This window comes from Colwellia sp. SU-HH01217 (assembly GCF_057543495.1).
The window spans coordinates 461372-576714 of the sequence record NZ_BAAJLX010000001.1 but is presented as its reverse complement, the minus strand read 5'-3'; the positions used below and the strand labels follow the sequence as shown (position 1 = coordinate 576714).

The following is a 115343-nucleotide window of genomic DNA, read 5'->3' as shown; positions in this document are numbered from 1 at the left end:
TGATATACGGAAATATCGAGTTGAGTTTCTGTTGATTTTTCAGGATCGTGTACTGTCTCAATAAAATTTTTGGTTTGAGAGTAATGGGCATTTATTTCTGTTTTAAATTGCGCTTGATTGAGCCATTTCGACTTTTTAAAAACGGCAGAATTAAAAGTCAATGTCGTATTAAATGTTGTAGACTCCTCAGGTTGTAAATCGGCAGTTCCCAACACCATATAACCTAAATTACTATGATCAAATATATAAAATCGCTCTTTAAGGTTAGGTACACGATAGCCTTGACCCAAACCATTCCGCCATTGCCAACTGTTTTCTTTATCGCCAAAATTATTCATCGTACTTACTCTAGCTGCAGAATGAAAACCAAAATCAGAGTCGTATTGTGAGCGAATACCTGCCAATACTTGATAACTAGGATCAATCCAATTTGCTTGAATAAAAGCATCAAAGCTTTCCCTAGATTCATTATTTATTTCGATAGCTGCAGAAACGGGTTTTACTTGGTCAAGACTGTCATAATGAAGCACACCACCAGATACTATTTCTAGCTCGTTTGTTGAGTAAACATATTGCCCATTAATCTCAGCTAAATTGATGCTAGTATCTCGTATGCTGTTTGATTGACCACTGATTTCTTGGTGGTTGATATATCGTGTATTTAGTTGCCAACTACCTTGTTGAATTTCATGTTTTTCGGTATTAAATACATCAGTGTTTAGTGAAAAATCTAACTGATTTTGTTCAACCTTTGAAATATAAGTAATAATGCTCTTTTGACCAGGCACCTTTGATACAGCACGTGATTTATCTTCATTTAAGTATTGATATTTTATTTCTGCATTCACTTTGTCACTGGTGACTATATTGTTAAAATCAGTTTTGCTTGAAAGGTTTAGAAACGACTTTGTCATGCCACTGGCATCTTGATTAACGGTTGAAGGATCGTAGTCAAAACCCGTATCATCAATATGTAATAAACTTAAGTTGTAGTCCCAGTCATTTTTAGTCAAGCTAGCGTTAATTCTAGCGGTATACGACAAAGGATCGTCGCTAATTACGTCTGCATAATGACCTACTTGCATGTTAATTTTTGCTTGGTCCTCATCATAATTTTTTGTGATGATATTAATCACCCCCCCCATGGCAGAACTGCCGTACATGACTGATGCGGCCCCACGCAACACTTCAATTTGTTCAATTTCATTAGCATTTATTTGATCTAAATCTGCGGAAGAGCCAGTAGGGGTTACTAAAGGTTGGCTGTTAATTAGCACTAATACATGATCGCCATCAAAACCTTGCATTTGTATGTTATAGCCGCCCTTAACATTGCGTGTAACTACAACGCCAGGAATAAAGTTCAACGCATTAGCTAAAGTACCTTGTGTTAATAATTGAATAGTCTCTTGATCGATAACCTGAATAGAAACGGGCGAATTTGACAATAGCTTTGGGGTACGAGTGCCAGATACAACAATATGTTCAAGGTGATTGTCGTCGGGTTGTTCAACAGCTTCGGCGAAACTAATTAAACTTGTGCACAATAAAGACCATAAGCAGGTGTATGTTAAAGATGTAGGTACAGCGGATTTCATTAATAGTAATCTAATTGATAATCATTATTGTTTATATTCTATGTTTTTTGTAATTAAATGTAAATAAGAATTATTATCAACTGTGTGAAGGGGGTATTTAGACTGGATTTATTGTTTGCTTTAAAGGTTATTATTTACCCAATGACATCGTTTTTACCAATGGGACCTAGCTTTTCTATAGTGATGCATTGAGCATTTTCCCCTTTACACCATATCAACCCATAATGATCAACGAATGCCACTGTTTTTATCAAAAAACCATATTTAGCGTGGTTGATCAAAATGGTTTGCCTAGGCTTAATTTGTCTAATCGAAAACCATTGTATAACTAATACCACACTATATTTTTGAATATGTGTAAACATACTATTGCTAGCAACTTTCCATATTTTGAAACAAAAATTTCAGAATAAATACGTTATTAAGTGATGACTAGGATAGTTTATTTTTATTATGTTAATGAACAACAGCTTGTTGCATATTTAACTTACTTTTAAATGCTTCGATAGTTTTCTGGCAACTGTCACAGATGGGGTATTTTTTGGAAAATAATAGAAGAGGATTAAAAGTTATTTTTAAAGCGTTTAATGCAATTATTTGATGATCTTCGCAATGTTTGTTTTCTTGACTCATTACTAACATTCGATTGTGAGGAATTAATAAATATTGAAGGGCCATTTGGGTTTGACCTTGGTGTTCAAAAAGTGCTGATAAATTATGTAAAGTACATATCCATGCCATTAACAGCTGAACATTTGATTTATCTTCTGCCCATAACATCTCAAGATAAGACTGAGCTTCTTTATAATAGTATTCTGCTTGTAAGTATTTTCCATCATTGAAATATTCATTACCGTCTTTTAGTGAATTTTGCCATTGATACATTTACTATTCCTTGAAATCTAGATTTAGCAAATGATAATCATTATCATTTGTAATATCAAGTGATAATATAAGGTCGATTTTTAAGCATGTTGTGATGTTGCTGTTATCCTCTATAGAATAACAGCTAAACTCAATAGATTGCTTTATATATTAAACGAAAAACTTGCAAATTTTTTATAAGCAATAACGCGTGATCATATTTGCTAAAAGATGTTCTGTTTTGTCTATTTCAGAAAATGCTAAAAACTCATTGGGTTGATGAGCTTGATCAATAGACCCTGGGCCCATAACAATGGTTTGGCAACCTAACTGCTGAATATAGGGGGCTTCCGTTGCATAGTTAACCGCACAACATTGATGACCACTAATTTCCTCGGCAATGGTTACTAATTGGCTTGAAGATGCTTGTTCGAAGCTTGGTGAGCTTGGGTGTAATTCTTCAAAACTTATTCGGGTTGGGTATTTTTCAGCGAGCGGCTTTAACGCTTCACTGAGCAGGTTAATTAGTTCGCTATCAGTCATGCCGGGTAAAGAGCGCATATCAATATCTAAATGGCAATGTCCACAAATGCGGTTAGCGTTATCGCCACCTTCAATTGCGCCTAAATTTAAAGTAGGGGCAGTAACGTCAAAGGCTTTATTGATAAAATTTATCGCAAGCTTTTCTTTGAGCGCTAGCAATTGACCAATAACCTGATACATTATTTCTATCGCATTTACACCCAAATTAGGTTTACTTGAATGCCCTGATTGACCTTGTACACTAATGCGGTGCGACATATGACCTTTATGCATAATAACGGGCACTAAGTTTGTTGGTTCGCCAATGATGGCAACATCGGGTTTGATCTCTTGGCTGTCAGCAAAAAACCTTGCGCCAGCCATAGTAGTTTCTTCATCAGCGGTGGCCAGTACATACAAAGGTTTTTTTAATGATTTAGCATCGAGTCCTTTGCATGCTTGTAGTATAAATGCGAAAAACCCTTTCATATCGCATGTGCCTAAACCAAAAAACTTATCTTCTTTTTCAAGTACTTTATGTGGATCTGATAACCAACGGTTTTCATCAAAAGGCACCGTATCACTATGACCAGCCAGTAGTAGGCCACCATCGCCAGTTCCCAATTTAGCAAGCAAATTAAATTTATTGTTGTTCATGGTATTAGGTACTGTTTGAATATTTACTTCAAAACCGAGTGTTTCAAACCAAGTGGCCAGCAGTGTGATCACCTCTTTATTACCTTGATCCCAACTTGGGTGAGTTGAACTTATCGAAGTATTTGAAATAAGTTGGCTTAATGCATCAGTAAAGCTAGGTAATTTGTTCATTAATTAACTTCCAAAAATAAATTAAAAAATACTCTATATATTTATGCTAATTAGTTGCATAAATACCCATTGAGTGATAACTTGCACTTACAGTGTAAATAACCTCCTTTAAGAAGGCTACTTTAAAATGATAAAGGTTCAATTGATACGACGACGATAGGTATAAAATATTATTTGTTGTTCATTAGTAGTGAGTTTACCTGGTTAAGTTTACTAGTTTTGAAAGATATATCTTAGATTATCTCGTAATAAGTTGAATAAAATTGCATTTTAGAGGTTTGTTTTGTTAAAAGTTCAAAAAGTTGCCGTTATTGGCGCAAGTGGTTATGCAGGAGCAGAGTTAGTTGGACTACTTTGCCAGCACGATAAAGTTTCAATACAACATTTAGTTGTGTCGGAAAATAGCACTTCCTGTGGAAAACATTTTAGTGATTTACATGGTCGCTGGCAGGGGATCTGTGATGTACCTCTGCAATCTTTTTCTCAAGAGTGGTTTGATGCTTCGGTTGAAAACCTTGATGCTGTTTTTTTTGCTACGCCTCATGAGTTTAGCGCCCAATGGGCTCACTCTTTTGTTGAGGCAGGAGTAAAAATTTTTGATTTATCGGGGGGCTTTAGATTAAAGAAATCTGAAGATTACCCTACCTTTTATGGCTTTGAACATGCCAATACTCAAGCACTTGCTGCTGCTAAATATGGTTTAGCAGAATGGCAAGCCGATGACATTGCCAATGCCAACCTCATTGCTGTTCCTGGCTGTTACCCAACGGCTAGTTTATTAGCTTTAAAACCTATTACAAGTAATTCGTTACACATCAATAACTCACTAATTGTTGTTAATGGCATTAGTGGTGTTAGTGGTGCTGGAAGAACAGCTTCATTAGCGACTAATTTTAATGAAGTAAGTTTAACCCCTTACAATATTTTACAGCACAGACATCAACCTGAAATTAGCCAGGAAGCTAATGCCCAAGTGATTTTTAATCCGCATTTAGCACCATATAAAAGAGGTTTGTTAGCGACGGTTACTCTACAGTTAAATGAAGGAGTAACAGCCGAACAAGTATCACAAGCGTTTATCACCGCCTATCAGGATAAGCCTTTGGTACGTTTAGTGAACACTTGGCCGAAAATTGATCATGTTGCTCATACGCCATTTGCTGACGTACATTGGCAGGTAGATGAAGAAAAACAAGTGGTCGTGGTGAGTTGTGCTATTGATAATTTACTAAAAGGCGCATCTTCTCAGGCATTACAATGTTTTAACCTTTCCTTAGGCTTGGCAAGTCACTATTCGTTACTGCCGTTATCAACGAGTTCAAATTATGAATAAACCTTTAGTGATTAAAATTGGTGGTGCAATTTTAGAAAAAGAATCTGCCTTAACCGCATTACTTAAAGTGATTAGTGAGTTAGAAGATCAAGCTGTTGTTTTAGTTCATGGCGGTGGTTGTGTTGTTGATGACATGCTTGCACAAGCTAATTTTACTACGACCAAAAAAGACGGTTTGAGGGTAACGCCAAAAGAGCAGATGCCATTAATTGGTGGTGCACTTGCTGGCACTGTCAATAAATCGATTGTTGCTACCGCTGTAAGTTTGCAAATTCCTGCTGTGGGGTTGGCATTAACTGATGGTGATATGGTTTCTTGTCAATTAAGTACACAAGGCTTGGGGCAGGTTGGTTGTCCCAAAGCGAAGAGTAGTAAATTGATCGATATGCTATTAAAAGCAAAGTTTTTCCCTGTTATTTCATCAATTGGCTCACTCGCTAATGGAGAGTTAGTGAATGTTAATGCCGATGATGCTGCAGTGGTTATTTGTCAGTTACTAAATGCAGAATTATTACTGTTAACTGATGTTGACGGTGTAAGAGATGCGAAGGGAATGTACTTAAGTTCTTTAGATAGCGCTCAAGCACAAACGTTAATTAGTGATGGCACAATCGCTGGTGGTATGACAGCTAAAGTTAATGCGGCACTTTTAGCTGCTAAACAGTTACGACGAAGTATCGCGGTTGCCAGTTGGCAGTCGCCAGAGAATATAGTGGCTTTACTCAAAGGTAAAAACATTGGTACACGCATTCAGCCGTGTTAACTATTGAGCGATTAAACTATAAGTTATTGAAAATTGATTAAATTTTATATTAGCGTTACTTCATCAGTAATAGGTAATAACCCAATACGTCGTAAAGGAATGATAAAAAATGTCATTAACCCATTTAGAAAACTTCTTAGCTGACGATCAGTTAAGTAAAAGTCAGTTATTAGCGCTAATTAACTTAGCCATTAATATCAAAACAAACCCGCATGAATATAACCAATCTTTAGCGGGCAAATCGGTGGCGATGATTTTTGAAAAGCCTTCATTAAGAACCCATGTCAGCTTTGATATGGGAATCAATAAATTAGGGGGGCATGCGCTATATTTAGGGCAACAAAACGGTAAATTAGGTGAGCGTGAAAGAGTAAGTGATTACGCTAAAAATTTATCGTGTTTTGCTGATGCCATTGTAGCGCGTGTTTTTAGTCATGACTCGATTACGCAATTGGCCGAGCATGCTAGTGTACCGGTTATCAATGCCTTGTGTGATTTATATCACCCATGTCAGGCGCTAGCTGATTTTGTCACATTAACCGAAAACCTAACTACACTAGGTAAAGATGATTTAACACAAGTGAAATTGGCTTATGTGGGGGACGGCAATAATGTCTCTAACTCTTTAATGTTTATGGCTGCAATTTTAGGGGTAGATTTTACTCTGGTTTGCCCTAAAGGTTATGAAGCACAAACCTCACTGGTTGCAAAAGCTAAAGCACTTGCAGCAGAGTCAGGCGCTCAATTAGTTTTTACTAATGATATTGCAGCCATCGGGCAGCAAGATGCAATTTATACCGATACTTGGATATCTATGGGTGATGAAGATCCTGCGAAAAAACAAGAAGTATTAGCCATATTTGCCCCGTATCAAGTAAATCATCAGTTAATGAAAAACACAGGCGCAAGCATTGTGATGCATTGTCAGCCTGCACATTTGGAAGAAGAGATAACCACTGAACTGTTTGATAGCGAAATGTCGGTTGCTTTTCAAGAAGCTGAAAACAGAATGTGGGCACAAAATGCTGTGCTAGTAACCCTATTTAGTTAGCACATTAAGTTAGCCAAACACCTATTAATTATTGAACAGATAAATAAACAATTTTAAGAGAAATGAACATGACTCAAGTAAAGAAAAAAATCAAAAAAGTAGTACTCGCTTATTCTGGAGGCTTAGATACATCGGCAATCATTCCGTGGTTAAAAGAAAACTATGATGGTTGTGAAGTCGTCGCTTTTTGTGCTGATGTTGGTCAAGGTGATGAAGAGCTTGAAGGTATCGTTGAAAAAGCCATTGCGTCGGGCGCTAGTGAATGTCACGTCGTTGATTTAAAAGAAGAATATGTAAAGGATTATATTTACCCAATTTTAAAAACAGGTTCGGTGTACGAAGGTCAATACTTATTGGGTACTTCGATGGCGCGTCCTGTTATTGCAAAAGCTCATGTGGAAGTTGCCTTAAAAGTTGGCGCTGATGCACTTTGTCATGGTTGTACTGGTAAAGGTAATGACCAAGTACGTTTTGAGTCTTGCTTTGCTGCACTTGCACCACAGTTAACTGTTATTGCGCCATGGCGTGAGTGGGACATGGTGTCTCGTGAAGACTTACTCGATTATTTAGCTGAGCGTGATATTCCTTGTGCTGCTTCTTTAACTAAAATTTATAGTCGTGATGCAAACGCTTGGCATATTTCTCATGAAGGCGGTGAGTTAGAAGACCCTTGGTGTGAGCCATCAAAAGAAGTGTGGACAATGACTGTTGATCCTATGGATGCACCTGATGTGCCAGAAACAGTTGAATTAAGCTTTCAAGATGGTGAGTTAGTATCGGTCGACGGACAGCAATTAACGCCTTATCAATCATTAATGTATTTAAATGATAAAGCGGCAGCTCATGGTGTGGGTCGTATTGATATCGTGGAAAATCGTCTAGTAGGTATGAAGTCTCGTGGTTGTTACGAAACACCGGGCGGAACTGTTTTAATGGCAGCATACAAAGGCTTAGAAACACTTATTCATGATAAAGAATCATTAAAATTTAGAGAGTCAGTTGGTTTAGAGTTTTCTCATGTTATCTACGATGGTCGTTGGTTTACTCCATTAGCAAAAGCACAGCTTGCTGCTGCTGAATCTTTAGCAGAGAAAGTCACTGGTGATATTGTTGTGAAACTTTATAAAGGTCAAGCAACGGTAACTCAGCGTCGTTCACCTAACAGTTTGTATTCAGAAGAGTTTGCAACGTTTGGCGCTGATGATGTTTACGATCAAAAACATGCGGAAGGTTTTATCCGTTTATTTAGCTTATCGAGCCGCATTGCTGCGCTAAAAACTTTAGACGAACAAGCTAAAGGGGAATAATTATGGCTTTATGGGGCGGACGGTTTAAAGAAAAAGCGAGTGTTCAATTTAAGAAATTTAACGATTCGTTACCTGTTGATTATCGTATGGCAGTGCAAGATATTGTTGGCTCTATCGCTTGGGCCGAAGCATTAACGACAGTTGATGTACTTAACCAAGATGAATATGAGCGTTTAAAAACAGCACTACTTGAACTTAAAGCATCGGTTGAAGATGATCCTAATCAAATTTTAACTTCTGATGCCGAAGATATTCACAGTTGGGTTGAAATTAACCTCATTGAAAAAACCGGTGATTTAGGCAAAAAGCTCCATACAGGCCGTAGTCGTAATGATCAGGTTGCGACAGATTTAAAGCTTTGGTGTAAAGAAACTGGTGGCGATATTTTATTTGCTTTAGTGAATTTACAACAAGCTTTGTTAAATTTGGCCGAGCGTGAAAGTAAAACCGTGTTACCAGGTTATACGCACTTACAACGTGCGCAACCTGTAACATTTGGTCATTGGTGCTTGGCTTATGTGGAAATGTTTAACCGTGACATTGGCCGTTTAAAAGACGCATTATATCGTGCTGATACTTCACCATTGGGCTCTGGTGCGTTAGCTGGCACAGCGTATCCTATAGATCGTGATTTACTAGCACATAATTTAGGTTTTAGAAGTGCGACTTTAAATAGCTTAGATGCGGTTTCTGATCGTGATCACGTTATTGAATTACTTTCTACAGCGAGCATTTCAATGATGCATTTATCTCGCTTCGCTGAAGATTTAATTTTTTATAACTCAGGCGAAGCTGGCTTTGTAGAAATGAGCGATTTGGTGAGCTCTGGCTCATCTTTGATGCCGCAAAAGAAAAACCCAGATGCTTGTGAATTAATTCGTGGCAAAGCGGGTCGTGTTATGGGCTCACTTAGCGGCATGATGGTTACCATGAAAGCACTTCCGCTTGCGTACAACAAAGATATGCAAGAAGACAAAGAAGGGCTTTTTGACGCACTTGATACTTGGCAAGAGTGTATGGAAATGGCGGTATTAGTTGCTGATGGCTTAAAAGTCAATCGCGATCGCACATTAGCGGCAGCGCAGCAAGGTTATGCTAATTCAACAGAATTAGCCGATTATTTAGTGAGTAAAAATATTCCATTTCGTGAAGCACATCATATTGTTGGTGAAGTTGTACTTGCGGCGATTGACGCGGGTCATGCCTTGGAAGAGTTTTCTATCGAACAATTTAAAGTGTTTAGCTCAAAAATTGAAGACGATGTTTACCAACATTTATCTATTGAGTCTTGCTTGGATAAGCGTGTGGCTATTGGCGGTACTTCAAGAACACAGGTTCAAAAAGCATTGGCAGATATTCAAGGAAATACCGATACGTTAAATAGCCAAGTCGTTGGTTCGCCAAGTAAAGACCAAATTAATATGACATTAAAGCAAGTGAAGCAACGCTTAAATGCACAAAAAGCGGCGGCGCTTTCTGTACGCCGAGCAAGAATGTCTGACGTTGATAACATTTATCAACAAGTTGATTACTGGTCTGACAAAGGAGAGATTTTACCCAGAAGTCGTGACAATATCATTCATGATATTCAAAACTTTGTTGTTGCAGAGATTGATGGTGTAGTCGTTGGTTGTGCTTCTTTATATATTTATCAAACAGGTTTGGCTGAAATACGTTCTATTGTGGTGGATAAGTCTGCGCAAGGACAAGGACAGGGTCAGGCGTTGGTTCAATATTTACTTGAGTTTGCGCATCAAATGCAATTACAACAAATTATTGTTTTAACGTATTTACCTGAATACTTTACCAAGCTTGGCTTTACACTAATTGAAAAAAGCTCTCTTGCAGATAATATTATTGAAGATAGTGAACAAAGTCCTCATAAAGATCCTGCTGATGAAGTCGCGATGGTTTATATCGTCGACCGTTCAGGTAATGCTAAATAAATATTGAGCGAACATAAAGCTCAGCCAAGGTTGAGCTTAAACCAATAATAAAATGTATAGTCACAAGTAACCCTATAGTAAATACAGGCAACAAAAGAGTAAGGAATAAACGTAAAACTCATGGATAAATTTATTGATAACATTAAGTGGTTTAGAAACGCTGCGCCATATATTAATGCGCATCGCGGTAAAACTGTTGTATTAATGTTTGGTGGAGAAGCGGTTAACCATCCTAACTTTGCTCATATTATTCATGATATTTCTTTGCTCCGCAGTTTAGGGGTTAAACTTGTTGTAGTGCACGGTGCACGTCCACAAATTGAAGACCGAATGGCGCAACGTGGTATCAAAAGAATTATCGAAAGTAATGTTCGAGTAACAGATGCTGATACTTTGGTGGCGGTAAAAGATGCGACCGGCTCATTACGCTTGCATATCGAAGCGTTACTGAGCACTGGCTTAGTTAATTCTCCCATGCATGGCTCTCAAATACGAGTGAGCACAGGTAACTTTGTTATTGCAAAACCTATGGGTGTTCGTGATGGAATTGATTATAAGTATACGGGCAGTGTACGCAGGATTGATTCTGATGGTATAAACATGCAATTAGGCTATGGCTCCATTGTTTTATTATCACCCATTGGTTATTCCCCTACAGGTGAAGTATTTAATTTGGCTCTAGAAGATGTTGCTGCACAAACAGCAATCGCGTTAAAAGCCGATAAGTTAATTACTTTAACCGAAGACGATGGTTTGCTCGATGAACAAGGGCAGTTAATTAAAAGCTGTAGTGTTAGACGGGTTAAAACCTTACTTGATGAAAAAGATTGCCATTATCGACAACTGTTATTGCGCGCGATAATTCAAAGTGGTGAGAACGGTGTTGAGCGTTGTCATTGCGTGAGCTACCAGAGCGATACCGCTTTATTGCAAGAATTGTTTACCCGTGATGGTGCAGGCACGTTAATCGCTAAAGATCATAAAGAACAAATTTCTACGGCTACCATTGATGATGTTGCAGGTATTTTGGAGTTACTTGCCCCGTTAGAAGCTGAAGGCGTACTGGTTAAACGTTCTCGTGAATTACTCGAAATGGAAATTGACAAATTTACCGTACTCAAAAAAGAAGAGGTTATTATCGCTTGTGCTGCTCTTTACCCTTACGCTGATGCTAAAATGGGAGAAGTGGCTTGTGTCGCTATTCATCCTGATTATCGTAAAGGTAATCGCGGAGGCCGATTAATGGACGCTTTAGAGCATGAAGCTAAGCAACAAGGTATATCAAAAATATTTGTCTTAACCACAGTGAGCGGACATTGGTTTTTAGAAAAAGGGTTTATTGAACAATCCATGGAAAAATTGCCCGAAGGTAAACAGAAAATGTACAATTTCCAAAGAAAATCTAAAGTGTTTATTAAATCAATATAACGAGATAAACATTGTTAACTGGCCAAAATGTAAAGGGATAAATTAAGGTCAGTTAACAATATTGCTGATTGTGTTGTGCTAATTTAGGTTAAATTTCCATTAGAATAATTCGTCTTCGTTAATATCGCCACCATCTAAAATATCACCGCTATTATCTTCAGTTACATATTCTGTAGGCTCAGTGCCTTGAATGAAGTATTCAAATTCACTGCTTCTATCAGTTTTAGTGGTTAATTTACCGGTCGCCTTATCAATTCTTACCGAAACAATCCCTTCAGGAGGAACAAAAGATTCTTCTTCCAGAGTTGGTAATGCTGACGCCATAAATTTTATCCAAGCAGGTTGAGCTGATTTTGCGCCGAATTCAGAGCCAGTAATTTGGTTTTTAGGTAAATTATTATTGTAGCGGGTCACTCCTAAATTTCGTTGATGGTCGTCAAAACCTATCCACGAGGTTGTTACTAACCGACGAGTAAAACCAGAAAACCAGGCATCTTTAGATTGGTTGGTTGTTCCCGTTTTACCTGCAATGTCTCGACGCTTTAACTTTCTTGCTCTAAAGCCTGTTCCTTGCCAATAAGGTTTTATATTCCAATCAGCCCCCCAAATAACGCTATTGAGTGCTTGGCCAATTAAAAATGCATTCTGTTCGCTGATAACCCGTGGCGCTTTTTCAAATGCTAATTGTGGTTCGATAGCTTCGTTATCGATCGCAGGTTCTTGTGTTGCTTGTGAATCATTTGTGACTGAAGTAGGTAAATCATTTAAAAACGAGGGTAACGCTAATTCATCTGTGAGCTTTTCATCTTCTTGCTTAGGTGCTGTTAATGAAGCGATTAGGCTCTCGCACTCTTCACAAGCGAGTTTTGGCGTTGCCTGATAAATGACATTACCAAATGAATCTTCGATCCTGTCAATTAAATAAGGTTCAACTAAAAAACCACCGTTAGCAAAAGTAGCAAAGCCAGTTACTAATTCTAAGGGCGTTAATGATGCAGAGCCTAATGCGAGCGATTCATTGTGCGGAAGTTCATCAGGGACAAATCCAAATAAGGATAAATAATCAATAATATTATCTAAACCAACCGATCTTAATAAACGCACCGCAATAACATTTTTTGATTGTGCTAAAGCTAAGCGTACTCGTATTGTGCCATCATAAGTTGGTGGTGAATTCTTTGGACGCCAAACTACTCCAGTACTTCGATCCCATTGATTTATAGGAGCGTCGTTTACTAAACTGGCTAAAGTAAGACCTTTTTCGAGCGCAGCAGAATAAATAAAGGGTTTAATATTAGAACCAACTTGTCGTTTGGCTTGAGTAACCCGATTAAATTGGCTTTGTTTAAAGCTAAACCCACCAACAGCTGCTTTTATTGCGCCATCATCTGGTGATATTGACACTAATGCAGCACTGACATCAGGTAATTGGCTGAGTCGGTAACTACCTTCAGGTGTTTGAACCACTAAAATAACATCACCATAATTTAAAATATCGCTGGCCAATTGAGGCTCTGTGTCTTGTCTCTCATCAGAGATAAATGCTCTAGCCCAAGACATACCTTCCCAAGGTATAATGGCTTGCTGCTGATTTTTTAAGGTGATAACGACCGATTGTTCTTGAACTTCTGTAACAACAGCAGGAATTAAAAATTGATAACTGGTCGTAGAGGCAATCGCCGAAGCAATTTCTGTTTCAGTTAAAGCTTGAGTGGCAGGTAATAAATCTGTATCGATTACTGCACCGTTAGTTTTTTGATCTTCAAGGGAGATTGAAGGTAAACGTAAATGTTTTACTGCACCGCGATAACCATGACGCTGATCATAATTTAATAGATTTTCAATAACCGCATGTTGAGCAGCTAACTGTAGATCAGCAGTGATGGTGGTAAATACTTTAAAGCCACTGTTATAGGCTTTTTCAGCACCAAAACGATCTAACATTTCTTGGTGAGCCATTTCAGCTACATAAGGCGCATTGAGCTCGATTTGTGCCCCATGATGCTTGCCTGTCATGGGTGCATTTAGTGCTTCTTTGTATTGTTCTTCTGAAATGTAATTACTCACTAACATACGTTTTAAGACAACCGCCCGTCGATTTTTAGCGCGCTTTTTAGATCTTATTGGATTAAGGGTAGAAGGCGCTTTTGGCAATCCAGCGAGCACAGCAATCTGCGCTAAAGTTAAATCGTTTAAATTTTTACCGTAATAAACTTGAGCAGCTGCGGCAAAACCAAAAGATCGATGACCCAATTCAATTTTATTAATGTAAAGCATTAATATTTCATCTTTGGTCAATAAACTTTCAATATGAAAAGAAATGAATATTTCTCTGAGTTTACGAATGTAAGTTTGTTCACGAGTTAAGAAAAAGTTACGAGCAACTTGCATTGTAATGGTGCTCGCACCACCTTTGTCGTTGCCGGTTAATTGACCAAGGATAGCACGACTCATCCCGATAGGATCTACACCAAAATGTAAATAAAACCTATCATCTTCTGTCGCTAAAATAGCATCGATAAGTTGTTGAGGAACTTCCTCAAGAGTAAGTGGGTAACGTTTTTTCTCGCCAAATTGAGAAATTAGTTTGTTATCAGCACTATAAATTTGCATGGGAGTTTGCCATTGAATGTCTTTTAACAATTCGACACTCGGCAAATCACTGCGCATGCTCATATATAATGAAAACAACACCAGAACACCAAGAGCAGCTAGTATAAAAGTAACTTTTATTATTCTTTTAAATGACAACACGGTAAAACTCATTTTTGAAACATTTTGTAATATAGTGCTAGTATATCGTGTAAAACCATGTAATAAATGTATTTATGTGTATTTATGTGTATATTATGTTTAAATAAATATAAAAATAATAGTTAGTAGGATGTTATGCTAAGCCAATTATGGAAAAAGAAAACATCTCTGATGGTTGGGATCGATATCGGATCTCATGCAGTTAAGGCTGTTTTACTAAGTCAGGGAAATGAAGGCTATGTTCTAGAAGATTACGCTATAGAACTGATGCCCCGTGGATCAGTTGTTGATCGTGAAATTCAAGATATTGAAGCTGTAGGCAATGTAATTGCCAAAATCCGCAAAAAAATCACCTCATCTGTTAAATTTGCTGCTGCTGCTGTTTCTGGTCAAACGGTTATCACCAAAATCATCTATATGGATGTTGCGTTAACTGAAGAAGAACTCGCTACCCAAATTGAGATCGAAGCTGACAGCCTAATACCTTATCCTTTAGATGAGGTTAGCTTAGATTTTGAATCATTAGATGTTAATGAATCTGATCCTACAAAAATTAATGTTTTATTAAGTGCGGCCCGAACCGAATCAATTGAAGCAAGAGTTGCTGCCCTTGAGTCAGGCGACTTTGAAGCTAAAGTAATTGATGTAGAGTCTTATGCAGTAAGTAGAACATACGAGCTTTGTTTACCAATGCTCCCTGGCGATGCAAAAGATAAAATGGTTGCTATTGCCGACATTGGCGCCAATATGACGCTGTTTTCAGTTTCTAAAGCAGGTAAAAATATTTACAGCCGAGATCAAATTTTTGGTGGCGAACAATACACTCGTTCAATTGTTTCTTATTACAATAAGACATTTGAAGATGCTGAAAAGGCCAAAGTTAATGGCGACTTCCCACCTAACTATCGTTTTGAGGTACTAGCACCGTTTCACACGATTTTAGTTCAGCAAATACGTCGCGCTATTCAAATGTTTTTAACATCAAGTGGTCATGAAAAAGTTGATTACTTAGTGATCTCAGGAGGAACGGCTCTGGTGGAAGGGATACAAGAATTATTAACTGAAGAACTTGGTGTTCATACAGTTATCGCAAATCCTTTTGACCATATGGGTATTTCTGGAAATGTGGACTTGAAAGAATTGAAATCAACAGCCCCTCAATTGATGGTTGCTGCAGGATTAGCGTTAAGGAGTTTCACACCATGGCACATATAAATCTACTTCCTTGGCGTGAAGAGGCCTTAAAAGCTCAACAAAAAGAATTCTTTACGGTATTAACTGTTATTGCATTGCTTTCTCTAGCATTAGTCTTTTCAGTGAGTTTGTTTTATCAAGCACAGATTGATGGTCAGGTGACTAAAAATCAGTATTTGAAAAACGAAATTCAATTACTCGATATTCGAATTGCTGAAATTAAAGAATTGAAGGCAAAGAAAATTGCCTTACAAAAACGTATCAGTGTTATCGAGCAGTTACAACGAAGCCGAAACGTCGGTACACAAGTACTTGATGAAATTGCTAAAATCATTCCGAATGGTATATATATTACTAATCTAGAAAAGAAAGGTAACAGTATTTCCCTGCAAGGAAAAAGTGAATCAAACAACCATTTAGCCAATATGATACGTGCCATTGGCGTGTCTGATTTATTTACTGACGCGACACCGGAGTCTATCGTTACTGATGAAAAAGCTCGGAAACTGTTGAGTGACTTCAAAATGACTATCCGTATTCAAGGTTTAGTTGATGATTTAGATGCCGCTGTTGAACAAGCGTTTAAGGGAGGTAAATAATGAATTTTGATTTATCACAATTTGATGACTTAGAACTCGAAAACATTGGCCATTGGCCGGCAGCCGCAAAAGTATTGCTTTCAATATTTTTGGCTGTAGTTGTTGTGTTTCTAGGTTATTTTCTTCTTATTAGCGATAAAATGACTAACCTAGACAGGGTAGTTGCCGAAGAAGAAACTTTAAAACAGCAATACACTAGTAAATATCATGTGGCAGCGAACTTAGAATTGTTTAAAGCGCAAATGGTAGAAGCAGAAAGTATTTTTGCTAATCAATTAAGAAGTTTACCTAATAGCCATGAAATCCCAGGTTTACTAGATGATATTACTTTTATCGGTACAACCAGCGGCTTAGATTTCGTTAAACTGAATTGGCAACCAGAGATTGTAAAAGAGATATACATCGAGTTACCTATTGATATTGAAGTCATTGGTACTTACCATCAGTTTGGTAATTTTGTGAGTGAAATAGCAGGTTTACCTCGTATTGTAACTTTACATGATTTTAAAATAGATATTGCTCAAGCAAGTACTGAAGCACTGAGATTAAAATTACAGGCTAAAACGTACCGTTATCAAGAGGCTGATCAATAATGAAAAAATTAGTCTTAGTTAGTGTCTTAATGTTGTCAGGCTGTTTTGATGATGTTAATGAAATTAAAAGTCATATAGCAACCGTTAAAGCGACAACGAAAGCATATATAGAACCTATGCCTGAAGTGCCGGTCTTTACCTCTTTTGATTATTCATCAGATGAGTTACGGTCTCCATTTGTTGCCCCTAAACCTGAAGTTATTCAGGAAAAAATGCAACAAATGTCAGGTTGTTTAAGTCCAGATCCTCGCCGCCGCAAACAACCACTAGAGAAATTTGCATTAGGTGATTTGGTGATGCGTGGAACGCTAGGTGATGTAGATGTAACATGGGCATTATTAGAAGCCTCTGATGCCACACTACATCGTGTGTCTGTAGGAAATTATGTTGGTCTTTATAACGGACGAATTATAGAAGTAGGTAGTAAAGCTGTGAAAATAATTGAATTAACTCCTGATGGTGCTGGTTGTTGGGTAGAACGAGAAACTGTTATTAATTTAGCTGTTTCTAATACGGAAAGGTAAGGGAAATCACGATGTTATTTATAAAAACTAAGAATTATAAAATCTTTACCCACTTCAGTAAGATCAATGCAATATTGATGAGTACATTACTCTTGTTGTCGTCATATGTGTCGGCATCTGACTTTACTGGTGTTGCGTATAATACAATTCACAACGATCAAATAGAGGTGGTGTTTTCTTTCTCTGAAGATATTAAAGGTCACCCTGAAGTTAAAACTTCGATGAATCCTGCATATATCCAGATTACTTTTGACGCAGTTAATTTTGATGATGGTATGAGTAATACATTAGTTAATCATGCTGGCGTAAAAGATATTGAAGTAACGACCAAAGGCGAAAATATTGTTGCTATGGTCAAGTTAGAAGAATTAGGTATTTTTGATGTAGCCATTGAAGGAGACCAATTCTCAGTTACATTAAACTATGGCCAAGCGGCTGCAATTGTTGAAGAATTTAGCCCTTCAGCTGAGAAGTTTATTAACAATATTGAATCATTAGATTTCAGACGTGGACCAGAAAATGAAGGTCAATTAATTGTTAACTTAAACGACAACACGGTCGCTGTTGATGTAAGTGATAAGTTAGGCAAAGTGTATGTTGAGTTTCACAATACACAAATTGTTGAAGACCTACTTTATAAACTTGACGTCACTGATTTTGGCACGGTCATCAGCGGTATCGAAACATTTAAAGATGGTCGTAATGCGCGATTAGTAGTGGATGTTGATAGTAACTTCACCTTTACACATGAACAAGTTGAAAATGTTTTCACATTAACCGTTCAAAAGGCAGCTGAAAAATTACCTAGCTATTTGGGTGATTCTGATGAGTTCACGGGTCGTGAATTAACATTAGATTTCCAAGATATTCCAGTTCGAACGGCGTTGCAGATTATTGCTGAATACAGCAAGTTTAACTTAATCACCAGTGACACTGTAACAGGTAATATTACTTTAAGACTTGATGGCGTACCTTGGGATCAAATCCTTGATATCATCTTGAAGATTAAAGGTCTTGATAAGCGTATGGAAGGCAACATCTTGATGGTTGCTCCAAGTGATGAACTCGCTGCTCGTGAAGCTAAAATTTTACAAGCTCAACAGCAAGTTGAAGAATTAGCGCCTCTGTACTCTGAATACGTTCAAATTAACTATGCTAAAGCAACTGATTTAGCCGATTTAATTAAGAATGACGAAACTAGTATTTTATCACCTCGTGGTAGCGTGTCGGTGGATGAGCGTACAAATACCTTGTTATTAAGAGATACAGCAAAAAGTATTGAAGATATTAAACGTATGATTAACATTCTTGATATCGCTGTTAGACAAGTAGTGATTGAAGCAAGAATGGTAACCGTTAAGGATAATATTAATGAAGAGTTAGGTATTCGCTGGGGAGTTACAAATACAGATAATGAATTTGCAACCTCAGGAACAACCGCTGGCGCTACTTCAGCTAATAGCGGTATTGTTCCTAATATTGCTGATAGAATGAATGTGAACTTACCTGTATCGAATGCTGCTGGTACAATTGCTTTCCAAGTTGCTCGTTTAGCTAATGGTACAATTCTAGACTTAGAGTTATCTGCCATGGAACGAGAAAACAAAGGTGAGATTATTGCAAGTCCGCGTATTACTACAGCGAACCAAAAAGAAGCTTACATTGAGCAAGGGGTTGAAATTCCTTATCAGCAAGCAGCATCAAGTGGTGCTACAGCGGTTCAGTTTAAAAAAGCGGTATTAAGTTTAACTGTAACGCCACATATTACCCCTGATAATAAGATTATTTTAGATTTAGTGGTGACTCAAGATACGGTTTCAGATGTGACTAATGGACAAGCGCCAGCAATTGATACTCAACGTATTGGTACGCAGGTGTTAGTCAATAATGGTGAAACGATAGTACTTGGTGGTATTTATCAGCAATCTATCATTAGCAGCGTCTCTAAAATACCTGTTTTAGGCGATATACCTTACGTAGGTTGGATGTTTAGAAATACAAGCAACTTTAATGAGAAAAAAGAGTTACTTATCTTCGTAACACCTCGCATAGTTACAGAACATTTTTAGGCAATATTTGCAGTAATTGGAGTTTTTCTCTTCAGTTACTGCATTCTTACTTGCAATATAGGTAGAAGAATTGCGATAATTACGCCCTTAAAATTTTCGAGGGCGTTCCCTCTTACCTGTTTACCTATTTATAATAACGAGTTTAAGTTAGTCTAATGGCAGAAAAACGTAATGTATTCCTTGTTGGGCCTATGGGTGCTGGCAAAAGCACTATTGGTAGAGAATTGGCAGATAGACTGCATCTAGAGTTTTTTGACTCTGATCAGGAAATTGAACGCCGTACTGGAGCTGATATTGCTTGGGTTTTCGATCTTGAAGGCGAAGAAGGATTTCGTAAAAGAGAAGAATCAATTATTGATGATCTTACTGAGAAGCAAGGTATTGTGCTTGCCACTGGTGGCGGCTCGGTAATTAGTGATCAAGTTCGCAATAGATTGTCAGCACGTGGCATTGTCGTGTATCTAGAAACAACGATAGACAAACAAGTTGCTCGTACACAGCGTGATCGCCGTCGTCCGTTACTGCAAACTTCTGAAGAGCCTCGCTCTGTTTTAGAAAAGCTAGCATTAGAGCGTAACCCGCTTTATGAAGAAGTTGCTGATGTTATTGTTAAAACAGATGATCAAAGTGCAAAAGTAGTTGCTCATAAAATAGTAGAACGTTTAGACTTTTAATCTATGACACAACTTATTGTTGATTTAGCTGAACGAAGTTATCCCATTTATATCGAAAATGGGATTTTCTCTTCTAAAGAATTATTATCACGTCATATCTCAGGAAAAAGGGTGTGCATTGTTACAAACGATGTAGTTCACCCACTATATCTGGACGCTATTAAGTCTCAACTAGCAGACTTTCAAGTTGACGAAATTATTTTACCAGATGGCGAAGCTGAAAAAAGCTTAGCAAATTTTGATAAAATTATGTCTCACCTTTTAGCTAATTTGCACGGTAGAGATAGTACCTTAATCGCATTAGGTGGTGGGGTTATTGGTGATATAACTGGCTTTGCTGCAGCGTGTTATCAACGCGGCGTTAACTTTATTCAAATCCCAACTACACTACTTTCTCAAGTTGATTCCTCTGTCGGTGGTAAAACAGCTGTAAACCACCCTCTTGGTAAAAACATGATAGGCGCTTTCTATCAACCCCAAGCGGTTATTATTGATATTGCAAGTTTAACTACATTACCCAAAAGAGAGTTTAATGCGGGTATGGCGGAAGTTATTAAATACGGCATCTTAGGCGATAATCAGTTCTTTAATTGGTTAGAGACAAATGTAGATTTAATAAAGTCTGGAGATAGTGCCACTTTAGTTAAAATGATCGAAACGTGCTGTCAGTGCAAGGCTGATATTGTTTCCGCTGATGAGACAGAAACAGGTGTTCGCGCTCTATTGAACTTAGGGCATACTTTTGGCCATGCTATTGAAGCAGAACAAGGCTATGGAAACTGGCTTCATGGAGAAGCTGTTGCTACTGGCATGGTGCTTGCTAGTAAGTTAGCTGTAGCAATGAATTTGCTTGAAGTGTCAGATCTTCGTCGCATTGAATCACTTATCGCTGCTTTTGACCTACCGTTAACTGCACCAGAGAGTATGGGATTCAACGAGTTTATTCCTCATATGCAAAGGGATAAAAAGAATATTGCCGGTAAATTACGGTTTATCGTGCCAACCGCTATTGGCCAATCCGAAATTCGTGACAATATTACAGAGGACATGCTTCAACAAATTTTATAACTGTTTTAAATACTCTTAAGTGGTATTGAGCGCAATATAAAGGTGAAGCATGCTCGCATCAGTAGATAAACCAACACAACAAAGCATAAAGACGAAAGTGACTAGTATTAGCACGAATGCGCGTATTGAATATATCATGCGTTTTTCTAAGCATGCTGTTTTGGTTGTTGATCAAAATCATGATGTCTATTCTGCGGTAGGGAGTCAATTTCTTGGCTCTATGTCTACGGAGCACAATGCCGCTTTTATCTCAGTTTCCCCTAAATTAAATGATATACAAATTAGATGCAGACTAATTGAACAATTATTTGTCGATACCTTATTTGATCCTGAAGAGCCGTTAGCCGTTTCTGTATTAAATTTATCAAAAGATAACAGTGAAGTTATTAATGTAGTCGTTGAAAATGCTCAGTTATTATCTTTACAACTCATGCATGAATTTTGTCAATTAGCGGAGCTTGCAGCGAAAGCAAACAAAACTATTAATGTATTATTGCTTGGTGAAGAAAAAACTGGCCAACTAGTGGTAGAAAACCAAGTTGTGTTTAATAATAAGCTATCAATAGTGTCAGCCGAAACCGGCCAACTTATCCCTTTAGATTCATCAATATTTGAAAGCTCGAATCCAGCAGTTCAATTTACTCCGTTAAAAAAAGCAATAATAGGCATCAGTCTGTTTGTATTGGTGGCCTTTTTAACTGTCTTTTCACTCTATCAAACTGATAGTTTATCCTATTCAAAATTAGCTCCAATTGCTGAAAAAGATGAAGTTACTGTTGTTGATAACACAGTATTAGTCACTTCTGAAGAAAAAATCATTACACCAGTCCAAAAACAAACTTCTCAGGCAAAAGCTGAAGATATTAATAGAATTTTAACCGGAAATGTTAATAACACTGAGCATAATCCTACGGTGGCTAATCCGTCAGAGGTTGCCAGTTTACTTTCTCTGAACAAAACTGAATTTGTCGAAAAACAGTTAGATGAAACAGCACAAAACCAATTAACCATTAACTTGCCTCAAGCGAGTGCAGAAGTAGTTAACAACAATTCAGCAGAATATTTATTCGAAGACACCATCTTAATAGATGAAAATCCAACAGTTGTTAACACCAACGAAATCAACGAGCAATACTTTACACACATGACACAAGGGTATGTGGCGCAAATTATAGGTTTTTCAAATAAAGCAGCACACCTTAAGTTTATTAATCAATATTCAGAGCTAGATCTTGTTAGTTATCACAAAACCTTAAATACTAAAACTCTTATTATGGTGACCACAAAGGCTTACCCTCTAAAATCTGATGTGCAAAACGCTATTTCATTATTACCAACAGAGTTACAAGAAAGAAAACCTTGGATAAAGTCGGTAGCGGTTATAAACCAAGAAATAAAGGCTTATCAAAACAGCCAATAAGCTAAATTTAATAAAAAAGTAAATATTTACGTCGATAGCAAATGAATATGATTGGTATCGACTGTTAATCACGCTACAATCCTGTCTCTGATTTTTAATACGACTTTTAAAGAAAAGCTACCAGTTTAGTTAAACAAATAGTGACGTTTATCTAAAATAACCTGATACCCATGCTTTTAAATTAATAAAGTTGATGAAATTATATTGGTTATTATTTTGCCGACAACCGCCCAAGTTAGCTTTAGCTACGAATAATTTATAGGTTTTTTTGTGACTAAAGTTAAATCACAGTTAGGTATGCGATCTGCTTTAAAGTGGGCAGGCGGGAAAAAAAAGGTCATTAATGATATCGCGAACCTATTACCGTCAAAAGGTAAAAAGAGGCTTGTAGAACCCTTTGTGGGAGGCGGCTCAGTATTTCTTAATTTAGATTTTGATGAATACTTGTTAGTCGATTTGAATCAAGATCTAATTTCGCTATTTAACATCATTAAAAATCAACCGACTCAATTTATTTCAGATGCCGAAAAGTTTTTTAATGGCGATAACAACCAGCCTGAAAAATACTACGCCATTCGCAGTCAGTTTAATCAATCGACTGATCCTTATGAGCGATCGCTTTTGTTTTTGTATCTCAATAGACATGGTTATAATGGCTTGTGTCGTTATAACAAAAGTGGTGGTTATAATGTGCCTTTTGGTAGATATAAACACCCATATTTTCCAAAAGATGAGCTACAATTTTTTTCAAAAAAAGCACAAAAAGCGACTTTTATACAAGGGGACTTCGAAACCGCGTTTGCTCAACTTAAGGCCGGTGATGTTGTTTATTGTGATCCTCCATATTCTCCTATCAATCCAACATCAAATTTTACAGCTTATGCAGGAAACTCCTTTACTGATGCAGATCAACAACGGTTAGTTGAATGTGCACAACTAGCTAAAACAAAAAAGATCCCTACCTTAATCTCTAATCATTATGTCGAATTTACTCGTGAATTGTATAAAGGCGCCACTAAACATAAATTATTTCAAGTACAGCGCTCTATCAGTCAAAAAGGTAAAGGGCGTGTTAAAGTTAAAGAAATACTAGCGTTATACAAATAAACTCTGTGCGTTAATAGTTAGTGATAAATAAAAATCACCTATGAGCTTGAGTTAACGTGGAAGATATTGTTTTCTAAACTGGCTAGGTGTCGTTTTCTTAAACTATAAAATGGCAGGTTTTTACAATTTAAAGCAGTAACACCCGCCAATTTAGAAAATAATGCGAACTTCTTTATAGCGGTCGTTAAGGAATAGAGTATTAGAGAGAGAAAAGGTAATAAAAAACCGCATACTTTAATGAGGTAGTAATAATTAAACTATGCGGTTAAGTAGAGTGTTTGATAAATGATAGTGAAATCGTTAGTAGCTATTATACGCCTAGTAAAATGTATCTGTTCGGTTATGAACTTGTGGATCGTCAATTATTTCTTCGAGTTTTACCTCAAAATTATCGTCGCTATTATTGTCAGACAAGTAAATCATTCGGGTTGAACCGTCTTTCCATGTTACGGTACCGCTTCCTTTTTTACTGCCACATTTCATGCCTATATGTATGTCATTGAACTCCATAACAACCTCCTTTAATCATTTTATTGGGTAAATAATTAGAGGATTAACATTCAAAATAGTTCATTTTTTAAACTGAAATAATGAAGTAAATAGGCTAGATTAGCAAAAAGAATATGGGCTTCAATCGGTTACCTTGAAATAAATAATTTAAGGCATATTGAATGGTTAAGGTAAGTAGCTATTCCCTAAAACTGCCGCTTTAGTCGCGCCAGTAACCGCTGGAATGTTACCAACAATTTTATGATCAAATGCGTAAGCAAACCAGGCAAAAGCCATAGCTTCAAGCGCATCGCTATCAACACCTACATCACTGGTTGTTAATAAGGTAAAGCGAGAGTCTTGATGAGTACCACTAGTTAACTCTTGTGTTATTAATTGCTTTAAAAAGCTATTCATTACCCCGCCGCCACATAAAAACACCTTGCCAGAAGTGCTTAACTTACGAATTTCAATGCAAATTGATTGCGCCGTTAATGCCGTTAAGGTTGCTTGTACATCAATAGGGGCAATAGCAAAGGTTGATAGCTTATCGTTTAACCAATTAAGGTGAAACACTTCCCTGCCTGTGCTTTTAGGGGCCGCCAATTTAAAATACTCATCAGACAGTAAATGCGTTAATAACTCCTGATGAATTTCGCCTTGTGCGCCCCAATCGCCATTTATATCATAACGGCTTTTACTATGGTGTTGTTGATACCAGTCATCCAATAATGCATTGCCAGGACCTGTATCAAAACCAGTGACGACTTTATCGTGATCATTAACAGGCAGAAATGTTAAGTTCGCAATACCGCCAATATTAACGACAAAAGTATCGTCACTTATTTGAGCGCGTTCTGTCAATAAAGCTTGATGAAACGCCGGGACTAATGGGGCGCCTTGTCCGCCTAGTATCATGTCTTTATGGCGAAAATGCCCAACAACTCTAATGTTTGTTAACGTCGCTAAGGTTTGATTACAGCCAATTTGTAAGGTAAAGGCGTTAGACGTTGACTGATTGCCTTGTTGAAAATTAGCTATTTGTGGGCGATGTCGAATTGTTTGGCCATGATTACCAATGGCAATAATATCGTCAGGCGATAGGTTAACTTGTTTGAGAAATTGCTTGATGGCGCTAGCAAACAAATGAGCGAGTTTGTTATCTAAACTAAAAGCACGTTCAATTTCATTACTACTCGCTGTATATAATGAAGTTATCGCGTGATGAGTGGTTTCATCATAAGCTTGGTAAAATTTGGCAATGAGTTTTGGTTGCTGCTCAGCAAAGTCAACTAAGGCTAAATCGATACCATCAGCACTGGTGCCAGACATTAAACCTATGTAAAACAGAGGTTTATTCATCCGACGATTGAGTTGCTATCATTTGCGTACCGTTTGTTGATTTCTGCATACTCAGCAAGGCTTTTTTCGAACTCGATAAGTCTGCCAACCGTTGTTTAGAGATAGAGGCAAATTCATTTTTGTATTTTTTATTTATCGGCTGCGCATCAGGTAACTTTACCGTACGAGGGTTACGGTGTACGCCATTGAGTAAAAATTCATAATGTAAATGAGGTGCTTGAGACATACCTGTTGAACCAACATAGCCGATAACTTGACCTTGTTTGACTCGTTGTCCTTTTTTAACCGCGCGTTTAGAAAAATGTAAATACTTTGTCACTATGCCATTACCATGTTGAATGAAAACATAGTTACCATTGTATTTATTGTAAGTTGAATGAGTTACTTTACCATTACCAGCCGCTACTACAGGAGTGCCTTTATTCGCACGATAATCAGTACCACGATGTGCTTTCCAACGTTTTTGTATTGGGTGGAAGCGTTTAGGTTTAAAGTTCGAGCTAATGTATCTAAAGTTTACTGGTGCGCGTAAAAAAGCTTTGCGCATGCTTTTTCCGTCAGGAGTATAAAATTCATCATCGGTAAAGCGAATCGCTTGGAAGGGATCGTTTTGGTTAACAAATTCAGCGGCTAATATTTTTCCTGTTCCAATGAACTCACCGTCAATGTAGCGATTTTCATAAACGACATGAAAACTATCACCACTTCGAATATCTAAAGCAAAATCAATATCCCAACCAAAAATATTAGCTAAAGCAATGATTTGTTTATCTTCTAGACCTGCTTCAATGGCGGTACTCCAAAAGTTGGACTTGATCACGCCAAATGCAAAGGTTTCTCTTATTTCAACGGTTTTTGATTCTTTGCGAGATTCAAATCCGTGTTCTTTTAAGTCGATATATAACGTATCTGTTTTAGATAGTGGATATTCAAGAGCAACGAGCTTTTGTTGATCGTCGCTTCCAATACGAATTTGATCGCCAACATTAATTTTCTTTAATAATTGGCTATATTCGCCTTTGGCATTAATAACATTATAGGTTGTTGTGGCATTGTAGCCGAAGCGCTTGAAAATTTTGGCTAATGAATCACCACTCTTCACTTTTGCTGTTTTCCAGTTAATGGTTTCAGCAGCTTCAATGGCAATTTTTTTCTTTTTTGTTGGAATCGTTTGTACATCAATTACAGGCTGTATTTTATTTTCATTGGCCGTTTGCTTTATTAATGATGCAACTTGATGATCAATTTCTGCAGGCGTGCCGTTTTCGGATAAAGAAAGTTGATAGCGTTTGCCTACTTGGTATGAATTTTCATCACTTTGTCGGCTTGCCGTTGCTTTTTCTGAAGGAGCAAGCAACACCAACATTAAAATAATGCTGAATGAGCTGATGATTAATTTGTGCTGTTTGGGTAATTGCACATATAAGTTTTTTAAATTTTTCAAACGGTTACTGCTTTTCTTGCTAGTTCTTAAATAGTCTTTTCACGACACCTTTCTGTTACTATATCAAAAGTTAGCCAAAAAATACGCATTGTTTTAATTTTAAGCTTTTAACTCTCGTCCAAAGTGCAGTAGAATTCGGCCATTAATCGTAAAGTAGCTGTTGTGGAGTCAGGTCAATGACCGATGTTAATCAAGCGTTTGCTGAAATCAAACGTGGTGCTGAAGAAATCTTAGTAGAAGATGAGTTATTAGAAAAACTCAAAACGGGTAAACCATTAAAAATTAAAGCAGGTTTTGATCCTACTGCACCTGATTTACATTTGGGCCATACGGTTTTAATTAATAAATTACGTCAATTTCAATTACTCGGTCATGAAGTTATTTTCTTAATTGGTGATTTTACCGGCATGATTGGCGATCCAACAGGTAAAAGTGTTACCCGTAAAGCATTAACACAAGAAGACGTGTTAGCTAATGCGGAAACTTATAAAGAGCAAGTTTTTAAAATTTTAGATCCAGAAAAAACAACTGTTGCCTTTAATTCTACATGGATGGAAAAATTAGGCGCTGCGGGTATGTTAAAACTCGCTTCTCGTCAAACGGTTGCTCGTATGATGGAACGTGATGATTTTAAAAAACGTTATGCAGGTGGACAGGCGATCGCTATTCACGAATTTATGTACCCGTTAGTTCAGGGTTGGGATTCAGTGGCGCTTGAATCAGATGTTGAGTTAGGTGGTACAGACCAAAAATTTAACTTATTAATGGGAAGAGAGTTACAAAAATCTGAAGGACAACGCCCACAAACGGTATTAATGATGCCGTTGCTTGAAGGATTAGATGGCGTGCAAAAAATGTCTAAATCATTAAATAACTACATTGGTATTACTGACAGCCCCACAGAGATGTTTGGCAAAATCATGTCGATTTCTGATGATTTAATGTGGCGTTACTATGAACTATTAAGCTTTAAACCCATTACTGAAATACAAGCGTATAAAACTAAGATTACTCAAGGATTGAATCCGCGTGATGTGAAAATTGATTTAGCCAAAGAGCTTATTGCTCGTTTTCATGATGAAGCAGCAGCCCAAGGTGCTCACGATGAGTTTATTAATCGTTTTCAAAAGGGTGCTATGCCTGATGAAATACCTGAGGTAGAAATTACAGCCGAAGATGGTGAAATTGCTATTGCCAATTTGCTTAAAGAAGCTGGCTTAACTGCAAGCACTTCGGAAGCCTTACGCATGATTAAACAAGGCGCGGCTAAAATTGAAGGTGAAAAAATTACCGATAAAGCGTTAGTTATCGCCAGTGGTAGCCAAGCAATATATCAGGTGGGTAAACGTAAATTTGCTAAGGTGACGGTAATCTAAGCAAAGATATGCAAAGTTAAGATAAGCCAATTTATTGCTTTGTGAGTAATACAACAAGATGGCAATATTTTCACTAATATTGCCATATATATTCTCTTTTAATAATTTGCAGGTAACTGCGTTAAAAAGCTTTCTATTTCAATCTCAAAACCATAATTTTTTAACCAAGTAATAGCATCATCTACTTGGGTAAATACTTTTCTTTCGTAATTTCCATCTGTGTGAGGCACTAACTGCTCTAGTTGCATTGCTTTAGCTGCGTTAGGAGTGTAGACATGACAATCTTTTATACAACCAATATCCTTAAATCGTTGACAATGTTGCTCAATGTGAGAAACGATTTCAGGCACGCCTAATTCCCATTCTTCAAAAATTGACAGCATTGCCCATTGTGTACCTGCTAAATGAGCTGTTTTTACGCGATATTCATCTACATATTGTATTGCCGCTTCTTCATTCCAGCAGCCACTAAACCACTGCAAAACATAGTTGTTAGTGACCAATATTTTCCATTCTCCATGTACAGGGAACATGACTTTGCTTCCTTAAAACTTGTTATAACGCAGTAGTTTATTTTTAAATAGTAAATGATAAACGCTCCAAGAACAATTTAACATTTTGAATCTTTAACTATTACTAATTTTTTAGATAGTAAAAAAGAATTAGTAACTTGATCCAAATCATATAAGCAAATTTTTGAAGGCGTAATATACCGAGTGTGACAAATTGTCGCAGGGGCGCTTTTCATGATCTTAATAGATTTTAACTCAAGGTTATTTTTTTATATGAACATAGCATTGCTATCAAAAGGAAGAGTAAAGCAAGGTGTTACAACCTTTATCCTGATGTTTTTCATGGTATTTTCAGCACAGGCTTTATTTGTCAGTCCTCCTAAAGATCCCTTACCAATCATCAAAGAAATCTTTCCACAAGCGACCAATATTTCAGAGAAAACAGGCGATCCCCTTATTTGGACTGTTTATCAAGAAGAAGAGGTTATTGGTTATGCCTTTGAGACTAATGATCTAGCCAAAATACCTGCATATTCCGGCGAGCCCGTTAATATGTTGGTTGCGATTAATCCAAAAGGCCTGTATCTAGCGGCCAAAGTGCTTGAACATCATGAACCGATTATTTTAGCTGGCATTCCAGAAACTAAACTTTTTAATTTTGCTGATCAATACACAGGGTTAAGTGTTAAAGAACGATTAAAGGTTGGCGGCAATAAAAAAGAAGGGGTCACTCATATTGATGGGTTATCAGGTGCGACGGTTACGGTAATGGTGATGAATGTGGCTATCGTTAAGTCGGCCACTCAAGTCGCGCGTTCTTTAGGCATCATCAAAGCAAGTCAGGAAATCATTCAGCCAATGTCAACGATATACGCTGATGTTTACGAGCAAGCTAATTGGTCGACACTCGTTGGTGATGGCTCGATTCGCAAATTAGCATTGACAAGAAAAACGGTTGACGAAGCTTTTGTTGGCACTGAGGTTGAACATATTGATGAAGCGACCCCAGAGCAGAAAGAGGATATGTTTGCTGAAATTTATTTTGCTCAAGCAGACATTCCCAGTGTCGGTCGAAATTTGTTAGGGGATTCTGAATATCAGTGGTTAATGGATACGTTAAAACCTGAGGAACACGCTATCATTTTATTAGGTAATGGATATTCCTACAAAGGGTCAGGTTATGTCAGAGGGGGAATTTTTGATCGTATTCAAATTTTACAAAATGATGAAGCGTTTGCCTTTCGTGATTTAGACTTTTACCGAGTTACAGATCTTTATATAGAAGGGGCACCTAATTTTAAAGAAATGTCTTTATTTATCGTTCGTCCACAGCATGCATTTAACCCTGGTGTCGATTGGCAGGTTGAGCTATTAGTTCGCCGTCAACTTGGCGCCATTGATAGTATTTTTACTAGTTTTAAAGGGGATTATCACACACTCGATAAATATGTGGATCGTCCGCCACTTATTTACCCAGAGCCAGAGCTAACCTTAACTCAAGAAGTGTGGCAAGAAAAACACGTTGAAGTGGTTATTTTAGCTATCTTAATGGTTATTTTACTGGCAACTCTATTCTTTCAAGACATCCTTGTTCGCCACCCTAAATTTATGCATAACTTTCGCCATGGCTATTTAGTTATTACCGTTGTGTTTATTGGCTGGGTTTGGGGTGGTCAATTGTCAGTGGTAAATGTTTTTACTTTCTTACAAGCTTTTGTTTCTGACTTTTCGTGGGATTTATTTCTGCTTGACCCTGTTATTTTCATGTTATGGGGTGCAGCCGCTGTCACCATGTTGCTATGGGGGCGTGCTGTTTATTGTGGTTGGTTATGCCCATTTGGTGCATTACAAGAACTGATGAATGTGTTTGCCCGTTATATCAAAATCCCACAATTTGAATTGCCATGGGCGGTGCATGAACGTTTATGGGCAATTAAGTATTTAATCTTACTAGCCTTGTTTGGCTTATCGATGGACTCATTAGCCACTGCTGAACAATTTGCTGAAGTTGAACCTTTTAAAACAACTTTTTTATTGAAGTTCGATCGCGAGTGGCCATTTGTGCTGTATGCCATGACATTGTTAGTGATAAACCTATTCAATCGAAAATTCTTTTGCCGTTATTTGTGCCCACTAGGTGCCGCATTATCAACCAGTAATAGCATTCGATTATTTAGCTGGTTGCGTCGACGTCCAGAATGCGGTCAGCCATGCAAAACCTGTGCGAAAGAGTGTGAAATTCAAGCAATACACCCTAATGGTGAGATTAACATGCGCGAATGTCATTACTGCTTAGATTGCCAAGTCACTTATTACAACGATGAAAAGTGTCCACCACTGAAAAAAATTAAGTATAAAAAACGTAAATTGCAAAAAGATGAAATACCAACGGTAAATGTCGCTTAACACTTAAGTGAGTGGCGATGAAAAGATAATTAAAACGATAGTGCATTCATTTAATGAACTGGAGAATCTAATGAGTAACGAAGACTTAAAAACAAATAAAGACGCTGATAATCTCGCGTTGGAAAACGAAGAACGCCGTAAATTTTTTGGTAAGTCAGCCTTAATTGGTGCAGGTGTTGTTGCTGCTGCGCCTATGACTGCCGCTATGTTCGCTTCTACAGCTAAAGCGAAAATGGCTGAAGCGGGTGCTAGTGCTGTAGTGCATCCTGGCGAATTAGATGAATATTATGGTTTTTGGTCGGGTGGTCAGTCAGGTGAGGTACGTATAGTTGGTGTACCATCAATGCGTGAGTTGATGCGTATTCCAGTTTTTAATATAGATAGTGCGACTGGTTGGGGTATTACTAACGAGTCTAAACGTATTAAGGGCGATAGTGAGCATTTTTTAACTGGTGACTCACACCACCCTCATATGAGTATGACAGATGGTCGTTATAACGGAAAATACGTATTTATTAATGATAAAGCTAATTCACGAGTGGCACGTATTCGTTGTGATGTAATGAAGTGCGATAAAATGCTAACTGTACCAAACGCGCATGCTATTCATGGTTTGCGTGTTCAAAAAGTACCTTATACAAAATATGTTGTTTGTAACGGTGAATTTGAAATCCCTATGAATAACGATGGTAAGGAAAGTTTAGAAGACGTTAGTACTTACCGCTCGCTATACAACGTAATAAATGCTGAAACTATGGAAATGGCCTTCCAAGTCATGGTTGATGGTAACTTAGATAATACTGATGCAGACTTTGACGGAAAGTATTTTGCATCGACTTGTTATAACTCAGAAATGGGGATGTCGCTAGGCGAAATGATTACCTCTGAGCGTGATCATGTGGTTGTCTTTAGTTTAGCTGCTTGTGAAGCTGCATTAAAAGCAGGTAAATATAAAACATACAATGGCAATAACGTGCCTGTTTTAGATGGGCGTAAAGGCTCTGAATTAACGCGTTATATTCCTGTACCAAAATCACCTCATGGCTTAAATACTTCTGCTGATGGCAAGTACTTTATTGCTAACGGTAAGCTCTCTCCTACAGTTTCTATCATTTCTATCAAAAAATTAGATGCGCTATTTGCTGATAAAATTAAACCACGCGATACTATTGTAGCGGAGCCAGAATTAGGTTTAGGTCCACTTCATACTGCGTTTGATAATAGAGGTAACGCATATACAACATTATTCCTTGATAGCCAAATTGCTAAATGGAACGTTCAAGACGCGATTGATGCGCATAATGGCAAAAAAGTGAACTACATTCGTCAAAAGCTCGATGTACAATATCAGCCAGGACATAACCATACATCTCAAGGTGAAACCCGTGACGTTGATGGAAAATGGTTGATGTCGTTATGTAAGTTCTCTAAAGATAGATTCTTACCTGTTGGTCCGTTACGCCCTGAGAATGATCAGTTAATTGATATTTCTGGTGACGAAATGAAATTAGTTCATGATGGCCCTGCATTTGCTGAACCTCACGATTGTATCATGGTTCATCGTAGCAAATTAAAACCATTAAAATTATGGCCACGTACTGATCCTATTTTTGCGGAAACTGTTGCTCAAGCTAAACGTGATGGTGTTGATGTTTATACTCAAAATAAAATCATTCGCGATGGTAAAAAAGTTCGTGTTTATATGACTTCAATTGCACCAACTTTTGGTATGACTGAGTTTAAAGTTAAGTTAGGAGACGAAGTTACTGTTGTTGTAACTAACCTAGACCAAGTAGAGGACGTTACTCATGGATTTTGTATGACAAACCATGGTGTGCAAATGGAAATTGGTCCACAAGCGACCTCTTCAGTTACCTTTATCGCTAACCAACCTGGTGTTCAATGGTATTACTGTAACTGGTTCTGTCATGCGCTACATATGGAAATGCGCGGTAGAATGTTGGTAGAAGCTTAATTGGCTAAGTTATCTTTACTCGCATTTTAGTAAGATAAAACCCGTATCAAGTTAATTGTTACGGGTTTTTTGTTGGTTCATAATTATCTTAATTGAAAGGCTTCATAGTATAATTTAGCTTTCAAATAGCTGTTATCACCAAAGAGAGCAATTAGTGAGTAAATTAAGTACCCAAGAATTACGAGAACAAAAACCTTCTAGAGAAGAATTTATTCAACGAGAAAAGAACAAAGTGGTGCTTATTTTAGATGGTATTCAAAGCAGCCATAACATAGGCGCAATGATTCGATTATCCGATGCCTTCTGTTTAGATAAATTAGTTATTTGCGGTGATTTAAAGATTAACCCAAAAAAATTAAGAAAAACCTCTATTGGAACGCAAAAATGGGTGAAAGTCGAAGAGGAAGCCTCTACGGTTAACGTTGTTAATATGCTCAAAGAGCAAGGGTATCAAATAGCAGCCATTGAGTTGTGCAAAACGTCTATCAACTATTTAACAGCTGAATACCAATTACCGATCGCTTTTGTTTTAGGCTCAGAAAAGAAAGGTGTATGCGATGAGGTAATTGCCTTAGCTGATATGCAGATTCATATTCCTATGTTTGGTATGGGAAATTCGATGAATGTTTCTTCGGCAGGCGCTATAGTGGTTGCTGATTGTATTGCTAAGCTAACTCAATAAAATCGATTAAAGTAAACAGTAAAATAGTTAATCAAGATCAATATGATGTGTTAAAAATTAAGGTAAATTATTGTTATATTAATTACCTTAGTATGCACGTGTTGAAAGAGACTTAATCAATGTTAGAGCCGATAACATTTATGAAAAAAACAGCGTTTTATTTCTATGTATTGATCAGTTTCATGATGATGTTTTCTCATCAAGTTGCAGCAAAACGTATACAGATATCATCTCAAGAAAATTTACAGTCACACTTAGATAGTAGTCAAGACGGCGATGTGATTATATTGGATAAAGGGCGTTATTTAGGCAACTTTATTGTAGAAAAACAAGTGCAATTAATTGGTGTTGCTGGCGCTATTATTGATGCGCAAGGTCAAGGTCATGCACTTACTTTGAAAAATTCAAACATTAGCATTTCTGACTTAACTTTTGTTAATTGGGGAGATGACTTAACGGCACAAAATTCCGCGATATATTCTAATGAGCCTGCTAGTAACCTTATTATTAGTGGCAACTCGTTAACAGGAGACGGCTTTGGTATTTGGTTAAATAAAGCCACTAATGCCAAAGTGTTTAATAATATGGTTTCAGGAAATATTGCTTTGCGATCGGCTGACCGAGGTAACGGCATACAGTTATCAAATGTTAAAAATAGCCGAGTTTATCGTAACGAAACAAGTCAAGTACGTGATGGTATTTATGTTATAGCCAGCCAAGATAATATTATAGAACATAATACCATGCATCATCTGCGTTATGGCATTCATTATATGTACTCTTATGATAATTCAGTCTTGAATAATACGGCTTATAATACACGTGCAGGCTATGCAATGATGAGTTCAAGACGTTTGATTATTGCAAACAATCAAACCACAGATAGTGAAGATTATGGTTTTTTATTTAACTTTATTACCGAATCAACCATTAAAAATAATCGGATAAAAAATGTTTGGACGCTACCTGAAAATAAAGTGTTAGGTAGAGATGGTAAAGGGTTGTTTGTTTATAACTCAGGCTACAATACCTTCACTGGCAATATTGTCGATACTGCTGAAATTGGCATTCATTTAACGGCAGGTTCAGAAAACGTTAAAATTTATGGAAATAGTTTTATTAACAACCCAACACAGGTGAAGTATGTTTCCAACAAAAAACAAGAATGGAGCCTTAATGGTAAAGGTAACTTTTGGAGTAATTATTTAGGTTGGGACATGAACAACGATAATATTGGCGACGTTATTTTTGAGCCCAACGATGGTATTGATCAATTGGTTTGGCAATACCCTGAAATGAAAATGCTTATGGATAGCCCTGCGGTAATAATTTTACGTTGGGTACAACGCCAGTTTCCTGTATTAAAACCGCCAGGGGTTAAAGACAGCTTTCCTTTAATGCGCGTTCCTTTTCTTCAAAGCTCCCCAGCAGATTTGAGCAATCTCGCTAATCGAAACAATTAAGGATTTTATATCATTATGCAGACGCCGTTAGTTTCTTTAAACGATATTAGTATGAGATTTAAAAATTTAGCAGTATTGACTTCAATAAATATGTCATTGAATCAAGGAGAGGTTCTCGGTTTGTTTGGACATAATGGTGCAGGCAAAACCACCATGATGAAACTGATTTTAGGTGTGCTTACACCTAGTGAGGGAAGTATTAGTGTTATGGGGATGTCTCCTCAGTCGAAAGAGGCATGGAATATGCGTTCTCAAGTCGGTTACTTACCTGAAAATGTCAGTTTTTATGAACAACTGAGTGGTATTGAGGTTTTGTGCTATTTCGCAAAGCTAAAAGGTTTCAGTAACAAAGAAGCGAAAAAACAAGCCATTAAATTACTCGAACAGGTGGGTGTTACCCATGCGATGAATCGCCAAGTCAAAACTTATTCAAAAGGTATGCGCCAACGTTTGGGCTTAGCCCAAGCATTTATTGGCCAGCCTAAACTTTTGTTATTAGATGAGCCAACGACAGGGCTTGATCCTATTGCGACAGCGGACTTTTATCAAACGGTTGATCAACTTAAAACACAAGGTACTAGCGTTATTCTTTGTTCTCATGTTTTGCCAGGAGTTGAACATCATATTGATAGGGCGATGATTTTATCTGCGGGTAAGGTTTTAGCTATGGGCTCGTTAGAACAATTGCGTCAACAAGCTAATTTACCTGTTGCCATAAAGCCGGTGGGACTAAATGGAAGTTTACTTGAAGATACACAGTTATCAAAATTCTTAACAAAGAAAAAAGATATTTTACATGTACCCGAGCAAGAAAAAATGATGGCATTAAGGCATTTGTTGAATCAAGACTCATTGCAAGACATTCATGTGGAACCTGCAAATTTAGATCAAGTATATCAATACTATTTGTCACTTGAGTCGGCCGATACTACCAAAATGGAAAATAACAGAGGGCAACACTAATGAGACAAGTTATTACCGTTGCTAGTAAAGAATTTCATGATGGATTACGTAATCGTTGGTTAGTTTCTATTACCATCATATTTGCTATTTTATCACTAGGATTAACTTATTTTGGCTCTGCGGCGTCTGGAACATTAGGCATCGCTTCACTATCGACTACAGTGGCGAGTTTAGCCAGCTTAGCGGTGTTTTTAATTCCTTTGATTGCCCTGTTATTAAGTTACGACAGTTTTGTTGGTGAGAAAGAGGCCGGTACACTGTTGCTATTATTGACCTATCCTCTGAGTAAAACACAACTCCTACTTGGCAAGTTTATTGGTCAGGGCGGTATTATCGCTTTAGCGACCTTTTTAGGGTTTGGTGCTTCAGCGCTTTTACTATTTTTTCAATTAGAAGATGACGTGATATTAATCACCTTCTCCTTATTTATTGGCAGTGCCATTTTATTGGGGTTAAGTTTTACCGCAATTGCTTATTTAATAAGTTTACTGGTGAGCGAAAAATCAAAAGCAGCGGGTTTTGCATTAATAACTTGGTTTTTATTTGCATTAGCATTTGATTTAGCGCTCTTGGCGTTGCTTGTGGGGGTAGAGCAAGGCATAACACAGCAAGGCTTGACGCAGTTAATGATGTTAAATCCAGCGGATATTTTTCGATTAGTCAACCTTGCGGGGCTTGATAGTAGCGATGTTAATGGTGTGCTTGCGATAGCTATTAATGCAAGTTTATCGCAAGGGCAGCTATTTGTTGCGTTAAGTGCGTGGGTAGTTTTACCGTTAGCACTAGCTATTTTCATATTTAAAAAGAAGACACTTTAATGAACAATAATTTAGTAAAAATAAACCGATTTCTTAGCTCTATTATTTGTAGTTTATTTGTATTAGGGGCGTTAGCCGCTTGTTCTGAGCAAGAAAAACAACAGCAAATGTTACATAAAGCCGTAGCTATTGAAGCGAGTGAAGAGTGCCATTTATGTGGCATGTTAATTACACGTTTTGATGGCCCTAAAGGCGAATTGTTTAGAAAAGAGCAGGGCGACAAAGTTTTTAAATTTTGTTCAACAAGGGACATGTTTAGTTACTATCTAGATCCTGAGAATAAACGGAATGTAGCCCAAATGTTTGTCCATGATATGAGCAAAATGCCGTGGGGTACGATTAATGATGAACACTTTATTGATGCGAAAAATGCGTGGTATGTTGCAGACTCTGTAAAAACAGGTGCTATGGGTAAAACACTCGCCAGTTTCAGTTTACAAAAAGATGCAGTCGCTTTTGCTAAAGAATTTGGCGGAAACGTTATTGCGTTTAATCAGATAAGCTTATCTATTTTGATGTAGCTTAGCAGTGGGGCATTTGTTAGGCTAGCAAGATTACTTTAGACATTATATTGGCTTAAATGAATTTCTTACGCTTTATCATATTAGCAATACTGCTTAGTGCATGTTCAACAAGCAAGCAAGTCGGTGTAGTTTATCAAACAAGTTACGATTTTAATCAAGTAACAAGTTACAGCCTGTATGAAAGAAACTCGGACTTTGTCGCTTTTCAATCAATTAATGATGTTACTCGTAACGGTATAGAGATTGCTATAGAACGGGCGATGGAGCAGCAAGGTTTTTCATACAAGCAAGTGGATCAAGCTGATTTAATTGTGAGTTATCATTTAATTAATCAAAGGCGTGGTGAACTCTCTCAATATAATAAGAGTGTGTTGTATTGTGCTTATTGTTTGCGAGCCAATACTTGGCAGTCGGATACAAAAAATTGGACATTATCTCCAGGCAGTTTAGTGATTGATTTTATCGATCCTAAAAGTAAACGTTCGGTTTGGCGAAGTGTTTATGATCTAGATATTGATGTGGAAGATAATTCTAGAAAAACTAATGAAAAAATAAAGTCGGCAATTTTTGCAATGATAGCCTTATACCCAAGCAACATAGCCCCTAGCTAAGAGCAGCTATAGCGATGATTAAATGGGTTGGTATTGCAATTATTGTGTTCTTAGGTTTTTTGACGACATTGTTGGCTTTAGGGTATTTATTAAAAGAGAATAAAGCTTACACTACTGAATTAAAGCACTCGCTTGAACAAGAATCTTACGATCAACAACTCAAACAACAACAAACAAACGCAGCACATCAAGTCACACCAAACTTGCCTCTAACGGCAGTCGAACAATCGATACATCAAATTATTAAAGCTAATCTGAGTTGTCAAACCAATAAAGAGTGTGTTCTATTTGACATACAACAGAAAAAATTAGGCTGTATGGTGGCGCTTAACACTAAAGGGGCGGCTATCTTAATAAAAGTCATGAGTCATCAATCTAGTCAAACTGAAAAAGCCTGCTTAAATTTGTCTGATTATTTCTCAACATCAAGCACAGCTTGTGTCGAACAGCAATGCATAGCGCGATAGTTCCCCCGCCTCGATAATAACCGTAGATAAAATAAGTTAACTTTTTTATTTAAAAAATTAGTTTATCAAGTTAGCTAGAAATTCAAAGTTAAGGCTGACACTGTAAACTACTGTCTATTTTTTTTACAATGTGCTTAATTCAAAAATGTTACAAGGTTGTAACATAATGTTTAATCGTTATATTTTTTTTATGGTATGAAATATGCCTAAAAATCCATGCAAAACATATATATCTTGATTTTCATTTAAATTAATAAAGGAATTATTCATGAAAAAAGTAGTTACAAATTTTGTATTTGCCGTTTGCTTTATCTTTACCAGTATTGCAAATGCTAATGTCATTTTATCCCTCGACCCTGCCACACAAACTACCGACACAGGTGACATTGTCTCTGTGACCGTCATGATTGATGGTTTGGGAGATTATGTGCCTTTATCGCTTGCTGCATTCGATTTAGATGTTACATTCGATACCAGTGCCTTATCTTTTACAGGTTATAACTTGTTTGATGGTTTGGGCGTGGTTGATTTTTTTGACCCGCTTGCAGATGCTGAAGATTGGAGTTGGGGGGAATATGCTCCAGGTGTAGTTAACCTTTCTGAATTTAGCTATCTTTCAAACTTTGAATTATGGGATCTTCAACCTGCTAGTTTTGCTTTAGCTGAATTATTTTTTAGTGTCGATGCCCCGGTTACTAGCGAAGTTGCATTTAGCTATGCAGATTTAGACGATGTTAATGGCGACGCTATTAATATAATTGAAGTTAATAATGCATCAATTACAGGGGTTACCCCAGTACCCACACCAGGTACAACACTATTGGTGGGATTAGCATTGATTTCGTTATTTGTTAGGCAAAAATACCATTCTTAAATAAGTTTTTATTAAAGTAGATTATTGATAATTCTACTTTACGTTCAAATGTACATTTAAGTGATAAATTTAAAATAAGGTAATAAATACCCAATAAAAGTTTGCAATCGCTGTTTAGAAAACTTAGGGATTTAAGTATTTCAAATTTCATACAAGGAAATTAGCATGCATCATGTAGGTAAAATCGCAGTAATGTTGTGTTTAACATTAAGCACCACTCCGGCATTCGCCGATAAAGCAAAAGGAGCCGAAAAGCTTCTCGCAGACACCGCAGGCAAAGCTAAAATAAGTGTTGATAAAAACACAGGACATGCCCGCTTTATTCGTCTCGAACCTAAATCACAACCTAGCCCACTACAATTAAGAACAAGTCGAACTAAAAGCAAAAGCAAAAGTAGTACGACATCAAATGCAGGTGAAAGCTCCCTTTCATTTTTGCGTGACTATGGTAGTGCTTTTGGTATATCAAATGTTGATACCGAGTTAACATTAGTCGGTACAAATCGAGATAAGTTAGGATCTGAACATAGTATTTTTAAACAATATTACAATGGGTTACCAGTTTTTGCTGGTGAATTAAGAACTCATTTTAACTCAGATGGGGAGATGATCGCTGTAAACGGTAAATTCCTTACAGACATTAAAGCGGTCACTACTCCCAACCTTACTGCTAATCAAGCGGCTAAAATAGCTTTCAATTGGGTCGAACAAGACCCTACTCAAAGTATTAGCACAGATAGTATGAGTAATGTAGGTAACAGAGAAGATAAGCTCGGCACACCTGCAGCGCTTAGCGTCAATTCTAGTGTGTTAATGATTTTTCGAGCAGGGCTGTTAAAAGGCACTCCGGGTTTAGATCATTTAGCTTATGAAATAGAAGTGATAAACGGTGCAGGAAATGTTCGTGAATTTGTTTACGTTGATGCGCTAAATGGCGAGATTATCGACCAAATTACCGGTATTCACGATGCACTCGATCGCAGAGCATATGATGCGGAAGGTGCAGCACACCCAGGTCCTAATTATACGGGTAATCCATTTTGGGTTGAGGGAGATCCATTACCTACTGGAGTCATTGAAGCTGATAATATGATTTATGCGTCGGCTGAGGTTTATGCCTTTTTTGATAACGCCTATGGACGTGATTCATTCGATGATTCAGGCGCGACAATGGATGCTATTTTCAATCGTGGCGATGCTTGTCCTAATGCTTCTTGGAATGGTACATATATTTCTTTTTGCCCAGGATTAACTAGTGATGATGTTACTGCCCATGAATGGGGCCATGCTTATACACAATATACGAATAATTTAATCTATCAGTGGCAATCAGGTGCATTGAATGAATCTTATTCAGATATTTGGGGTGAAACAGTTGATCGCATCAATGGTCGAGATGATCTTGCCGCTCCAGATGTATTAAGAACAGATGATAATTGCTCAATATACGGTGCTGGTACTCCAAGCGCTGACGATAGCGTACGTTGGTTAATGGGAGAGGATACATCAGGTTTTGGTGGTGCTATTCGTGATATGTGGAACCCTACTTGTTATGGCGATCCTGGTAAAGTTACCGACAGTGAATATTTTTGTGGTGAAGCTGACCAAGGGGGCGTTCACTCTAATTCTGGCGTACCTAACCATGCATACGCACTTATGGTTGATGGCGGCAATTACAATGGTTTTTCTGACACAGGTTTAGGGTTAACAAAATCCGCTCATATTCATTGGGCTGCTCAAAATATGCTTACACCCGCAAGTAACTTTCTTGATCATGCTGACGCACTTGAAACCGCTTGTAGTGCATTAACAGGTATCAACTTAAGCACTTTGGATGATGGCTCTCTTTCAGGAGAAATTATAACGGCAAGTGATTGTTTACAAGTTACCTCAATTATCGATGCGGTAGAGCTTCGTACATCGCCTGCACAGTGTGCTTATGAACCATTGCTTGCTATAGATGCTCCAGCACTTTGTGAAGGTATGGGTAGTGTACAAACATTCTTTAGTGAAGATTTTGAAGCTGGTTTACCTGCTGGATGGACAGTTAGTGCTCATGATGTTGTAAACCCTGCGACCTTTGATAGCCCTGGCTGGTCAATAGAAAACAATATTCCTGCTGGCGCGAGTGGCAGTTTAGCTGCATTTGCTCCTAATCTTGTTGCGGGTAATTGTGCTGACGATACCGAAGCTGGTGTCATTAATCTAGACAGTCCGACAATTATCCTTCCTGTTGGAATACCTCATATAGCGTTTGATCATTGGGTTGCTAGTGAAGCAGGCTGGGATGGTGGAAACTTGAAAGTCAGTGTTAATGGTGGTCCTTTTATTTTAGTTCCTGCAGAAGCTTACTCGTTTAATAGCTATAACAGTAGTATTAGTGTTGGTGATAACCCAATGTCTGCGCAACAAGCGTTTACTGGTACAGATGGTGGAAGTAATGGCGGCAGTTGGGGGCAATCACAAGTTGATTTATATGGTATAGCCGTAGCAGGAGATGTAATTAGATTACGCTTTGATTTTGGTACCGATGGCTGTAACGGCATAATTGGTTGGTACATTGATAGCGTCGAAGCATATTCATGTTCAGCTGAACAACCGCCAGTTTGTGGTGATAGCATCCTCGATCTTGGTGAAATGTGTGATGACGGTAATTCAGTCAATGGAGATGGTTGTTCTGCAAGTTGTCAGGTTGAAAGTGGCTTTGCATGTACCGATCCAACGGATGCAATAAGCAGCAGTAATATTGTTGGCGATTGGAGTTTTGAATCGGGTGTACCAAATTCACATTGGACACCAAGTTCAACCTTCGGTGGCATTCCTGATTTTCCACTGTGTGGCCCTGGTAATGGCTGTCCAGCCGTACCTACTAAAACGGGAAGTTGGGTTGTATGGATTGGGGGACTAGCTGATGGCGTTACCAGCAGTGCATCTCAGAATATTACTATTCCTGCATCTGCAACTGAGTTAACAGTTAATACGCTACGTGGTCTGTGTGATGCTCCTGAAGACACTGTTGTCGTTAGTATTGATGGTACAGAGATTGGATCGATAGTGTGTGATGCCACTGATAGTAATTATGTGGAACAATCTTTCTCAATCGCACCGTATAATGACGGCCAAGTGCATACCCTAGAAATAGGCGGCACGGTTGGTGGTACTAATGGTACTCACTCTAACTTCTTTGTTGATGACGTTACGATTGAAGATAATATTCCACAAGATGCTATGCCAAGTGTTTGTGTAGCGGTTGCTACAGATATGGCGTGTAACGCATCACCTATTGGTTTTGATAATGGTATATCGTCAAGTTGGAGCGTTGTCGACAATGCGGGTACTGGTATTGTTTGGTCAACTATTGCAGGGTCTGGCATCGGTGGCAACTATACCGGTGGCGCAGGTGATGCCGCTTCAGTTTCTAGTGATAGTGTGCCTGGAGAGTTCGATACTGAACTTCATTCTAATTCATTTAGCTTAGTGGGTTGGACTGGTGCATCTTTGGAGTATATTGTCGATTATCAAAACTACGGCAGTCTTGATTTCCTTAATCTAGATATTAGTACAGATGGCGGTAGCAGTTGGGTAAATATGTTAAGTTGGAATGAAGATCATCCTGTGGGCGGTCTGTTAACTGCAGATGGAGAAGCTGTATCGGTTGATTTATCTCATTATGCAGGCGAAGCAGATGTGAAACTACGTTGGCATTACTTTGACCCGAATAGTGGCGATTGGGATTGGTATGCACAAATTGACGATGTATCTTTAGTTTGTGACAATGTTCCGCAGGCGCTTAAATGTGATGTTAATTTAGATGGGTTTGTTGATCGCAGTGATATAAACTTAATTGGCGCTGCTCGTAATCAACCTGCAGCACCGGGTGATCCTCGTGATAATGATGAAGACGGCATTATTACTATGTCAGATGCACGTCAATGTACTCAAGTATGTACCTTACCGCGTTGTGCTGCACCAGCACCCTAGTAATTTACATAAGCTATTATTAATAGCGATGTAGTACAGTGATTAATTAATAAAGCTCGGCATATGCCGAGCTTATTTTTTAGGTTAAGGAGATATGGAATGTTTAGGTTAACTTATATTGTGATTATCGTATTATCTGGTTGTATGTTAGGCAATTCAACAGTTGCTGAAACAAATAATAGCACCGAGGCATCAAGCCCAATACGCCAAGACTCAATATTAACTACAGAACTTAATCAAGCGTTAGATGATAAAGCACTTACTTCAGAAGTTAGTTTGCAAGCAGGAGAAACACTTGCCTATCAAAATTTGGCATTACGCTTGATCAAGGTTGAAGATTCGAGATGTCCGCAGGGGACAGCATGTATCTGGGCTGGTCAGATAATCGTTATGCTCGAAGTGTTAAATGATAGCGGAGAGAAAATGGAGGTTAAGTTAATTCGCAAACGTGAATCAGAAGTTGTTAATGCATTGGGTTATCAACTGTATTTATTAGATGTTGAACCTCATCCTAAAGAGGGTAAGGCTATTCTAGAAAGTGAGCAAATAATTAAACTGAAAATAGTAGAGTCTCAGTTAAATTAGCCTGTTTGTTGATTGATTTACTCTTTCAACACACCTTAATGTTTAAGTGTTAATTTAGCCTTTAATTGCCTTCGGTAATTTGTTTACAGTTTTATCAAATATTGAAACACATAGGTTTTTTCAATTGTGTATTTTCAAATAAATTGCGTATATAATGCCGGATAATTGAAGTATAGAGTAATTTTAGTGTGTCAATCTTATGAATTTTCCTGATGATGAAACTGGTCAAGTATTGTCTGAAATGCATCAGGCAGGTATCGACTTAACGCAACAACATGACGTGGTATTTTTTCATTTGTTTGAGCAACAGAGTCAAGCACAGGCCATGGCTGATTTTATCAATGAAACACAACCAGAGATAAAAGTTGATCTACATGCAGATGAAACACCTAATGTTTGGGATCTAGATTGCACAATCGTTATGGTGCCAAGTTATGATGAAGTCGTAGCGCAAGAATCAACTTTTGAACAAATCGCGGCTAAATTTTCAGGTTATAATGACGGTTGGGGAATTGAAGCTTAATTTGAAGCTCATTTAATGTATTTTGAAAACACCATCGAACGCCATTGTAGATAATCCTCAATCGTTAAAAAAAACTACTCTAGGCTCTCTAGCCGCCTTTTATATTAAAAAATATAAAGTGTATTTAACCATTGCTGCTGAAGCGATTGCCTTATCATTTTGTCGACAGGATAGTGATAAGTTTAATCAATTAAGGCGATTTTTTAGTATAAAGATTGTTCGTAATGCTGGCGCACAAGTTAATTTAACTGGCGTTATTGAAGAAGATACCGATATATTGATTATTAACCATCAAAGTATGACAGATATTTTTGCCATGGAAGAAGTCGTGGGCAATGATGTTCGTTTTGTTGGGCGAACAGGTATTATGGATAAATGGCCTGTTTCAGGTATTGTTAATCGTGTTGGACATATCACTATTGATCAACAAGACAGACGAGCAATTATCAAATTAATTAAAGAAGTTAAAATGCGCAAAGGTAAGAAAATTATAATCTTTCCTGAAGGCACACGCACACAAACAGGGGAAATCGGTAAGTTTGAGGCTGGTACTAAAGTGTTGGTTGAAAAATTATCGTTAAAAGCTCAACCTGTTATCATCAAAAATATACTTAATGTCTATGATGAAGCTAATCGATATGCCAAAAGTGGTACCATTGAAATTGAAGCATTAGCACCTGTAGTGCTTGAAGATGGCTGGTATGAGAAAATGCATGCAGATATGACAAAAGTATTTTCTCGCAATCATTAACTTTAATTTATATTGTTAATTGATTGGTTGTTTATCCGTTATTTATTAAGCGAATCTTTGTCACTTTTTTCAATAATGTCAAAAGCGGGTAGTGACACTTTCCAATAAATAGCTGCTAGGCGTAATGTTAACGCACCTGCGATAGCTGATAAAATTGCTAGATCATTTTGCCAGCCCAAGTGTTGAAAAACAATCAGTAAAGTTCCCCCGAGCATAGCAGCTGTAGCATAAATCTCTTGACGCAAAATCATCGGAATAACATTACAGATAATATCGCGGATCATCCCTCCTGCAACTGCCGTTATGGTCCCCATAATAATAGCAACTGTGATAGGAGCACCTAAACTAAGTGACTTTTGTGTTGCCAGTACTGAAAAGAGTGCTAATCCTATTGCATCGGCAATCAATAAAAATCGTGTTGGCACACGTTTAGGTCGTCTAATAATGATAATGGTTAAGATGGCTGTTAAAACAATGATATAAAGATAGAAGGGTTTTAATACCCAAAAGACGGGTGCTTGTAAAATAATATCTCGAATCGTGCCTCCGCCAATCGCTGTCACAGCTGCCAATACAATGACACCGAAAGGATCTAATTGGTATCTGCCCGCTGCTAAAGCGCCAGATAAGGCAAATACCACGATCCCAAAAATATCCAACCAATAGAGTAATTCAATCATTATTTATCACTTATATATTTTCTGACGTTACGCATTAGCCTGCACAATAAAAGATACTGCACAAAGCATTAACAAAAGCAATCCAAACATTATTAGGGTGTATTTTAACTGGTTACTCGCATGAATAATGTCTGTTGGTTCGGGTTGTCTTGCTTGATCGTTAAAGCTTGGTTTTCTCAATTTTACCTTATTATACATAGCGACACTGCCGAGCTTAATTTGTAAGTTTAAAGCAAAGCAGTGCAGAGCAATATCGCTATTTAGTTGAAAAAACTTACCGCGGATCAATCGCCAAGTTAACAGTAAATTTTGCTTAGAGTGCATTAATAACATCATCAAGGTAAAAATCCTTATCGGTAACCATTGCATAACATTGATTAAAGCACTTGCAGGACGTCCAAAATGATGAAAGTTAACTTGTTTAATATTCCAGCTGTAATGCATCTCAAGTAATAAGCGGTAACTCACAGCAGCAAGTGGTCCAAAAAGGAAAAAATAAAACACTACAACAACGGTTTGTTGTAGTGTTTTAAGCAGTTGCATTTCAATACAACTTTTACTTAAGCCCATTTTTGATAACGGCTCTATTTCGCGCAACATTAAAGGTTTTAGTGTTTGCTTTGCTAAATAATTTTGGTTGGCCACTAGCGCTTGAGCTATAGTCTTACTTTTAGCCATCAAATTAAAAGGACCTAAAGCAAAATAAAGTAAAAAACCTTGCCATAACCAAGGGACTTCAATAAAAAATTCAAATAACCATAAAATAACAGCAATGGGCGCTAAAGTAATAATAATGGAAGTTAGGCCAGCAATGCTTTGTTGCTTATTCGAATTTTTAGCTTTATTAACCTTGTCACTGAGTTTGCAACAATAAAAACTAAAAAAGCGTAAAGGTTGATGTTCAGCAAAATGTTCAACTAAACCTTTAATTATAATCACACAAAACAGTAGTAACACCATAGAGCTAAAGTGGTTTATTAAAGGCAGGTCGAACTCGGTTAGCTTGATCATTTTAAGAGAGTTGCTGGCCTTTTAAAGCATCAAGCATATTCATAACCAACTGTGATGAATTAACCGATGCAGTCTCTAAATAAGCTTCAAATGAGGTTGGGGACTCCTTACCTGCAATATCAGACATTGAGCGTATAACAACAAATGGTACGTTAAATTGATGGCAAGTATGTGCAATAGCAGCACCTTCCATCTCAACAGCTGCCATAGTAGGGAAATTTGCTCGAGCCTTGGCAATATCATCTTCTTTGGTCATAAAAGTATCACCTGTGGTGATTAGTCCGACAAGCGTTTGAATATCACTTTCTTGAGTTTCACTAAGCTTTTCTACACCTAATTGTGCTGCTTTTACAAGGGTTGGGTGAGGAATATAAGCAGCAGGATTGCTGGGGAGTTGACCAATTTCATAACCAAATGCAGTAACATCAACATCGTGATATCTTACTTCTGAACTAATAACGATATCACCCACGCGCAGTGATTGTTCAAAGCCGCCCGCGGAGCCTGTGTTAACAACATAGTCAGGTTCAAATTTATCAATAAGTATAGCAGTTGCTAGAGCCGCAGCGACTTTACCAATGCCCGATTGTACAATAACGACATCATCGCCATTGAGTTGACCTTGGTAAAAGGTATAACTTGCATGTGTATGTGTTTGACAGTTTTCTAGTTTAGCTTTTAAAATCGCTACTTCGGGCTCCATTGCGCCAATTATGCCTGCTTTCATTGAAAATAACTCTAAGGAACTAATAATTGTCAGAATTATAGCGCGCATCAAAAGAAAAATCTGCTTCTGTGTATATATCATGCTCAACTTTAGCTATAGTTTTGGATTAATATGCCTAAAGATAAATTGTTAATGTTTCGTATTTTACTTTTATTAGTTATTTTATTCACTGCACTCGCAAGTAAAGCGAAACAGCCTGTTATCTGGGCGACGGAGGCATGGCCAAATTTTAGTGAAACGAATGGTAATGGTTTATATCATGAAATTATGAAGGCAGTTTTTGAACCGAGAGATTTTAACTTAGTGATTAATTATGTTCCATGGAAACGATCGTTATTCAAGGTTGAACATTCAGAAGCTGATATCACCGGGGCAATGCCAAAAAACGAAACTTTTTACTTTTCTCAATTTCCTATTTTAAAACAGCCTAAAAGTATTTTATTTAGCAATCCGTTGTTAAATAACGTTACTTTAGACCAATTATCTAATTATATTGGGACATGGGGGAATAATTACGAAGATGTTTTATTCTCTGATGCAGACAAAGATTACTTTAAAGGTTTTCCTTCAGCAGATCGCGATGCCGCATTAAAACTCGTGGTACATGGCCGAGCCGATTATTATTTAGATGCGCGCACGCTTTTAGAACTATCCTTAGTTGATTTGAATAAGAATATGCCGGAAAAAAAATTTCAGATACACGATATCGGGTATTTTGAACTGTTCATGGTGTTTAGTAAAAATGCTAAAGGTAGGGAAATGAAAAGTATTTTTGATAAAGGCATAAAGCGTTTATTAGACAGTGGAAAATTAGAATCCTTATACCTGAAATATAATGTCCCATTTCCTTATTAATTTTATGATGTGAGTTAAATTAACATTGAACGCTACCGTTAATTGGACTTTTCAGCATATTGTTGATAACCCTCAACAATTTCAATATCAACCGTATCATGAAAGGTTTATTGTTCAAAACGCTCACACACTTGATAAAAATAGAATTGATGCATTCTTATTTACTAAAAACTCAACCATTTATGAATTGAAACAGAAAAAAGAATGGCATAAATATAGGCTTGCAGGTTGTGTTTCCCAAGAAAAAATCTATATAGCATTTACCCCAATTAACACTGCTGAGAAAGATATTGAAGCTATGATAGAAGTTTTTGAAAAGCAAATGAAAAGATTAAAAGCGACAGGGTATATTACATCTTTAATGAAAAAATATGGACTGTAAAATCACTCAACGCTTTAATGTACGTTGAGTGATCAATGGTATTATTTTACTGTATTTAATGCGGCAGAGAAGCAACTTGCGGCGCAGGAATGTTTTTAGCCATTTGTGGCGCTAATTGAGCTTGAGCAGCAGGCGCTGTAATAGCACCGACATTACGTGGTCTTGCTTTTACCATTGGAGCAGGAATGACCTTTCCTTTAACTTTAGGTTGTACAGCGCCATTACTTAATAAGCGGTTGTTGATGCATGCGCGAATTTCGTCAATAGTATAGTTTGCTTTTACTTTTATACGGATATGGGGGATAGCTGCAGCTTCTAAAGCGCCGCTAACAAACCAATCTTTTTTAATTTTATAGCCTTTGCCTTGCGTATCAACCAGATCAATTGCGCCAAGTAACTTCATCGATGCACGATCACAAATAACAAAATCAAGGTATTTACCATTTGCCTTAGTGGCTGCTACCTGGCTTGCTCGTTTAGATACTCCATTGCGAATGTTAACAATATCACTGAGTTTGACACGATTTATGACACGATAGTTCGAGCCCATCGCTTGTTCAACTAAGTTTTGGAAGTTTTTTTCTGCAGGGGTAAAAATTGACTTTTTGCTATCAAAAGGAAAAGGAAAACTGTTATCACTCAATCGTGTTGCCAACACAGTCACGATAACAATAAGGCTTATTAAGGTAAATAATATAAGTTCCATAAACATCTCCGGCAATTCAAATTCTTGACGCTATTTTTAGTAATAGCGAACTTGCAGAATTTGTGCCAGAGCTGTGGGTATGAACAAATATTACAATAAGTGGTACAAAGCTTAAGCAGGGTATTTTGCTTCCAAAGCATTGTATAATTGTTGTTGGAAGTCTTCGGCACTGGCATCAAGAGTGTTTACAAGAGTTGCTAATACTTCGTTATCTTCTTCGCCGTGCCAAACTTTAATATAACTACCTTCTTTGTAACCATGATCTTGACGGAAGAAATTCAAAGTGTTTTTGCCAACATATTGACGAAATAGTTCATCTAAATCCATTGCCATTAAAGACATACAGTCAGCAAGTGCTACAGCATCAAACTGCTTTTTACTGACAGCTGCTGCTGCTAAATTCTCAAGGGCAATTTTAAAGTCTTTCTCGTTGGTATTTTGGCTTAGCTCTGTTGCTAATGATTGAGCAATAGTGCCAACGCTTTCACCTGTCATTAATCGCAATGATAAACCAAAATGAAAAATATCCACTAATTCTAATTGTACTTGAGGAACGTCAATCTCTTGATGTTTCCACCATTTCCAACCGTGATGATCTAGCATTTCGGCGCATTCTACCCAAATTGCGCGATACCATTCATAGCCATTAGTTCGCCATGTTTCACTTACTCGTGAGTTCATGGCGTCTTGCATGGTTAACATTTGATTAATTTGGCTGATTGCAGTAGATTTTTCGGTCATGAAATTCTCTAGAATTTGTTGGTAAATTTTTAATGCCTATAGTGTAAGAGACACGCACAAGCATTGAAAGCTATTTTTAATTGAGTGCAGTTAGCAAAATTAACGAGTAAAACTTAACTCACAATATTATCTGTGAATAATTTTTTAATATGGGTTTCATCATAATTCAATGTTTTTGATAGTATTTTTTGACTGTCTTGACCTAAATTTGGCGCACTATGTCGATACTGCAAAGGGGTGTCTGACATTTTTATTGGCGATGTTATTGTGTTAATTAAACGGCCGTCGTTATCTGGAAGAGCTCTAATTAACTCTCTGTGTTGAATTTGAGGATGCTCAAACGCTTGCGCTAAGGTATTAACGGGCCCGCAAGGAACTGCAACCTTTTCCAATGCGTTAAGCCACCAATGTGTTGAATGTTGTGCTAATTTTTCGGCCAGTAAAGGAATAAGCTTTGCGCGATTGTTTACCCGTTGCTCGTTTGTGGCAAATTGCTTGTCGGTGCTAAGCGCTTCCAGTTGTGCAACGTGGCAAAAACGTTCAAATTGTTTATCATTTCCAACGGCTAAAATAATATTGCCGTCTTGTGTTGCAAAACATTGATAAGGCACGATATTAGGATGCCCATTTCCTTGGCGTTGAGGATTTGTAGTTGTGGCCAAGTAATTCATACCTTGATTGGCCAGTGTTGCTACTTGTACATCGAGCAATGCAATATCAATGTGTTGTCCAGCTTGGGTATGATGACGAGCCATTAATGCGGCCAAAATAGCGTTACTGCTATATAAACCTGTCATAATATCGACGACAGCAACTCCCACTTTCATAGGTTCTCCGTCTGGTTCACCCGTAATACTCATCAAGCCGCCTTCTCCTTGAATCATCGCATCGTATCCTGCTTTGCTAGCGCTTGGTCCTGTTTGACCAAATCCAGTAATAGAGCAATAAACTAGCTTAGGGTTAATGGCTTTTAATGAGAGATAGTCTAACCCGTATTTTGCTAAGCCTCCCACTTTAAAATTCTCTAGAAAAACATCAGCTTGTTTTACTAAGTCGTAAATAACTTGCTGGCCGCTTTGCTGAGTTATATCGATAGCAATAGATTGTTTATTTCGATTAGCACAATGAAAGTAAGCGGCTTGAGGAGGCTGTTGATCTGTTGCTTTTTTTATAAATGGAGGTCCCCAAAACCGAGTGTCGTCACCTTTTATTGGTTGTTCAATTTTAATGACTTCGGCGCCCAGATCTGCCAAAACCTGCGAAGCCCAAGGGCCAGCTAAAATTCGACTTAAATCGATAACTTTTATACCTTTCAGAGCTGACGTCATTGCCTGATTTCCTTTTAAATGTATTAACTAAATAGCTTTTTTCGCACCATAGCACGGTAGCTTTTTGGTGTTAAATTTAATGATTTTTTAAATAATCGCGTTAAGTGTCCATGATCTTGATAACCCACATGATAAGCAACTTCTTGAATCGAAAGATTACTTGAGGCAAGTAACTCTTTTGCTGTTTCTATGCGCAATTGCTGCCAATGTTGGTTTGCGCTATTGCCTGTTGCCTGCTTAAACCTTCGTGTAAGTGAGCGAGTACTGATATTAAATTGTTCAGCAACATCGCTTAACGTTGCCGACGTGTTAAGGTTGTTACTCATCCAAAATTGAATTTGAGCAATTAATTCATCAGGGTGTAAGTCTACACTGCCTTCAAGGTATCTTTGCTCTTCATAAGGTTTTCTTATTTCGTGTGAAAAGTGCATTTCAACTTGCTGAGCAATAAACCGCCCGTATATTTGTTCAATTAAGTGCACAATAATATCCGCCAAAGCATTTAAACTGGCTGCGCAATAAATACGATCTGATTGGGTTATAAAAAAATCTGGTTTTAAATCAACTAACGGGTAATTGCGTTTAAATTGTCGTTCATAATGCCAGTGTGTTGTGGCAGAGTGGTGATTAAGTAACCCTGACTCTGCCATAAAACAAACACCTGTACCACCACCAATTAATGTCGCGCCTTGCTGCCAAATTGTGTTTAACCAAGTGATCATTTTAGGGTGTTTTCTCAGTATTGGCCTAGGGTTTCGCCATAAGCTAGGAATGAATGCATAATCAGGTTGTCGAGCATTTTCTACATTGGTATCGGGTAATAATTTTATCAAAGCGCGGGTGGTGACTGCGGTTGTATTTTCAGCGACCATTTGAATGACCAGTTTTGGCGCGTGCTTATTTTGTCTTATTGCTAGCGCCTCACCTGCGCGTAACATTTCTACGGGTAGGCTAACACTCGTTGCTAGCATTTGATCGTATAGTACCAGTGCAACTTTAACGGTATTCGTAGTTTTAATTTTAATACTCATTAATAATTCTCACTTATTTATGCTATTTGTCCTTTATAGCATGTTTTTTGGCTTTTATAGCCGATTATTTTTATTGTTACACGCTAAAATAACCTCACTTGGTTTACTTTGTTATTTTCGTTTTTATTAAAGGTTTTTTCATGACTGCATTACCTCTTATTGTTGGTATGGGTGGCGTTAACGCGGCTGGCCGTACTTCTTTTCATCAAGGCTTTCGCCGAATGATTATTGATAGCTTAAATGATGAAGCACGTCAGGAAACCTTCTTAGGTTTAGCGTCATTAATGAAGTTAGTCAGTATTGAAAATGGTCAACTAGTTGATCAAGCAGGCGATATTGTTGCTAAGCAAGATATTGAATCACGTTTTGGCCAGCAAATTTTAGACGGAACATTAATTCGTAAAATTGAGAAAAACCATTTTGATGTTGATGCCACACCTTGGCACCAAAAGATGACCTTATCACCTAAGCAAAATGATGAGGAGACGCCGAGTATTACGTTCGAAACAAAACGTAAAGAATTGCCATCGCCACTACCACGCACTTGGCAAGTAACCGAACTTGATAACGGTCGAGTTAGTGTAGATATTCCAGGTGATATTGAAATAAAACACAACGCCTATCGTGACAATCCAATTAAAGCGGCAGGTCAATTACCAACAGGGTTTGAACCCGCTAAACTTTACAATAGCCGCTATCAGCCAAGAGGTTTACAAACAACAATTTTTGGCGCGTCTGATGCCATCCACTCTACGGGGTTTGCATGGTCTGAAATTATGAGCAAAATAAGCCCAGATCAAGTGGGTACTTATTCTGCTTCTGTTGTCGGGCAAATGCAAAGTGAAGGCTTAGGTGGTTTGGTTAGTAGTCGTTTGCAAGGTGGCAGAGTATCGACTAAAAACTTAGCGCTAGGTTTGAACACCATGTCGACAGATTTTATCAATGCTTATGTTACTGGCAGTGTCGGTACTACGTTTACATCGTCAGGAGCATGTGCCACGTTCTTATATAATCTACGTACTGCCGTGCAAGACATACAAGCTGGTCGGGTTCGTGTTGCTATTGTCGGCAGTGCCGAGTCACCAATAACGCCAGAAGTTGTTGAAGGCTTTGGTAATATGAGTGCGCTTGCCAATGAAGAAGGCTTGAAAAAGCTAGATGGCACCGAGACAGCTGATCACCGTCGAACCAGTAGACCGTTTGGCGATAACTGTGGTTTTACCATTGGTGAAGGTGCTCAATTTGTGGTTTTGATGGATGATAAACTTACCCTGGAGCTAGGCGCGAAAGTATTAGGTTCGGTGCCTGATGTGTTTGTAAATGCAGACGGTATTAAAAAATCGATTACCGCACCTGGACCTGGCAATTATATTACGATGGCAAAGTCGGTTGCACTAGCAAAAAATATTCTTGGCGAACAAGCGATTAGAGAGCGCAGTTTTATCTTAGCGCATGGTTCTTCCACTCCACAAAATAGAGTGACTGAATCTCATATATATCATCGAATTGCTGAAACATTTTCTATTGAAAATTGGCCAGTAGCTGCTCCAAAAGCCTTTGTCGGTCATACCATAGGACCTGCAAGTGGCGATCAAATGGCGGTAGCGCTTGGCGTTTTCGCTCATAATATTATGCCGGGTGTCACGACCATCGATAAAGTAGCAGCTGATGTCTATGACGAGCATTTAAATATAGCGACCCAACACTGGCAATGTCCACAGATGGATATCGCTTTTATCAACTCTAAAGGTTTTGGTGGAAACAATGCAACAGCTCCTGTGTTATCACCATTGGTAAGTTTAACTATGCTTGAAAAGCGCCATGGTAGCCAAGCAATGGCGGCTTATCGTGAAAAATTAGTTGAAGTAGAGTTAGCTCAGCAGCGCTATCAACAACGTGCTGATTTGGGGCAGTTTGACATTATTTATAAGTTTGGTGATGGAATTATTGATGACTCAGAGCTTGATATAACAACTGAAAGTTTAGCAATGCCGGGCTTTGAGCACTTAATTGAGTTTACTAAAGGGAATCCGTTTGATGATATGTGTTAATTCGCATTAATAGATATCATTCACATTACACCATCTAAATGAGCGCACAACACCAGAGATTCACACGGGTGATGTGCGCTGTTGATTGTACCTTCTTTAACAATTATCACCTCGCAAAATTTATAAATTAAGCTTAGTATTATCTTATCTGTGACGACATACCTTAAACTAAAGATATAGGTAACAAGGAAAGATCATGAGCTTTTTATCAGAACAAGCAATAGTAGATAAAATATCCCACCGACAATGCTTTCAAGCGACTATTGAAGGCGGCGCATTTACCATTAAAATTGAAAAATATGTCCCAGCAATGTCGGCAGCAATTCATAACGGTAGTCAATTTCGAGAAGAATTACTGGCTAACTGTTTATTGAGTGAGTCGGAACGTTATTATGAGGAAGATCCCTTTACGGGCAGTTTTATTGCTGAGCAAGCTATAACGTTAATCGCACACGACTCTCGTTATGAGTACGATTTAAATCGTGAAACTTCTGTGAGTGTTTATGAAAGTGCATGGGGTAAAGAAATATGGAAAACGCCTCTCGATAGTTCAGTTATTGCAAAGAGCCAAGAAAAGCATTCGCAGTTTTATCGTATTGTGGCCGCAATCGTTGAAGCGTTAATCGAAGATTTTGGCCAGTGTATTGTTTACGATAACCATTCGTATAATTTTCGACGTCATGAACGTCAAGACTTACCTGTTTTTAACGTGGGAACTAGTTCGGTAAAAAGTGACAAGTGGCGACCTGTGGTTGATGCTTGGTTAACACAGCTAAATAATATGAAAGTCGATGGTATTGATGTGACAGCAAGAGAAAATGATATATTTTTTGGCAAAGGCTACTTAGCTGCTTTTTGTCACGGGCGATATGACGACGTATTGGTTCTCGCATCGGAAAGTAAAAAAGTGTTTATGAATGAGCTAACCGGTGAACCAGATAACGTGGTGCTGCCTTCATTACAAAAAGCATACAATGCAACCGTGGCGCAACATACTAAAGACTATATACAAAGTATTATGATGTAACCTGAGAAAATCAAATTAGCTGCTGTTAATTTATGATAAAAGAGGGTTGTTAATGATGATTAACAACCCTTTTTTACACCTTATTCAGTTTATAATTCCCAGCCAAAAACGTCTTTAACCACCGACCAACGTGGAACTTTCGCTTTAGGGTTTTGACCTAAAATCCAATAGTCATAAACTCTTTGCTGAAAACCGCTTTCTTTTTTAAGCTCTAACCAAGTGTTAATTAAACTTAAATATTCGATATCACCTTTAGGTAAGCTAAAAGCAATAGGTACTTTTATTTTCAAGCCTTTAGGAATAATTGCCGTATATTCTGGGTAAAGCATTGACCAAGCAGAAGCGGCTTCAGTGGAATATACCATTGCATCGACGTCTGGATATTTGCCTTTTAAGAAATTTCTGACATTAGTAATAACTGTCACTTCAGCACTGGGTATAAACTCTTTAACCACTTTTTTATAATAATCGTTATTACCCACACCTATATTTAGCCCTTTAATTGCTTGGCTCGATTCTAAGTCTGCCAATTTATCTCTTTTTGAGTCGGCCAACAATAACCCTGCTGTATGGTGAGAGTATGTATTAGAAAAGCTGACATCCAATGCTCGTTTAGGTGTGATGCCTACACCGCCAATAGCGATGTCTATGCTGCCATTTTCTAGTAACCCTGGCGCATCTTTATGTTCTTTTATATAAAGTAAGGATAATTTCAAGTTTAAATCTTTGGCCAACTCGTTTAGCATTTCCATTTCAAAGCCAACAACTTCTGCATCGGTATTTTTAAATGCGTATGGAAGTGAACGAGAAAGGTAACCCACACGAATAGAACCACGTTCAGTAATAACGCTTAGGCGAGATCTCTGAAGATCTTGAGAGGTTAAAGGTGTAAATTCTGAATGTGTTAGCGCTGCAGGCTCTTTCATCGACTGCATCGACTCAAAAGTTTTCACCCCTTCATATTGATAAGGAATTAAACGGGTTAATGCAATACCTGCCAATATCATAACACCTAAAGTCACGGCTAAATGTAATAAGATAGCTTGTACCATTTGTCGCCATTTTAGTTTTTTAAGTACAGCAGAAGCGACTAACAAAGTAACAACAAAGCCATGAAGCGCAGCTAAGCCCGTGGCGAATCGAGCGGTAACAACACTACCTAATAAATACAGCTGAAACTGATCAGCGGGTAAATCAAAGAAATTCAGTAAAAAAGGAATGGCAACGGCCATACTGCCAAAGGCTGTAAGTGCCCCCATAATTACGAAAGAAGGATACTGTTCAATACCAATAGGAGAGCCGACATACCAAGCAGAGAACAAAATAAAGCCTAAGCCTAGTAAAGTCCCCGTACTTGGAAAACTATAAGCGGTCGGTACAAGCACATCAACAGTTGAGTTGGTTTCGTCACACTGCATACCATGTTTAGCTAATAGCTCTTTACAGCGTTCAATAATCATAGGTAATACTACTAACACTGTACCCGTTGCTAAGGCAGTGATAACAGCTTCACCAGCGGTAGATAACACTTCGCGATATGAAAAAGGGGTTGCCCAGTGTAAAACTAAAGGCAGGAAAATAAAGGCCAATAACGCGGCAGCGATGATGTACACCCATAAAAATACTTGTAAACGGCCTAGCTCTTCAACTTCTAATGTGCCTGCCGCTGACGCTGAAATAGCAAAAATACCTAAAGGCGCTAGTTTTGCAACATAAGAAGCCACTTTCATTAAGCTGTCGCCGATATTTGAGGTTAACGTTAAAAAGGTTTCTTTGTTATTAACGTTAATGAGTGCAATACCCATTAATAATGAGAAAAGCACTACGGCAGGAACAACGGTTTCAGATAATGAAGCAAAGATATTGGATGGAATATAGAGATTTAAAAAATTGAACTTGGCAGGCTCTGTCACCATGCTGGTACTAAAAAACCCAGCAGTTTCCCAGTTTGGGTATGCAAATGGCAACAGCAATAAGGTAGACATTACTGCTAACCACATTATTAATATGACTTTAATCGCACGCATGCCAATACTAGCGGCCATGCCACTGTCTAATCGTCCTAGACCGCCGATAATAGAAACAAGTACATAAGGCAAAACCGTCATTTGCAATAGTCTTATATAGGCATTGCCGACAACTTCAAAATTCCCCATAGGTTCACCGAAAAAAATACCGGAAGAAATACCTAAAATAAGGGCAATAATAACGCGTTGAAAAGGGCTAAATTTTTTGTAAACTTTAACAAGTAGCATAAAACTTCCAAATAGTAGTGTGGAATATCAAATGGATTTAATTACTCCTATTGGGTAAGCATCTATTTAATATAACTATTTTATAATCAGAAAGAGAAGATTTTTTAATGATACTAAAGAAGCTTTTAAAGGAACAGAAACTTTTAACCACAGGTAATACCAACGCTATTAACTATGCGGCTATTTCTACTGACTAATTCAACAAACTACAGCTCTATTTATTTAATAGTCAGAACAACAGGTTATTAAATTAATGCCTTGTATTTGACTATTTTTCTGGCTTAAAAATAGGCTATCTAATTAATGACATTGGTATAAATGACATTGATTGCTCAAGGTGTAGATTATTATTTTTATTGAAAAAAGCCCTTTAACAACCAATAGTGCTAAAGGGCTTTATTAAAGTTTTAAAGCAAAAAAACTAAGGCAATTATGCGCCTAATACGTAATCTAAAATGCCGATTGCTGCTTTACGCCCTTGATCAACCGCGGTAACCACTAAATCTGAGCCTAAAACCATATCGCCACCCGCAAAAATATTAGCGTTACTGGTTTGTAATGCAAATTCGCTATTATCAACAGCGATCACACGACCACGACTATCAAGCTTAACACCCGCATCGATCATCCATTGTGGTGGGCTAGGTAAGAAACCAAAAGCAATAACAATAGCATCGGCTTCCATCACAAATTCACTATCTTTAATAGGTTCAGGATTACGACGACCATTAGCGTCTGCAGCGCCTAATTGCGTTTTTACAAACTTAATTCCTATGGCATTACCTGCATCGTCAACGGCAATATCAAGTGGTTGTAGGTTAAACTCAAAGTTAACGCCTTCTTCTTTGGCATTTTGTACTTCGCGTGGAGAGCCAGGCATATTGGCTTCATCGCGTCGATAAGCACAGGTAACTTCAGTCGCGCCTTGACGAATTGATGTACGGACACAATCCATGGCGGTATCACCACCACCTAACACAATCACTTTTTTGTCTTTAAAACTAACGTATGGTTTAACGTTGTTAGACTCTTTTTCCGTAATTCCCATTAAGTTTTGAGTATTGCCAATTAAAAAGTCGAGAGCGTTATAAACACCTGGTGAGTTTTCATTTTCAAAATCACCTGTCATATCGGTGTATGTTCCTAATGCTAAGAATACAGCATCATATTCATTGCTCAGCTCTTCAAAGCTAACATCTTCACCTACATTAACGTTTAATTTAAACTCAATGCCCATACCTTCAAATATTTTACGGCGACGTACGATAACGTCTTTTTCTAATTTAAATGAAGGAATACCAAAGGTTAATAAACCGCCGATTTCCGCATTTTTATCATAAACAACTGCATTAATACCATTTCTTGTCAGCACATCTGCACAAGATAAACCTGCTGGACCTGCGCCGATAATAGCGACACGTTTTCCGGTTTGAATAACGTGCGATAGGTCAGGGGTCCATCCTTGTTCAAACGCCGTATCAGTAATATATTTTTCAATATTACCGATGGTGACTGCACCAAAATCATCATTTAGTGTACAGGCTGATTCGCATAATCTGTCTTGCGGACAAACACGGCCACACATTTCAGGCAAGCTGTTCGTTGAATGACACAGTTCAGCAGCTTCAAAAATTTTACCGTCGGTGACTAACTCTAACCATTGTGGGATGTAATTATGAACAGGACATTTCCATTCACAATAAGGGTTACCACAATCTAAACAGCGATCGGCTTGACCACCACTTTGATCTTCACTTAACGGTTGATAAATTTCTACAAAGTCGATTTTACGTTGCTCGATTGCCTTTTTGGGCGGATCGATACGTTTTACATCGATAAATTGATAAACATTTTTACTCATCTTTTTTCACTCATTCAAATTGTTACTAACATTGGGCGTTGACGCCTTTACTCATCGTTTATTGTTGTTGTGCAACAATTACCGCTATTGTGCTTGCACACGAAGCTCCGCAGATGAGCGGCTACGATGGCCTAACAATGTTTTAACGTCAGTTGCCTTAGGCTTAACTAACTTAAATAATGGCGCGAATTTATCGAAGTTGTGCAAAATTTCTTGAGCACGACAGCTGCCAGTTTCTTCAAGGTGATTATTAATAATGCCACGTAAATGTTCTTGATGGATCATTAAGTCTTCAATGTCTAATAATTCAATAGACTCTTTATTGAGACGGCTATCTAAATCGTTAGCTTCATCTAACACATAAGCGAAACCACCTGTCATCCCTGCACCGAAGTTTATCCCTACATCGCCAAGTACAGTAACTATGCCGCCAGTCATGTATTCACAGGTATGATCGCCTGTTCCTTCAATTACGGCATGACAACCAGAGTTACGTACGGCAAAGCGCTCACCAGCGCGACCACTTGCAAATAATTTACCGCCAGTTGCGCCATATAAACAGGTATTACCCATGATCATCGCTTCATGGCTTTTATACTCAACACCTTTCGGTGGCTTGATGGTCAATTTACCACCCGCCATGCCTTTTCCGACGTAATCGTTTGCATCGCCGGTAAGAATAATATGTAATCCCCCCGCATTCCAAACACCAAAGCTTTGACCTGCAGTACCGGACAAATGAATAGTAATTGGGTTGCTTGCCATGCCTTGATCGCCGTGATGTCTCGCAATTTCACCAGATAACAGTGCGCCAACAGAGCGATCTGTATTTTGTATGGTAAATCGGTAATCACCACCACTGCTATGATTAATAGCATCGGTGATAGCTTCAAGCATTTCTTTGTTCAATGCACCTTGATCAAACGGTGTATTCTCTTCTGTTTTATACAGCGCGGTATCTTTGCCGGCAACAACAGGAGCAATAATAGGTGAAAGATCAAGTTTTTGTTGTTTAGCACTAATGCCTTCTAGCGGCACTAACAAATCAGTACGACCAATAATTTCAGTTAAATTAGTGACCCCTAATTTTGCTAATATTTCACGTACATCATGAGCAACAAACTTAAAGTAATTCATTACTTGATCAGGCAAACCTTTAAAGAATTCTTCTCGTAACACTTCATCTTGTGTTGCTACACCTGTAGCACAGTTATTTAAATGACAAATACGTAAGAATTTACAACCAAGCGTGATCATAGGTGCTGTACCAAAACCGAAGCTTTCAGCACCTAAAATAGCGGCTTTTACAATATCTATACCCGTTTTTAAACCGCCATCAACTTGTAAACGTACTTTATGACGTAAGCCATTAGTGACAAGAGATTGATGCGCTTCAGCTAGACCAATTTCCCATGGGCAACCTGCATATTTAACTGATGATAAAGGACTGGCTGCTGTGCCGCCGTCATAACCTGAAATAGTAATGAAATCAGCATAAGCTTTAGCCACACCTGAAGCAATAGTGCCAACGCCTGGTCCCGATACAAGCTTCACCGAAACAACCGCTTGTGGGTTTACTTGTTTTAAGTCAAAAATTAATTGCGCTAAATCTTCAATTGAATAAATATCGTGATGCGGAGGAGGTGAAATGAGTGTCACGCCAGGCACCGAATAACGTAATTTTGCGATTAAAGGAGAAACCTTATCTCCAGGTAGTTGACCACCTTCACCCGGTTTAGCACCTTGTGCTACTTTTATTTGCAGTACATCGGCATTAACCAAGTAATGTGGAGTAACACCAAAGCGACCCGAAGCAATTTGTTTAATACGAGAATTTTTTACCGTACCAAATCGGCTTTGATCTTCACCACCTTCACCTGAATTTGAAAAACCACCTAAACGGTTCATTGCAATAGCGAGGGCTTCATGTGCTTCAGGGCTTAATGCCCCAATAGACATAGCTGCACTGTCGAAACGTTTGAACATTTCAGTTTCAGGTTCGACATCTTTTATATCAATAGGTGTAGTGTCTTCTTTAAGTGCTAATAAATCTCTTAGCATAGCTACGGGACGGTTATCAACGGCATTCGAAAACTTTAAATAATCACTATACTCGCCACTTTGAACGGCTTTTTGTAAGTAATTAACCACATCAGGATTAAAGGCGTGATATTCCCCCCCATGAACGTATTTTAATAAACCGCCATGATTCATTTTTTGATGAGGCAAAAATGCTTTACGGGCAAGGTTAATATTATCTTGTTCGATATCACTAAAGTCAGCCCCTTTAAGGCGACTAGGAATTTCTGGGAAACACATTTCGATAATGTCTTCACCTAAACCAATAATTTCATACAAGCCGGCACAACGGTAACTGGCGATTGTTGAAATACCCATTTTAGAAAGTATTTTTAATAAGCCTTTGTTAATACCATCTCGGTAATTAATGACGGCATCGCGTGCACTTAATTCGATTTGTCCTTGGTCAACAAGCTGCTCAACCGTTTCTAATGCTAAATAAGGATAAATTGCTGTGGCACCTAACCCTAATAACACAGCAAATTGATGTGAATCTCTTGCTGATGCTGTTTCAACAATGATATTTGAATCACATCGTAGTTGTTGATCAACTAAACGTTTTTGTACTGCTCCAACTGCCATAGCAGCAGGAATAGGAATTAAACCTTGCTGAATTTTTCGATCAGATAACACCAGGATTACCGTATTTTGGTTGCGGACTAAGTCTACGGCTTCGTCACATAAACGGCTAACAGCCGCCGCTAATCCTTCTTTCGGATCATAGTTTAGCGACAAGGTATCACTTCGGTAATGTTCAGGGTCTAATTCACGTAATTGTTTCAGACCTGTGTACATTAATATTGGTGTGGCAAATAAAATACGATCTGCATGGCCTGTTGTTTCATTAAAAACATTATGTTCTCGGCCTACACAGGTGCCTAATGACATCACATATTTTTCACGCAATGGATCAATTGGCGGATTAGTTACTTGAGCAAACTGTTGTCTGAAATAATCATAAAGTGTACGAGGTTGGCTAGACAAAACGGCCATTGGCGTATCGTCACCCATAGAGCCTGTCGCTTCTTGACCATTTTCGGCTAATGTTTTTACAACCTGTTGAATTTCTTCATAGCTGTAGTTAAACATTTTGTGGTATTGCGCCATTTCGTTATCGTTAAAAACACGCTTGCCAATTTGCTCGGCGTCTAATTCTGAAAATGGCACTAAGCGGCGGATATGTTTATCTAACCACTCACGGTAAGGATGTCGAACTTTAAGCTCTTTATCGATATCTGTTGATTGAAACACTTTGCCTGTATAGGTATCTATAGCAAGCATTTCACCTGGTCCAACACGACCTTTTTCAATAACTTCATCTTCACCGTAGTCCCAGATACCAACTTCTGATGCTAAAGTAATAAAACCATCTCGAGTGATAATATAACGAGCAGGACGCAAGCCGTTTCTGTCTAAGTTACAAGCAACATGACGACCGTTAGTCATTACTACGCCAGCTGGTCCATCCCATGGCTCCATATGCATAGAGTTAAATTCGTAGAAGGCTTTTAAATCATCGTCCATTCGAGGACTGTTCTGCCATGCTGGCGGCATTAACAAACGCATCGCACGGTATAAATCCATCCCGCCGGCTAAAAACAGCTCAAGCATATTATCTAATGAAGATGAATCTGAACCACTTTCGTTAACAAAAGGGGCGGCATCTCTTAAATCAGGTAAAAGTGGTGATTGGAAGCGATAAGTACGTGCTCGACTCCATTGACGGTTACCTTTTATGGTATTAATTTCACCATTGTGAGCTAAATAACGGAATGGTTGTGCTAAATGCCACTGCGGTGAGGTATTCGTTGAAAAACGTTGATGGAAAACACAAATCGCGCTTTGCATACGTATATCAGCTAAATCAAGATAAAAATTGGGTAAATCTACCGGCATAACTAAGCCTTTGTAGATAGTTACTAAGCACGAAAGACTAGCAACATAAAATACGCTATCGGTAATACGATTTTCAGCTCTACGGCGTGCCATATATAAACGACGCTCAAGATCGCGATTACGCCATCCTGCTGGAGCATCAACAAAAACTTGCTCTATTGAAGGTAAATTATCTGCGGCAATAGTACCTAATATCGATTTATCAGTGGGCACTTCTCGCCATCCGACAATTGTTAATGTTTCTCTTGTCAGTTCTTCTTCAAATATCTTTTTTGTCAGCGCCGCTTGAACAGGGTCTGGGTTTAGGAAAATCATCCCCACCGCATACTTTTTGCCGAGTTGCCAGTTATTTTCTTCGGCAATTGAGCGGAAAAAACTATCGGGCTTTTGCAGTAATAACCCACAGCCGTCACCCGTTTTCCCATCGGCAGCAATACCACCACGATGTTGCATGCGATCAAGTGCTGATATAGCAGTTTTTACTAATTTATGGCTCGATTCACCGTGTTGATGAGCGATTAAACCAAAACCGCAATTATCTTTTTGAACGCTGTGATCATAAAGTTGCATTTACTTTCTCCTAAACCTAAATATAAATCGTCTTAGCATCAGGATAAGTAAAAAGAATAGAGTTATAATAAAAATGCATAACTATCCCGTTCTCAGCCAAGATGAACCTTTAACATTAAACACTTGTTGTCCAAAGGTCAATCAAAATAGAGTATTTGCTCGTAGTTTTTTTTCAAGGTCGAATGTCGTTGTTTTAGCCTTGAAAGATACTGTATTTGCTCTAGGTGTTGTTTTTAAAGGATAGTTCTATTTTGTTGTTTTAGTAGAAAGTTTTCATAAGTGGAAAGATTGTGTAATTTTATTACAGTAAATAGCAGGTGAATGAAAATGCAATATTTATTCATTTTTTATTCATGTTGTATAGACAAAAAAGCAACCTATAACAGACAAATAAAAAAGGCTGCAATAACAGCAGCCTTTTTAAGGAAGTGGTTAAACTTATTAGCGTGTGATTACGGTTGATAGCCGCCTGCTATACCTTTAGTCGTAATTGATACCGCATCATGTGCATGTAACGATTCAAGATGATTTATTTTTAACCAAAAATCTTGATACTGTGTCGATAAGTTCATAGTGTGCTGTACGCGACGAGCTGCGTCTTCACAGAACATTAAGTTTTGACCATTTAACCGTGCAAACTCTTGTTCGTCAGCTCTTTTTACTGCAGCTTGAACGGGAGTTTGCAAGGTATCTTCTATAGCATCAACTAAGTCTGTGATCGGGAATGCTTGTACGTCACTACCTAATTTAACTTTAAGCTCAGCAACAGAGCGCTGACTATGAGGAGTTGCAACAACGCCATCGGTTGTTCCTAACCACTCATGAATAGTGTCTAAATCAACAGCTTGGCTATCAGAAAACTTTTCTTGGAAAGCTTGCTGAATTAATTGGCGCGCAAGTGCCGCTGAACATGGGCAAGTTGATGAGTAACGTACGTCTACCGCAAGCTCAACATCCAACTTTCCTTGGTTTACTCGACCCGTAATAGTAACCGGGTAAGCTTTCCAGCCAAGTTTTCCGCTAATTAAAGACTTGCGACGTAAGTGGTAATCAAAACTAAATTTAACTTTAGCATTATCGCTCAAATCTTGGTGACTACTAATAAAACCATCTAATAAAGTAATAAGCGATTGATAAGTTAATACGCCATTACTTGATAACTCGTCAAGCTGCAAATAAAGTCTAGACATATGAATGCCTTTTGCTTGAGGCTCTTTGAGGTTAACGAATGCATCGATATGTGCAGAAACCATGCGCTGCGAGTCACTGTCTGAGGCAACCATCAGAGGCATTTCAATATTACTCATGCCAACCCAGTCAAGTTTACCTTCGGTTTGAGCTGTCGTTTGATGGGCAATATCAGGCATTGATGTCGGCATTTTTACTCCGCTTTATACATTATCTAAGTGTGTTACATGAATGAATTTCTAAATTCTAGGGCGCGTATTCTATCTTATTTTCTGTAGAGATCATTACTGTTATTTGTATTTTAATTGAAAGACCTACTAAATTGGTTGGGTATTTTGAACGAAATTCAAACTAAAATCAATAAAAACGGGCGCTACAGTGATATATCAGATTTTCGAATTAATTATATTAATTATTAAACTTGTGTATTGTTAATGACTCTCTATTATAGGGAAAGAATGTATCTCAAACTGTTTTATGGGAATTTTTGATGAATAATAATGAATTAGATAAAGAATTATTAACGGGTTACCTTAACGACTTAACTAAGGACATTGTTCAGAAAATGATTGAGTTATATACCCAACAATCAAATATATATCTCGACGATATTGGAAGTTCAGTTGTACAAGAATCTCATGAATTATGGCGTGAGCATTGCCATAAAATGAAAGGGGCTGCAGGCAGTGTTGGATTAAAACAAGTACATGCTTACTTGGTCAGTGTTGAAAAGTCTTTGGATTCATTCGATCAAAAAGCAGTAACATTATCTGAATTAACACAACTGAATAAGGAAGGTATAACCGCATTTAATCAATGGTTAAATACGGTATAGTTGATTTATTTTTACTTAATCAACGCTGCCAACAAATCTATAACCTTCCCCGTGAATAGTATTAATTAGCTCTGGGGTATTCTTAATAGACTCAAAGTGTTTGCGTAAACGTCTAACCGTTACATCAACAGTACGATCGTTAGAGCGTAAATCTCGCCCAGTCATCTCTTTAATTAGTTGCTGTCTAGTGACAATTTGTCCAGAATTCTCAATGAGTAATTTAAGTGCTCTGTATTCTCCACGCGGAATGGCGATAACATCACCGTTAGGCGACACCATTTTTCTTGAATTACCATCTAACGTCCATTGATTAAATTTAATAATGGCGTTTTCGGTTTCTTGTTTGGTTTGTCCTATTCTTGAGAGAATATTTCTTGCTCTGATAGTAAGTTCGCGAGGGTTAAATGGTTTGGTTAAGTAATCGTCTGCGCCAATCTCTAACCCTAATATTTTATCAATATCACTGTCGCGACCTGTTAAAAATATCAAGCCGAGTTCATTATTGTTGGTTAACTCTCTTGCGAGTAATAAACCATTTTTACCCGGTAAATTAATGTCCATGATAATTAAATTAATTGTATTTTCACGAAGTTGTGCATCCATGCTTTCACCATCAGTCGCTTCAGAAACTAAATACCCTTCAGCTTCAAATAAGTGTCTAAGGTTAAAACGGGTAACGTCTTCATCTTCTACTATAAGAATATGAGATTTTTGCATGTAATATTTCCATTAATTTTTGTCGAGTAATTTGTCGAATATGTTTAGTTAGTCAAATTATATTTATTAACAATAAGTTAACATTGTTTAATGAACAATTGGACATATGTTATATAACCTCATATTAAATAACAATAAGCTATAGTCGGTATTGTTGAGTTATTCATTTTTTGATTATAGTGTAGATAATCGTAAATACTTAATTTTTTGATATTTTAACTGGAAAATTTATTTCAAAAAGCACGCCTTGTTCGTTGTCACTTTCAAGATGAATATGACCTCCAAGCGCCTGTGTTACTAAGTTGTAGACCAGATGTAAACCAAGACCGCTACCACCAGAACCTCGTTTAGTCGTAATAAAGGGATCAAATATTTTATTTTTAATGCTCGGGTCTACGCCATTACCATTGTCGCTGTAGCTAATACTGAGTTGATCGCTTAAATTCATGACATTAATGGTGATCAATTTATCTTCAATACCATCGAAAGCATGCAAAATAGAGTTAATAATAAGGTTAATCAGTATTTGGTTAATGGGGCCAGGTTTACTTGTTACTATAAGATCGTTAGGGCAAAGTATCTCGATTGATACGGGTTGTTTTTTTAATTGAGGAGCTAAGGTAAGCAAGACCTCGTCAATAAGTTCTTTGACAACAAACTGTCGATCTTCTTCATTAGATTGATCAACTGCTACTTTTTTAAAGCTCGAAATTAAATCTGCCGCTCGATTGAGGTTACGATAAATAATGCTAACATTTTCATCACCTTCGGTTAAAAATCTCTTAAGCTGACTCGATCTTAGGGTCTTGTTTTCAAAGGCATCTTTAAGCTCTTTTATTCTATCTAACAATAAGGTTGATGCAGTGACACCTAAACCAATAGGTGTATTTACCTCGTGAGCAACACCCGCAACCATATCACCGAGTGAGGCCATTTTTTCACTCTCTACGAGTTGACCTTGAAACTGATGGAGCTTCTCTAAAGTGGTAAGTAACTCTTGATTAGACTCTTTTAACGCATCACTTCTAAGGTTGACCTTGTCTTTAAGAGATTGATTTTCAGATAATATTTCTTGATGTTTGATGTGTAGTTTATTAAATTTTAATTCAGTACGTGTTAATAAAATATTTAAATTTTTAGCTAGGATGTCAGCTTCTTTATAGGCTTCTTGTTCACAACGTACGCTGTAATCTTTATTTTGTGCGATTTGTTGAATTGTCTGAGTGATGCTTTTTAAGGGATGAGTAATCGTACGTGTTAAACGAACAATAAAAAATAAAGCAAGCACAACGAATGCAAACAACATGACTACCGATAGCAGTAATGCATTGTTTTTAAGGCTATTAATATTTTGGTTATTCAGTTGTAGGTAGATATAACCAACAAGTTGATCGGAACTGTAAATTGGGGTGATTAACTCCGCATACTTTTGACTAAAGTTTATTTGTTGTAATGCAGCTATTTGATTAATTTTATCGGGGATAGATGGGTAATTAGTATTTTTGTTATAACTGGTAAAATAGTTAACTTGTGAAGAGTTTTCTTGTACTTTGTAGATATGAATATAATTAATAAAGGCTAATTGATTAAAGCTTGCTAAAGACTTTTCTAATGTTTGCACTTGATTGTTTTCTATCGCCTCGATGCTTTGCTGAGCGATAAGGGTGGACCAATTTTGTGCACTAGCAGTTAAGCTTCTTTTAGCTTCTTCAACGGTTAAATAACTGCTGCTCACTACGCCAACTAAAGTAATACCTATTACTAGGGTAATAACGTAAATAAACAAAGAGCGATAAATAGAATATATTTTAGTGGTGGCGGGCATATAGGCCTTAATAGTATTTTAGCTACTTTAGAATAATTATTGAAAAATGAATTTTTATCAACATTTCTTTGGAAAAATATCTATAACGTCTTAATCATTTGTTAAATTATCCTATAGTCGACTCTGATAAATAGAAAACCCTTGTTCTTTTGCTAGTAGTTCACTTTTACTAATATTGCTATCCATAATTTCTTGATAACGTAAGAAGCTATTAGCGACAATAGTAATCGAGCCTTTTGCTTTGATGAAAGGCTTGATATTAGCTAAAAAGCTTTCAGTTGCTTGGTAATTTGTTTTAACACCTTGATGAAATGGGGGGTTAGAAACAATATGTTGATATGACTGAGTAAGGTTCGATAAGCTATTTGAGGGAAATACAGTACCTGTTAGGCCATTTATTTTTAATGTTTTTTCAGCTGAACTTAACGCTAGAGCACTGACATCTAATAATGAGAGCTGCACGTTTTTAAATTTCTTACCGATATAGCAACTTATCACACCTGCACCACAACCAAAATCTAAAACGGTATCTGAGAGGTTATCAGGTAAGTGAGGCAATAAAACGCGTGTTCCAACATCTAAACTTTTTTGGCTAAATACGCCTGGCAATGAAGCAATCGTTAAGGTGATGTCATTAATAGTAAATTGATAGGTTTTAAACCAAGAATCAATATTAAACTCTTGATATTGATTATTAAACTGTCCTGCGAACAAAGAACAATGTCGTGCAGAATCAACTTTATTACAATGAGTTAATACCGAACTGGTTAATTTAGGGCAAGATTTTATACCAGATTTATTATCGCCAACCAATAAAACTTGCGCACTTTTGGCAAGCAAAGGTGAAATCATTGCTAAGGTAAACCCTAGTTCTGCTTTACTTTTAGGAAAAGCGATAACAACTAAGTCATGGCGAATTTCAGTTTTATAATGACTGGTAAATACGCAACTGACTTGTGGATAGCGGGAGGTTAAATAACTGTGCTCTTCAAAGTTAGTATTTAAACAGGTGGGTTTGGCTGTTGGAAATAACGATAAATACTCTGTTAATAACTCATCAGCAGGCATATTAATTAATAATGGATGTGTCGCCTTGAGTAGTTCACTGTTGCGTAATAATACTTGGCTGGGATTTGTTAATGACATGCTTACCTAACTGTACTGTTCAATAGTGCGAGAGCGCTATTTTATAAATATCTTAAGAGAGTGCTATTCTACTTGAAAAGTAAATGATAGCCAAAAATAATGGCTAAACAAATCCCGTACTTATTGATAACCGTATAGACGTCTATTGACACTAATGTGCAAAAGGTGTCTAATAGCGTCGATCCTAATTACAACTAAATTGTCTGTTAAATTTTTTTTTAGACGATTTAGTGATAATAGGGCCAGAAGAGGAGCGTTAACCAGGTAGTTATTATAAAGAGATCAAACTCTGATGATTAATAACGAGGGGGATTAACGCCGAGATAAAGACATTTTTGATGATGTCTTTGTCGGTTGTTCAGGTTGAATCCTGACGATTGTCACCGTAACTTTTTCTAATTGATAAAAGTTGAATTTGGTGGAGAGCTTCTGGCCTTTATAAAAGTGCCTTATGTATCTGCCTGATACTCACGCTTTTATAAATGCCGTTAAGTTCTCCGAACGAAATGAGTTCGAGAGCAATGAATACTACAATTTTACCAGACACCCACACAAGCACACCAACTACCATGGGCTGCCAAGCAATTAAGCAGTTAAATAACTACAGTACTTGGACTGCACTAGTTACTCCTTTTGATAATAATGGCGACATAGACTTTAACAGTTTAAACGTTATTGCTAACGAACAAAATGATGCGGGTAATGGCATCTTGTTATTAGGAAGTACAGGGGAGGGCTTAGCATTAACTAGCGAGCAACAACTTAGCATTGTTGAGTATGTTTGTCAGTTAGGTTTATCTTCTCCAATCATGGTTGCTGTTGGTGGCTATGACTTAGCATCGCAAGTCCGTTGGATCGAAACATGTAACCAATTACCTATCGCCGCTTATTTATTGGGAACACCGCTGTATGCAAAGCCTGGTCCTGTTGGACAAACACAATGGTTTAAACAATTACTCGATTCAGCCAAATTTCCTTGCATGCTTTACAACGTGCCTTCTCGCAGCGGTGTAGCTATTCCATTAAGCACGGTTGAAAACTTGCAAAGCCATGAAAATTTTTGGGCAATTAAAGAAGCAAGTGGCGATCTCAATCAATTTTTAGCTTATCGCCAGCAATGTCCTCATATCGCCTTATTCAGTGGTGAAGATGCCATGATGCCATATTTAGCAAAAGCTGGCGCAAAAGGGTTAGTGTCAGTGTGCGCTAATGCTTGGCCAGAAGCGACCAACCGATATGTTCAACTTTCTTTAACCGGGGAAGTAGATAGCTTATTTCCTTTATGGCAAAACGCCATTAATTTACTTTTTCAAGTGGCAAACCCTATTCCCGTTAAAGTGCTAATGGCTGAGCAACAAGTTATTGCTACCCCCATTTTACGCGCCCCTTTAACTCATTTAGAGCTGAATGATAACCGTGCATTATTGGCGGCTGATCACAGTATCAGTCAATGGCTTGCACAACGAGATTGGCAAACTTCTCTTTAGCGGCTAGTCAATAAAATCAAGCAATAGAATCGATTAACGTATTAAATTTATTAAACTTTAGAATACTAGGATAACAATATGAACTGGCAAGAAACATTAGATCAACTTGAAGCAGGTACTGTTCGCTCAGCAACACAAAATGAACAGGGGCATTGGCAAGCAAACGTAGCGGCTAAAGAAGCAATTCTATCGGCATTTAAGGCGGGTGAAAACATTCAGTTTGATGGCGCTTATCAAGGGTTTGTGGATAAAAACAACTTACCTGCTAGACAATTTAACGTCACAGACAATGTGCGTTTAGTGCCCGGTGGCTCTTCAGTAAGGCGTGGCGCTCATGTTGCACCAGGTGTGATTATTATGCCACCGGCTTATATCAACGTTGGTGCATTTGTTGACAGTGGCACTATGGTGGATAGTCATGCGTTAATTGGTTCTTGTGCACAAGTTGGCAAAAATGTTCATGTTTCAGCAGCAGTACAAATTGGTGGTGTATTAGAGCCAGTTGGCGCGAGCCCCGTCATTATTGAAGATGATGCCTTTTTAAGTGCTGGCGTCGTTATTGTTGAAGGTATTGTTGTTAAAAAAGGTGCGGTACTTGCGCCGGGCGTATCACTTTCCGCCTCAGTGCCAGTGTATGATTGTGTAAACAATGTCATGCTTGAAAAAGGTGCAGCGATTCCAGAGCGCGCTATTGTGGTGCCTGGTACGCGTCCTATGAAAGGTGAATGGGCTCAAGCTCAAGGCTTAACCATTGCTTGTGCGCTTATCGTTAAATACCGTGATGAAAAAAGCGATGCTTCACTTGAGTTAGAAGAAGTATTGAGATAATTGTCAGCGTAAATAAATCGAAGAAGTGAATGACACTAGCATTGAAAAAGAGCAAATAAAATGAATACAACACCCGTATGGTTTGACGAGAATGTAGCTGAACAACTCACTCAGCATCAAGGGACAAACGAGCATGAAAACGCTTATTTTGTTTATCAACTTGATGCATTAAAAGCGCATTTAGCCAAGTTACAAAACCAAGATGTTATTAAATTATGGTTTGCGGTTAAGGCAAATCCGCTATCAAGTATTATTCAAACCCTTGATCAAGCGGGCTTTGATTTTGACGTGGCAAGTACGGGTGAATTAAACCAAGTCATGGCGCAAGGAATAACGCCTCAGCGTATCTTAAATACTGGGCCAGCTAAGTCTAAAAAGCAATTAGCTTACTTCTTAGCGCAAGGTGTTAATACCTTTGTGGTAGAAAGCTTAAACCAATTGACTTGGTTAAATGAAGCCGCTAAAGAGTGTGATTGCAAACCTCAAGTTTTATTGAGAGTACAGTTGCAATGGCCTGAAGGGGATAAAAATCCTTTAGGTGGAAATACCGTTACTCCGTTTGGTTTATCAACAGATATTTGGTCAGAAATTAAAGTGTCTGATTTTTCAAGCCTCGACATTACAGGTTTACACATTTTTCAATGGGGCAATATGCTCAGTAATGAAAAAATGTTCTCTTTGTGGTCACAAATGATTGAGCCTTTAACTACATTAGCGCAGAACATAGGTATGACTTTAAAAGTCTTAGATCTGGGGGGCGGTTTAGGAATAGATTACTTACAAGAAGGACAGCAACTTTCTTGGCAACAGATTATCAATGACTTAGCAATTATAAAAGCTAAAGCAGGCGTAGACGAGTTATGGTTAGAGCTTGGTCGTTATGCCGTTGCTGAATGTGGCTATTATGTTGTCCCAGTAGTGGATAGAAAAAATAACTTTAATCAAGAGCAATTAGTGCTCGGTGCAGGCATTAATCATTTATTAAGACCAGCTATTACCGAACAACCCTTTCCCGTGACAAGGTTACGTAAAGCCGATACTCCTGATTTGTCGAATAACTTTCATATCCATGGACCGCTTTGCACCAGTATGGATAAGTTAGGACAACTAGAATTACCCAGTGATACTGATGTGGGTGACCATCTTATTTTTGGTTATTGTGGAGCTTATGGTTTCACTGAAAGCATGCCGTTCTTTTTATGTCATGAAATTGCAGCGGAATATGTTTATCAACAAGGTAAATTAACCGTTATCAGATCAGCAGAGTCTGCTTCTTGGTATTTGCGTTAAAGTACAGGATAAAAAATGAATAAAATAACAAAAGAATTAATGCATGTTGGAGAAATGGCTAGCGGAGCTCAGTTAACTGTTCCTGTATATCGAATTAAAACACAAGCCCAAAATAAAGGGCCTAGTGTTTATATTCAAGCGAATATGCATGGCGCAGAAGTACAAGGTAATGCCGTTATTTTTCAATTACTTGAATTATTAAAAAACTTAGCGGTAAACAGTGATATTACTTTAGTACCTTATGCAAACCCTGTCGCCTGTAATCACAAAAATGGTGAATATACGTTAGGGCGTTTTGATCCAATTACCGGTGTTAATTGGAATCGAATGTATCATTTTGATGAATCAGTTATTGCGCCTTTTGCCAAGGAATATATTGGAAGTAGTGATGTTGAAATAGCAGAGAATTTTCAACAACTGTTGCTAAATGAAATCGAACAAAAACTTGATCATAATATTTTTGGTTTAACCACAGGGCAACGTATAGCTTATCAATTACAACGTTTAGCTTATCAAGCTGATTTAGTGCTCGATTTACATACAGGGCCTATTTCAAGTAAACATTTATATTGTCCTGAATATTGCCAAAATAGTGCAAGCTATTTTGATATCCCGCATACCATCATTATTCCAAATGAATTTGATGGTGCTTTAGATGAAGCAACATTTTGTCCTTGGTGGACATTAAAAGAAAACTTCCAAGCGTTAGGTCGAGACATCAATATTAGTGAAGGCGTGTTAAACAAAGAAAGCTTTACCGTTGAATTAGGCTCACAAGAACAAATTGATTTAGCGATTGCTCATCAAGACGCGTTAGGTATTTTAAGTTACTTAAACTATAAAGGGGTGCTCTGTGAAGTATATCAACAAGAGTTTAAGCCACAAGCTCTAACTCGTTATGCTTGTTACTTAAAAGACTATAAAGCTTTGTATTCACCTATGGGAGGGATGGTCGATTACTTAGCTGAATTTGGACAACCCTTACCCGCTGGAGAGCCTCTTGTAAGAATTTTGCGTATGGACAATTATGGCGATGGAGATGCTATTCACAACATAACGCTTGATAAACCTGTATTGCCGATATTGCATTTTGCATCAGCGAGTGTCAATCAAGGTACTGAGCTCTATAAAGTATTCACCGACTTTTTTATTCTTCCTGCCTAATTCTAGTTCAGTGCGCACCAACTTAGTGCGCACTGTGTTTGTTATTCCCTCTTATTGTGCGTTATTGCGCTATTTTGAAGCATCTTTGTATTTAACTTATTGAAAATTAATAAGTAAGCATACTGGCGTGTTTTGTGCATTTTCTAGATTTTTATAATAATAAAAGAATAAATTGCCCTAGGATCATGCGTTGATCTTTCGGTGCTCTAAACTAGGAAAAAACTATGTTACGAATACTCTTTATAGCCCTATTATTTATGCCATCACTTTGTTACGCCGATAGTGAGCAATTTAGTGGTGCAAACACTGCTTGGATCTTAACCTCTACTGCTTTGGTATTGTTAATGACGCTGCCGGGCTTAGCATTATTTTATGGTGGCTTAGTTAGAAAGAAAAACGTGCTGTCGATATTAATGCAATGTTTTGCTATTGGTTCAATCTCATCAGTTTTATGGTTTATTTTAGGTTATAGCATTGCTTTTGGTGAAGGTAATGGCTTTATTGGTGACTTCTCCAAAGTGATGATGAATGGCATTACCAAAGAGTCGCTCTCTGGCGATATACCTGAAGTATTATTTGCGCTTTTTCAAATGACCTTTGCGGTAATTACTCCTGCGCTGATCATTGGCGGTTTTGCAGAGCGAATGAAGTTTTCATCAGTATTATTATTTAGCGCTTTATGGTTACTGGCTGTTTATGCGCCTGTTACTCACTGGGTCTGGGGCGGTGGTTGGTTAAGTGAAATGGGACTGTACGACTTTGCTGGTGGTGTTGTTGTACATATAACAGCAGGTACTGCAGCTTTAGTGGCCGCTTTAGTGTTAGGTCCACGTAGAGGCTTTCCAAAAACACCTATGCTGCCTCATAATTTAACCATGACAGTAACAGGTGCGGGCATGTTATGGGTGGGTTGGTTTGGTTTTAACGGCGGGAGCGCATTAGCGGCTAATGGTGATGCTGCTATGGCGATGCTAGTGACTCATTTATCTGCAGCGGCGGGTACGTTAACTTGGGCTGCTATAGAGTGGAAAAAATTTGGTAAAGCCAGTGTACTTGGTGCGGTAACGGGTATGGTAGCTGGTTTAGGAACAATTACACCTGCTTCAGGGTTTGTTGGCCCAGGTGGTGCATTAGTTATTGGTGTATTGGCTGGTTTTGTTTGTTTTTATGCAACTGTTTATATTAAACAAAAACTTAAAATAGATGACTCTTTAGATGTTTTTCCTGTACATGGTGTCGGCGGTATTTTAGGTACTTTATTAGCCGGTGTGTTTTCAGCAACTTCATTAGGTGTTTTTAGTGGCTTTGGTTTTGCCGAAGGTATCTCAACTATGGGAGAGCAAGTTGGCGTGCAATTAATTGGTATTGTATCAACACTTGTTTATACCGCAGTAGTGACTTACGTACTATTAAAGTTGGTGAGCATTTTAACTAAAGGAATTCGTGTAGACGAAGAACAAGAAATCAGTGGCTTAGATCAAGTCGAGCATGAAGAGTCTGGCTATAACCTTTAATAGCCTGTAAGTAAATGCCAACTCACTCTAGAAGGTCTTGTACTGGAGTGAGTGGCTTTAATTCATTAACTGTTAGTTATTCGCCCCAAATGGCGAATAACTTTTATTTATGTTGTAGTCGTTCTACGATTAAAGCGATGCCTTGACCGCCGCCAATACACATAGTGATTAATCCATAACGGCCATCAATTCGCTCTAATTCAGCTAATGCTTTAATAATCAAGATTGAGCCTGTAGCTCCGACAGGATGACCTAACGCTATAGCTCCACCATTTGGATTTACTTTGTCGCTCGAAAAACCAAGTGTTTGCGAAACCGCCATAGCTTGTGCGGCAAATGCTTCGTTTGATTCAATTACATCGAGATCGCTAATGGTTAAATTAGCTTGTTGAAGTGCCTTTTTTACTGCGGGGATAGGGCCTAAACCCATCACATCAGGAGCGACACCGGCGAATGCATAACTTATAAAGCGAGCTTTAGCCTTGAGGCCTCGCTTTTCAGCTTCAGTGTTACTGGTTAATACTAATGCCGCCGCACCATCATTTAAACCAGAAGCATTACCTGCTGTTACAATACCGTCTTTTTTAAATGCCGGTTTTAGTGTGGCTAGTGCAGATAAACTGACATCAGTTCTGACATGTTCGTCTGTTGAAAACAATGCTTCTTTGCGGTTAATGCGCACTGGAATAGGCACTATTTGATCAGTAAAATAGCCTTGCTCAATGGCGTAGTTTGCTTTTTGGTGGCTGTGAAGTGAATAGCTATCTAGTTGTTCTTTGGTAAAGCCATATTGGTGAGCAATGTTTTCTGCTGTTATACCCATATGACCGCTACCAAAGGGATCGCTTAAGATGCCTAAAGTTAAATCAGTTAATTCACCGTTGCCCATTCTTAAGCCTTTACGGACATTTGGTAATAAATATGCGCCCTGACTCATACTTTCAGCCCCGCCTGCAAGTGCAATTTTACTATCGCCAAGTAGTATCATTTGTGCTGCAGAAATAACAGACTGAACGGCAGAGCCACATAATCGATTCACGTTAAGCGCAGCAGAATTTTCAGGTAACCCTGAGTTAAGTGCAATATGTCGCGCGATATAAGCATCATTCGAACAGGTAGTAATAATATGCCCAAAAACAGCGTGATCTATTTCTTCTGCCGAAATTTGGCTACGTTTAATGGCTTCTTTGGCGACAAAGGTGCCGAGTTCTGCAGGCGATAAATTTGATAAACTTCCACCAAATGCGCCAATCGCACTTCGGGCACCGTCAACAATAACAACATCAGATAATTTCATATAATTTACCTCTACTTACTGGAAAACAAATCGCGTGCGATAACTTCTTTCATAATCTCAGAGGTACCAGCGTAAATCGTTTGAATTCTTGCATCGACGTAGAATCGTGAAATGGGGTATTCAAGGGTGTAGCCGTATCCACCAAATAACTGAAGACATTGATCAGTAATTTTACACTGCATTTCGGTGAGTAATAATTTAATGGTAGCGGCATCAGTAGCTGTCATTTGTTGAACTTTGTATTTTTCAATACATTGGTTTAAATAAGCTCTAGCCATATCAAGTTGCGCTTTAGCTTCTGCTAAGGTAAATCGTGTATTTTGAAAGTCGGCAATCGCTTGACCAAATGCTTTACGCTCTTTTACATAATCTAGGGTTATGGCTAAAACACCTTCAATAGAGCCTATGGCTTGGGCGGCACAACCTAATCGTTCGCGTGGGAGCTCTTGCATTAAGTATTTAAACCCAGCATTTTCTTCACCCAATAATGCTTGATGAGGGATCAGTAAATCACTAAAAAAAAGTTCGGCTGTATCGCTGGCGTGTTGACCAATTTTTTCAATACCTTGGCCAACTGAATAGCCTGCTAAACTAGTGTCTACGAGGAAAAGTGAGACCCCTTTAGCACCCGCTTCTGGATTGGTTTTAGCGCAAACAATCACAATGTCCGCAAGCAGTCCGTTGGTGATAAAAATTTTAGAGCCATTGATTAGCCAGCCTTCATCTGTACGTTTAGCCGTTGTTCTAATAGCTGCTAAATCACTTCCTGCCCCTGGTTCGGTCATCGCGATTGCGCCAACAGCATCGCCTGCGATCATTTTAGGTAGCCATTGCTGCTTTTGCTGTTCATTACCAATGTGCAAAATATAAGGCATAACGATATTGGTATGAATGTTATACCCAGAAGCTAGTCCACCAAAGCAGCGACGTGATAACTCTTCAATAGCAAGTTGAGATATTTCAAAGTCAGCTGCTGCGCCGCCGTATTGTTCGGGCATATCGATTCCTAACATGCCCGCGCTTCCTAAGGTGCTCCAGAGTGACTTGGGTACACAGTGGGCTTTTTCCCACTCGTGATAAAAAGGGGCAATTTCTTGATCGATAATGCGGCCAATCATTGACTGAAATAACTGTTTCTCTTCATTTTGCTCTGACATGTTACGCTCGTTATTAAATTACAGACTCATTTGAATGTTATTAAATGTTGTTTTTGTCAGATATACTATGACCGAATTGGACGATAAATTTAACTAATTAGGCAGGGTAAGCAAGCCATGGTAAAGGCGCATATTGATAATCACTATTTATCAGCAGCTATGAGCGGAGCTATGAGGTTAGGTCATAGTGCGAAAGTCATACTCAAGCAAGCTAATATCCCTTGGAGTTACTATCAAAACCCTTCTAAAAAATTGACAGAGCAACAGCTTTCTCAGTTAGTTAAAGTGGTTTGGCTAGTTACTGCTGATGAGTTTATGGGATTTGCGCAAACAAAATGCCACCAAGGTAGTTTTGCTTTGATGGCAGAATACAGCTTGTTTGCAACAACTTTAGGTAGCATGTTGGAACGTAGTGCACGTTTTTACAGAACAATTTTTCCAGACATTACTATTGCTTTAAATGCAAAAAACAGTCAATCAGAGCTAGTGTTTTTTGAAATAAAATTAGAACATAGTGCTAATGACGTCGATCACTTCCTTCAAGAATTTCTGATATTAATGTGGCAACGGTTCTCATGTTGGCTTGTTGCCCAACAACTGCCTATTTCATCAACGACTTTTAATTATGCTCAGCCTAATCATATCGACAGTTACCTAGAAATGTTTGGTTCAAAGTTGAAGTTTTCGTATCACACTTGCGGCTTTTATTTGCATCGTAAATTTTTACAATATCCTTTAGTTAGAACTCCTGAAGAGTTAACTGATTTTTTAAAAACGTCACCAGCATATATATTGCACCGACCTAAAGAGGATAATAGTTTACGAACTAAAGTACGTTTATATTTATCGTCCTATAATTATCAACACTTACCCTCGATGTCTAAGTTAGCTAATGATTTTAACCAAACGCCACGCTCTTTAAGTAGAAAGCTTAAGGTTGAAGGCGTAAGTTATAGTCAAATTAAAGATGAGTTATTGCTTAGTTACTCAATAAAACTTTTACGAACTGAACATTTAAGCATTGCTGAGGTGGGAAATTTGGTTGGCTTTAGTGAAACGGTTTCATTTTCTCGAGCTTTTAAACGTTGGACTGGAAAGTCTCCCAAGCAATGGAAGACTTTATAGATTGAAAATTAATGAGTTTGGCTAACATTATTGTTCGTGTTGAAATTCAGGCGAAGATAACACAAAGATGTCATCAACATAGAATTGGTCAGCGCTAGCACTTTGCCACCAATGTTGCCAAGCACTATCAGTAGTATCGTTATTAATGAGCGCATTTGTGGTAAGTGGCGCAATTAAGCTGCCGATAGACATTTGAGAGCCATAAGGTGAGCGACGCTTGAGCATTTGTGGTGTTAACTGACTCGGATCATCCAGTCCCATACTTCCTACTAACTCGAAAAAACTTTTTAAGGTATTTCGATGGAAGTTTTTCACTCGTTCACTTTTTACATCGACATCAATCGCTTTTGAGCGCGCAGGATCTTGAGTCGCGATACCTGTAGGGCAAAGGTTAGTATTACAATGACGAGACTGGATACAACCAATAGCTAACATCATAGTGCGAGCGGCATTAACGATATCTGCGCCAATCGCAATTTTAGATAATAATTCAAAGCCAGTTGCTGTTTTTCCTGAGGCGATTATTGTTATTTTATCGCGTAAACCCACTCCTTTAAGGGCATTATTAACAAAATACACACCTTCTAAACAAATCATGCCAAGGCGATTGGAGAATTCGACAGGTGCTGCCCCCGTACCTCCTTCTGCACCGTCAACAGTAATAAAGTCTGGCGTAATGCCTGTTTCTAACATGGCTTTACAAATACTTAGAAACTCCGCTGGATTACCAATACATAATTTAAAACCAACAGGTTTACCCCCACTTAACTCCCGAAGTTGTTGAATAAAATGCAATAATTCTTTTGGGGTAGTGCACTCTGGATTAACAGCAGGGGAGACGCAGTCTTTATCCATTGAAATATGGCGAATTTGAGCTACTTCTAAAGTGATTTTGGCCTTGGGTAATACGCCGCCATGTCCGGGTTTAGCTCCCTGGCTAAGTTTTACTTCAATCATTTTTACTTGCGGTAACTTGGCCGTTTTCTCAAAAGAGTCTGGTTTAAATCGGCCATTTTCATCCCGACAACCAAATAATCCCGTGCCTATTTGCCAAACGATATCACCATTATGTTTTAAATGATAAGGGCTTGCTCCACCTTCACCTGTATTGTGATAACAACCGGCTTTTTGGGCGCCAAAATTTAATGCTTCAATCGCATTACTGCTTAACGAGCCAAAACTCATTGCAGAAATATTAAGGTAAGATGCGTTATAAGGTTGGCTACAAGCAGGTCCACCAATTGTGACATATTTAGCTTCATCACTGATGTTTTTAGGTGTAAGGGAGTGCCATAAACTTAAATAGTTTTCTTCAATAAGATCTTGTTGTGTACCAAAAGCGATGGTATCGCGAATATTTTTTGCTCGTTGATACACTAAAGTTCTTTGTTCGCGATTAAAAGGCCGCTCTTCGGTATCGTTAGCGATAAAGTACTGCTGAATTTCAACACGAAAAGATTCCAATAAATAACGTAAGTAGGCTACAACAGGATATAATTTATTCAAGCTGCGAGAGCTAAAGTGCAGATCGTAAAAGCCGATTAAGGTATACAATAAAGTGATAATTAATAGTGTTAGCGCAAAAACACTGCTTGTTTGTTGGTAGAAATATATTGAAGCAATATTACCGATACTGGCGACTAACCAGTAAAATTTTTGCATTATTGTCATAAAAATACCTGAGTTAACGTTTTTATTGATTATGGCTTGTAAATTATCTTAAGTCTTTACTTTAACCCGATTATTTATCTTTGTTTTTGAATAAATTTATTGCCATAGTTGGTGTGCCTCTATTTTATATTTGTGATAAAGTAACATTTGTTATACTATCACATGCTTATGATGTTACCTGTGCATATCTTTCCTAAGAAAATAATAAAAATTAGCGCTTTTGTGCTAATGGCTTATTTGTGCGCGTTTATTACACATGCTCAACACTATGACTTAACAATAAGTTTAAGTGAAACCCAACAATGTCAGTTGTGCCAAAATACAATTGATACACCACCTGACTCCCCTTTAGCGGCTCAAAAAACGCTTATTGCTTATGCTAAGTTGGTCACGCCATGCGCTAAACCTATACTTGTTGCATTAAATTATCAGCGCCCCTATTTAAGAGCGCCGCCTGTTATTCACTAACCTTAATTTAGCAGTATTAAGGTATACATTTTTATACCTTTAAATAAAATTAATAAAAGTTGGATATTTCATGCGAAAAAATAAAATTGCGTCTACCAGTTCGTGGTCGTTAATTGTGCTTAGTGCACTTTTTAGTCAGCAAGCACTTGCTCAAAAAATTTCAGGTAGTATTGTTAGCGATAAAGGTGAAGCGCTTGCCAATGTCAAAATTACAAACTCTGTCAATCAGCAAACAATTTTTAGTGATGCCCAAGGCCATTTTAGTTTAGATGGCTTGAATGAAGGTGTTATAGAATTACATGTCAGTGAAAAAGACTATGGTCATTCTAATACAATATTAACCGTTAAATCTGAAGATATAGACGGGGTTGTTATCGAACTTATCCCGACAGTAATTGAAATTATTGATGTTTATGCAACGCCGTTACACTCTTCTTCTATTGAATCTTCATTGCCCGTTAATGTACTTTCTAATGAAGAGCTAAAACTTAAACAAGCTTCAACCTTAGGTGAAACGCTAAAAAATGAAGTCGGTGTTCATTCTACCTACTATGGACCTGTTGCAAGTAGTCCAATCATTCGAGGCCTAGATGGTCCAAGAGTGTTGGTTACACAAAATGGATTAGATGCGGGCGATGCGTCTCGTGTTGGGCCTGATCACGTGGCTTCTGCAGAAACATCTACCGCAACTCAAATTGAAGTACTAAGAGGCCCTTCAACATTGTTTTATGGTAGTGGTGCTATTGGCGGTGTGGTAAATGTTGTCGACAACCGTATTCCAACATCAACAGATACTACGTTCGATTGGCAGTTACAGCACAATACCGTAGCTGATGAAAATCAAGCATCATTGAGCTTGCAAACAGGTAAAGATGATATTGCTTTTCACTTTGATAGCTTTTGGCGAGATGCTAGTGATTATAAAATTGCTGGTGAAGCTGAATTAGAACACGACGATCATGACGAACACGACGAACATGAAGGTGAGCATACAGGTATATTAGAAAATAGTGCATCAAAATCAAAAGGCTTTACTGTTGGTAGTAGTTACTTATTTGATAATGGTTTTGCAGGTATCTCTTATGGTTATATGACGCGTCAATACGGTGTGCCAGGTCATACTCATCATGACGAACATGACGAACATGACGAACATGACGAACATGACGAACATGATGAACATGACGAGCATGAAGGTCACGAAGAAGGTGTTTCGGCTGATATGGAGCAGCACCGTATTCAGTTTTTAAGTGAGTTAAACTTTGCTGATCAATTTATAAATCGCTTACAAACAAAACTAGGTTATACCAATTATCAACACCAAGAAATTGAAGAAGGTGTGGTAGGTACGCAATTTAATAATGATAGTTTTGAAGCACGAATAGACCTTTACCATCAAGAAGTGGCAGGTTTTAACGGTGCATGGACTTTACATTATAAATATTCAGATTTTGAAGCCATTGGTGATGAAGCCTTTACGCCGCCGTCTAAAACCAAAACTTTAGCGCTAGCTTGGTTAGAAGAAAAACACTTAACAGACGATTTATTATTACAATTAGGTGCACGTTTTGAACATGTAGCGATTGATGCTAAAAGTGATGTGCAAGTTCATAATCATCATGACGGACATGACCATCTTGAAGGCAGCTTAGACGAACAACGCTTTAATCCATTTAGTAGCTCTGTAGGGTTTGTTTGGGACTTTACAGAAGGTTATAATTTAGGGCTTTCAGTAGCTTATTCACAACGCGCTCCATCAGCAGCAGAATTGTTTTCTTTTGGTCCTCACATCGGTACTAATACTTTTGAAGTAGGTGCGCTGTACGAGATTGAGTCTCATGGTGACGATATTGAAATTGTTATAGGGGATCAAGATCCTACCTTAGAAACTGCAATGAATGTTGATTTAACGTTAAGAAAGTTTGTTGGCGATTTCGGTTTTGTGCTTAGTGGCTTTTATAACCAGGTTGATGACTTTTATTATCAGCAAGATACTGGTTTAACGGCAGAGCATGGTGAATTACCTATATTGGTATTTCGTCAAGACGATGTTGAAATGTATGGTTTTGAAGGTGAGTTAATTTATCAAGTATTTGAACCATTAAAAGCAACATTATTTGCTGATGTTACTCATGCTAAATTATCTAATGGTGATTACTTACCAAGAATTCCACCAATGAGAGTTGGTTTTATTGCCAACTATCAAGCCGATAGTTTTTCAGGTGAAGTGAGTGTAAGCCGTTATTTTGAGCAAGATGAAATTGGCGAGTTAGAAACTACTACCGAAGGTTATACTATGGTTGATGCCAATGTTAATTATTACTTAAGTGATTTGGGCATTGATAATGATTTGGTATTGTTCTTAAAAGGACAAAATCTGACGAATGAAAATGCAAGAGTTCACTCATCATTCTTGAAAAATGTTGCACCATTGCCAGGAAGAGGCGTTACCTTTGGTATTAGAGGAAGTTTTTAATTCACACTATATTGAGTAACCCTAACTCACTCGGTATCGCGCTTAGCAATATCGTGTGAGCATTCCTATTAACCTGAGCTCGGTTTAAGAGATAGTTAACAGTTTGAAAAATAGATAAATAATTATTTTTACTCCACTCTAGCTTGATAGTTTTTCTTAATTCAAGGCAAATTTCGCGTCAATAGCTGGCCTATTGCAAGAAATTTAACGAAGAAGTAAGGAAAAATAGCTGCTAGAGAAATATTTGTTAAGCCGAGCTCAGGTTTATTATTAAGCGCAATCGAATATTTTCATCTATACTCAATTTCCTGTCGTAAATTTGACACAGTGAAGAGTGTTGGAGGTTAGATGAAATACCGTTTAAGTTTTGCCGATCTAAACCTTCTTACCCATGATATTATCGAAGTAATTATTGATGATGGTGTTGTTTTATCGCTTGAGATGATGGAAGAGTATGAGCAATTTCTAGTTGAGCACTTCAAACATGACTTTGCCATTTTAGTCAATCGCGTCCACTGTTACAGTTATAGTTATGAAGTACAGTTATCTATAGCGTCAATCGAGCAAGTTAAGGCGATTGCTATTGTCAATTACAGTGAACAAAGCAAGCTTTCTAGCGCGCAACTTATAAAGGTTCGTTCAATAGATAATTGGAATTTAAAAGAGTTCTCAGGTGTAGAAATGGGCTGGCAACAAGCGTTTAATTGGTTACAACAAGAATTAGTTACATTGAAAGTAATTTAATAATTAAACCGAGAACAGGTTAAGTATCTTTATACATAAATAAAAAAAGCCAATATTATCAGTATTATATTGGCTTTTTTGTTTGTTGCTATTTCTTTATTTATAGCTGAGCAAAGCACTTATCAGCAGCGACTAAGGTTTTCTCAATAACTTCATCAGTGTGAGCCAAAGATAAGAAACCTGCTTCAAAAGAAGACGGGGCAAGGTAAATTCCTTCGGCAAGCATAAGGTTAAAGAAGCGAGCAAACTTATCACTGTCACATGCTGTTGCTTGTTCAAAAGTGGTAATGGTATCAGATGGGTTGAACCCTTTAGGTGTAAAAAAGAAACCAAACATAGCACCTACATAATTTATGCTTAATGATACACCGTTACGCTCTGCAGCAGCTTGTAAACCCATTGCGAGCTTCTCTGTTGCATTCGACAATTGTTGGTGCTTATCGCCTTGGGAAAGCTCAGACAGTGCGGCTAAACCTGCTGCCATAGCTAATGGATTACCTGACAATGTACCCGCTTGATAAACAGGGCCAATAGGTGCGATATAATCCATAATTTCTTTTTTGCCACCAAAGGCGCCAACAGGCATACCACCACCAATAATTTTACCTAAAGTGGTCAGGTCTGGCGTAATATTATAATGTGCTTGAGCGCCACCGAGTGCGACACGAAAACCAGTCATAACTTCATCAAAAATCAGTACGCTTTGGTAATCATTACAAACACTGCGTAACCCTTCGAGAAAGCCTTCAACAGGAGGGATACAGTTCATGTTACCGGCAACAGGCTCAACAATAATACAAGCAATTTGGTCACCAAATTGAGCAAAAATTTCTTTTACTTGCTCAAGGTTATTATAACTTACTGTTAAAGTGTGCTGAGCAATATCAGCAGGTATACCAGGAGAGCTAGGTACACCAAGCGTTAACGCACCAGAGCCCGCTTTTACTAATAACGAGTCAGCGTGTCCGTGGTAACAACCTTCAAATTTTAATATTTTATCACGGCCAGTATAACCACGCGCCAAGCGGATAGCACTCATGGTGGCTTCAGTACCAGAGCTTACCATACGTAAAGATTCCATCGACGGCACTAATTCGCGAACTTTTTCAGCCATAGTAATTTCTATTTCAGTTGGCGCACCAAAACTTAAACCACTTTGTGCCGTTTTAATAACGGCATCTAATATAGCTGGGTGATTGTGCCCTAAAATCATTGGGCCCCAAGAACCGACATAATCAATGTAAGCATTGTCATCGGCATCATAGATGTAAGCACCTTCAGCGCGTTTGATAAAACAAGGGCTGCCGCCGACACTATTAAAAGCACGAACGGGGGAGTTTACGCCACCAGGTATAACATTTTTAGCGTGGTCAAATAACTGTTGAGAATTGTTCATCATAGTAAAGTCACTTCTTATCTACTGAGTGCAAAAATTTATTTTCTGCACTGAAAATATTCATTTAATTATGGGGTTTACTTATTGGTAAACCAAGGTACTGGCTTTTCGTATTGGCTAAGTTTATCTTCTACATTTAATGTTAATGCAAACAATGCCATGCGCACTAGTACTCCATTTTGAGCTTGTCTGAAGATGGCAAGGTTTTCTAAATCGTTTAAGTCGGTATCAAGCTCATTAGCTTCTGGGCGGGAGTCTCTAGGTAAAGGGTGCATAATTACGGTATGCTCTTTACAAAACTGTTGATAAATACTTTTATTTAAACTGAAATGTCCGCGGTAAAGATCGGCTTCTCCAGGGCTGGCAAAACGTTCTTGTTGAATACGGGTTTGGTATATAACATCGCAAGAAAGATTGCCGGCAATTTCTTCGGTAATAATAACTTCATGGCCTGCATTCGTTAATACACTGACAACACTATCAGGCATTTGAAGGGCGTTGGGCGAAACTAAAGTGATTTTTATATTATTATATAAACTTAACAGTTTTGATAATGAATGCACGGTACGCCCGTGTTTTAAATCGCCCATCAATACAATATTTAAGCCATCTAGTCCTTTACCAAAGCGTTTCATTTCTGATTCTATGGTAAATAAATCAAGTAAGGCTTGAGTAGGGTGTTCATTCGCGCCATCGCCACCATTAATAACTGGCACTGTGCTGCCTTTGGCAAATTCTGCTACCGAATGCATGGTTGGATGTCGCATGGCAATAACATCGGAGTAGCCACTGATTACTTGCGCGGTATCAAATAATGACTCACCTTTACTTAATGATGAGTTTTCTGCACCGACAGTTTCTCGAACAAAACCGCCAAGTAAGTTAAATGCCGCACCAAAACTGACACGGGTTCTTGTGCTTGGTTCAAAAAATAAGTTGTTTAATACAGCCCCCTCAAGCACATGACAACGTTTTTTTCGTTCTGCGTAAGGAGCCATAAGCGCTGACACTTGTAAAATTCGAGAAATAGCATCACGATCAAATTGAGAAACCGAGAGAATATGGCTACCTTGGAAAGTCATCATAAAAGATTACCTACTCATTTAGTACTAAGGGTAAATTTGCCGCAAAAATATAGCACAAAATGAAGAGTTTTAGTATGAGAAATCTTAATTGAAAGAAAAACTTTGCCGTAAAAACCCATCTGATATGACTTTAGCCATTACGGATATCATCGACTATACTAATTGTCTCATTTATTCATCTATTGTTTACTTTGGAGTGCTTTATTAATGGCCAAGTACTGGCAGTGTTTAATAGCTTTCTTCTTTTTATCTTATAGCACTATAGCCTCTTCTGTAGATGTTGTTCGATATGTAAATTCTGAAAAAAATCCTGATGTAAAACAAAGTTATTTTGTCGATTTATTATCGCTGTCGTTAGAGGCGAGTCGTGATAAATACGGAGACTACTTGCTAAAAGGCATTGCTATTGAAATGGCGCAGGCACGTACTTCAATAATGTTAGCCAATAATGAGCTTATTGATGTCACCTGGCGAATGACTTCTAAAGAGATAGAGCAGAAATTAAATGCGATATATTTTCCTATCTTAAAAGGCTTAATGGGTCATCGAATTTTTATTATTCGAGCCGGCGAGCAGGAGCGTTTTAAGTCAGATATTACGTTGTCCGCATTAAAAAAAATATCAGTAGGACAGGGGCTTAATTGGCCTGATACGAGTATTTTAGCGGCTAATAATTTTCGAGTTACCTCTGGTTACGATATGACTTTATTAGAAATGTTAGAAAAAAAACGATTTGATGCTTTTCCAAGAGCCTTACATGAGGCTGAAGTTGAAATAGTAGAAAAGTCGGCTTTGATTGTTGAAGAAAATCTAATGTTAAGATACCCCGCTCCTGTATACTTTTTTGTTAGTAAAAGTAATAAGCGCCTACATGCACGCTTATTGTACGGCTTAGAAAAGTTATTAATTTCAGGGCAGTTTAATCAGTTCTTTTTATCGCATAAAATAACCTCAGGTATTCTAGAGAAGTCCCATGCAAGACAACGAACTACTTTTGATTTAACCAATCCTTTGTTATCAGAACAATCTAAAGCTTTATTACGTGATAAGCGTTTATGGATCGACCTTACCGCTAAATAAATTATTAATATAGCTTACAAAGGTTTTACATAAGCTAAAATAATAACCGCAAATAAAATTAATACAGGTATCTCATTAAATATTCGATAAAACTTACCCGTGCGCGTGTTTTTATCTTGCTGAAAATCTTTGACTACTTTAAAACAATAGCCATGATATATAAGTAAAAAAATGACTAAAGTTAATTTGATATGCAACCATTTTGCAGCAACAAACCACTGTGAGCCATAACAATAAATAAGCGCACAGCCTAAAATTACAGTAAATATGGCAAAGGGTGTAACAAAATAGAGTAAGCGTTTTTCCATGCCTTTTAATTGCTTGCTAACCTCAAGAGACGTTGTTTCGGCATGATTAACAAATAACCGAGGCAAATAAAAAATACCTGCAAACCATGCAACCATAAAAATCACATGAAAAGCTTTAAGCCAGAGTATTGTGGTCATAACATTAGTTTTCCTTCCACTAAGTAAAGTCTAATTTGTTCAAAAGTGATAAAACCCATAATATCATTAGGCGTTTTATCAAATATGTATATCCCACCACAACGTTGTTTTACTAGAGCTTGATAAGCTTGATCTAAGGTAGCTTGGCTCTCCATTGCGATAAGGTTGTATTGAATTACTTTATTACTGTTTTTGTCTAATTCAGGCAAATAAAATTCAATGCCTTCATCTGTCTGCTTTTTAATTATCGTAGGGCGAAGTGATTCATTATCAACATTTTGAGTATGGTCAGAGGTTTGATGCTCTCCCATGACTTTTAAGTTGAACTTATCTTGAATAATGCCCAAAACTCCAACCTTCTGAAGTGATCTTTCCAACGGTGGTTTTCGATAAGCCAACTGCTGAATGTCTAGCTGCATCGTTACCACAGAGCGGTTATGTAGTAATTGACCCGAAATCAAGCTAGAGGTCGTAATAATAATCATTGCTGGAACAATAGTTTCAATTTGATTAGATAGCTCCATAACAGTAAGTAGTGCGGTAAGTGGGGCGTTTAATGTAGCCGCTAAGAAACCTGCCATGCCCATAAGTGCATAATCACTGGCCATATAATTACCCGGAATTATGCCCGTAGAAATACTTGAAATACATACTCCTGCAATTGCACCAATACTCAGTATAGGTCCAATTATACCGCCAGGTATTCCTAAGCCTAATGCGAATATCGTCATTAAAAACTTAGCAATTAACAATGCGACTAATAAATTTAACTCGACACTATTTGTTAATGAAAAGTCTAAACTTGCCAAACCTCCGCCCATCGCATAAGGGGAAAGATAGCCTAAGAAACCCGTAATAAAGGCAGCAATGAGTAAGCGAGTCGTAATGTGTAATTTCGTTGAATGTTTAATTACAGCGATTAAATATCGGTTAAATAGAAAAGCTAAAGCACCTAATACGATACCGAGCAATATTAACGAAGGGTAATGCTCGATACCTAAGCTAATTTCTTGTAGAAATTCGTATTCGTGAGAACGACCAAAAATACTACTTGTAATTAAAGAGCCAACAATTGCAGCGAGCATAACAGGAATGAAAATATGCACCTTGTAATCTCTTAGTATCACTTCCATGACAAATATTACTGCTGCTAAAGGAGTATTAAAGGTTGCTGCAATACCCGCAGCTATACCACAGGCGCATAATGTTCTTATGCTGTTATAAGGAAGTCTTAATAAACTACCTAGGTAGCTACTACATGCAGCGCCTAAATGGACGGCAGGCCCTTCTTTTCCGACAGAAAACCCCGCGCACAGTGAAACAACACTCCCCCAAAATTGATTAAGCGTATTGCGTAACGGTATAACACCATGGTCTTCTTTAAGCTTATTTAATACAAAAGGTATGCCCGTTCTAAGATATTTATAGCCGGTAAACCAAGCGAATAATAAAATGATTAAAGCGCCAATTAAGGGCAATTCGAAACGACTTAATGCATCTAAACTGCTATAGTTGTCGCGTTCTGAAAGATAGAGTTGTTGTATTGCTCTAATGCTAAAAAGAAAACAAACAATTAATAATGCTGAAACACTGCCGCCAATTATCGCTAAAAAGCATAATTGCCATGAGGTTTTAGGTAGCGCTAAGCGCTTTCTTAATGAAACTAATGACGCCATTGGTTGTCACATGTAGTAAATAAGCATTTTAAAAAATGACATTATAGCCGAGCTGTTTGGATATAAATACTTTGGATTTAATAATACTTAACAAATGAATTGGTTAGCAAAAATAAACTTTAATACCGTTATCGAACGCTTTGGCCCTTATCGTTCTGCACTTTTACTTTTTTTGATAGTCAGCGTATGTCTCTATAGCGGTTATCGCCTAGGTAATTATTACCATGGTTATCAAGTAAAAACCTTGAGTGAGCAAAAACAAAGACTTGATTTATTATACTTGCAGCAAAGTGAGCAAACTCGTCGAATTAACACCCTAGAAGTAGAGCTAGAGGTTGAGCGATTAGCCAATCAACAATCTCAAGCAACATTAAAAGAAAGGGAAGCTGCTCATTATGAAGTGAAAAAAGAATTAGCGTTTTATGAAAAAGTGATGGCCCCAGAAAAACAAGCTGATGGTTTAGCGATTGATAATGTCGTTTTTGTCGCAACAGAAAGCCCTGAACATTACCGTTTTCAAGTGGTTTTAGTGCAACAAAAGCTAAGAAGAAGGTACGCCAAAGGCTATGTTGAATTGACATTTGTCGGTAGTTTAAATAATGCACCCAGTAAAATTAAATTAACAGAGATCACCGCATTAACGAAAAAAGATTTAGCGTTCAGTTTTCAGTATTTTCAATTAATTGATGGTGAATTCACTCTGCCAAAAGGGTTTGTGGTTGAACACGTACAAGTTTCGGCTATTTTGCCTAAAAATAAATGGCAAAAATTTCTCCAATTGGATAAAGATTATCCATGGCTAATTGAAGCTGCACAAGAAGAACTGCCTGAAATACCAGTGAGCGATACGAATATCATCTCAATTGATGATCAAGTGAAAGAAACTAAGGTAATACTTGATTAAATTAGTCAAGTTTAAGATAATTCAATTTTCAAATAATGTTTGTTGTAAGAAGAACTCAATGTCTAACCCAGAATTACCTATTCAATTTACTGATGCAGCGGCAAGTAAAGTGTTGTCTCTTATCACTGAAGAAGAAAATCCAGCATTGAAATTGCGCGTCTATGTTACCGGCGGTGGTTGCTCTGGTTTTCAGTATGGCTTTACTTTTGATGAAAAAGTGAACGAAGGTGATATGACAATCGTGAAACAAGGCGTGACTATGGTAGTCGATCCCATGAGTTTACAATACCTCGTTGGCGGAGAAGTTGATTACACTGAAGGGCTAGAAGGTAGTCGTTTCTTAGTAACTAACCCTAATGCAACGGCGACCTGTGGCTGTGGCTCTTCATTTTCAATGTAACAGCATAAAATTTTACTACACATCTTAAAAAATCGACGCTTTGTCGATTTTTTGCTTTTAAGCGCTTATCGCCTACTTGTAGATACAATGCATCTTAGGTTAACTTAGCAGCAATATTAACGTAAAAAGAGATATTTATGCATAAAAACGCTCTACAACCTTTTACAAAATTAATCGCATTTTTGCCTTTGTTTTTTGTCAGTGTGAACTACGCTCATGACGGCAGTGTTGATAACACTAATTCGCCTAAAGCGCTGAATGTTCAAGAGGTTAAACAATTAAATAGTTTAAAGCAAACGGCTTTATCCTCTACACTTTCTTATGATCTCGTTGAGTCTTTAACGACACAAGTTGGTCCTCGAATGATGGGCACTCCTGGGGATAAGTTATCTGTAGAGTGGGCTGTTAACAAAATGAATGCTTTAGGGTTCGATAAAGTTTGGACCGAAGAAGTTTCTGGGCCTCAATGGGTCAGAGGTGAAGCGCAAGCCCGTATTGTCGCCCCTTATCCGCACAATGTGGTAGCACTTGCTTTAGGTGGCAGTGTTGGCACCAGCGATAAAGGTATTACAGCTGATGTTGCTCATTTTAAAACCCTAGCAGATTTACAAGCCGCGAAAAAAGGCAGCTTAAAAGGGAAAATTGCTTTTGTTTCATATCGTATGGATAGACACATAGATGGAAACGGTTACGGTAAAGCTGTTGGTACGCGCGTAACTGGTGCAAATATCGCGGCGGAAAAAGGCGCAGTAGCACTTATTATGCGCTCTGTTGGCACTGACAATAACAGAACGGCTCACACAGGAGTGATGCGTTATAAAGAAGGTGGGACAAAAATTCCAGCAGCTGCCTTATCAAACCCAGATGCAGACTTATTAGTGAATCAACTTAATCGAGGCAAACCTGTTAGCTTTTATTTAAAAATGACCTCGCGTATGAATAATAAAGCGACTGTCAAATCTGCCAACGTAATCGGTGAAATTACGGGTAGCGAGCTTCCTAAGGAAATTGTTGCAATAGGTGCCCATTTAGATAGTTGGGATGTTGGCACTGGTGCAATAGATGATGGCATGGGGGTTGGTATGGTAATGGCGGCGGCACATCATATTTCATTATTAGATAAACGCCCAAAACGTACTATTCGCGTTATTTTATTTGCTGCAGAAGAAGTTGGACTTCTTGGTGCTAAACAATATATGGTCGATCACAAAGATGAAATGAAACATCATGTTTTAGGAGCTGAATGGGACTTTGGTTTAGGTCGTATTTATGAAATGAAAACCGGTGTTGGCGCACAGGCGTTAAATGCCGTGAGAGAGTTGGCTCAACATCTAGCACCTTTAGGGGTTTCGTTAGCGCCGATGAACAATGCTCGCGCTCAATCTGATATGAGTTTATTAAGTGATGCAGGAATGCCAAGTATTAACTTCTCACCTGATGGCAGTCGTTATTTTGATTATCATCACACTGAAAATGATACGTTGGATAAAGTAAATGCAGAAGATTTAAAACAAAATACTGCGGTATATACCATGTTTGCCTTTTTTGCAGCACAAGCAGCGGTTGACTTTAGGCACTAAAACCATTTTTATTAAGTTATTGTTCACTTGTACTGGGTAATATATTCCATAGCGGCGTTGCTCTGAGGTATATTTCCTGTGTACAACGTGATCATAAACTTAATAGCAATGATATAACCTAAACCATTTGCATAAAGTAAACGGTAGATTAATCTACCGTTTAACCTTGCATTAATAAAAACTCAGTTATTTTATTCATATCTAAGTTAAAATCGTTAGCACGAACCCCTTTAATAATAAAATCCTTATCTTTAGATAGATCTACATCTTCTGTCATCACATAATGATGGTGTTCTACGCTGTAAAAAGATCTGACTTTAGGATTAACGGGATTATCTTGGTTACGTCCTTCAACGATAGCTAACTTATTTGAATTAAGCTCTACCAAAGAACCCACAGGGTATACACCTAAGCATTTAATAAATTGATTAACTAATTCAGTATCTAAATGTGAATCTTGAGCTAGTTTTAATAAAATATTAAACGCCTTGATATGAGGATAGCCCTCTTTGTAAACGCGATCTGTGGTTAGTGCGTCAAAAATATCACATATGGTAATCATTCTCCCATATTGAGAAATTTCATCACCTGCTACTTGGTAAGGGTAACCTTGACCATTTAATTTTTCATGGTGTAATGCGGCAACTTCTAGGCTTAACTCCGAGATATTGGGTGTTTGGCTGATAATATCAATGGAATGGTTGACGTGAGTTTGCATGATAGCAAACTCATCTTGAGTTAATTTTCCGGGTTTATTTAAGATTTCATCGGGGATCATAATTTTACCCACATCATGTAAAAATGCGCCGATTGAAAGCTGTTCAACTATCGATCTTTCAATGTTTAAATACCGAGCGAAAATACTCATTAATATTGACACGGATACCGAATGCTCTAATAAATATTGATCTTTTATTCGAATATTAATCACACAAGCAAGTGCATCAGGGTTATTAAAAATAGCATCAAGAGTCTTATTGGTAATTTCTTTTACAGGGGCTAAATCTAATACTTTTCCATTAAACGCATCAGTAAATATTTTGTTTTGTATGCTTTTAGATAAATCGAATAATTTTTTAGCTTGGGTAACTTCTTGTATGCTGGGTGGCTTGGGGACAGATACAGATAAAGGTGGTGTCTCTGGTGTTTTAGTCTCACTAGCAGAGGGGGGAGAAATTTTTTCGGTTAACGTTTTACTGGTGTCTATGGTTAATGTTAACACGCCTTTATTTTTGAAGTGTTCAATAATGGCTTGTTTCTTAACATGGCCGGCATGGTTGAGGGTGAAAGTTCCTTGCTGTTTTACGATAGCAACAACATAATGACCAACGGCTAACTCTTCAATACTCTTCTCGATAATCATTAAATATATCCTTTATTTAACTAGGTTTTCCATGACTTTTTTATGAAGATAAAGCTGTTCATCGGCTTGTTTGAGCAACAGGTCCATATCTTGACTGCCATCACAGGCTGATACACCGCAGCTAATGGTTACTGGCAGAAATTCACCCTCATAGGGCATAGGGTGTTCAATGAAAAACTGGCTTAAACGCTGTGCAATCTTTTGGCCTTCTTTATATGTCTGTCCGGCAAGGGTAATAACAAATTCATCGCCAGCATAACGAAAGCACTGATCATTTTCTCTGATAAGTTCTTGTAGTTGAGTTGCGACATACACCAAGACTTTATCGCCGCAATCATGGCCGTAAGTGTCATTGATAATTTTAAATTTATTACAGTCGATAAAAATAAGCGAGAAGGGAATATTGTATCGACGTTGACGAGTAATTTCTTCAGAAATGGATTTCTCCATTAAACGACGATTAGCGACTCCCGTTAAGCGATCATAATTTGCCATGTGTTCCAGCTGCTCTCTTATAAGAACATTCGATAAACATAAACTGATTTTGACTGATAACTGCTCAAGATGAAAAGTGCCTAGCTGTGGAGTAAACCGTTCTTTTTTTTCATCGGTAAACAATAAACTGCCAAATAGTTTTCCTTCTAAGTTTAAAGGAATAATAGCGGCGGACTTAGCATTAGTGAGCAATTTTTCAGGAATGGCTTGGGCTAGACTTGAAATGTTATTGGTTAGAAATGGCTTGTTGTCGGCGTGAAAGTTATGAAGAATATGCTCAGAAATAGAACGACAATTTTGTTGGTGCCACGTACTTTGCATATTTCCACTAAGTAAATAAGATAAGGGGGTTGGCTCAACAAGGAGTAAGTTGACATTCGTTAGCTGAAACTTATCTTTAATTAAATTAAGTAAGTGCTTTAGCAGTTCGTTACTGGATTGACAGCTTAGTATCTCGGTTTCTATATCAAAAAGTTTTTTAGCAATTGCTTCATTAACTCTTGAATTTTCAATTAATTGCTGTAGTTCTGACATAAAATAGTAGTTAACCTGCTAGGTGCACTGAGTTTCATTGTTATCATTTTATCAGAGATAATCAAGTAGAAAAATAGTGGATAAGCCGGTGCACGAAAAGCAAATTAGCCCTCCATTAATAATATTTCAACAATTTTGTTCATATCAAGGTCAAAGTCTTCGGCTCTTACTCCTTTAACAATAAAGTCTTCGGTGGTCGTTAGATCAATGTCTTGAGTGTTGAGGAAGTGATTAAGCTTCACGCTATAAAAAGAACGAACTTTGGGTTTAGTGATATCACCATCGTTACGTTGTTCAACGATTGCGAGTTTCTTTGAATCTAACTGTACTAATGAGCCAACGGGAAAAGTGCCTACGCATTTAATAAATTCGTTAACTAAATAACCATCTAAATGATTTTGATTAACCAATTCTAACAATATAGAAAAAGCTTTTGCGTGAGTAAAGCCTTCTTTATAAACACGATTTGCTGTTAATGCATCAAAGATATCGCATATCGCAATCATTCGACCGTATTTGGTAATATCATCACCTTTAAGTTGGTTTGGGTATCCAAAACCATTTATTTTTTCATGATGTTGAGCGGCGATTTGCAAGCTAAGTTTTGAAACTCCAGGAGTTTTTTTTATGATATCAATGGAATGACTAGCGTGAGTTTTCATAATATCAAACTCTTCGTTAGTTAATTTCCCTGGTTTATTTAATATTTCGTCAGGGATCATTATTTTGCCAACGTCATGCAAAAACGCGCCAATAGAAAGGTGTTGAACAACCTTTTTACTAATTTTTAAGTGTCGAGCGAAAATGGTAATGTATACCGATACTGCAACGGAATGCTCTAATAAATATTCATCCTTTTCACGAATGTTTATCATGCAAGCTAAAGAATCAGGGTTATTAAAAACCGCATCGACTGATTTATTGGTGATTTCAACAACGGGTGTTAAATCAAGGGTAGTTCCATTAAGAGCCGCGGCAAATACTTCTTTTTGAATCGCTTTAGATTGATCAAAAATAACTTTGGCTTCTTTTATTTCTGCTGCAATTGTCGCTTTATTTTTTAAAGGTTTGGGCTCGGGTACAAGTGTTTTGGTATCATCAATAAAAACTGATAATACATTTTTTGATTTTAAATGATTAATTACAGCTTGGCTTTTGATGTGCCCAGGAGCACTCAAAGAAAAGGTACTATTTTGCTTGGCTATTTCGGTAACATAATGGCCAACTTCAAGTTCTGAAAGCGTTTTTTCTACTATCATTAATATAAGATCATTTAATTAACTACATAAGCTTATTTTACTAGGGTTATCTAAAGAAATAAACTTGTCACATAAAAGTAAATATAGAGCTTTTTTTAAGGTTTAACAATGGTATTGAAATTGCTTTATTAGATTATATTTAATTTTTTTAATTTTATGCCGATATAATTTTGACACATGAGATACATTTTATTGGTTTGGTTGGTCTAATTGGGAATCCCTATGAATAAATTTTTCTTGGTACTACTACTGGCTATTTGTGCAACTTTTACAGTTAATGCACAAAGCTTAAGCGCAGTGCAAATATATAGTGACAACCAATTACTTGAATTAATTAAAGAAAATAAGCATTTGAGTCAAGTTGTGCTTGATGACTGTCAATTAGTGCAAGACATTGAAGCAAGAGCGGTAAAAGCTGAAAGACCTTCTTATCAATTTTTATGGGGCGATATGCTTGCTTATGGTGTGTGTGTAAAAAAAGATGTACCGCTAGGATTACATTACATGCGACTTGCTGCAGAGCAAGGATTACCTGAAGGATTAGAGCAACTAGGACGTTACTATCATATTGGAAAGTTTATGCAGGTCGATATTGACCAAGCTATTGTTTTTTTAAAGGCTGCCGCTAGCAGTAATAATTTAGCAGCGCAAATGCGCTTAGCAAGTCTTTATCAAGAGGGATACGGTAGCCCACTTGATTATCCTATGCTTTATTCTCAATTGCATCATGCAGTTACTGACGATAAAGCTACCCACCAAAAAATTGCGCAATTGCTCGCTTCTTTAGGCGATAAAATGCCAGAAAATGTTATCAATGAAGCCAAAAGAGAAACTTACTAACGAATGATTTGTTGTAAGTTAAGTTAGCAGCTCTTTAATTTGATGATGTGAGATATTTGCTATTTAACAGTAATTTTCTTACACTTTTAATTATATATGACAGCGCTGTCTTTTGTGTTGTCGCCATAACAAAGCTAGGATTTATGTATCATGAGCAATACGACCACCTCAACATCCACCCCTAAAAAGGTACGATTACTCTCTATTGATGCCTTAAGAGGTTTTGATATGGTTTGGATTTTAGGGGCAGAAGGGATTTTTGCTGCATTATTTACTTTGACAGGTTTTGCTTTTTTCAACATTGCAGCGCAACAAATGTTACACAGTACATGGCATGGTTTTACTGCTTACGATTTAATTTTTCCTTTATTTATCTTTTTATCTGGTATTAGTTTAGGTATCGCTGGTAAAGCATTAAAAGCGTATCCCGTTGAACAACGACCTAAAAAAATACAGCATGCAGTTAAACGTTTAATACTCTTGTTGATATTAGGCGTTGTTTATAATCACGGTTGGGGCGGTGGTATTCCTGCAAATGTAGATGATGTTCGATTTGCTAGTGTGCTAGGACGTATAGGGATTGCGTGGTTTGTTGCTGTTATGCTTGTTTGGTTCGTCAGTGTTAAAGCGCAATGGTTTATTACTGTTGCTATATTAGTGGGTTATTGGTTGTTACTTAGTTTTGTTGAAATTGCTGGATATGGTGGCGGCAATTACACCAGCACTGGCGCCTTAAATGTTTGGTTTGATATTACTTTCTTACCAGGGGCAACTTACCTAAATCTACCGCTAGATCCAGAAGGGTTATTGTCAAATGTGTCATCTATTGTAAATGCTTTACTTGGCGTCTTTGTTGGAAGACATATGATTGAACATCAAAATAATGCGAAGAAGCTGTTAAGGGACTTGATAGTTGTTGGTGTTATTTTATTGATGTTAGGTTATGGCTGGGGGGCTTTTTTTCCGATCAATAAAACTTTATGGACCAGTTCATTCGTTCTAGTTACGTGTGGTTATAGTGTTTTGCTTTTATCACTTTTTTATGCGGTTATCGACGTTTTGAAAGTTCAGCGATGGGCTGTATTTTTTGCTGTTATTGGTACTAACTCTATTATTGTTTATTTAGGAACAAGTTTAGTGAATTGGCAATATACCGCAAATAGTTTATTTGGCGGCTTGATTCAGGCGACACCAGCTGCGTGGCAATCATTATGGCAAATCATTAGTTTAGTGTTTATTCAGTGGCTAGTCTTATTATGGTTATATCGACTAAAAATATTCATAAAAGTTTAAATATTAGCGAAAAACACTAAGCTTTAAATTATTAAATTAGGCGCATTGATTAATCTTCAGTAAAAGTTAATTGTTTTTTTTATTTTTAACTGTCTGATATTTAATGATTATATTGCGCTGTGTGACCTTTTTTTAGCGAGTTTGTAAAATTAGGCGTATATTTTGTAATAGACGGTTACATCTTTATCTATTGTACTTATTGAAAGTTAGGTATTATTTATAAAATAAGTACAAAATGTAACACTGAGGATCACACTGTGATGCGTAAAAAACAAATTATACTGCCTTTAATTATTCTAATCGCTGGCATAGGCGCTTTTGCAATCTTTACTGGCATGAAAAAACCACCTGAAGAAAAAGAAGAAGTGGATAACACGCCTATCGTGTCAGTTGAAAGCATCACGGTTGCCCCAATGACCTTAAATGTTGACTCTTATGGCATCGTTAAGCCTAAGTATGAAACAGACTTAGTTGCTCAGGTTAACGGTGAAATCATTGAATTAGCAGATGTTTTTGTACGTGGCGGTTTTGTTAAAAAAGATCAAGTACTTGCCCGTATCGATCCTAGCGATTATCAAGCAGCGTTAATTGATGCTCAAGCCAGTTTGGCATCAGCGCGCGCTTCTTTAGAAACCGAAGTTGCACAAGGTAAAGTAGCAGAGCGTGAGTGGAATCAAATCACAGATACCTCGCCTACAGAATTAAGCTTACGTAAACCTCAACTTGCCCAAGAACTTGCAAGAGTTAAAGCCGCACAGGCGTCAATATTACGTGCAGAGCGCAACCTTGAACGAACAAACATTGTAGCTCCGTATGATGCGATGATTGAATCTCGTGATATCGGTTTAGGTGCTTTTGTTGGCATGGGTAACAAAATTGGTAAAATATTAAGCACCGAACTTGCAGAAGTGAGATTGCCGGTTGCTGATAATCAGTTACAGTATTTAATTGACCAAGGTGATAACGCTAAGGTTATCTTACATGGCGTGTATTCAGGTAAAGAAATACAATGGCCAGCGAAAATTGTTCGTGATGAAGGCGTTATTGATAATCAAAGTCGTATGAGCTATTTAGTAGCAGAAGTGCATGATCCGTACGCGTTAAATACATCGAATGATCAACCACCACTGCGCTATGGCAGTTATGTTAATGCGAAAATTGTCGGTATTGAAATTCCTCAAGCGAGTGTTATCCCACGTTATTTAGTTAATAACTCAAAAGTGGCTATTTTAGATAGTGAGTCGCGTTTACACTACGCTGAAATTCACATTGCACGTCAAGATGGCGAAAGTATTATTGTTTCTAGCGGTTTAAAAGGTAATGACCAACTCATTGTTTCAGCACTTGATTATCCTGTAGATGGGATGAAATTAGCATTAATAAGTGATAAAGAAGAAGGCAACGAACAAGAGAGTGATGATGAAACCCAAGTGGCGTTAAATGATAACGATACTGGGGAATAAATATGACTGACTCAAAAGCTATTAAAAAGCCTGAAATAGACCATTCTATTGATACCAATACCGGTATTATTGCTTGGTTCGCACGTAATGCTATTGCGGCTAATTTACTTATGGCATTTATTTTAATTGGTGGATTCTTAACAATCCAAACGATTAATAAACAAATGTTTCCACAGGTAAAAATTAATTGGATTTCTTATTCTGCCATTTACCCTGGCGCAGCACCTCAAGAAGTTGAAGAAGGTATAACTATAAAGGTTGAAGAGGCACTTGAAACTGTGCAAGGCCTTAAACGAGTTATTACCTATTCAAATCGTGGTTATTCAAATGGTTGGTTTGAAGTCGAGCTTGATTATGATCCACAAGTTGTTCTAGAAGAAGTTAAATCAGCGATAGACTCAATTCCAAGCTTTCCTGATGGCATGGAGCGTATCAAAGTTGAACGTGAAAAATTCCGTCAAGAAGTTATGTATATTAGCCTTTATGGTGACCTTAGTAATGGTGAGTTAAAAGAGCTTGGCCGTAAAGTTCATGACGAAGTTCAGCAATTGCCTTACGTCAATATCTCTGATTTATTTAGTGGTTTAGGTTATGAGATTTCTATAGAAGTTAGTAAAGATAAGCTACGAGAATATAATTTAAGCTTTAATGATATTGCTCAAGCAGTCCGAAGTTATTCACGCAATATGTCAGCAGGGCAAATTCGAGCAGAAAACGGCTATATAAATTTGCGCGTAGAAAACCAAGCTTATCGCGGCCATGAATTTGAACAAATCCCTGTGGTTACTTTACAAGACGGCACTAAGGTGTTGTTAGGCGAGTTAGCTACTGTTAATGATGGTTTTGAAGAAGGTTTACAATACTCAAAATTTAATGGTAAAAATTCGATAACTATCTTTGTTGGCGCAGCTGACAACCAAAGCATTACTGATATTGCTGGAGTGGTTAAAAAGTATGTTGCTGAAAAATCTGATCGTCTACCTCAAGGGGTTAAATTAGAAACTTGGGTTGATATGACCTACTACCTTGAAGGTCGTCTTAATATGATGATAGACAACATGCAAAGTGGTGCAGTATTAGTGTTCTTAATGTTAGCGCTATTTTTACGTGTTCGTTTAGCTTTTTGGGTGATGATGGGATTGCCAGTTTGTTTCCTTGGTACTTTATTAATTATGCCAATGGAATTTGTCGATGTTACTATTAATGTTATTAGCTTATTCGCCTTTATTTTAGTATTGGGTATCGTGGTTGATGATGCCATTGTTATGGGAGAGAGTGCCCATGATGAAATAGAAGAACACGGTCACAGTACTGAAAATGTAATTCGAGGGGTTAAGCGCGTAGCTATGCCGGCAACCTTTGGTGTATTAACTACTATTGCCGTGTTCTTGCCTTTCTTATTTGGTGAAGGGCCTTCATCAGCTTTTGGTAAAGCCATTGGCTCTGTGGTTGTGCTTTGTTTAATTTTCTCCTTGATCGAATCAAAGCTAATTTTACCGGCGCATTTGGTTAAAATGAAAATCAAAGAGTTTAATCCTAAAAACCCGATAGATAGAATACGTTTGGTGGTAGATACTCAACTTAAACGATTTATTGAAAAAATATATCGTCCTATGCTGGCAATGTGTGTTGAATATCGTTATGCAGTATTGATGTTTTTTATCAGCTTAATGCTTCTTAGTGCTGGTTTATTTAATGGCGGTTTTGTTCGATTTATTGGTCAACCTAAAATACCTCATGATTTCCCACGCATTTCAGTTGAAATGAATGTTGATGCATCAGAAAGAGCGACTTTAGACACTTTACTAAACATTGAAAATGTTATTTATAAAGTAGATCAGGAAATTGAAGCGAAATACGGCAGCTCAATGATTTCTGATATGCAAGTCGATTTACGTAGCCGAACTAATGGCCAAGTGATGGTTAAATTAGTTATTCCTAAATTGCGTGCGATAAATACTTTTGAATTAGCTGATATGTGGCGAGAGGCTATCCCTAATTATCCTGGCGTTAAGTCGTTAACCATTAGCGATAATTTATTCGGCGGTGGTCGTGATGATGGCGATATTGCCTTTAGATTAGAAAGTCAAAACGATAAAGAGCTTTTAGGCGCTGCTAAAGAGTTAAAAGAAAAACTTAACTCGCTAAAAGGGGTTGGTGATGTTAATGATAGCCGCCAAACTAGCGCTAAAGAAGTGCAATTTGAGTTGAAGCCGCTTGCCTATAGCATGGGATTATCGTTGGCTGATATTGCTTCACAAGTGAGCGCAAGTTTCTACGGCTTAGAAGCCCAACGCATTTTACGTGACAGTGAAGAGATAAAAGTCATGGTGCGTTATCCTTTAGAGCAACGTAGTTCAGTTGGTCACGTTGATAATGTACTTATTCAAGCGCCAAATGGTGCTGAACTTCCTTTATCTGAATTGGCTGAAATATCCATGCATGACGGGGTAACACGAATTCGTCGGGAAAATGGCAATCGTACCATTAACGTTTGGGCAAGTGTCGATGCTGAGCAAGTAGAACCTTTTAAAGTGGCACAAGATGTTCGAGATAACTTTATTCCTAAGTTGTTGAGAAAGTACCCACAAGTTAAAAGTGAAGTGTCAGGGCGAATCCAAGAAGAAATGGACAGTGCAAATGATCAGTTACGCGACTTTATTATTTCGTTAATGGTGATATTTTCTTTATTGGCAATTCCGTTAAAGTCCTACTCGCAAGCGGTAATGATTATGGTTGTTATCCCGTTTGGAGTCATTGGTGCGGTGTTTGGCCACTTCATATTGGCGATGGACTTAAGTGCATTATCAGTAATGGGGATCTTGGCTGCTTCAGGTGTTGTTGTTAACGATTCACTCGTAATGGTTGATTATGTTAACAATGCGAGAAAGCGTGGAGAGCGTTTAAAAGATGCCGTAATGCACGCAGGTACTAAACGATTTAGAGCGATAATGTTAACCTCGTTAACCACTTTTATTGGCTTAGTTCCTATTATTTTCTTCGAAACAAGTGCACAAGCGCAAATTGTTATCCCAATGGCGGTATCGTTATCATTTGGTGTTTTATTTGCGACGATTGTTACCTTAGTGCTTATTCCATGCCTTTATATTATTATTGAAGATATGAGAGGTTTACTTAGTCGAAAAAAGAAAGCTAAGCAAGCAGTAACGAACACATTAAAAGACGGTGTAAAGGATGTAACCGCATAATATATTCAACTCATAGTTAATAAAAATAGCCGTCTTTTGATGGCTATTTTTTTGCCTGTATTTTAAAAAACATTCCTGTTTTTTTCGATTACATTTAATTGCAAAAAAGGGAGTTTTTATCATTGATCTTTTATGAATTTAGGAGGATTATGAAGTTGAAGATAACAAAAGAGGTCATATTATGAATATAGAAATTTCCGGACACCATGTAGAAATTACCGAAGGTATTAGACAAGCCATCGAAAATAAATTTGCTAAAATCTCTAAGCATTATCCGAATTTAATGACACTTAAAACAACCATTACGGTTGAACCACATCAGCAAAAATTTGAAGTCACGACTAATTATGAAGGAGTTAATGTAACCGTTCATGCCGCTGATAAAAAATTGTACAGCGCCATTGCAAGTGCAGCTAAAAAATTAGACGTTTCACTCGCTAGACGCAAAGGTGTATTAGCCGCCAATATGAATAATAAATATATTGTTCAACAGTCTGACGCTTATCAAATAGCCTCATAATACGTTCATTAATTTTCCATAAAAAAAAGCTGCATTTGCAGCTTTTTTTATGGTTTTCCTACGGAAACTGAACTCAGGTTATATTAATTAACCTACTTTATACGCAGGAAACATGACTGAATATAAGATATTTATTTTAACCAGTAGAAATGATCGCATAATTAGTGAGATTGGTATTATTTAACACCTAATTCTTTTAATCTTTCTAATAAGTAACTTTCTTGAGTGTGTTTTTCAGAAAGCTTTACTTCACTTCTTGGGTGTAAAAATAATGGCAAAGAGATGCGCGATTTATTGCTGTTTTCACCTGTAGGATTTATTACTCTATGGCTTGTTGACGGAAAATAACCGCCAGAAGCTTCTTGAAGCATATCACCAATATTAATAATTAAATTACCAAAATCTGACGGAACATCTAGCCAATTGCCATCTTGTTGCTGCACTTGTAGGCCTGGTTCGTTAGCGGCAGGTAAAATAGTGAGTAAATTAATATCTTCGTGTGCAGCGGCTCTTATGGCTCCAGCTTCCTCTTTACCCGTTAACGGGGGATAATGTAAAACCCTTAATAACGTATTTGGTGTGTTTGTTATCATGCCAGATAAAGGCTCAGAGTAACCATTGGCAACATCGCTAGGACCGTACTTTTCAACCCAGTCGAGTAGTTCTGCTGCGAGAGATGAAGCTAATTGATAGTAATTTAAAATTTCATCTTTTAAGGCGTTAGGGATACGTCCCCATGGATAAATATGGTAATACTCTTTGATGTCCTTTTGGGCATGACCTTTAGCGGTTTCTGATATTTCTGTCGCAAAATAGCCGTCTTGTTTTTGAGGATCAAAAGTAAAATTGAATTTATCTTGGCTGTTAAAAAAATCGGCCCAATTTTTATAAATAGATTCAACAAGAGATTGATTTATTGGATGATTGACTAATACGCCAAAACCTGTTTCACGTAAACTTTTAACAAAACGTTGTGGAGCGTCTTTTGCGTTATAATCGACAACTTGAACTTGCATAACTTGAACCTAAATAAGAGTATGAAAAAACATATTAAGGTTAATTTTACTTGTTTATAAATTTTGAGCAATGTATAGAGTAACAAAAAGCTACCTTCCTAAACTTTAGCCGTCTATAATGCCATTATTAATGACGTTTATTTTTCAAAAAGAGAATAATAATGAAAAAATTAATTTTTACTACATTACCTTTTACGGCGGTTTTAGTTGGGTGTGCCACTTCTGATAATGTCTGTGAAGATGTTACGCTAGCTTCAGAGCAAATTCATGCGTGCCAAGCATTACAGCGTCAAATCACTAATGCTAAAGGCCAGCCCTTAAAGCGCACAGAGTTAGAGCGTCGTTATCAACAAGACTGTGTAGATATTCGTTATTACCGTGAGGAACAACAAGACGCGATTTGTGGTAATAAAGAAAAATTAGTTGAAATAAAAGAAGAACTGCAAAAAGAAGAAAATCAATAACTTATTAAAAAAAACAATGATACGAATTCAGGCGACTAGATATTTTTTGCATTAACCGTCATTATTAAGACAGTTATTCACTTTATTTATGATGTAAGTATATTTTGAATGCCCAACTCTTTAAAAGAAAGCGATATGGCTGTTCAGCGAAAAGATAGCTCAGATGATAATATTTCTTCAACAGAAGAGGTGTTAGCGCTTAAACTTGCGCTGAACAATCTACAGGCGCGGCACACAGCGTTATTTGAACTAAATCAATTATCTCACGACTGCGATGATTTAGATGATTTTTTTCCTCAAGTTCACTCCGTAATAACTTCATTAATTACAGCACCCAATTTTTATGTTGTTCAATATGATCAAACGTTTTCGACCTTAGAGTTTCTTTATTATGTCGATGAAAATGATGAATTTCCTAAAGGGCCAGTTGACTACGACAAATATAAAGGCTCTTTAACGCACCTAGTGATTGAATCAGGCGAAGCCTTGCTCGCGACGCCAGAGCTTATTTCAAAATTGACTGCTGAAAATTTAATCACCGATTATGGTACGGCAGGCCTAGATTGGTTAGGCGTCCCTTTGCTTAACGACGGCTTTGTTAGCGGTGTTATGGTTATTCAAAGTTATAACGAAGATATGCGTTATAGCAAAGATGATTTAGATTTATTAACTTTTACCGCACAACATATAGTAACGGCCATGAGGCGTTTAGAAGACCATCAACGGTTACAAAGCGCTGTTAATGCTAGAACGCGAGAGTTAATGGAGCAAATACGCGATCGCGAGCACTCAGAGCTATTACAAGAGTCACTGTTTAAAATTTCTGAGTTAACCAACGAAGCCAGTTTAGAAATTAATGAGTTTTATCATCAAGTTCACAATATTGTAGGGCAGATGATTAATGCGACCAATTTTTTCATTGTAAAATATGACCCTGAGAGTGAAACCGCAGAATTTGTTTATTATGTTGATGAACATGACAAAGAATTAATTAAATATTTAGCACCGAGGAAATTATCTAATTTATTTTGTGACTATGTTATTCGTAAAGGGGAAACCGTTTTATTAGATCACGATCAGATGATGGATTTATATAATCAAGGCATTACTGTAAAGCCAACTCACGGCAATAATTCTTGGCTAGGTGTGCCGCTAATTTACTTTAAAGATGTTATTGGCGTTATGGTAGTACAAAGCTATCGTTCTAACTTGGTGTTTACCGAACAAGATGTCGAACTACTAAATTTTGTTTCACAGCATGTATCAACTGCCCTAAAGCGCAGAGAAGCACTGGAATTCGAAAGAGAAAGTCATGAGCTATTAGAGCAACAGGTTAAGTTAAGAACTGTGGCTTTAGAAGATGAAATTAAGCAACGTAAACGCGTTGAAACCCAATTAAAACATACGGCTTCTCATGACAGTTTAACAGGGTTGCCTAACCGTATGGTTTTCATAGATTTGTTAAATCATGCCATAGCCGTTAATAAACGGAAGCCACAATTTAAATTTGCTATTTTATTTTTAGATTTAGACCGTTTTAAAGTGGTTAACGACAGTTTAGGTCACTTTGCTGGGGATTTATTGTTAAAAATTGTCGCTCGCGAACTCACTGAAATTGTTAGAGAAAAAGATACCGTCGCTAGATTAGGTGGTGATGAATTCGTTATCTTAGTAGAAGACTTAGAAAACGACTCTGAAGCATTTGATGTCGCACAGCGTATTACTGAGTTTTTAAGTCAACCATTCACCATTGAAAATCAGTTAGTCTTTATCGGGACCAGTATTGGCATTTTGTTTAGCGATTCACGTTATGAGAATGCGAATACTATGCTTCGTGATGCCGATACCGCGATGTATTTTGCCAAAGACAATGGTAAAGGTCGTTATGAAGTCTTTGATGATAGTATGCATAATAAGGTGCAAAATGCTTTATCGTTAGAAGCAGATTTAAGGGAAGCTATTGACTGGCAAGAGTTTATTCCTTTCTTTCAGCCTATAATTAAACTTGGTGATAATAAACTCGTAGGTTTTGAAGCTCTGGCACGTTGGCAAAGTACCAAAAGAGGCTTTGTTTTTCCTGATGATTTCATTCCGTTAGCAGAAGACACCAACTTAGTGTTGGCCATTGATTTGCAAATATTAGAAAAATCTTGTTTGCAACTTAAAAAATGGCAAGAAATTATTGGTGACAATGATTTATACGTCAGTTGTAATATGTACTGTAAGCAGTTTTTAAGTACAACCTTACCCGATGATATTGCTGAAATACTTAACAGAGTTGGTATTGAACCTAAGCAAATTCGTATTGAAATTACTGAAAGAGCTTTAATGGAAACTAGTGATGTAGTTCTTAGCAATTTAAGGGCTTTAAAGCACTTAGGAATTAAAATCTTATTAGATGATTTCGGCACAGGGTATTCAAGTTTAAGTTATTTACATCGCTTTCCTATCGATGTCTTGAAAATAGATCGCTCGTTTATTTCTAACGTACATGAACATGAAAATAACCGCGCAATAATTAAAACAATCATCGATTTAGCCACCAACTTAAAAATGGCAACCGTTGGTGAAGGTGTTGAAAACTATGAAGATGCTGCTTTGTTGAAGCAATTGGATTGCATTTATGGACAAGGCTACTTTTTTGCTAAACCTATGTCTGTTGATGAAACCCTCACTTATATTCAAAGTAACAAACATTAATTTATTCAAGGACTTGATATGAATGCTCATGAGTATGCAATACAAGCTAATGGTTCATTTGCGTTGCCTGATGCCTGTTTTAAAGTAAAAGCTTTGCTGGAAGATGAAACCTCCAATGCGGCGGATTTTGCGAATGTTATAAGTGTTGATCCTTCAATGACTTCTCGGCTATTAAAAATTGCTAACAGTGCAATTTACAGCTTCCCCGGCGAAATTAGTACAATTTCAAGGGCAATTACAATAATTGGTACCCAAGCCATTTACAATATGATGTTAGTTGATGTTGCCGCCAGTGCTTTTAAACATTTTTCAAATCAAGCAATCGATCTAAATCGTTTTTGGCAAATGAGCGTGTTTTGTGGTTTAGCCTCTAAAAATTTAGCGATTAAAGCAGGAATACGGGATATTGAGCGATTATTTGTTACTGGTTTATTGCAAAATTTTGGTGAGCTTTTAGTGGCAAAAATATCCCCTGATGTTGCACAAATTTGCGAAAAATACTCATCAAATGTTCTGCCTTGGCAGTTACAGCAACAAAACCTGGGCTATACCTACACCGATATTTCTGCCGAGTTATTAAAAATTTGGCAAATTCCAGAGAAAATTATCTTGCCTATTCGACACTTTAATCAAGCGCAAGATATTCAAATTAATAAAGATGTAAAAGTATTGCAATTAGCTTCACGATTAGCATTGATTGATAGTCATTCAGAAGAGTTTTCTTATGAAGTAAATATTGATGAAAAACTTTGTCAGGATCTCGGATTAACCATTGGCGATTTACATGAAGTGGCAGATTTTGCCAGTGATGAGGCAAAAAGTATTTTAGCCATTATGAATGCTAACTTTTATTAACGTTTTACACATCTTGTAAAGTATATTTACCCACTAAATTAAGAAAGTTTTTTTATGATAGCCCCAAGGTAACACCTTGTTTTAATTTGCTTTAAGTTTTAAATTTTTGGCTATTGGATTAAATCTTATACACTTTTTCAATTCAGGCATTATTTCTAAACAAGACATCAGATTCAAAGCCTGCTAGCATCGATAAGTTACATTTTCGTGCCTAATAAAAAATTATAATTAAGGACATTCATGAGCGCAAATAGAGAACACTTCAGTTCCCGTCTCGGGTTTATACTCGCTGCAGCAGGGTCAGCGGTTGGTATTGGTAATTTGGTTGGTTTTCCGGTAAATGCCGCTAAAAATGGCGGAGGTGCATTTTTATTAATGTATGCCATTTTCGTTTTTATGATCTGTTTACCCGTTATGATGGCTGAAATGGCTGTCGGTCGTAAAACAGCTAAAAATCCTGTGGGGGCATATGGTGCCTTAAGTGATAATAGTCCGATATGGCGAAAAGCTGGGTTATTAGGCATTATTACGCCATTTATGATTGCCGTATTTTATACCGTACTCACAATTTGGATTTTTATTTATTTAGCTGTTGTTGTAACGGGTAATTTAGAATATTTAGCCAGCCCTGAGGCTTTTAGCGAGATTATTAATAGCCCTTATTTGTTTTTATCGATGGGAGTTGTTGGCACTTTAGTCTATTCAATTTTAGGCTTTGGAGTGAAAGATGGCATTGAACGTGCGGCGAAAATAATGATGCCAGCGTTATTTGTTATGCTTATTATGTTGGTTGCATTCGTACTGACTTTAGATAACGCAATGGCAGGTATAAAGTTTTATTTAATTCCTGATTTAGATAAAATAACACCGTCTGTCATCAGCGGTGCATTAGGGCAAGCGTTCTTCTCTTTATCACTTGGGATGGGGATCTTAGTAACTTATGGTTCTTATATTTCAAAGAAAACAAATATTGAAACCTCTGCCACATTAGTTGCTATTACCGATACCGCAGTCGCATTTGTTGCAGGTTTAATGGTTATGCCGGCAATATTTTCATTCAATCCAAGTATCGACCCAAGTGAATTGAGCGATAGTTCAGTGTCACTAATTTTTGTCTTTTTGCCTAAATTGTTTTTAGCTTTACAAGCAACTGTTGGCTATTTCTTTGCAAGTGCTATTGCGTCAGTATTTTTTCTTTTAGTATTTTTTGCTGCACTCACGTCATTAGTTTCTATTATTGAAGTACCTGTTGCTTATTTAATTGATGAAAAGAGCAAAACACGTAAAAAAGCACTATCGACAGTATTTTTATGGGGTGGCTTGTTTGCTGTTCTTTCAGCGCTTTCTTTTGGTATGGTTGATTGGTTAACTTCTCTAACTAGCTATGGTGGTGTGTCTAAGTCATTATTTGATGTGATTTATGATATGTTCTACGACACTATTTTGCCGCTTAATGGCTTATTAATTTGTTTATTTGTAACTTTCCGTTGGAAAAAACATAATTTAAATAAAGAGCTTAGCGAAGGTAATGAAAGCTTTGGTCAATCGTTTTTAGCTAAATATGTTGATTTTTCATTAGGCACTTTCATCCCTATCATTATTTTAATTATCTTTATTAATACCGTTGCCAAGATTTACTTCGGTTATAATATGTTTGGTTAGTTTAACAAATCTTTAATATGTGTAAAAAGGCCGTTTATACGGTCTTTTTTAATTTTACAGTAACCTATATTAGTGATGCCTATTTCGGCAATACTCGACTAAAAGAAATACTATGATGTTAACAACTTATATTAACTTTGATGATGCTACAGAGTGTCAACGCTTGTTTCATGGCCGTGGTCATGCTTATCCTGAATTATCTCATGTTAATGTGGATTGGTTTGCACCTGTTATTCTTATTACGCTATATCAAGAGGTTTCAGCTGACTGGTTATCAATGCAAGCTAAGGCGTTAATGGAGCTTATTACCGAATGTCGCTCAGTGCAGGTGCAATTTCGTAGTCGTCAATTCGCTCCTACAGAAGTACTAATAGGTGAGGAAATAGACCATACCATAGTTCAAGAAATGGGACTTAGCTATAATATTAACTTTGGTAAAGCGCAAAATTGTGGTTTGTTTTTAGATATGAAAAATGGTCGAAAATGGGTCATGGAGCATGCAAACAATAAGAATATCCTTAACTTATTTGCTTACACTTGTCCTTTCTCGCTAGCCGCTATTGCTGGCAATGCGCAACAAGTCGTTAATATAGATATTAGTAAAGCCTCGTTAACTAAAGGTAGGGAAAATCATCGATTAAATCACCATGATATGGACAAGGTTAAATTTGAAGGGGTCGATATCTTTAAATCTAACAGTCGAATAAAAAAACATGGTTTGTATGATTTAATTATTTGCGATCCGCCTACCATGCAGTTTGGCAGTGTCGATATAGAGCGAGATTATAAAAAGATAGTTCGGAAAATTCCGCAATGGTTAAAAGCAGGTGGGCAAGTGATGCTATGTTTAAATTCACCTGATTTGAGTGAAGATTTTTTGATGGAGTTAATTTCGCAACACTGTCCTGATTGTTATTTTAAAGAAGCTATTCGTCCCCCTGAAGTTTTTAAAGAGGCTTATCAAGGAAAAGGGCTAAAAGTATTAGTATTTAGTTATCAACCTTAAATGTTAAACCGCATTAAGTAGGGCTTCGTTTACGGTATTGCCCCGGCGTTAAGTTGGTTTCTTTTTGAAACCAACGATAAAATGAACGAGGTTCTGAAAAGCCTAACATTGTACTGATTCTACTAGCACTGAATTGAATATCGGCTAGATAAACTTTAGCTTGTACTAACCTTACTTCTGATTTTAGCGCTTTAAAATTGGTATGTTCAGCTGATAGTCGTCGTTGAAAGGTCTTACTACTAAAACCAAGTAAAGCAGCGATATCACTTTGGCGTAAAGCTTCTTGTTCAAGGTTTTCTTTAATTAAGTTTTTTGTTTTTAACACAATGTTTTTTTGCTCACACCGTTGAATTAATATTTTATTCGCATGTTTCTCTAACGCCACGAGTATGTCCTTATTTCCTTTATTTAATGGCAGTTCAAGCAATTTTTCATCAAAAATAATAGCATCATCATCTTGATTAAATAAAACGGAACAATTAAACATTTGTTGGTACTGTGTGCATTCGCTTAAATTAGGTTCATTACGACATAAGCGAACTTGTATCGGGTTGCTTGTACTGTTTGTTAAGTATCGAGCAAAGGTAACCCAAGAAGCTAAGCAGTTATCTACAGAATGCTGTTTTACAAGCTTATTGGTAAATAAACATGACCAAGTAATCGTAAAGTAACTATCATGTTGACTTATTTTTGTTGTGCCCATATCCCCAACTAACTTTTCAAAAGGCTGTATTTTAGTAATTGCATCACCCAATGTTTCACAATTCATAAGAATGTAACCGAGCACACTATACGAACCTGGTTGTACAAATTGTGATGTATGTAAACCAAACAATTCATCGGTTGATAAATTGATTAAAGCTAAAATAAGCTGTTGGAAAGTTGCCCCTGAAATAGTGGCACTATTGTCTGCTAGGAGCTCTTTAGTGAGACCGAGTTCTAAAAGTATGGGTGCGATATGTAACTGTTGAAAATTGGCAAGTTGCAAGTATTGATTGACGGCAGGGATTGAAGCGCGTCCTAAAGTTTCTATTTTTGCCATACCCTATCTCCACAACGTTGTCCTGTTTGGTCCCTTAATGTGTCTTTAAGGGACATTTCATGAAATCAATCTCAGTTCTATCATAACTAAACTACTCAGACCATTGAAATTTGGTTCGAGGATTCCTCATGATAATAAAACAAACAATGCAAAAGGAAATAACGTGGAATATACACGCCGTAAATTTATAAAGACATTTGTTGTAAGTGCTGGGGCTGTGGTTACTACCAGTCTTATAGGATGTGGTGGCAGTAACAGTAGTTCAACTTCAAGTGGTGAAGTTACTGCACCTGAAATTGCTAGTGTTCAAGATGGAAGTCAGTATTTTCCTCAATCTGTTGTCTCTGGTGACCCTAAGCCTGATTCAGTGATTCTTTGGACAAGAGTAGATAATTCAAGTTCAGCTGATACTCAAGTAACGCTTCAAGTCTCATTAGAAGAAAATTTTAGCAGTTTTGTGCTTGAAGAGCAGTTAACGGCATTGGCTGCGGCGGATAATTGCTTAAAGGTTAGGGTGACATCGTTAAATGCGAATCAATATTATTATTATCGATTTGTTTATAAACCTGATGATGTGAGCTATATCAGTCGTACCGGTCGAACAAAAACTGCTCCTTTGCCTAATAGCGATGTGGCTGTTAAATTTGCTTATGTTTCTTGTCAGGATTACATTGGCCGTTTTTATAATAATTATTTAACCATCTTAGATAATGATGATTTAGACTTTATTATTCATCTAGGAGATTACATTTATGAAACTACAGGCGATGCATTATTTCAATCGAGTACTCAAGATCGTTCTATTGCCTTTGATGACAGTGACGGCAGTTTAACGATAGGTGTTGGAGAAAATACAACTCAAGCTGCAAATAGCTTAGATAACTATCGCCAACTTTATAAGACTTATCGAACCGATGAACTCTTACAAAGAGTACATGAGCGTTTTCCTATGATTGCCATTTGGGATGACCATGAATTTTCTGATGATAGCTGGGGGGATAGAGCTACTTATTTAGATGGCGCTGATGAAGAGCAACAAACACAACGTAAGAAAAATTCTGAAATTGCTTATTTTGAGTATATGCCTATTGATCACGAACAACCGCATACTGAAAGTGAATTAGCGGCAGGGTTATTAGCAATAGATGATAGCCACTTATACCCCAATACGCGTATTTATCGTGACTTTCATTTTGGTCAGCATTGCCATTTAGTCATGACGGACTTTAGAACGAATCGACCGGATCATATATTACCTGAAGATGCTTTTCCTGCGACTGTAGCGCTTGATCAAACCACGTTAACTGGGTTTTTATTAGCGACGGGGATGAATCAAGGGCAAGTAGACGGCACAGTTAGTCAAATGTCCCCATATGTCAACATAGATGAGGCAATGTTTGCCCCTTACAAAAGTGCTTTTTTAGAAATATTTACAGGTCTATATGCACAAGAGTTAGCAGTGCGAATATCAATGT

The 115343-nt window shown here is 37.6% G+C and carries 93 protein-coding genes and 1 riboswitch (2 of these 94 running past the window's edge); of the genes, 59 read left to right on the top strand and 34 right to left on the bottom strand.

What is annotated here, in order from left to right; all coding sequences use genetic code 11:
• The 3 genes from AC27G3_RS02480 to argE form a co-directional block, all read right to left on the bottom strand.
• On the bottom strand, positions 1–1598 hold the 5' portion of the coding sequence (locus AC27G3_RS02480) for a TonB-dependent receptor plug domain-containing protein (protein WP_487118459.1). The gene continues 436 nt to the left of window position 1, outside the view; only the first 1598 of its 2034 coding nucleotides appear in the window; its start codon is at positions 1596–1598; its stop codon lies off the left edge, out of view.
• 456 nt (positions 1599–2054) lie between these two features.
• Positions 2055–2483 (bottom strand): hypothetical protein, encoded by a 429-nt coding sequence (locus AC27G3_RS02475; RefSeq protein WP_487118457.1) that lies wholly within the window; start codon positions 2481–2483, stop codon positions 2055–2057.
• Positions 2484–2657: 174 nt separating this feature from the next.
• Positions 2658–3812 (bottom strand): acetylornithine deacetylase, encoded by a 1155-nt coding sequence (gene argE / locus AC27G3_RS02470; protein WP_487118455.1) that lies wholly within the window; start codon positions 3810–3812, stop codon positions 2658–2660.
• A 283-nt stretch (positions 3813–4095) separates the two neighbouring features.
• Here argE and argC point away from each other — a divergent pair, with 283 nt between their 5' ends.
• The 6 genes from argC (at position 4096) to argA (ending at position 11640) form a co-directional block, all read left to right on the top strand.
• Positions 4096–5145: an N-acetyl-gamma-glutamyl-phosphate reductase gene (gene argC / locus AC27G3_RS02465; protein ID WP_487118453.1), complete on the top strand. Its 1050-nt coding sequence runs from the start codon at positions 4096–4098 to the stop codon at positions 5143–5145.
• On the top strand, positions 5138–5908 hold the full coding sequence (gene argB / locus AC27G3_RS02460) for an acetylglutamate kinase (RefSeq protein WP_487118451.1): 771 nt from the start codon (positions 5138–5140) through the stop codon (positions 5906–5908). The genes argC and argB overlap by 8 nt, the downstream gene beginning before the upstream one ends.
• A gap of 109 nt (positions 5909–6017) precedes the next feature.
• Positions 6018–6959 carry an ornithine carbamoyltransferase gene (locus tag AC27G3_RS02455; protein ID WP_487118449.1) on the top strand — a complete coding sequence of 314 codons (942 nt, stop codon included), beginning with the start codon at positions 6018–6020 and terminating at the stop codon, positions 6957–6959.
• A 68-nt stretch (positions 6960–7027) separates the two neighbouring features.
• Positions 7028–8266 (top strand): argininosuccinate synthase, encoded by a 1239-nt coding sequence (locus tag AC27G3_RS02450; RefSeq protein ID WP_487118447.1) that lies wholly within the window; start codon positions 7028–7030, stop codon positions 8264–8266.
• A 2-nt stretch (positions 8267–8268) separates the two neighbouring features.
• The gene (gene argH / locus AC27G3_RS02445) at positions 8269–10212 is read left to right on the top strand and encodes an argininosuccinate lyase (protein WP_487118445.1); all 1944 of its coding nucleotides are present in this window, start codon (positions 8269–8271) and stop codon (positions 10210–10212) included.
• 120 nt (positions 10213–10332) lie between these two features.
• Positions 10333–11640 (top strand): amino-acid N-acetyltransferase, encoded by a 1308-nt coding sequence (gene argA, locus AC27G3_RS02440; protein WP_487118443.1) that lies wholly within the window; start codon positions 10333–10335, stop codon positions 11638–11640.
• Positions 11641–11739: 99 nt separating this feature from the next.
• On the opposite strand, the gene AC27G3_RS02435 is transcribed toward argA, so the two are convergent.
• Complete coding sequence (locus AC27G3_RS02435) at positions 11740–14394, bottom strand: penicillin-binding protein 1A (protein WP_487118441.1); 2655 nt, start codon at positions 14392–14394, stop codon at positions 11740–11742.
• Between the two features lie 135 nt (positions 14395–14529).
• Here AC27G3_RS02435 and AC27G3_RS02430 point away from each other — a divergent pair, with 135 nt between their 5' ends.
• The 9 genes from AC27G3_RS02430 (at position 14530) to AC27G3_RS02390 (ending at position 23642) form a co-directional block, all read left to right on the top strand.
• Entirely contained in the window at positions 14530–15609 is a 1080-nt protein-coding gene (locus tag AC27G3_RS02430; RefSeq protein ID WP_487118439.1) for a pilus assembly protein PilM, read from the top strand.
• Positions 15597–16187 carry a PilN domain-containing protein gene (locus AC27G3_RS02425; RefSeq protein WP_487118437.1) on the top strand — a complete coding sequence of 197 codons (591 nt, stop codon included), beginning with the start codon at positions 15597–15599 and terminating at the stop codon, positions 16185–16187. Before AC27G3_RS02430 ends, AC27G3_RS02425 begins: the two co-directional genes overlap by 13 nt.
• Positions 16187–16780: a type IV pilus inner membrane component PilO gene (locus AC27G3_RS02420; protein WP_487118435.1), complete on the top strand. Its 594-nt coding sequence runs from the start codon at positions 16187–16189 to the stop codon at positions 16778–16780. Before AC27G3_RS02425 ends, AC27G3_RS02420 begins: the two co-directional genes overlap by 1 nt.
• The gene (locus AC27G3_RS02415) at positions 16780–17304 is read left to right on the top strand and encodes a pilus assembly protein PilP (RefSeq protein WP_487118433.1); all 525 of its coding nucleotides are present in this window, start codon (positions 16780–16782) and stop codon (positions 17302–17304) included. Before AC27G3_RS02420 ends, AC27G3_RS02415 begins: the two co-directional genes overlap by 1 nt.
• An 11-nt stretch (positions 17305–17315) precedes the next feature.
• The gene (locus AC27G3_RS02410; protein WP_487118431.1) at positions 17316–19373 is read left to right on the top strand and encodes a type IV pilus secretin PilQ; all 2058 of its coding nucleotides are present in this window, start codon (positions 17316–17318) and stop codon (positions 19371–19373) included.
• Positions 19374–19528: 155 nt separating this feature from the next.
• On the top strand, positions 19529–20047 hold the full coding sequence (gene aroK / locus AC27G3_RS02405) for a shikimate kinase AroK (protein WP_487118429.1): 519 nt from the start codon (positions 19529–19531) through the stop codon (positions 20045–20047).
• A 3-nt stretch (positions 20048–20050) separates the two neighbouring features.
• Positions 20051–21115 carry a 3-dehydroquinate synthase gene (gene aroB, locus AC27G3_RS02400; protein ID WP_487118427.1) on the top strand — a complete coding sequence of 355 codons (1065 nt, stop codon included), beginning with the start codon at positions 20051–20053 and terminating at the stop codon, positions 21113–21115.
• 49 nt (positions 21116–21164) lie between these two features.
• On the top strand, positions 21165–22535 hold the full coding sequence (locus tag AC27G3_RS02395) for a hypothetical protein (RefSeq protein WP_487118425.1): 1371 nt from the start codon (positions 21165–21167) through the stop codon (positions 22533–22535).
• 297 nt (positions 22536–22832) lie between these two features.
• On the top strand, positions 22833–23642 hold the full coding sequence (locus AC27G3_RS02390; protein ID WP_487118686.1) for a Dam family site-specific DNA-(adenine-N6)-methyltransferase: 810 nt from the start codon (positions 22833–22835) through the stop codon (positions 23640–23642).
• 318 nt (positions 23643–23960) lie between these two features.
• Here AC27G3_RS02390 and AC27G3_RS02385 read toward each other — a convergent pair whose 3' ends face one another.
• The 3 genes from AC27G3_RS02385 to AC27G3_RS02375 all read right to left on the bottom strand — a co-directional run bounded on the left by AC27G3_RS02385 (position 23961) and on the right by AC27G3_RS02375 (position 26937).
• Positions 23961–24152 (bottom strand): hypothetical protein, encoded by a 192-nt coding sequence (locus AC27G3_RS02385; RefSeq protein ID WP_487118423.1) that lies wholly within the window; start codon positions 24150–24152, stop codon positions 23961–23963.
• Positions 24153–24317: 165 nt separating this feature from the next.
• Complete coding sequence (locus AC27G3_RS02380; protein WP_487118421.1) at positions 24318–25493, bottom strand: anhydro-N-acetylmuramic acid kinase; 1176 nt, start codon at positions 25491–25493, stop codon at positions 24318–24320.
• On the bottom strand, positions 25486–26937 hold the full coding sequence (locus tag AC27G3_RS02375; protein ID WP_487118419.1) for an OapA family protein: 1452 nt from the start codon (positions 26935–26937) through the stop codon (positions 25486–25488). Before AC27G3_RS02375 ends, AC27G3_RS02380 begins: the two co-directional genes overlap by 8 nt.
• Positions 26938–27113: 176 nt before the next feature.
• Here AC27G3_RS02375 and tyrS point away from each other — a divergent pair, with 176 nt between their 5' ends.
• A complete protein-coding gene (gene tyrS, locus AC27G3_RS02370; RefSeq protein WP_487118417.1) occupies positions 27114–28313 on the top strand; it encodes a tyrosine--tRNA ligase in 1200 nt (399 codons plus the stop codon).
• Positions 28314–28411: 98 nt separating this feature from the next.
• On the opposite strand, the gene AC27G3_RS02365 is transcribed toward tyrS, so the two are convergent.
• Positions 28412–28846 (bottom strand): hypothetical protein, encoded by a 435-nt coding sequence (locus tag AC27G3_RS02365; protein ID WP_487118415.1) that lies wholly within the window; start codon positions 28844–28846, stop codon positions 28412–28414.
• A 312-nt stretch (positions 28847–29158) separates the two neighbouring features.
• Between AC27G3_RS02365 and nosR the strand changes: the two genes are divergently transcribed.
• From nosR to AC27G3_RS02295, 14 genes are all read left to right on the top strand, one after another.
• On the top strand, positions 29159–31231 hold the full coding sequence (gene nosR, locus AC27G3_RS02360) for a transcriptional regulator NosR (protein ID WP_487118684.1): 2073 nt from the start codon (positions 29159–29161) through the stop codon (positions 31229–31231).
• A 70-nt stretch (positions 31232–31301) separates the two neighbouring features.
• The gene (gene nosZ / locus AC27G3_RS02355) at positions 31302–33206 is read left to right on the top strand and encodes a TAT-dependent nitrous-oxide reductase (RefSeq protein WP_487118413.1); all 1905 of its coding nucleotides are present in this window, start codon (positions 31302–31304) and stop codon (positions 33204–33206) included.
• A gap of 154 nt (positions 33207–33360) precedes the next feature.
• Positions 33361–33888 carry a TrmH family RNA methyltransferase gene (locus tag AC27G3_RS02350; protein WP_487118411.1) on the top strand — a complete coding sequence of 176 codons (528 nt, stop codon included), beginning with the start codon at positions 33361–33363 and terminating at the stop codon, positions 33886–33888.
• Between the two features lie 140 nt (positions 33889–34028).
• On the top strand, positions 34029–35351 hold the full coding sequence (locus AC27G3_RS02345) for a nitrous oxide reductase family maturation protein NosD (RefSeq protein ID WP_487118409.1): 1323 nt from the start codon (positions 34029–34031) through the stop codon (positions 35349–35351).
• A gap of 15 nt (positions 35352–35366) precedes the next feature.
• Entirely contained in the window at positions 35367–36314 is a 948-nt protein-coding gene (locus AC27G3_RS02340) for an ABC transporter ATP-binding protein (protein WP_487118407.1), read from the top strand.
• Positions 36314–37132, top strand: coding sequence for an ABC transporter permease (locus tag AC27G3_RS02335; protein WP_487118405.1), 819 nt, complete (start codon positions 36314–36316; stop codon positions 37130–37132). The genes AC27G3_RS02340 and AC27G3_RS02335 overlap by 1 nt, the downstream gene beginning before the upstream one ends.
• Positions 37132–37653 (top strand): nitrous oxide reductase accessory protein NosL, encoded by a 522-nt coding sequence (locus AC27G3_RS02330; RefSeq protein ID WP_487118403.1) that lies wholly within the window; start codon positions 37132–37134, stop codon positions 37651–37653. Before AC27G3_RS02335 ends, AC27G3_RS02330 begins: the two co-directional genes overlap by 1 nt.
• Positions 37654–37712: 59 nt before the next feature.
• Positions 37713–38267, top strand: coding sequence for a DUF4136 domain-containing protein (locus AC27G3_RS02325; RefSeq protein WP_487118401.1), 555 nt, complete (start codon positions 37713–37715; stop codon positions 38265–38267).
• A 14-nt stretch (positions 38268–38281) separates the two neighbouring features.
• Entirely contained in the window at positions 38282–38734 is a 453-nt protein-coding gene (locus tag AC27G3_RS02320) for a hypothetical protein (protein WP_487118399.1), read from the top strand.
• A 268-nt stretch (positions 38735–39002) separates the two neighbouring features.
• Positions 39003–39608, top strand: coding sequence for a cohesin domain-containing protein (locus AC27G3_RS02315; protein ID WP_487118397.1), 606 nt, complete (start codon positions 39003–39005; stop codon positions 39606–39608).
• Positions 39609–39773: 165 nt separating this feature from the next.
• Entirely contained in the window at positions 39774–43589 is a 3816-nt protein-coding gene (locus AC27G3_RS02310; protein WP_487118395.1) for a M4 family metallopeptidase, read from the top strand.
• 99 nt (positions 43590–43688) lie between these two features.
• Positions 43689–44174 (top strand): hypothetical protein, encoded by a 486-nt coding sequence (locus AC27G3_RS02305; RefSeq protein WP_487118393.1) that lies wholly within the window; start codon positions 43689–43691, stop codon positions 44172–44174.
• Between the two features lie 199 nt (positions 44175–44373).
• Entirely contained in the window at positions 44374–44697 is a 324-nt protein-coding gene (locus AC27G3_RS02300; RefSeq protein WP_487118391.1) for a ribonuclease E inhibitor RraB, read from the top strand.
• A gap of 22 nt (positions 44698–44719) precedes the next feature.
• Complete coding sequence (locus AC27G3_RS02295) at positions 44720–45448, top strand: lysophospholipid acyltransferase family protein (protein ID WP_487118389.1); 729 nt, start codon at positions 44720–44722, stop codon at positions 45446–45448.
• 38 nt (positions 45449–45486) lie between these two features.
• On the opposite strand, the gene AC27G3_RS02290 is transcribed toward AC27G3_RS02295, so the two are convergent.
• Genes AC27G3_RS02290 through mtnN form a run of 3 tightly spaced genes read right to left on the bottom strand, consistent with a single transcriptional unit; the run spans position 45487 to position 47866 of the window.
• A complete protein-coding gene (locus tag AC27G3_RS02290; RefSeq protein WP_487118387.1) occupies positions 45487–46128 on the bottom strand; it encodes a trimeric intracellular cation channel family protein in 642 nt (213 codons plus the stop codon).
• Between the two features lie 27 nt (positions 46129–46155).
• The gene (locus tag AC27G3_RS02285) at positions 46156–47139 is read right to left on the bottom strand and encodes a cobalamin biosynthesis protein CobD/CbiB (RefSeq protein ID WP_487118385.1); all 984 of its coding nucleotides are present in this window, start codon (positions 47137–47139) and stop codon (positions 46156–46158) included.
• 1 nt (position 47140) lies between these two features.
• On the bottom strand, positions 47141–47866 hold the full coding sequence (gene mtnN, locus AC27G3_RS02280) for a 5'-methylthioadenosine/S-adenosylhomocysteine nucleosidase (RefSeq protein ID WP_487118383.1): 726 nt from the start codon (positions 47864–47866) through the stop codon (positions 47141–47143).
• A gap of 111 nt (positions 47867–47977) precedes the next feature.
• Here mtnN and AC27G3_RS02275 point away from each other — a divergent pair, with 111 nt between their 5' ends.
• Positions 47978–48721, top strand: a complete 744-nt coding sequence (locus AC27G3_RS02275; RefSeq protein ID WP_487118381.1) for a substrate-binding periplasmic protein — start codon at positions 47978–47980, stop codon at positions 48719–48721.
• 25 nt (positions 48722–48746) lie between these two features.
• Positions 48747–49103, top strand: a complete 357-nt coding sequence (locus AC27G3_RS02270) for a hypothetical protein (protein ID WP_487118379.1) — start codon at positions 48747–48749, stop codon at positions 49101–49103.
• Positions 49104–49158: 55 nt separating this feature from the next.
• Here AC27G3_RS02270 and AC27G3_RS02265 read toward each other — a convergent pair whose 3' ends face one another.
• From AC27G3_RS02265 to AC27G3_RS02250, 4 genes are all read right to left on the bottom strand, one after another.
• On the bottom strand, positions 49159–49809 hold the full coding sequence (locus tag AC27G3_RS02265; RefSeq protein WP_487118378.1) for a DUF2726 domain-containing protein: 651 nt from the start codon (positions 49807–49809) through the stop codon (positions 49159–49161).
• 111 nt (positions 49810–49920) lie between these two features.
• Positions 49921–50550, bottom strand: a complete 630-nt coding sequence (locus tag AC27G3_RS02260) for a dUTP diphosphatase (RefSeq protein WP_487118376.1) — start codon at positions 50548–50550, stop codon at positions 49921–49923.
• A gap of 113 nt (positions 50551–50663) precedes the next feature.
• Positions 50664–51878 carry a CaiB/BaiF CoA transferase family protein gene (locus AC27G3_RS02255; RefSeq protein WP_487118374.1) on the bottom strand — a complete coding sequence of 405 codons (1215 nt, stop codon included), beginning with the start codon at positions 51876–51878 and terminating at the stop codon, positions 50664–50666.
• 23 nt (positions 51879–51901) lie between these two features.
• Complete coding sequence (locus AC27G3_RS02250; protein ID WP_487118372.1) at positions 51902–52909, bottom strand: GlxA family transcriptional regulator; 1008 nt, start codon at positions 52907–52909, stop codon at positions 51902–51904.
• Between the two features lie 140 nt (positions 52910–53049).
• On the opposite strand from AC27G3_RS02250, the gene AC27G3_RS02245 reads away from it, so the two are divergent.
• Together AC27G3_RS02245 and AC27G3_RS02240 are read left to right on the top strand one after the other, a co-directional pair.
• On the top strand, positions 53050–54960 hold the full coding sequence (locus tag AC27G3_RS02245) for a beta-ketoacyl synthase (protein ID WP_487118370.1): 1911 nt from the start codon (positions 53050–53052) through the stop codon (positions 54958–54960).
• Between the two features lie 196 nt (positions 54961–55156).
• Complete coding sequence (locus AC27G3_RS02240; RefSeq protein WP_487118368.1) at positions 55157–55987, top strand: N-formylglutamate amidohydrolase; 831 nt, start codon at positions 55157–55159, stop codon at positions 55985–55987.
• A gap of 89 nt (positions 55988–56076) precedes the next feature.
• Here AC27G3_RS02240 and AC27G3_RS02235 read toward each other — a convergent pair whose 3' ends face one another.
• The 4 genes from AC27G3_RS02235 to folE2 all read right to left on the bottom strand — a co-directional run bounded on the left by AC27G3_RS02235 (position 56077) and on the right by folE2 (position 66027).
• Positions 56077–58242 carry a cation:dicarboxylate symporter family transporter gene (locus AC27G3_RS02235; RefSeq protein WP_487118366.1) on the bottom strand — a complete coding sequence of 722 codons (2166 nt, stop codon included), beginning with the start codon at positions 58240–58242 and terminating at the stop codon, positions 56077–56079.
• 430 nt (positions 58243–58672) lie between these two features.
• Complete coding sequence (locus AC27G3_RS02230) at positions 58673–60103, bottom strand: FAD-dependent oxidoreductase (protein WP_487118365.1); 1431 nt, start codon at positions 60101–60103, stop codon at positions 58673–58675.
• An 84-nt stretch (positions 60104–60187) separates the two neighbouring features.
• Positions 60188–64648 (bottom strand): glutamate synthase large subunit, encoded by a 4461-nt coding sequence (gene gltB, locus AC27G3_RS02225; protein WP_487118364.1) that lies wholly within the window; start codon positions 64646–64648, stop codon positions 60188–60190.
• A gap of 452 nt (positions 64649–65100) precedes the next feature.
• Complete coding sequence (gene folE2 / locus AC27G3_RS02220) at positions 65101–66027, bottom strand: GTP cyclohydrolase FolE2 (RefSeq protein ID WP_487118362.1); 927 nt, start codon at positions 66025–66027, stop codon at positions 65101–65103.
• Positions 66028–66326: 299 nt separating this feature from the next.
• Between folE2 and AC27G3_RS02215 the strand changes: the two genes are divergently transcribed.
• A complete protein-coding gene (locus tag AC27G3_RS02215) occupies positions 66327–66671 on the top strand; it encodes an Hpt domain-containing protein (protein ID WP_487118360.1) in 345 nt (114 codons plus the stop codon).
• A gap of 15 nt (positions 66672–66686) precedes the next feature.
• On the opposite strand, the gene arcA is transcribed toward AC27G3_RS02215, so the two are convergent.
• The 3 genes from arcA to AC27G3_RS02200 all read right to left on the bottom strand — a co-directional run bounded on the left by arcA (position 66687) and on the right by AC27G3_RS02200 (position 70359).
• Positions 66687–67388, bottom strand: coding sequence for a two-component system response regulator ArcA (arcA, locus tag AC27G3_RS02210; RefSeq protein ID WP_487118358.1), 702 nt, complete (start codon positions 67386–67388; stop codon positions 66687–66689).
• Positions 67389–67587: 199 nt separating this feature from the next.
• The gene (locus AC27G3_RS02205; RefSeq protein ID WP_487118356.1) at positions 67588–69213 is read right to left on the bottom strand and encodes an ATP-binding protein; all 1626 of its coding nucleotides are present in this window, start codon (positions 69211–69213) and stop codon (positions 67588–67590) included.
• A 111-nt stretch (positions 69214–69324) separates the two neighbouring features.
• Positions 69325–70359, bottom strand: a complete 1035-nt coding sequence (locus AC27G3_RS02200; protein WP_487118355.1) for a methyltransferase — start codon at positions 70357–70359, stop codon at positions 69325–69327.
• A gap of 238 nt (positions 70360–70597) precedes the next feature.
• A riboswitch (Lysine riboswitch) is annotated at positions 70598–70796 on the top strand.
• 132 nt (positions 70797–70928) lie between these two features.
• Here AC27G3_RS02200 and dapA point away from each other — a divergent pair.
• From dapA to AC27G3_RS02175, 5 genes are all read left to right on the top strand, one after another.
• On the top strand, positions 70929–71846 hold the full coding sequence (dapA, locus tag AC27G3_RS02195; protein WP_487118682.1) for a 4-hydroxy-tetrahydrodipicolinate synthase: 918 nt from the start codon (positions 70929–70931) through the stop codon (positions 71844–71846).
• 78 nt (positions 71847–71924) lie between these two features.
• Positions 71925–72674 (top strand): 2,3,4,5-tetrahydropyridine-2,6-dicarboxylate N-succinyltransferase, encoded by a 750-nt coding sequence (locus AC27G3_RS02190; RefSeq protein ID WP_487118353.1) that lies wholly within the window; start codon positions 71925–71927, stop codon positions 72672–72674.
• Between the two features lie 60 nt (positions 72675–72734).
• Positions 72735–73964 carry a PLP-dependent decarboxylase gene (locus AC27G3_RS02185; protein WP_487118352.1) on the top strand — a complete coding sequence of 410 codons (1230 nt, stop codon included), beginning with the start codon at positions 72735–72737 and terminating at the stop codon, positions 73962–73964.
• A 15-nt stretch (positions 73965–73979) separates the two neighbouring features.
• Positions 73980–75128 carry a succinylglutamate desuccinylase/aspartoacylase family protein gene (locus tag AC27G3_RS02180; RefSeq protein ID WP_487118350.1) on the top strand — a complete coding sequence of 383 codons (1149 nt, stop codon included), beginning with the start codon at positions 73980–73982 and terminating at the stop codon, positions 75126–75128.
• Between the two features lie 224 nt (positions 75129–75352).
• Entirely contained in the window at positions 75353–76642 is a 1290-nt protein-coding gene (locus tag AC27G3_RS02175; protein WP_487118349.1) for an ammonium transporter, read from the top strand.
• 103 nt (positions 76643–76745) lie between these two features.
• Here AC27G3_RS02175 and bktB read toward each other — a convergent pair whose 3' ends face one another.
• Together bktB and AC27G3_RS02165 are read right to left on the bottom strand one after the other, a co-directional pair.
• Positions 76746–77939, bottom strand: coding sequence for a beta-ketothiolase BktB (gene bktB / locus AC27G3_RS02170; RefSeq protein ID WP_487118347.1), 1194 nt, complete (start codon positions 77937–77939; stop codon positions 76746–76748).
• Between the two features lie 11 nt (positions 77940–77950).
• On the bottom strand, positions 77951–79096 hold the full coding sequence (locus AC27G3_RS02165) for an acyl-CoA dehydrogenase family protein (protein WP_487118346.1): 1146 nt from the start codon (positions 79094–79096) through the stop codon (positions 77951–77953).
• Positions 79097–79213: 117 nt separating this feature from the next.
• On the opposite strand from AC27G3_RS02165, the gene AC27G3_RS02160 reads away from it, so the two are divergent.
• Positions 79214–80221, top strand: coding sequence for an AraC family transcriptional regulator (locus AC27G3_RS02160; RefSeq protein WP_487118344.1), 1008 nt, complete (start codon positions 79214–79216; stop codon positions 80219–80221).
• 27 nt (positions 80222–80248) lie between these two features.
• On the opposite strand, the gene AC27G3_RS02155 is transcribed toward AC27G3_RS02160, so the two are convergent.
• Positions 80249–81892 carry an FMN-binding glutamate synthase family protein gene (locus AC27G3_RS02155; protein WP_487118343.1) on the bottom strand — a complete coding sequence of 548 codons (1644 nt, stop codon included), beginning with the start codon at positions 81890–81892 and terminating at the stop codon, positions 80249–80251.
• 162 nt (positions 81893–82054) lie between these two features.
• Between AC27G3_RS02155 and AC27G3_RS02150 the strand changes: the two genes are divergently transcribed.
• The 3 genes from AC27G3_RS02150 (at position 82055) to AC27G3_RS02140 (ending at position 85580) form a co-directional block, all read left to right on the top strand.
• Positions 82055–82360, top strand: coding sequence for a hypothetical protein (locus AC27G3_RS02150; protein ID WP_487118341.1), 306 nt, complete (start codon positions 82055–82057; stop codon positions 82358–82360).
• 70 nt (positions 82361–82430) lie between these two features.
• Complete coding sequence (locus AC27G3_RS02145; protein WP_487118339.1) at positions 82431–84836, top strand: TonB-dependent receptor; 2406 nt, start codon at positions 82431–82433, stop codon at positions 84834–84836.
• 348 nt (positions 84837–85184) lie between these two features.
• Positions 85185–85580 (top strand): hypothetical protein, encoded by a 396-nt coding sequence (locus AC27G3_RS02140; protein WP_487118337.1) that lies wholly within the window; start codon positions 85185–85187, stop codon positions 85578–85580.
• 100 nt (positions 85581–85680) lie between these two features.
• On the opposite strand, the gene hemL is transcribed toward AC27G3_RS02140, so the two are convergent.
• Both hemL and AC27G3_RS02130 read right to left on the bottom strand, forming a co-directional pair.
• Positions 85681–86976 (bottom strand): glutamate-1-semialdehyde 2,1-aminomutase, encoded by a 1296-nt coding sequence (gene hemL, locus AC27G3_RS02135; RefSeq protein WP_487118680.1) that lies wholly within the window; start codon positions 86974–86976, stop codon positions 85681–85683.
• A 77-nt stretch (positions 86977–87053) separates the two neighbouring features.
• The gene (locus AC27G3_RS02130; RefSeq protein ID WP_487118335.1) at positions 87054–88061 is read right to left on the bottom strand and encodes an aspartate carbamoyltransferase; all 1008 of its coding nucleotides are present in this window, start codon (positions 88059–88061) and stop codon (positions 87054–87056) included.
• 207 nt (positions 88062–88268) lie between these two features.
• Between AC27G3_RS02130 and AC27G3_RS02125 the strand changes: the two genes are divergently transcribed.
• Positions 88269–89141 (top strand): hypothetical protein, encoded by an 873-nt coding sequence (locus tag AC27G3_RS02125; protein WP_487118333.1) that lies wholly within the window; start codon positions 88269–88271, stop codon positions 89139–89141.
• Positions 89142–89155: 14 nt separating this feature from the next.
• Here the strand turns inward: AC27G3_RS02125 and hemJ are convergent, their stop codons facing one another.
• Both hemJ and AC27G3_RS02115 read right to left on the bottom strand, forming a co-directional pair.
• Positions 89156–89587, bottom strand: a complete 432-nt coding sequence (gene hemJ, locus AC27G3_RS02120; protein WP_487118331.1) for a protoporphyrinogen oxidase HemJ — start codon at positions 89585–89587, stop codon at positions 89156–89158.
• Positions 89584–91263 (bottom strand): chloride channel protein, encoded by a 1680-nt coding sequence (locus AC27G3_RS02115; RefSeq protein ID WP_487118329.1) that lies wholly within the window; start codon positions 91261–91263, stop codon positions 89584–89586. The genes hemJ and AC27G3_RS02115 overlap by 4 nt, the downstream gene beginning before the upstream one ends.
• A gap of 94 nt (positions 91264–91357) precedes the next feature.
• Here AC27G3_RS02115 and AC27G3_RS02110 point away from each other — a divergent pair, with 94 nt between their 5' ends.
• From AC27G3_RS02110 to AC27G3_RS02100, 3 genes are all read left to right on the top strand, one after another.
• A complete protein-coding gene (locus tag AC27G3_RS02110; protein WP_487118327.1) occupies positions 91358–92167 on the top strand; it encodes a DUF6776 family protein in 810 nt (269 codons plus the stop codon).
• A gap of 58 nt (positions 92168–92225) precedes the next feature.
• Positions 92226–92567, top strand: a complete 342-nt coding sequence (erpA, locus tag AC27G3_RS02105) for an iron-sulfur cluster insertion protein ErpA (RefSeq protein WP_487118325.1) — start codon at positions 92226–92228, stop codon at positions 92565–92567.
• A 137-nt stretch (positions 92568–92704) separates the two neighbouring features.
• Positions 92705–94147: a M20/M25/M40 family metallo-hydrolase gene (locus AC27G3_RS02100; protein WP_487118323.1), complete on the top strand. Its 1443-nt coding sequence runs from the start codon at positions 92705–92707 to the stop codon at positions 94145–94147.
• Positions 94148–94307: 160 nt separating this feature from the next.
• Here AC27G3_RS02100 and AC27G3_RS02095 read toward each other — a convergent pair whose 3' ends face one another.
• The 3 genes from AC27G3_RS02095 to AC27G3_RS02085 form a co-directional block, all read right to left on the bottom strand.
• A complete protein-coding gene (locus AC27G3_RS02095; RefSeq protein WP_487118321.1) occupies positions 94308–95510 on the bottom strand; it encodes a cyclic di-GMP phosphodiesterase in 1203 nt (400 codons plus the stop codon).
• 12 nt (positions 95511–95522) lie between these two features.
• Positions 95523–96539 carry a DUF484 family protein gene (locus tag AC27G3_RS02090; protein ID WP_487118319.1) on the bottom strand — a complete coding sequence of 339 codons (1017 nt, stop codon included), beginning with the start codon at positions 96537–96539 and terminating at the stop codon, positions 95523–95525.
• A gap of 104 nt (positions 96540–96643) precedes the next feature.
• A complete protein-coding gene (locus tag AC27G3_RS02085; RefSeq protein WP_487118317.1) occupies positions 96644–97798 on the bottom strand; it encodes a cyclic di-GMP phosphodiesterase in 1155 nt (384 codons plus the stop codon).
• Positions 97799–98020: 222 nt separating this feature from the next.
• On the opposite strand from AC27G3_RS02085, the gene AC27G3_RS02080 reads away from it, so the two are divergent.
• From AC27G3_RS02080 to hpf, 5 genes are all read left to right on the top strand, one after another.
• Positions 98021–98638 carry a tetratricopeptide repeat protein gene (locus tag AC27G3_RS02080; protein ID WP_487118315.1) on the top strand — a complete coding sequence of 206 codons (618 nt, stop codon included), beginning with the start codon at positions 98021–98023 and terminating at the stop codon, positions 98636–98638.
• 150 nt (positions 98639–98788) lie between these two features.
• Positions 98789–99931: a transmembrane glucosamine N-acetyltransferase NagX gene (nagX, locus tag AC27G3_RS02075; RefSeq protein WP_487118313.1), complete on the top strand. Its 1143-nt coding sequence runs from the start codon at positions 98789–98791 to the stop codon at positions 99929–99931.
• Positions 99932–100188: 257 nt separating this feature from the next.
• Positions 100189–101394, top strand: a complete 1206-nt coding sequence (locus AC27G3_RS02070) for an efflux RND transporter periplasmic adaptor subunit (protein WP_487118311.1) — start codon at positions 100189–100191, stop codon at positions 101392–101394.
• A 2-nt stretch (positions 101395–101396) separates the two neighbouring features.
• On the top strand, positions 101397–104603 hold the full coding sequence (locus AC27G3_RS02065) for an efflux RND transporter permease subunit (RefSeq protein ID WP_487118309.1): 3207 nt from the start codon (positions 101397–101399) through the stop codon (positions 104601–104603).
• A 181-nt stretch (positions 104604–104784) separates the two neighbouring features.
• Entirely contained in the window at positions 104785–105123 is a 339-nt protein-coding gene (hpf, locus tag AC27G3_RS02060) for a ribosome hibernation-promoting factor, HPF/YfiA family (RefSeq protein ID WP_487118307.1), read from the top strand.
• Positions 105124–105299: 176 nt separating this feature from the next.
• Here the strand turns inward: hpf and AC27G3_RS02055 are convergent, their stop codons facing one another.
• Positions 105300–106139, bottom strand: a complete 840-nt coding sequence (locus tag AC27G3_RS02055) for a 2OG-Fe(II) oxygenase family protein (RefSeq protein WP_487118305.1) — start codon at positions 106137–106139, stop codon at positions 105300–105302.
• A gap of 161 nt (positions 106140–106300) precedes the next feature.
• On the opposite strand from AC27G3_RS02055, the gene AC27G3_RS02050 reads away from it, so the two are divergent.
• From AC27G3_RS02050 to AC27G3_RS02030, 5 genes are all read left to right on the top strand, one after another.
• On the top strand, positions 106301–106603 hold the full coding sequence (locus AC27G3_RS02050) for a hypothetical protein (RefSeq protein ID WP_487118303.1): 303 nt from the start codon (positions 106301–106303) through the stop codon (positions 106601–106603).
• Positions 106604–106711: 108 nt separating this feature from the next.
• Positions 106712–109303 (top strand): sensor domain-containing phosphodiesterase, encoded by a 2592-nt coding sequence (locus tag AC27G3_RS02045; RefSeq protein ID WP_487118301.1) that lies wholly within the window; start codon positions 106712–106714, stop codon positions 109301–109303.
• 18 nt (positions 109304–109321) lie between these two features.
• The gene (locus AC27G3_RS02040; protein WP_487118299.1) at positions 109322–110158 is read left to right on the top strand and encodes an HDOD domain-containing protein; all 837 of its coding nucleotides are present in this window, start codon (positions 109322–109324) and stop codon (positions 110156–110158) included.
• A gap of 240 nt (positions 110159–110398) precedes the next feature.
• Positions 110399–111820, top strand: coding sequence for a sodium-dependent transporter (locus AC27G3_RS02035; protein WP_487118297.1), 1422 nt, complete (start codon positions 110399–110401; stop codon positions 111818–111820).
• Between the two features lie 112 nt (positions 111821–111932).
• The gene (locus AC27G3_RS02030) at positions 111933–112826 is read left to right on the top strand and encodes a class I SAM-dependent methyltransferase (protein WP_487118295.1); all 894 of its coding nucleotides are present in this window, start codon (positions 111933–111935) and stop codon (positions 112824–112826) included.
• 13 nt (positions 112827–112839) lie between these two features.
• Here the strand turns inward: AC27G3_RS02030 and AC27G3_RS02025 are convergent, their stop codons facing one another.
• On the bottom strand, positions 112840–113868 hold the full coding sequence (locus tag AC27G3_RS02025) for an AraC family transcriptional regulator (protein ID WP_487118293.1): 1029 nt from the start codon (positions 113866–113868) through the stop codon (positions 112840–112842).
• Between the two features lie 163 nt (positions 113869–114031).
• Here AC27G3_RS02025 and AC27G3_RS02020 point away from each other — a divergent pair, with 163 nt between their 5' ends.
• Positions 114032–115343 carry the 5' portion of an alkaline phosphatase D family protein gene (locus tag AC27G3_RS02020; protein ID WP_487118291.1) on the top strand. Its footprint extends 1046 nt past the window's final position, so 1312 of the gene's 2358 nt are visible here — the first part of the coding sequence; it begins with the start codon at positions 114032–114034; its stop codon lies off the right edge, out of view.

Excerpts from the sequence above, each read along its gene's own strand:
- AC27G3_RS02475 (WP_487118457.1), bottom strand. The coding sequence starts at position 2,483 with ATGTATCAATGGCAAAATTCACTAAAAGACGGTAATGAATATTTCAAT.
- argE (WP_487118455.1), bottom strand. The coding sequence starts at position 3,812 with ATGAACAAATTACCTAGCTTTACTGATGCATTAAGCCAACTTATTTCA.
- argB (WP_487118451.1), top strand. The coding sequence starts at position 5,138 with ATGAATAAACCTTTAGTGATTAAAATTGGTGGTGCAATTTTAGAAAAA.
- AC27G3_RS02455 (WP_487118449.1), top strand. The coding sequence starts at position 6,018 with ATGTCATTAACCCATTTAGAAAACTTCTTAGCTGACGATCAGTTAAGT.
- AC27G3_RS02450 (WP_487118447.1), top strand. The coding sequence starts at position 7,028 with ATGACTCAAGTAAAGAAAAAAATCAAAAAAGTAGTACTCGCTTATTCT.
- argH (WP_487118445.1), top strand. The coding sequence starts at position 8,269 with ATGGCTTTATGGGGCGGACGGTTTAAAGAAAAAGCGAGTGTTCAATTT.
- argA (WP_487118443.1), top strand. The coding sequence starts at position 10,333 with ATGGATAAATTTATTGATAACATTAAGTGGTTTAGAAACGCTGCGCCA.
- AC27G3_RS02430 (WP_487118439.1), top strand. The coding sequence starts at position 14,530 with ATGCTAAGCCAATTATGGAAAAAGAAAACATCTCTGATGGTTGGGATC.
- AC27G3_RS02425 (WP_487118437.1), top strand. The coding sequence starts at position 15,597 with ATGGCACATATAAATCTACTTCCTTGGCGTGAAGAGGCCTTAAAAGCT.
- AC27G3_RS02420 (WP_487118435.1), top strand. The coding sequence starts at position 16,187 with ATGAATTTTGATTTATCACAATTTGATGACTTAGAACTCGAAAACATT.
- AC27G3_RS02415 (WP_487118433.1), top strand. The coding sequence starts at position 16,780 with ATGAAAAAATTAGTCTTAGTTAGTGTCTTAATGTTGTCAGGCTGTTTT.
- AC27G3_RS02410 (WP_487118431.1), top strand. The coding sequence starts at position 17,316 with ATGTTATTTATAAAAACTAAGAATTATAAAATCTTTACCCACTTCAGT.
- aroK (WP_487118429.1), top strand. The coding sequence starts at position 19,529 with ATGGCAGAAAAACGTAATGTATTCCTTGTTGGGCCTATGGGTGCTGGC.
- aroB (WP_487118427.1), top strand. The coding sequence starts at position 20,051 with ATGACACAACTTATTGTTGATTTAGCTGAACGAAGTTATCCCATTTAT.
- AC27G3_RS02395 (WP_487118425.1), top strand. The coding sequence starts at position 21,165 with ATGCTCGCATCAGTAGATAAACCAACACAACAAAGCATAAAGACGAAA.
- AC27G3_RS02390 (WP_487118686.1), top strand. The coding sequence starts at position 22,833 with ATGCGATCTGCTTTAAAGTGGGCAGGCGGGAAAAAAAAGGTCATTAAT.
- AC27G3_RS02385 (WP_487118423.1), bottom strand. The coding sequence starts at position 24,152 with ATGGAGTTCAATGACATACATATAGGCATGAAATGTGGCAGTAAAAAA.
- AC27G3_RS02380 (WP_487118421.1), bottom strand. The coding sequence starts at position 25,493 with ATGAATAAACCTCTGTTTTACATAGGTTTAATGTCTGGCACCAGTGCT.
- tyrS (WP_487118417.1), top strand. The coding sequence starts at position 27,114 with ATGACCGATGTTAATCAAGCGTTTGCTGAAATCAAACGTGGTGCTGAA.
- AC27G3_RS02365 (WP_487118415.1), bottom strand. The coding sequence starts at position 28,846 with ATGTTCCCTGTACATGGAGAATGGAAAATATTGGTCACTAACAACTAT.
- nosR (WP_487118684.1), top strand. The coding sequence starts at position 29,159 with ATGTTTTTCATGGTATTTTCAGCACAGGCTTTATTTGTCAGTCCTCCT.
- nosZ (WP_487118413.1), top strand. The coding sequence starts at position 31,302 with ATGAGTAACGAAGACTTAAAAACAAATAAAGACGCTGATAATCTCGCG.
- AC27G3_RS02345 (WP_487118409.1), top strand. The coding sequence starts at position 34,029 with ATGAAAAAAACAGCGTTTTATTTCTATGTATTGATCAGTTTCATGATG.
- AC27G3_RS02340 (WP_487118407.1), top strand. The coding sequence starts at position 35,367 with ATGCAGACGCCGTTAGTTTCTTTAAACGATATTAGTATGAGATTTAAA.
- AC27G3_RS02335 (WP_487118405.1), top strand. The coding sequence starts at position 36,314 with ATGAGACAAGTTATTACCGTTGCTAGTAAAGAATTTCATGATGGATTA.
- AC27G3_RS02330 (WP_487118403.1), top strand. The coding sequence starts at position 37,132 with ATGAACAATAATTTAGTAAAAATAAACCGATTTCTTAGCTCTATTATT.
- AC27G3_RS02325 (WP_487118401.1), top strand. The coding sequence starts at position 37,713 with ATGAATTTCTTACGCTTTATCATATTAGCAATACTGCTTAGTGCATGT.
- AC27G3_RS02320 (WP_487118399.1), top strand. The coding sequence starts at position 38,282 with ATGATTAAATGGGTTGGTATTGCAATTATTGTGTTCTTAGGTTTTTTG.
- AC27G3_RS02315 (WP_487118397.1), top strand. The coding sequence starts at position 39,003 with ATGAAAAAAGTAGTTACAAATTTTGTATTTGCCGTTTGCTTTATCTTT.
- AC27G3_RS02310 (WP_487118395.1), top strand. The coding sequence starts at position 39,774 with ATGCATCATGTAGGTAAAATCGCAGTAATGTTGTGTTTAACATTAAGC.
- AC27G3_RS02305 (WP_487118393.1), top strand. The coding sequence starts at position 43,689 with ATGTTTAGGTTAACTTATATTGTGATTATCGTATTATCTGGTTGTATG.
- AC27G3_RS02300 (WP_487118391.1), top strand. The coding sequence starts at position 44,374 with ATGAATTTTCCTGATGATGAAACTGGTCAAGTATTGTCTGAAATGCAT.
- AC27G3_RS02290 (WP_487118387.1), bottom strand. The coding sequence starts at position 46,128 with ATGATTGAATTACTCTATTGGTTGGATATTTTTGGGATCGTGGTATTT.
- AC27G3_RS02285 (WP_487118385.1), bottom strand. The coding sequence starts at position 47,139 with ATGATCAAGCTAACCGAGTTCGACCTGCCTTTAATAAACCACTTTAGC.
- mtnN (WP_487118383.1), bottom strand. The coding sequence starts at position 47,866 with ATGAAAGCAGGCATAATTGGCGCAATGGAGCCCGAAGTAGCGATTTTA.
- AC27G3_RS02275 (WP_487118381.1), top strand. The coding sequence starts at position 47,978 with ATGCCTAAAGATAAATTGTTAATGTTTCGTATTTTACTTTTATTAGTT.
- AC27G3_RS02265 (WP_487118378.1), bottom strand. The coding sequence starts at position 49,809 with ATGGAACTTATATTATTTACCTTAATAAGCCTTATTGTTATCGTGACT.
- AC27G3_RS02260 (WP_487118376.1), bottom strand. The coding sequence starts at position 50,550 with ATGACCGAAAAATCTACTGCAATCAGCCAAATTAATCAAATGTTAACC.
- AC27G3_RS02255 (WP_487118374.1), bottom strand. The coding sequence starts at position 51,878 with ATGACGTCAGCTCTGAAAGGTATAAAAGTTATCGATTTAAGTCGAATT.
- AC27G3_RS02250 (WP_487118372.1), bottom strand. The coding sequence starts at position 52,909 with ATGAGTATTAAAATTAAAACTACGAATACCGTTAAAGTTGCACTGGTA.
- AC27G3_RS02245 (WP_487118370.1), top strand. The coding sequence starts at position 53,050 with ATGACTGCATTACCTCTTATTGTTGGTATGGGTGGCGTTAACGCGGCT.
- AC27G3_RS02240 (WP_487118368.1), top strand. The coding sequence starts at position 55,157 with ATGAGCTTTTTATCAGAACAAGCAATAGTAGATAAAATATCCCACCGA.
- AC27G3_RS02235 (WP_487118366.1), bottom strand. The coding sequence starts at position 58,242 with ATGCTACTTGTTAAAGTTTACAAAAAATTTAGCCCTTTTCAACGCGTT.
- AC27G3_RS02230 (WP_487118365.1), bottom strand. The coding sequence starts at position 60,103 with ATGAGTAAAAATGTTTATCAATTTATCGATGTAAAACGTATCGATCCG.
- gltB (WP_487118364.1), bottom strand. The coding sequence starts at position 64,648 with ATGCAACTTTATGATCACAGCGTTCAAAAAGATAATTGCGGTTTTGGT.
- folE2 (WP_487118362.1), bottom strand. The coding sequence starts at position 66,027 with ATGCCGACATCAATGCCTGATATTGCCCATCAAACGACAGCTCAAACC.
- AC27G3_RS02215 (WP_487118360.1), top strand. The coding sequence starts at position 66,327 with ATGAATAATAATGAATTAGATAAAGAATTATTAACGGGTTACCTTAAC.
- arcA (WP_487118358.1), bottom strand. The coding sequence starts at position 67,388 with ATGCAAAAATCTCATATTCTTATAGTAGAAGATGAAGACGTTACCCGT.
- AC27G3_RS02205 (WP_487118356.1), bottom strand. The coding sequence starts at position 69,213 with ATGCCCGCCACCACTAAAATATATTCTATTTATCGCTCTTTGTTTATT.
- AC27G3_RS02200 (WP_487118355.1), bottom strand. The coding sequence starts at position 70,359 with ATGTCATTAACAAATCCCAGCCAAGTATTATTACGCAACAGTGAACTA.
- dapA (WP_487118682.1), top strand. The coding sequence starts at position 70,929 with ATGGGCTGCCAAGCAATTAAGCAGTTAAATAACTACAGTACTTGGACT.
- AC27G3_RS02190 (WP_487118353.1), top strand. The coding sequence starts at position 71,925 with ATGAACTGGCAAGAAACATTAGATCAACTTGAAGCAGGTACTGTTCGC.
- AC27G3_RS02185 (WP_487118352.1), top strand. The coding sequence starts at position 72,735 with ATGAATACAACACCCGTATGGTTTGACGAGAATGTAGCTGAACAACTC.
- AC27G3_RS02180 (WP_487118350.1), top strand. The coding sequence starts at position 73,980 with ATGAATAAAATAACAAAAGAATTAATGCATGTTGGAGAAATGGCTAGC.
- AC27G3_RS02175 (WP_487118349.1), top strand. The coding sequence starts at position 75,353 with ATGTTACGAATACTCTTTATAGCCCTATTATTTATGCCATCACTTTGT.
- bktB (WP_487118347.1), bottom strand. The coding sequence starts at position 77,939 with ATGAAATTATCTGATGTTGTTATTGTTGACGGTGCCCGAAGTGCGATT.
- AC27G3_RS02165 (WP_487118346.1), bottom strand. The coding sequence starts at position 79,096 with ATGTCAGAGCAAAATGAAGAGAAACAGTTATTTCAGTCAATGATTGGC.
- AC27G3_RS02160 (WP_487118344.1), top strand. The coding sequence starts at position 79,214 with ATGGTAAAGGCGCATATTGATAATCACTATTTATCAGCAGCTATGAGC.
- AC27G3_RS02155 (WP_487118343.1), bottom strand. The coding sequence starts at position 81,892 with ATGACAATAATGCAAAAATTTTACTGGTTAGTCGCCAGTATCGGTAAT.
- AC27G3_RS02150 (WP_487118341.1), top strand. The coding sequence starts at position 82,055 with ATGCTTATGATGTTACCTGTGCATATCTTTCCTAAGAAAATAATAAAA.
- AC27G3_RS02145 (WP_487118339.1), top strand. The coding sequence starts at position 82,431 with ATGCGAAAAAATAAAATTGCGTCTACCAGTTCGTGGTCGTTAATTGTG.
- AC27G3_RS02140 (WP_487118337.1), top strand. The coding sequence starts at position 85,185 with ATGAAATACCGTTTAAGTTTTGCCGATCTAAACCTTCTTACCCATGAT.
- hemL (WP_487118680.1), bottom strand. The coding sequence starts at position 86,976 with ATGAACAATTCTCAACAGTTATTTGACCACGCTAAAAATGTTATACCT.
- AC27G3_RS02130 (WP_487118335.1), bottom strand. The coding sequence starts at position 88,061 with ATGATGACTTTCCAAGGTAGCCATATTCTCTCGGTTTCTCAATTTGAT.
- AC27G3_RS02125 (WP_487118333.1), top strand. The coding sequence starts at position 88,269 with ATGGCCAAGTACTGGCAGTGTTTAATAGCTTTCTTCTTTTTATCTTAT.
- hemJ (WP_487118331.1), bottom strand. The coding sequence starts at position 89,587 with ATGACCACAATACTCTGGCTTAAAGCTTTTCATGTGATTTTTATGGTT.
- AC27G3_RS02115 (WP_487118329.1), bottom strand. The coding sequence starts at position 91,263 with ATGGCGTCATTAGTTTCATTAAGAAAGCGCTTAGCGCTACCTAAAACC.
- AC27G3_RS02110 (WP_487118327.1), top strand. The coding sequence starts at position 91,358 with ATGAATTGGTTAGCAAAAATAAACTTTAATACCGTTATCGAACGCTTT.
- erpA (WP_487118325.1), top strand. The coding sequence starts at position 92,226 with ATGTCTAACCCAGAATTACCTATTCAATTTACTGATGCAGCGGCAAGT.
- AC27G3_RS02100 (WP_487118323.1), top strand. The coding sequence starts at position 92,705 with ATGCATAAAAACGCTCTACAACCTTTTACAAAATTAATCGCATTTTTG.
- AC27G3_RS02095 (WP_487118321.1), bottom strand. The coding sequence starts at position 95,510 with ATGATTATCGAGAAGAGTATTGAAGAGTTAGCCGTTGGTCATTATGTT.
- AC27G3_RS02090 (WP_487118319.1), bottom strand. The coding sequence starts at position 96,539 with ATGTCAGAACTACAGCAATTAATTGAAAATTCAAGAGTTAATGAAGCA.
- AC27G3_RS02085 (WP_487118317.1), bottom strand. The coding sequence starts at position 97,798 with ATGATAGTAGAAAAAACGCTTTCAGAACTTGAAGTTGGCCATTATGTT.
- AC27G3_RS02080 (WP_487118315.1), top strand. The coding sequence starts at position 98,021 with ATGAATAAATTTTTCTTGGTACTACTACTGGCTATTTGTGCAACTTTT.
- nagX (WP_487118313.1), top strand. The coding sequence starts at position 98,789 with ATGAGCAATACGACCACCTCAACATCCACCCCTAAAAAGGTACGATTA.
- AC27G3_RS02065 (WP_487118309.1), top strand. The coding sequence starts at position 101,397 with ATGACTGACTCAAAAGCTATTAAAAAGCCTGAAATAGACCATTCTATT.
- hpf (WP_487118307.1), top strand. The coding sequence starts at position 104,785 with ATGAATATAGAAATTTCCGGACACCATGTAGAAATTACCGAAGGTATT.
- AC27G3_RS02055 (WP_487118305.1), bottom strand. The coding sequence starts at position 106,139 with ATGCAAGTTCAAGTTGTCGATTATAACGCAAAAGACGCTCCACAACGT.
- AC27G3_RS02050 (WP_487118303.1), top strand. The coding sequence starts at position 106,301 with ATGAAAAAATTAATTTTTACTACATTACCTTTTACGGCGGTTTTAGTT.
- AC27G3_RS02045 (WP_487118301.1), top strand. The coding sequence starts at position 106,712 with ATGCCCAACTCTTTAAAAGAAAGCGATATGGCTGTTCAGCGAAAAGAT.
- AC27G3_RS02040 (WP_487118299.1), top strand. The coding sequence starts at position 109,322 with ATGAATGCTCATGAGTATGCAATACAAGCTAATGGTTCATTTGCGTTG.
- AC27G3_RS02035 (WP_487118297.1), top strand. The coding sequence starts at position 110,399 with ATGAGCGCAAATAGAGAACACTTCAGTTCCCGTCTCGGGTTTATACTC.
- AC27G3_RS02030 (WP_487118295.1), top strand. The coding sequence starts at position 111,933 with ATGATGTTAACAACTTATATTAACTTTGATGATGCTACAGAGTGTCAA.
- AC27G3_RS02025 (WP_487118293.1), bottom strand. The coding sequence starts at position 113,868 with ATGGCAAAAATAGAAACTTTAGGACGCGCTTCAATCCCTGCCGTCAAT.